The sequence below is a fragment of the Saccharopolyspora shandongensis genome, assembly GCF_900106995.1.
GTDB lineage: Bacteria > Actinomycetota > Actinomycetes > Mycobacteriales > Pseudonocardiaceae > Saccharopolyspora > Saccharopolyspora shandongensis.
This window is the reverse complement of sequence record NZ_FNOK01000009.1, coordinates 56,572-166,957: the sequence shown is the minus strand read 5'-3', so window position 1 is coordinate 166,957 and position 110,386 is coordinate 56,572. Positions and strand designations below refer to the sequence as shown.

Annotated in this window: 115 protein-coding genes and 1 riboswitch; of the genes, 62 read left to right on the top strand and 53 right to left on the bottom strand. The window is 70.6% G+C overall.

Annotation, left to right across the window (positions count from 1 at the left end; genetic code table 11):
* The first annotated feature begins 2 nt into the window (after positions 1 to 2).
* Complete coding sequence (locus BLW84_RS12540; RefSeq protein ID WP_093265113.1) at positions 3 to 1,487, top strand: DHA2 family efflux MFS transporter permease subunit; 1,485 nt, start codon at positions 3 to 5, stop codon at positions 1,485 to 1,487.
* Positions 1,488 to 1,535: 48 nt separating this feature from the next.
* On the opposite strand, the gene BLW84_RS12535 is transcribed toward BLW84_RS12540, so the two are convergent.
* Positions 1,536 to 2,132 (bottom strand): TetR/AcrR family transcriptional regulator, encoded by a 597-nt coding sequence (locus tag BLW84_RS12535; protein ID WP_093265112.1) that lies wholly within the window; start codon positions 2,130 to 2,132, stop codon positions 1,536 to 1,538.
* Between the two features lie 102 nt (positions 2,133 to 2,234).
* On the opposite strand from BLW84_RS12535, the gene BLW84_RS12530 reads away from it, so the two are divergent.
* Complete coding sequence (locus tag BLW84_RS12530) at positions 2,235 to 2,927, top strand: nitroreductase (RefSeq protein WP_245761098.1); 693 nt, start codon at positions 2,235 to 2,237, stop codon at positions 2,925 to 2,927.
* Positions 2,928 to 2,939: 12 nt separating this feature from the next.
* On the opposite strand, the gene BLW84_RS12525 is transcribed toward BLW84_RS12530, so the two are convergent.
* Positions 2,940 to 3,671: a TetR/AcrR family transcriptional regulator gene (locus tag BLW84_RS12525; RefSeq protein ID WP_093265110.1), complete on the bottom strand. Its 732-nt coding sequence runs from the start codon at positions 3,669 to 3,671 to the stop codon at positions 2,940 to 2,942.
* A 64-nt stretch (positions 3,672 to 3,735) separates the two neighbouring features.
* Here BLW84_RS12525 and BLW84_RS12520 point away from each other — a divergent pair, with 64 nt between their 5' ends.
* The gene (locus BLW84_RS12520; RefSeq protein ID WP_245761097.1) at positions 3,736 to 5,175 is read left to right on the top strand and encodes an FAD-dependent monooxygenase; all 1,440 of its coding nucleotides are present in this window, start codon (positions 3,736 to 3,738) and stop codon (positions 5,173 to 5,175) included.
* 58 nt (positions 5,176 to 5,233) lie between these two features.
* Here BLW84_RS12520 and BLW84_RS12515 read toward each other — a convergent pair whose 3' ends face one another.
* The 4 genes from BLW84_RS12515 to BLW84_RS12500 all read right to left on the bottom strand — a co-directional run bounded on the left by BLW84_RS12515 (position 5,234) and on the right by BLW84_RS12500 (position 8,470).
* Entirely contained in the window at positions 5,234 to 6,097 is an 864-nt protein-coding gene (locus BLW84_RS12515; protein WP_093265107.1) for an amino acid ABC transporter permease, read from the bottom strand.
* Positions 6,094 to 6,741 (bottom strand): amino acid ABC transporter permease, encoded by a 648-nt coding sequence (locus tag BLW84_RS12510; protein WP_177226430.1) that lies wholly within the window; start codon positions 6,739 to 6,741, stop codon positions 6,094 to 6,096. The genes BLW84_RS12515 and BLW84_RS12510 overlap by 4 nt, the downstream gene beginning before the upstream one ends.
* A 67-nt stretch (positions 6,742 to 6,808) precedes the next feature.
* Complete coding sequence (locus BLW84_RS12505; RefSeq protein WP_093265104.1) at positions 6,809 to 7,708, bottom strand: glutamate ABC transporter substrate-binding protein; 900 nt, start codon at positions 7,706 to 7,708, stop codon at positions 6,809 to 6,811.
* A gap of 33 nt (positions 7,709 to 7,741) precedes the next feature.
* Positions 7,742 to 8,470 carry an amino acid ABC transporter ATP-binding protein gene (locus BLW84_RS12500; RefSeq protein WP_177226429.1) on the bottom strand — a complete coding sequence of 243 codons (729 nt, stop codon included), beginning with the start codon at positions 8,468 to 8,470 and terminating at the stop codon, positions 7,742 to 7,744.
* 243 nt (positions 8,471 to 8,713) lie between these two features.
* Between BLW84_RS12500 and miaB the strand changes: the two genes are divergently transcribed.
* The 3 genes from miaB to BLW84_RS12485 are packed head-to-tail and all read left to right on the top strand — an operon-like array spanning position 8,714 to position 11,426.
* The gene (gene miaB / locus BLW84_RS12495) at positions 8,714 to 10,189 is read left to right on the top strand and encodes a tRNA (N6-isopentenyl adenosine(37)-C2)-methylthiotransferase MiaB (RefSeq protein ID WP_281247389.1); all 1,476 of its coding nucleotides are present in this window, start codon (positions 8,714 to 8,716) and stop codon (positions 10,187 to 10,189) included.
* Entirely contained in the window at positions 10,177 to 10,653 is a 477-nt protein-coding gene (locus BLW84_RS12490; RefSeq protein WP_177226420.1) for an Rv2732c family membrane protein, read from the top strand. Before miaB ends, BLW84_RS12490 begins: the two co-directional genes overlap by 13 nt.
* A gap of 53 nt (positions 10,654 to 10,706) precedes the next feature.
* On the top strand, positions 10,707 to 11,426 hold the full coding sequence (locus tag BLW84_RS12485) for a tyrosine-protein phosphatase (RefSeq protein ID WP_093265100.1): 720 nt from the start codon (positions 10,707 to 10,709) through the stop codon (positions 11,424 to 11,426).
* A gap of 17 nt (positions 11,427 to 11,443) precedes the next feature.
* Here the strand turns inward: BLW84_RS12485 and BLW84_RS12480 are convergent, their stop codons facing one another.
* Positions 11,444 to 12,769: a DUF349 domain-containing protein gene (locus tag BLW84_RS12480; protein WP_093265098.1), complete on the bottom strand. Its 1,326-nt coding sequence runs from the start codon at positions 12,767 to 12,769 to the stop codon at positions 11,444 to 11,446.
* Between the two features lie 352 nt (positions 12,770 to 13,121).
* Between BLW84_RS12480 and BLW84_RS12475 the strand changes: the two genes are divergently transcribed.
* The 5 genes from BLW84_RS12475 to BLW84_RS12455 all read left to right on the top strand — a co-directional run bounded on the left by BLW84_RS12475 (position 13,122) and on the right by BLW84_RS12455 (position 18,294).
* Positions 13,122 to 13,826 (top strand): class III extradiol ring-cleavage dioxygenase family protein, encoded by a 705-nt coding sequence (locus BLW84_RS12475; protein WP_093265097.1) that lies wholly within the window; start codon positions 13,122 to 13,124, stop codon positions 13,824 to 13,826.
* Positions 13,827 to 13,895: 69 nt separating this feature from the next.
* Entirely contained in the window at positions 13,896 to 14,843 is a 948-nt protein-coding gene (gene miaA / locus BLW84_RS12470; protein WP_093265095.1) for a tRNA (adenosine(37)-N6)-dimethylallyltransferase MiaA, read from the top strand.
* 9 nt (positions 14,844 to 14,852) lie between these two features.
* Complete coding sequence (gene dapF, locus BLW84_RS12465) at positions 14,853 to 15,695, top strand: diaminopimelate epimerase (RefSeq protein WP_093265094.1); 843 nt, start codon at positions 14,853 to 14,855, stop codon at positions 15,693 to 15,695.
* A gap of 182 nt (positions 15,696 to 15,877) precedes the next feature.
* Entirely contained in the window at positions 15,878 to 17,245 is a 1,368-nt protein-coding gene (hflX, locus tag BLW84_RS12460; RefSeq protein WP_218157301.1) for a GTPase HflX, read from the top strand.
* The gene (locus BLW84_RS12455; RefSeq protein ID WP_093265092.1) at positions 17,242 to 18,294 is read left to right on the top strand and encodes an NHL repeat-containing protein; all 1,053 of its coding nucleotides are present in this window, start codon (positions 17,242 to 17,244) and stop codon (positions 18,292 to 18,294) included. The genes hflX and BLW84_RS12455 overlap by 4 nt, the downstream gene beginning before the upstream one ends.
* Positions 18,295 to 18,446: 152 nt before the next feature.
* Here the strand turns inward: BLW84_RS12455 and lexA are convergent, their stop codons facing one another.
* Entirely contained in the window at positions 18,447 to 19,172 is a 726-nt protein-coding gene (gene lexA / locus BLW84_RS12450; RefSeq protein ID WP_093265091.1) for a transcriptional repressor LexA, read from the bottom strand.
* A gap of 228 nt (positions 19,173 to 19,400) precedes the next feature.
* On the opposite strand from lexA, the gene BLW84_RS49010 reads away from it, so the two are divergent.
* The 7 genes from BLW84_RS49010 (at position 19,401) to BLW84_RS12415 (ending at position 26,925) form a co-directional block, all read left to right on the top strand.
* Entirely contained in the window at positions 19,401 to 19,850 is a 450-nt protein-coding gene (locus BLW84_RS49010; RefSeq protein WP_245761096.1) for a LysM peptidoglycan-binding domain-containing protein, read from the top strand.
* 367 nt (positions 19,851 to 20,217) lie between these two features.
* Positions 20,218 to 20,712 carry a transcriptional regulator NrdR gene (nrdR, locus tag BLW84_RS12440; protein WP_093265089.1) on the top strand — a complete coding sequence of 165 codons (495 nt, stop codon included), beginning with the start codon at positions 20,218 to 20,220 and terminating at the stop codon, positions 20,710 to 20,712.
* 178 nt (positions 20,713 to 20,890) lie between these two features.
* Positions 20,891 to 23,704 (top strand): vitamin B12-dependent ribonucleotide reductase, encoded by a 2,814-nt coding sequence (locus BLW84_RS12435; protein ID WP_093265088.1) that lies wholly within the window; start codon positions 20,891 to 20,893, stop codon positions 23,702 to 23,704.
* Between the two features lie 165 nt (positions 23,705 to 23,869).
* Positions 23,870 to 24,472, top strand: a complete 603-nt coding sequence (locus BLW84_RS47405; RefSeq protein ID WP_177226419.1) for a hypothetical protein — start codon at positions 23,870 to 23,872, stop codon at positions 24,470 to 24,472.
* Between the two features lie 198 nt (positions 24,473 to 24,670).
* Positions 24,671 to 25,516, top strand: a complete 846-nt coding sequence (locus BLW84_RS12425; RefSeq protein ID WP_093265086.1) for a metalloregulator ArsR/SmtB family transcription factor — start codon at positions 24,671 to 24,673, stop codon at positions 25,514 to 25,516.
* Positions 25,513 to 26,112 (top strand): dihydrofolate reductase family protein, encoded by a 600-nt coding sequence (locus tag BLW84_RS12420; protein ID WP_093265084.1) that lies wholly within the window; start codon positions 25,513 to 25,515, stop codon positions 26,110 to 26,112. Before BLW84_RS12425 ends, BLW84_RS12420 begins: the two co-directional genes overlap by 4 nt.
* Before the next feature lie 93 nt (positions 26,113 to 26,205).
* The gene (locus BLW84_RS12415; protein WP_143060929.1) at positions 26,206 to 26,925 is read left to right on the top strand and encodes a hypothetical protein; all 720 of its coding nucleotides are present in this window, start codon (positions 26,206 to 26,208) and stop codon (positions 26,923 to 26,925) included.
* Here BLW84_RS12415 and BLW84_RS12410 read toward each other — a convergent pair whose 3' ends face one another.
* Positions 26,926 to 27,516 (bottom strand): TetR/AcrR family transcriptional regulator, encoded by a 591-nt coding sequence (locus BLW84_RS12410; RefSeq protein WP_093265081.1) that lies wholly within the window; start codon positions 27,514 to 27,516, stop codon positions 26,926 to 26,928.
* Between the two features lie 83 nt (positions 27,517 to 27,599).
* Between BLW84_RS12410 and BLW84_RS12405 the strand changes: the two genes are divergently transcribed.
* Both BLW84_RS12405 and BLW84_RS12400 read left to right on the top strand, forming a co-directional pair.
* On the top strand, positions 27,600 to 28,100 hold the full coding sequence (locus BLW84_RS12405; protein WP_093265080.1) for a hypothetical protein: 501 nt from the start codon (positions 27,600 to 27,602) through the stop codon (positions 28,098 to 28,100).
* A gap of 4 nt (positions 28,101 to 28,104) precedes the next feature.
* Positions 28,105 to 28,200, top strand: a riboswitch (ZMP/ZTP riboswitch).
* Between the two features lie 52 nt (positions 28,201 to 28,252).
* Entirely contained in the window at positions 28,253 to 29,086 is an 834-nt protein-coding gene (locus BLW84_RS12400) for a bifunctional 5,10-methylenetetrahydrofolate dehydrogenase/5,10-methenyltetrahydrofolate cyclohydrolase (protein ID WP_093265078.1), read from the top strand.
* A 14-nt stretch (positions 29,087 to 29,100) separates the two neighbouring features.
* On the opposite strand, the gene BLW84_RS12395 is transcribed toward BLW84_RS12400, so the two are convergent.
* The 3 genes from BLW84_RS12395 to BLW84_RS12385 form a co-directional block, all read right to left on the bottom strand.
* A complete protein-coding gene (locus BLW84_RS12395; protein ID WP_093265077.1) occupies positions 29,101 to 29,529 on the bottom strand; it encodes a hypothetical protein in 429 nt (142 codons plus the stop codon).
* A gap of 260 nt (positions 29,530 to 29,789) precedes the next feature.
* Positions 29,790 to 30,713, bottom strand: a complete 924-nt coding sequence (locus BLW84_RS12390; RefSeq protein ID WP_093265075.1) for an NAD-dependent epimerase/dehydratase family protein — start codon at positions 30,711 to 30,713, stop codon at positions 29,790 to 29,792.
* 1 nt (position 30,714) lies between these two features.
* Positions 30,715 to 31,110, bottom strand: a complete 396-nt coding sequence (locus tag BLW84_RS12385; protein WP_245761095.1) for a hypothetical protein — start codon at positions 31,108 to 31,110, stop codon at positions 30,715 to 30,717.
* A 166-nt stretch (positions 31,111 to 31,276) separates the two neighbouring features.
* On the opposite strand from BLW84_RS12385, the gene BLW84_RS12380 reads away from it, so the two are divergent.
* The 5 genes from BLW84_RS12380 to BLW84_RS12360 all read left to right on the top strand — a co-directional run bounded on the left by BLW84_RS12380 (position 31,277) and on the right by BLW84_RS12360 (position 35,873).
* Entirely contained in the window at positions 31,277 to 31,858 is a 582-nt protein-coding gene (locus BLW84_RS12380) for a TetR/AcrR family transcriptional regulator (protein ID WP_245761094.1), read from the top strand.
* Between the two features lie 73 nt (positions 31,859 to 31,931).
* On the top strand, positions 31,932 to 33,113 hold the full coding sequence (locus tag BLW84_RS12375; protein WP_093265071.1) for an MFS transporter: 1,182 nt from the start codon (positions 31,932 to 31,934) through the stop codon (positions 33,111 to 33,113).
* Positions 33,114 to 33,395: 282 nt separating this feature from the next.
* Positions 33,396 to 34,544 carry a methyltransferase gene (locus BLW84_RS12370; protein ID WP_093265070.1) on the top strand — a complete coding sequence of 383 codons (1,149 nt, stop codon included), beginning with the start codon at positions 33,396 to 33,398 and terminating at the stop codon, positions 34,542 to 34,544.
* Positions 34,545 to 34,714: 170 nt separating this feature from the next.
* The gene (locus BLW84_RS12365) at positions 34,715 to 35,470 is read left to right on the top strand and encodes an SDR family oxidoreductase (RefSeq protein ID WP_093265068.1); all 756 of its coding nucleotides are present in this window, start codon (positions 34,715 to 34,717) and stop codon (positions 35,468 to 35,470) included.
* A 109-nt stretch (positions 35,471 to 35,579) separates the two neighbouring features.
* The gene (locus tag BLW84_RS12360) at positions 35,580 to 35,873 is read left to right on the top strand and encodes a hypothetical protein (protein WP_093265067.1); all 294 of its coding nucleotides are present in this window, start codon (positions 35,580 to 35,582) and stop codon (positions 35,871 to 35,873) included.
* On the opposite strand, the gene BLW84_RS12355 is transcribed toward BLW84_RS12360, so the two are convergent.
* Complete coding sequence (locus BLW84_RS12355) at positions 35,821 to 36,120, bottom strand: hypothetical protein (RefSeq protein WP_093265065.1); 300 nt, start codon at positions 36,118 to 36,120, stop codon at positions 35,821 to 35,823. The two genes, BLW84_RS12360 and BLW84_RS12355, sit on opposite strands and share 53 nt — an antisense overlap.
* A gap of 158 nt (positions 36,121 to 36,278) precedes the next feature.
* Between BLW84_RS12355 and BLW84_RS12350 the strand changes: the two genes are divergently transcribed.
* Together BLW84_RS12350 and BLW84_RS12345 are read left to right on the top strand one after the other, a co-directional pair.
* Entirely contained in the window at positions 36,279 to 38,060 is a 1,782-nt protein-coding gene (locus BLW84_RS12350) for a Xaa-Pro dipeptidyl-peptidase (RefSeq protein ID WP_093265064.1), read from the top strand.
* A gap of 202 nt (positions 38,061 to 38,262) precedes the next feature.
* The gene (locus BLW84_RS12345; protein WP_093265062.1) at positions 38,263 to 39,372 is read left to right on the top strand and encodes a DUF4192 domain-containing protein; all 1,110 of its coding nucleotides are present in this window, start codon (positions 38,263 to 38,265) and stop codon (positions 39,370 to 39,372) included.
* A gap of 44 nt (positions 39,373 to 39,416) precedes the next feature.
* Here BLW84_RS12345 and galE read toward each other — a convergent pair whose 3' ends face one another.
* From galE to BLW84_RS12330, 3 genes are all read right to left on the bottom strand, one after another.
* A complete protein-coding gene (galE, locus tag BLW84_RS12340) occupies positions 39,417 to 40,379 on the bottom strand; it encodes a UDP-glucose 4-epimerase GalE (protein WP_093265061.1) in 963 nt (320 codons plus the stop codon).
* A gap of 72 nt (positions 40,380 to 40,451) precedes the next feature.
* Positions 40,452 to 41,630, bottom strand: a complete 1,179-nt coding sequence (gene galK / locus BLW84_RS12335; protein ID WP_093265059.1) for a galactokinase — start codon at positions 41,628 to 41,630, stop codon at positions 40,452 to 40,454.
* Positions 41,627 to 42,322: an iron-dependent transcriptional repressor DtxR gene (locus BLW84_RS12330; RefSeq protein ID WP_093265058.1), complete on the bottom strand. Its 696-nt coding sequence runs from the start codon at positions 42,320 to 42,322 to the stop codon at positions 41,627 to 41,629. Before BLW84_RS12330 ends, galK begins: the two co-directional genes overlap by 4 nt.
* Before the next feature lie 122 nt (positions 42,323 to 42,444).
* Between BLW84_RS12330 and BLW84_RS12325 the strand changes: the two genes are divergently transcribed.
* The 4 genes from BLW84_RS12325 (at position 42,445) to BLW84_RS12310 (ending at position 48,212) form a co-directional block, all read left to right on the top strand.
* Positions 42,445 to 43,296 carry a sulfurtransferase gene (locus tag BLW84_RS12325; protein WP_093265056.1) on the top strand — a complete coding sequence of 284 codons (852 nt, stop codon included), beginning with the start codon at positions 42,445 to 42,447 and terminating at the stop codon, positions 43,294 to 43,296.
* A 75-nt stretch (positions 43,297 to 43,371) separates the two neighbouring features.
* On the top strand, positions 43,372 to 44,547 hold the full coding sequence (locus BLW84_RS12320) for an acetoin utilization protein AcuC (protein WP_093265054.1): 1,176 nt from the start codon (positions 43,372 to 43,374) through the stop codon (positions 44,545 to 44,547).
* Positions 44,516 to 47,242: a bifunctional acetate--CoA ligase family protein/GNAT family N-acetyltransferase gene (locus tag BLW84_RS12315; RefSeq protein WP_245761093.1), complete on the top strand. Its 2,727-nt coding sequence runs from the start codon at positions 44,516 to 44,518 to the stop codon at positions 47,240 to 47,242. The genes BLW84_RS12320 and BLW84_RS12315 overlap by 32 nt, the downstream gene beginning before the upstream one ends.
* A 55-nt stretch (positions 47,243 to 47,297) precedes the next feature.
* Positions 47,298 to 48,212, top strand: a complete 915-nt coding sequence (locus BLW84_RS12310) for an alpha/beta hydrolase family protein (RefSeq protein ID WP_093265053.1) — start codon at positions 47,298 to 47,300, stop codon at positions 48,210 to 48,212.
* A 69-nt stretch (positions 48,213 to 48,281) separates the two neighbouring features.
* Here BLW84_RS12310 and BLW84_RS12305 read toward each other — a convergent pair whose 3' ends face one another.
* A complete protein-coding gene (locus BLW84_RS12305; RefSeq protein WP_093265051.1) occupies positions 48,282 to 49,526 on the bottom strand; it encodes a YeeE/YedE family protein in 1,245 nt (414 codons plus the stop codon).
* Between the two features lie 268 nt (positions 49,527 to 49,794).
* Here BLW84_RS12305 and BLW84_RS12300 point away from each other — a divergent pair, with 268 nt between their 5' ends.
* On the top strand, positions 49,795 to 50,130 hold the full coding sequence (locus BLW84_RS12300; RefSeq protein WP_218157294.1) for a hypothetical protein: 336 nt from the start codon (positions 49,795 to 49,797) through the stop codon (positions 50,128 to 50,130).
* Between the two features lie 98 nt (positions 50,131 to 50,228).
* Here BLW84_RS12300 and BLW84_RS12295 read toward each other — a convergent pair whose 3' ends face one another.
* On the bottom strand, positions 50,229 to 51,881 hold the full coding sequence (locus BLW84_RS12295) for a fumarate hydratase (RefSeq protein WP_093265047.1): 1,653 nt from the start codon (positions 51,879 to 51,881) through the stop codon (positions 50,229 to 50,231).
* Positions 51,882 to 52,071: 190 nt separating this feature from the next.
* On the opposite strand from BLW84_RS12295, the gene BLW84_RS12290 reads away from it, so the two are divergent.
* On the top strand, positions 52,072 to 52,794 hold the full coding sequence (locus BLW84_RS12290) for a tyrosine-protein phosphatase (RefSeq protein WP_093265045.1): 723 nt from the start codon (positions 52,072 to 52,074) through the stop codon (positions 52,792 to 52,794).
* Positions 52,795 to 53,484: 690 nt separating this feature from the next.
* Here BLW84_RS12290 and BLW84_RS12285 read toward each other — a convergent pair.
* From BLW84_RS12285 to BLW84_RS12275, 3 genes are all read right to left on the bottom strand, one after another.
* Entirely contained in the window at positions 53,485 to 54,456 is a 972-nt protein-coding gene (locus BLW84_RS12285; RefSeq protein ID WP_093265043.1) for a sigma-70 family RNA polymerase sigma factor, read from the bottom strand.
* A gap of 288 nt (positions 54,457 to 54,744) precedes the next feature.
* A complete protein-coding gene (gene dtd, locus BLW84_RS12280) occupies positions 54,745 to 55,170 on the bottom strand; it encodes a D-aminoacyl-tRNA deacylase (RefSeq protein ID WP_093265041.1) in 426 nt (141 codons plus the stop codon).
* The gene (locus BLW84_RS12275; RefSeq protein WP_093265229.1) at positions 55,167 to 56,681 is read right to left on the bottom strand and encodes a DUF7782 domain-containing protein; all 1,515 of its coding nucleotides are present in this window, start codon (positions 56,679 to 56,681) and stop codon (positions 55,167 to 55,169) included. The genes dtd and BLW84_RS12275 overlap by 4 nt, the downstream gene beginning before the upstream one ends.
* 108 nt (positions 56,682 to 56,789) lie before the next feature.
* Between BLW84_RS12275 and BLW84_RS12270 the strand changes: the two genes are divergently transcribed.
* Positions 56,790 to 57,392 (top strand): hypothetical protein, encoded by a 603-nt coding sequence (locus tag BLW84_RS12270; protein WP_093265039.1) that lies wholly within the window; start codon positions 56,790 to 56,792, stop codon positions 57,390 to 57,392.
* A 105-nt stretch (positions 57,393 to 57,497) separates the two neighbouring features.
* Here BLW84_RS12270 and BLW84_RS12265 read toward each other — a convergent pair whose 3' ends face one another.
* Positions 57,498 to 58,091: a nuclear transport factor 2 family protein gene (locus tag BLW84_RS12265; RefSeq protein ID WP_245761111.1), complete on the bottom strand. Its 594-nt coding sequence runs from the start codon at positions 58,089 to 58,091 to the stop codon at positions 57,498 to 57,500.
* Between BLW84_RS12265 and BLW84_RS12260 the strand changes: the two genes are divergently transcribed.
* The 3 genes from BLW84_RS12260 to BLW84_RS12250 all read left to right on the top strand — a co-directional run bounded on the left by BLW84_RS12260 (position 58,079) and on the right by BLW84_RS12250 (position 60,058).
* The gene (locus BLW84_RS12260; RefSeq protein WP_245761092.1) at positions 58,079 to 58,759 is read left to right on the top strand and encodes a TetR/AcrR family transcriptional regulator; all 681 of its coding nucleotides are present in this window, start codon (positions 58,079 to 58,081) and stop codon (positions 58,757 to 58,759) included. The two genes, BLW84_RS12265 and BLW84_RS12260, sit on opposite strands and share 13 nt — an antisense overlap.
* A 112-nt stretch (positions 58,760 to 58,871) precedes the next feature.
* Positions 58,872 to 59,453, top strand: coding sequence for an HhH-GPD-type base excision DNA repair protein (locus BLW84_RS12255; RefSeq protein WP_093265036.1), 582 nt, complete (start codon positions 58,872 to 58,874; stop codon positions 59,451 to 59,453).
* Between the two features lie 62 nt (positions 59,454 to 59,515).
* Entirely contained in the window at positions 59,516 to 60,058 is a 543-nt protein-coding gene (locus tag BLW84_RS12250; protein WP_093265034.1) for an RNA 2'-phosphotransferase, read from the top strand.
* A gap of 115 nt (positions 60,059 to 60,173) precedes the next feature.
* Here the strand turns inward: BLW84_RS12250 and BLW84_RS12245 are convergent, their stop codons facing one another.
* From BLW84_RS12245 to BLW84_RS12235, 3 genes are all read right to left on the bottom strand, one after another.
* Positions 60,174 to 60,443, bottom strand: a complete 270-nt coding sequence (locus BLW84_RS12245) for a hypothetical protein (protein WP_093265032.1) — start codon at positions 60,441 to 60,443, stop codon at positions 60,174 to 60,176.
* Between the two features lie 99 nt (positions 60,444 to 60,542).
* Complete coding sequence (locus BLW84_RS12240; protein ID WP_177226418.1) at positions 60,543 to 60,725, bottom strand: hypothetical protein; 183 nt, start codon at positions 60,723 to 60,725, stop codon at positions 60,543 to 60,545.
* Positions 60,726 to 60,740: 15 nt separating this feature from the next.
* Entirely contained in the window at positions 60,741 to 61,415 is a 675-nt protein-coding gene (locus BLW84_RS12235; RefSeq protein ID WP_093265028.1) for a lysophospholipid acyltransferase family protein, read from the bottom strand.
* 157 nt (positions 61,416 to 61,572) lie between these two features.
* Here BLW84_RS12235 and BLW84_RS12230 point away from each other — a divergent pair, with 157 nt between their 5' ends.
* Both BLW84_RS12230 and BLW84_RS12225 read left to right on the top strand, forming a co-directional pair.
* Positions 61,573 to 61,920, top strand: a complete 348-nt coding sequence (locus BLW84_RS12230) for a DUF3099 domain-containing protein (protein WP_093265027.1) — start codon at positions 61,573 to 61,575, stop codon at positions 61,918 to 61,920.
* 58 nt (positions 61,921 to 61,978) lie between these two features.
* A complete protein-coding gene (locus tag BLW84_RS12225; protein ID WP_093265025.1) occupies positions 61,979 to 62,227 on the top strand; it encodes a DUF3039 domain-containing protein in 249 nt (82 codons plus the stop codon).
* 22 nt (positions 62,228 to 62,249) lie between these two features.
* Here BLW84_RS12225 and BLW84_RS12220 read toward each other — a convergent pair whose 3' ends face one another.
* Positions 62,250 to 63,317, bottom strand: coding sequence for a YihY/virulence factor BrkB family protein (locus BLW84_RS12220; RefSeq protein ID WP_093265024.1), 1,068 nt, complete (start codon positions 63,315 to 63,317; stop codon positions 62,250 to 62,252).
* Positions 63,318 to 63,628: 311 nt separating this feature from the next.
* On the opposite strand from BLW84_RS12220, the gene BLW84_RS12215 reads away from it, so the two are divergent.
* Positions 63,629 to 65,398, top strand: coding sequence for a DEAD/DEAH box helicase (locus BLW84_RS12215; RefSeq protein WP_093265022.1), 1,770 nt, complete (start codon positions 63,629 to 63,631; stop codon positions 65,396 to 65,398).
* A gap of 64 nt (positions 65,399 to 65,462) precedes the next feature.
* Positions 65,463 to 66,680: a cysteine desulfurase-like protein gene (locus BLW84_RS12210; protein WP_093265021.1), complete on the top strand. Its 1,218-nt coding sequence runs from the start codon at positions 65,463 to 65,465 to the stop codon at positions 66,678 to 66,680.
* 66 nt (positions 66,681 to 66,746) lie between these two features.
* Here BLW84_RS12210 and BLW84_RS12205 read toward each other — a convergent pair whose 3' ends face one another.
* The 3 genes from BLW84_RS12205 to ppgK all read right to left on the bottom strand — a co-directional run bounded on the left by BLW84_RS12205 (position 66,747) and on the right by ppgK (position 69,804).
* On the bottom strand, positions 66,747 to 66,932 hold the full coding sequence (locus BLW84_RS12205) for a DUF7455 domain-containing protein (protein ID WP_093265227.1): 186 nt from the start codon (positions 66,930 to 66,932) through the stop codon (positions 66,747 to 66,749).
* 465 nt (positions 66,933 to 67,397) lie between these two features.
* A complete protein-coding gene (locus tag BLW84_RS12200) occupies positions 67,398 to 68,792 on the bottom strand; it encodes an RNA polymerase sigma factor (RefSeq protein ID WP_093265020.1) in 1,395 nt (464 codons plus the stop codon).
* Positions 68,793 to 69,042: 250 nt separating this feature from the next.
* Positions 69,043 to 69,804, bottom strand: a complete 762-nt coding sequence (gene ppgK / locus BLW84_RS12195) for a polyphosphate--glucose phosphotransferase (protein ID WP_093265019.1) — start codon at positions 69,802 to 69,804, stop codon at positions 69,043 to 69,045.
* A gap of 64 nt (positions 69,805 to 69,868) precedes the next feature.
* Here ppgK and BLW84_RS12190 point away from each other — a divergent pair, with 64 nt between their 5' ends.
* On the top strand, positions 69,869 to 70,699 hold the full coding sequence (locus BLW84_RS12190) for an inositol monophosphatase family protein (protein ID WP_093265017.1): 831 nt from the start codon (positions 69,869 to 69,871) through the stop codon (positions 70,697 to 70,699).
* Positions 70,700 to 70,764: 65 nt separating this feature from the next.
* Here BLW84_RS12190 and cei read toward each other — a convergent pair whose 3' ends face one another.
* On the bottom strand, positions 70,765 to 71,457 hold the full coding sequence (gene cei, locus BLW84_RS12185; RefSeq protein WP_281247386.1) for an envelope integrity protein Cei: 693 nt from the start codon (positions 71,455 to 71,457) through the stop codon (positions 70,765 to 70,767).
* Between the two features lie 479 nt (positions 71,458 to 71,936).
* On the opposite strand from cei, the gene BLW84_RS12180 reads away from it, so the two are divergent.
* On the top strand, positions 71,937 to 72,236 hold the full coding sequence (locus BLW84_RS12180; RefSeq protein ID WP_093265014.1) for a DUF4193 domain-containing protein: 300 nt from the start codon (positions 71,937 to 71,939) through the stop codon (positions 72,234 to 72,236).
* 123 nt (positions 72,237 to 72,359) lie between these two features.
* Here the strand turns inward: BLW84_RS12180 and BLW84_RS12175 are convergent, their stop codons facing one another.
* The gene (locus BLW84_RS12175) at positions 72,360 to 72,866 is read right to left on the bottom strand and encodes a DUF3093 domain-containing protein (protein ID WP_093265012.1); all 507 of its coding nucleotides are present in this window, start codon (positions 72,864 to 72,866) and stop codon (positions 72,360 to 72,362) included.
* A gap of 24 nt (positions 72,867 to 72,890) precedes the next feature.
* On the opposite strand from BLW84_RS12175, the gene dut reads away from it, so the two are divergent.
* The 4 genes from dut to BLW84_RS12155 all read left to right on the top strand — a co-directional run bounded on the left by dut (position 72,891) and on the right by BLW84_RS12155 (position 75,402).
* Positions 72,891 to 73,382 (top strand): dUTP diphosphatase, encoded by a 492-nt coding sequence (gene dut, locus BLW84_RS12170; protein ID WP_093265010.1) that lies wholly within the window; start codon positions 72,891 to 72,893, stop codon positions 73,380 to 73,382.
* Positions 73,383 to 73,386: 4 nt separating this feature from the next.
* The gene (locus tag BLW84_RS12165) at positions 73,387 to 74,010 is read left to right on the top strand and encodes a DUF3710 domain-containing protein (protein WP_093265009.1); all 624 of its coding nucleotides are present in this window, start codon (positions 73,387 to 73,389) and stop codon (positions 74,008 to 74,010) included.
* 277 nt (positions 74,011 to 74,287) lie between these two features.
* Entirely contained in the window at positions 74,288 to 74,665 is a 378-nt protein-coding gene (locus BLW84_RS12160; protein WP_093265007.1) for an OB-fold nucleic acid binding domain-containing protein, read from the top strand.
* On the top strand, positions 74,662 to 75,402 hold the full coding sequence (locus tag BLW84_RS12155; RefSeq protein ID WP_093265005.1) for a DUF3159 domain-containing protein: 741 nt from the start codon (positions 74,662 to 74,664) through the stop codon (positions 75,400 to 75,402). The genes BLW84_RS12160 and BLW84_RS12155 overlap by 4 nt, the downstream gene beginning before the upstream one ends.
* A 35-nt stretch (positions 75,403 to 75,437) precedes the next feature.
* Here the strand turns inward: BLW84_RS12155 and BLW84_RS12150 are convergent, their stop codons facing one another.
* Both BLW84_RS12150 and BLW84_RS12145 read right to left on the bottom strand, forming a co-directional pair.
* On the bottom strand, positions 75,438 to 76,109 hold the full coding sequence (locus BLW84_RS12150) for a potassium channel family protein (RefSeq protein ID WP_093265004.1): 672 nt from the start codon (positions 76,107 to 76,109) through the stop codon (positions 75,438 to 75,440).
* Complete coding sequence (locus BLW84_RS12145; protein ID WP_093265002.1) at positions 76,109 to 76,774, bottom strand: potassium channel family protein; 666 nt, start codon at positions 76,772 to 76,774, stop codon at positions 76,109 to 76,111. Before BLW84_RS12145 ends, BLW84_RS12150 begins: the two co-directional genes overlap by 1 nt.
* Positions 76,775 to 77,011: 237 nt before the next feature.
* On the opposite strand from BLW84_RS12145, the gene BLW84_RS12140 reads away from it, so the two are divergent.
* The 7 genes from BLW84_RS12140 (at position 77,012) to BLW84_RS12110 (ending at position 85,654) form a co-directional block, all read left to right on the top strand.
* Positions 77,012 to 79,039 carry an APC family permease gene (locus BLW84_RS12140; protein WP_093265000.1) on the top strand — a complete coding sequence of 676 codons (2,028 nt, stop codon included), beginning with the start codon at positions 77,012 to 77,014 and terminating at the stop codon, positions 79,037 to 79,039.
* Positions 79,011 to 80,252 (top strand): class I SAM-dependent RNA methyltransferase, encoded by a 1,242-nt coding sequence (locus tag BLW84_RS12135; RefSeq protein ID WP_093264999.1) that lies wholly within the window; start codon positions 79,011 to 79,013, stop codon positions 80,250 to 80,252. The genes BLW84_RS12140 and BLW84_RS12135 overlap by 29 nt, the downstream gene beginning before the upstream one ends.
* Positions 80,253 to 80,282: 30 nt before the next feature.
* Complete coding sequence (locus tag BLW84_RS12130) at positions 80,283 to 80,753, top strand: hypothetical protein (protein ID WP_093264997.1); 471 nt, start codon at positions 80,283 to 80,285, stop codon at positions 80,751 to 80,753.
* A 303-nt stretch (positions 80,754 to 81,056) separates the two neighbouring features.
* The gene (dxs, locus tag BLW84_RS12125; protein WP_093264995.1) at positions 81,057 to 82,991 is read left to right on the top strand and encodes a 1-deoxy-D-xylulose-5-phosphate synthase; all 1,935 of its coding nucleotides are present in this window, start codon (positions 81,057 to 81,059) and stop codon (positions 82,989 to 82,991) included.
* A gap of 99 nt (positions 82,992 to 83,090) precedes the next feature.
* A complete protein-coding gene (locus tag BLW84_RS12120) occupies positions 83,091 to 83,735 on the top strand; it encodes a class I SAM-dependent DNA methyltransferase (protein WP_093265226.1) in 645 nt (214 codons plus the stop codon).
* A gap of 82 nt (positions 83,736 to 83,817) precedes the next feature.
* Complete coding sequence (locus BLW84_RS12115; protein ID WP_093264994.1) at positions 83,818 to 84,504, top strand: response regulator transcription factor; 687 nt, start codon at positions 83,818 to 83,820, stop codon at positions 84,502 to 84,504.
* Positions 84,505 to 84,508: 4 nt separating this feature from the next.
* Positions 84,509 to 85,654, top strand: a complete 1,146-nt coding sequence (locus BLW84_RS12110) for a sensor histidine kinase (RefSeq protein WP_093264992.1) — start codon at positions 84,509 to 84,511, stop codon at positions 85,652 to 85,654.
* 15 nt (positions 85,655 to 85,669) lie between these two features.
* Here the strand turns inward: BLW84_RS12110 and BLW84_RS12105 are convergent, their stop codons facing one another.
* A complete protein-coding gene (locus BLW84_RS12105) occupies positions 85,670 to 86,074 on the bottom strand; it encodes a MerR family transcriptional regulator (protein ID WP_093264990.1) in 405 nt (134 codons plus the stop codon).
* Between the two features lie 27 nt (positions 86,075 to 86,101).
* On the opposite strand from BLW84_RS12105, the gene BLW84_RS12100 reads away from it, so the two are divergent.
* The gene (locus BLW84_RS12100) at positions 86,102 to 86,890 is read left to right on the top strand and encodes a methyltransferase domain-containing protein (protein WP_093264989.1); all 789 of its coding nucleotides are present in this window, start codon (positions 86,102 to 86,104) and stop codon (positions 86,888 to 86,890) included.
* Here the strand turns inward: BLW84_RS12100 and BLW84_RS12095 are convergent.
* From BLW84_RS12095 to BLW84_RS12085, 3 genes are all read right to left on the bottom strand, one after another.
* Positions 86,885 to 87,466, bottom strand: a complete 582-nt coding sequence (locus BLW84_RS12095; protein WP_093264987.1) for a Uma2 family endonuclease — start codon at positions 87,464 to 87,466, stop codon at positions 86,885 to 86,887. The two genes, BLW84_RS12100 and BLW84_RS12095, sit on opposite strands and share 6 nt — an antisense overlap.
* 115 nt (positions 87,467 to 87,581) lie before the next feature.
* Complete coding sequence (locus BLW84_RS12090; RefSeq protein ID WP_093264986.1) at positions 87,582 to 89,681, bottom strand: 3-hydroxyacyl-CoA dehydrogenase NAD-binding domain-containing protein; 2,100 nt, start codon at positions 89,679 to 89,681, stop codon at positions 87,582 to 87,584.
* On the bottom strand, positions 89,678 to 90,919 hold the full coding sequence (locus BLW84_RS12085; protein WP_177226415.1) for a thiolase family protein: 1,242 nt from the start codon (positions 90,917 to 90,919) through the stop codon (positions 89,678 to 89,680). Before BLW84_RS12085 ends, BLW84_RS12090 begins: the two co-directional genes overlap by 4 nt.
* A 171-nt stretch (positions 90,920 to 91,090) precedes the next feature.
* Here BLW84_RS12085 and BLW84_RS12080 point away from each other — a divergent pair, with 171 nt between their 5' ends.
* Together BLW84_RS12080 and BLW84_RS12075 are read left to right on the top strand one after the other, a co-directional pair.
* A complete protein-coding gene (locus BLW84_RS12080; protein ID WP_245761090.1) occupies positions 91,091 to 91,813 on the top strand; it encodes a helix-turn-helix domain-containing protein in 723 nt (240 codons plus the stop codon).
* A gap of 49 nt (positions 91,814 to 91,862) precedes the next feature.
* On the top strand, positions 91,863 to 92,411 hold the full coding sequence (locus BLW84_RS12075; protein ID WP_093264982.1) for a TIGR03086 family metal-binding protein: 549 nt from the start codon (positions 91,863 to 91,865) through the stop codon (positions 92,409 to 92,411).
* A 49-nt stretch (positions 92,412 to 92,460) separates the two neighbouring features.
* Here the strand turns inward: BLW84_RS12075 and BLW84_RS12070 are convergent, their stop codons facing one another.
* From BLW84_RS12070 to BLW84_RS12060, 3 genes are all read right to left on the bottom strand, one after another.
* A complete protein-coding gene (locus BLW84_RS12070) occupies positions 92,461 to 93,714 on the bottom strand; it encodes a ribonuclease D (RefSeq protein ID WP_177226414.1) in 1,254 nt (417 codons plus the stop codon).
* Positions 93,715 to 93,810: 96 nt separating this feature from the next.
* On the bottom strand, positions 93,811 to 94,527 hold the full coding sequence (locus tag BLW84_RS12065) for a response regulator (RefSeq protein WP_093264979.1): 717 nt from the start codon (positions 94,525 to 94,527) through the stop codon (positions 93,811 to 93,813).
* Between the two features lie 416 nt (positions 94,528 to 94,943).
* Positions 94,944 to 95,510: a DUF3000 domain-containing protein gene (locus tag BLW84_RS12060; RefSeq protein ID WP_093264977.1), complete on the bottom strand. Its 567-nt coding sequence runs from the start codon at positions 95,508 to 95,510 to the stop codon at positions 94,944 to 94,946.
* A 224-nt stretch (positions 95,511 to 95,734) separates the two neighbouring features.
* Here BLW84_RS12060 and hemE point away from each other — a divergent pair, with 224 nt between their 5' ends.
* The 3 genes from hemE to hemQ are packed head-to-tail and all read left to right on the top strand — an operon-like array spanning position 95,735 to position 98,965.
* Entirely contained in the window at positions 95,735 to 96,829 is a 1,095-nt protein-coding gene (gene hemE / locus BLW84_RS12055; protein WP_093264976.1) for a uroporphyrinogen decarboxylase, read from the top strand.
* A complete protein-coding gene (gene hemG / locus BLW84_RS12050) occupies positions 96,829 to 98,265 on the top strand; it encodes a protoporphyrinogen oxidase (RefSeq protein ID WP_093264974.1) in 1,437 nt (478 codons plus the stop codon). Before hemE ends, hemG begins: the two co-directional genes overlap by 1 nt.
* 4 nt (positions 98,266 to 98,269) lie before the next feature.
* Positions 98,270 to 98,965 carry a hydrogen peroxide-dependent heme synthase gene (gene hemQ / locus BLW84_RS12045; protein WP_093264973.1) on the top strand — a complete coding sequence of 232 codons (696 nt, stop codon included), beginning with the start codon at positions 98,270 to 98,272 and terminating at the stop codon, positions 98,963 to 98,965.
* 63 nt (positions 98,966 to 99,028) lie between these two features.
* Here the strand turns inward: hemQ and msrB are convergent, their stop codons facing one another.
* Genes msrB through BLW84_RS12030 form a run of 3 tightly spaced genes read right to left on the bottom strand, consistent with a single transcriptional unit; the run spans position 99,029 to position 100,946 of the window.
* On the bottom strand, positions 99,029 to 99,448 hold the full coding sequence (gene msrB / locus BLW84_RS12040; RefSeq protein WP_093264971.1) for a peptide-methionine (R)-S-oxide reductase MsrB: 420 nt from the start codon (positions 99,446 to 99,448) through the stop codon (positions 99,029 to 99,031).
* Between the two features lie 45 nt (positions 99,449 to 99,493).
* The gene (locus BLW84_RS12035; RefSeq protein WP_177226413.1) at positions 99,494 to 100,573 is read right to left on the bottom strand and encodes a DNA glycosylase AlkZ-like family protein; all 1,080 of its coding nucleotides are present in this window, start codon (positions 100,571 to 100,573) and stop codon (positions 99,494 to 99,496) included.
* 52 nt (positions 100,574 to 100,625) lie between these two features.
* On the bottom strand, positions 100,626 to 100,946 hold the full coding sequence (locus BLW84_RS12030; protein WP_093264968.1) for a hypothetical protein: 321 nt from the start codon (positions 100,944 to 100,946) through the stop codon (positions 100,626 to 100,628).
* Positions 100,947 to 101,455: 509 nt separating this feature from the next.
* Between BLW84_RS12030 and BLW84_RS12025 the strand changes: the two genes are divergently transcribed.
* Positions 101,456 to 102,226: a DUF4389 domain-containing protein gene (locus tag BLW84_RS12025; RefSeq protein WP_093264966.1), complete on the top strand. Its 771-nt coding sequence runs from the start codon at positions 101,456 to 101,458 to the stop codon at positions 102,224 to 102,226.
* 15 nt (positions 102,227 to 102,241) lie between these two features.
* Here the strand turns inward: BLW84_RS12025 and BLW84_RS12020 are convergent, their stop codons facing one another.
* Positions 102,242 to 102,784: an AAA family ATPase gene (locus BLW84_RS12020; protein WP_218157293.1), complete on the bottom strand. Its 543-nt coding sequence runs from the start codon at positions 102,782 to 102,784 to the stop codon at positions 102,242 to 102,244.
* A gap of 344 nt (positions 102,785 to 103,128) precedes the next feature.
* Positions 103,129 to 104,688, bottom strand: coding sequence for an alpha/beta hydrolase (locus BLW84_RS12015; protein ID WP_093264964.1), 1,560 nt, complete (start codon positions 104,686 to 104,688; stop codon positions 103,129 to 103,131).
* Between the two features lie 158 nt (positions 104,689 to 104,846).
* Here BLW84_RS12015 and BLW84_RS12010 point away from each other — a divergent pair, with 158 nt between their 5' ends.
* On the top strand, positions 104,847 to 105,803 hold the full coding sequence (locus BLW84_RS12010; RefSeq protein ID WP_093264963.1) for an EamA family transporter: 957 nt from the start codon (positions 104,847 to 104,849) through the stop codon (positions 105,801 to 105,803).
* 12 nt (positions 105,804 to 105,815) lie between these two features.
* On the opposite strand, the gene BLW84_RS12005 is transcribed toward BLW84_RS12010, so the two are convergent.
* The 8 genes from BLW84_RS12005 to BLW84_RS11970 all read right to left on the bottom strand — a co-directional run bounded on the left by BLW84_RS12005 (position 105,816) and on the right by BLW84_RS11970 (position 110,280).
* Positions 105,816 to 106,715, bottom strand: a complete 900-nt coding sequence (locus tag BLW84_RS12005) for a 2-dehydropantoate 2-reductase (RefSeq protein WP_093264961.1) — start codon at positions 106,713 to 106,715, stop codon at positions 105,816 to 105,818.
* An 11-nt stretch (positions 106,716 to 106,726) separates the two neighbouring features.
* Positions 106,727 to 107,839, bottom strand: a complete 1,113-nt coding sequence (locus BLW84_RS12000) for an ATP-dependent DNA ligase (protein WP_093264959.1) — start codon at positions 107,837 to 107,839, stop codon at positions 106,727 to 106,729.
* 148 nt (positions 107,840 to 107,987) lie between these two features.
* Entirely contained in the window at positions 107,988 to 108,593 is a 606-nt protein-coding gene (gene amaP / locus BLW84_RS11995; RefSeq protein WP_093264958.1) for an alkaline shock response membrane anchor protein AmaP, read from the bottom strand.
* Positions 108,590 to 109,126 carry a DUF6286 domain-containing protein gene (locus BLW84_RS11990; RefSeq protein WP_093264956.1) on the bottom strand — a complete coding sequence of 179 codons (537 nt, stop codon included), beginning with the start codon at positions 109,124 to 109,126 and terminating at the stop codon, positions 108,590 to 108,592. The genes amaP and BLW84_RS11990 overlap by 4 nt, the downstream gene beginning before the upstream one ends.
* A gap of 3 nt (positions 109,127 to 109,129) precedes the next feature.
* On the bottom strand, positions 109,130 to 109,516 hold the full coding sequence (locus BLW84_RS11985; RefSeq protein WP_093264954.1) for an Asp23/Gls24 family envelope stress response protein: 387 nt from the start codon (positions 109,514 to 109,516) through the stop codon (positions 109,130 to 109,132).
* Positions 109,513 to 109,692: a hypothetical protein gene (locus BLW84_RS11980; protein WP_093264953.1), complete on the bottom strand. Its 180-nt coding sequence runs from the start codon at positions 109,690 to 109,692 to the stop codon at positions 109,513 to 109,515. The genes BLW84_RS11985 and BLW84_RS11980 overlap by 4 nt, the downstream gene beginning before the upstream one ends.
* Positions 109,693 to 109,729: 37 nt before the next feature.
* Positions 109,730 to 109,984 (bottom strand): hypothetical protein, encoded by a 255-nt coding sequence (locus tag BLW84_RS11975; protein ID WP_245761089.1) that lies wholly within the window; start codon positions 109,982 to 109,984, stop codon positions 109,730 to 109,732.
* Positions 109,981 to 110,280, bottom strand: coding sequence for a hypothetical protein (locus BLW84_RS11970; protein ID WP_093264949.1), 300 nt, complete (start codon positions 110,278 to 110,280; stop codon positions 109,981 to 109,983). Before BLW84_RS11970 ends, BLW84_RS11975 begins: the two co-directional genes overlap by 4 nt.
* Between the last annotated feature and the right edge of the window lie 106 nt (positions 110,281 to 110,386).

The following is a 110,386-nucleotide window of genomic DNA, read 5'->3' as shown; positions in this document are numbered from 1 at the left end:
CCATGATCGACTCCGCGAGCGCTACGACCGCGGATGCCGGCCGCGAAACGACGCCACCGCGCGCCCCAGTGCTGATAGCCGTGCTGGTGGCCTCGGCGTTCGTGATGATCCTCAACGAGACGATCCTGAGCGTCGCGCTGCGCGAGCTCACCATCGATCTCGGTGTCACCACCACAACGGTGCAGTGGCTGACCAGCGGCTTCCTGCTGACGATGGCCGTGGTCATCCCGACCACGGGCTTCCTGCTCGAACGCTTCACGCCGCGCCAGGTGTTCCTGGCCGCGCTGACGCTGTTCAGCGTGGGCACGCTGCTCAGCGCGCTCGCCCCGGGCTTCGCGGTCCTGCTGGTCGGGCGCGTCGTGCAGGCGTGCGGCACAGCGGTGATGATCCCGCTGCTGATGACCTCGGTGATGCGCCTCGTGCCGCAGGAGAAGCGCGGCGCGACGATGGGCACGATCAGCATCGTCATCGCCGTCGCGCCCGCGGTGGGGCCGACGATCGGCGGCGCGGTGCTGGCCTCGCTGGGCTGGCGCTGGATGTTCTGGATCGTGCTGCCGCTGGCGGTGCTCGCGCTGGTCATGGGCGCGGTCTGGATGCGGTTGGACACCGAAACGCGGTCGGTGCCGCTGGACCTGCCCTCGGTCGTGCTGTCGGCCATCGGCTTCGGCGGCGTCCTCTACGGGCTGTCCTCCATCGGGGAGTCCAGCGGTGAGCCGCACCTGGTGGCGCCGTGGATCCCGATCGCGGTCGGCGCCGTCTCGCTCGCGGCGTTCGTGGCGCGCCAGATCCGCCTGCAGCGCGACGACCGGGCCCTGCTCGACCTGCGCCCGTTCACCAACCGCGCGTTCTTGGTGGCCCTGATCCTGGGCATCCTGCTGTTCATCTGCCTGCTGGGCGCCGGGGCGATCCTGCTGCCGATGTACCTGCAGGCGGTCCTGCACGTCAGCACCTTCGTCAGCGGGCTGGCCGTGCTCCCCGGCGGGCTGGTCCTCGGCCTGCTCGGTCGTCCGGTGGGCCGGCTGTTCGACCGCGTGGGCGCCCGGCCGCTGGTGATCCCCGGCGCGCTGGCCATGGCGTTGTCGCTGTGCCTGTTCGCCGTCCTTGGACCGGGTTCGCCGGTGATCGCGGTCGTCGGCATCCACATCGTGCTCATGGCCGGGCTCGGGCTGATGATGACTCCGCTGATGACCGAGTCCCTCAGCGTGCTGCCCGATCACCTCTACTCGCACGGCAGCGCGATCCTGGCCACCCTCCAGCAGGTCGCGGGCGCGTTCGGCATCGCGGTGTTCATCACCATCGCCTCCGTGTCGACCACCGACCCCTCCGGCGCGCCTGACGCGGTCGGCCTGCGCACGGCGTTCATCGCCGCCGCCTGCATCGGCGTGCTCGCGTTCGTCGCGTCGCTGTTCCTCCACCGCGCGCCGAAGCCTGCTCCGGCGGATCACGGGGAGGCACAGGAAGAAAGCCGAGCGGTGTCCAAGCCGTGACGCTCGCCGTGTCCGGGCCGGTGAGCGCCGGCCGGGCACGGCTCACCGCTACCGGGCCGCCGTCGGGATGGCTGCGTCGAGCAGCGATTCCGCGGCGGCCCTCGCGTATCGACCGCAGCCGGCATCGTTGAGCACCATCGAACGGCTGGCGGCACCGTCGGCGAGGATCGCGAGCTGTTCGACCAGAGCCTCGGGTTCGGCGACCCCGAGCGCGCCCACCAGCTCGGCCAGCCGGTCGGCGAGCCGCCGCTTCTGCTCGGCCGCGTACCGGTGGACGGGGCTCTGCGGGTCCGGGAACTCGGCCGCCGCGTCGATGAAGGGGCAGCCCCGGATCGGGCCGTCGCCCTCGTCCGGCACCGCGAACAGCGCGAGGAGCCGCTCGCGCAGGGGAAGGTCCTCGCGCTCCAGCACGGATTCCATCGTGCGCCCGGACTCGACGAGGTGCCGGAGGTAGCCCACGACCAGCTCGTCCTTGCTGGGGAAGTGCGCGTACAAGGTGCGCTTGGAGACCGGGGCGGCGGCCGCCACCTGTTCCATGCCCGTCGCGATGATCCCCTGGGCCTCGAAGAGCGCGGTCGCCGCGGCGATGATGCGCTCGCGCCCGCCCCGGCCTCGGCGGCGCTGGACCGTCTGTTGCTCACCCATCCGCAAAGTGTACACATCCGTGTACTTAACGCGGGTTTTGCGTGGTAGCCTCCCGGGGCGTTATGTAAACGCTTCCGTTTATCGCGATCGAAGGGGAGAGCCTTGACGGGCATCACGACGCGGAACTACTCGCCCGATCACGCCGAGGAGCTGATCCGCGGCCGGCGAGCCGTCCGCTCCTTCCGGCCGGATCTGGTCCCGGACTCGACGATGCGCGCCGTCTTCTCGCTGGCTAGCGCGGCGCCGTCGAACTCCAACACCCAGCCCTGGAGCGTCGAAGTCGTCAGCGGGGCGGCGCGCGACCGGCTGAGCGAAGCGCTGCTGGCGGCGCACGCGCAGCAACGCCTTTCCGTGGACTTCCCGTACCGGGACGATCTCTACGACGAGGTGCACCAGCGGCGGCGCAAGGATTTCGGCGAAGCGATGTACGGGGCGCTCGGCATCGGTCGCGAAGACCGGGAAGCCCGCGACGCCTACAACGCGGAGAGCTTGCGGTTCTACGGCGCGCCGCACGTCGCGTTGGTGTTCGCACCGTCCAATGCGGACGCGCGGATGGCCGCGGACATCGGCATGTACGGGCAGACGCTGCTCCTGGCGATGACGGCGTACGGGATCGCCAGCTGCCCGCAGGGCTTGCTGGGCTTCTACGGCGACGCGATTCGCGAGTCGCTGGAAATCCGGGGCGGCAAGCTGCTTTTCGGCGTCTCCTTCGGATACGCCCTCGAATCCGCTCCGGTGAACCACATCGCGGTCGGTCGCGCGGAACTCGGCGAGACGACGAGGTTCCGCGCGTAGCCGCCAGTCGGATCAGGTGGCGGCGCGCCGGGTCTCGACGAGGCGCTGCAGGCCGTCCAGCTGCCACTCCAGGTGCTGCTCGGAGGGCAGCACGTCGGCCAGGCAATCCGGTTCGCCGAGCCACCGGATGTAGTGCGGGTACTTGCCTTCCGCCTTGATCCGCTCCAGGTAGGGGTGTGCCGCCTCGGCGAGCTGGGCATCGGACACCAGTCCGGTCCGTTCCCGCATCGCGCGTTCTTCCAGCAGGGCGAGCCCGGACTTCAGGGCTTGTCCGAGCACCGTGTTGACGAAGCCGATGCGGGTCGCGGCGTCCAGGTCCAGCTCGTCGACGGCGGCGAGGGCGGCGTCGTAGAGGCGCAGCGCGTTCGGTCCCAGCGGCGGCCGGCTGAACGACATCCGCGCGAACCAGGGGTGCCGCTGCACCGCCGCCCATGCGGAGCGGCCCATCTCGCGCAGGCAGGCCCGCCAGTCGCCGGGCGGCGGGACGGTGATCTCGCCGTAGACCTCGTCGACCATCAGGTCCGTCAGGCCGTCCTTGCTGCCGACGTAGCGGTACAGCGCCATCGGGCTGCGCGTGCCGAGGCGGCTCGCGATCGCCCGCATCGTGATCTCGCCGGTCGGGCTTTCGTCGGCGAGCGCGATCGCCGCGGCGACGATCCGCTCGCGGCTGAGCTGCGTGGTGGCCGGCGGGGGCGGCGGCTCGTCGAACCAGACCAGGCCGCCCGGAGGTTTCGCAGAAGTCATTTGCCTCGGATACTAACCTGCGTGTACAACGTACATCGTGAATGTACAACGTACACAGACTGAAGTGCTGATCGCCGGCGGTGGACTCGTCGGGCTGACGACGGCGTTGGTGCTGCGCCACCACGGCGTGGACGTGACGCTCGTCGAGAAGCGCGCGACGACCTCGCCGCAGCCCAAGGCGCGGCGCTTCCACGTGCGCAGCCTGGAGATCTTCCGGGAACTGGGGCTGGCCGAGACCGTCCACGAGGCCGCGCGAGACCTCGCCGATCACGACTGCATGGCCGTCGGGAAGACCTTGGCGGAGGCCGAGCAGTTGCCGCCGTGGCGGCCGTCCGGGGCGGGCGAGTCGATGGACGTCAGCCCGGAGCTGCCCTGCCTGGTGGCGCAGAACGTGCTTGAACCGGTGCTGCGCCAAGCGGCCCAGGACGCGGGCGCGGACATCCGGTTCTCGACCGCTCTCACGTCGTTCGAGCAGGACGCCGATGGAGTCGTCGCCGAGCTCGCGGACTCCGGGCTGCGCGCGTCGTACCTGGTCGCAGCCGACGGGGCGCGGAGCCCGGTGCGCTCGGCGCTGGGCATCGGCCGCTCCGGGCGCGGCGCCATCGGCGAGGACAGCGTGAACGTCTACTTCCGCGCCGATCTCGCGGATGTCGTGCGTGGTCGGGAGTTCAACATCTGCCAGATCCAGCACCCCGACGCGCCCGGCGGGCTGGCCTCGGTGGACGGTCGGCTGAACTGGGTGTTCATGACCCCGGGTGGCGACGTCGATCGCGACTGGCCGGCGCTGCTGCGCACCGCGCTCGGCGTGCCCGCCCCGGACCTCGAAGTCATGAGCGTGCTTCCCTGGCGGCCCGAGATGCTCGTCGCCGACCGCTACTCGTCGGGGCGGGTGCACCTGGCCGGAGACGCTGCGCACGTCATGCCCCCGTTCGCCGCGGTCGGTGCCAACACCGGCATCGCCGACGCGCACAACCTCGGCTGGAAGCTCGCGGCGGTGCTCTCCGGCGCTGCGGCGCCGTCGCTGCTGGACAGCTACGACGCGGAGCGTCGTCCGGCGGGCTGGTTCGCCGCGGACCAGTCGAGCAGGCGCGCAACGGACCTGACGGCCGCCCCCGATCCGACGCTGGCGCATCCGTTCGTGCTGGCGGCGGGCGGATTCCAGTACCCGGCCGGGGCGATCTCCGGCGGCCCGGCGGAGGGCGGCGAGGCGGAACCGGTCACCGAGTTCGCGCCGGCCGGGCGGGTCGGCACCCGGATCCCGCACCGCTGGCTGGACACCGCCCGTACCAAGTCCACAGTGGACCTCGCCGGGCCCGGGTGGGCACTGGCCGTGGCCGACGATCCGCAGCGCTGGCGGCCCGGCGGAATCCCGGTCCACCGCCTCGACGTCGACTTCCTGGGAGCGGGCGAGGGCGTCCTGATCCGTCCCGACGACGTGGTCGCCTGGCGCGGCACCGATCCCACCGCGCCCGCGAACGTTCTGGAGAAGCTGCTCCACGCCTGACAACGCGAAGGGCGCCTCCGACCGGCTGGTCGAAGGCGCCCTCCACTCCGAGCGGTGCTCAGTCGCCGGCCGTGGCCTCCGCCAGCGGCTTGGCGGCCGGAGCGATCTGCCTGGTCTTCTTGGTCCGGCGGTTGCGCCGGTCCAGGTACGTGGCGAACCACGTGAGCAGCAGGCACATCGAGATGTAGATCGCCGCCACCACCAGGCTGACCGGGATGATCGGGCGGTCCAGCGTGGGGATGCCGCCGAGGTAGCGGGCGTAGTACAGCAGCTCTTGGTAGGTGATCAGGAAGCCGAGCGCGCTGTCCTTGAGCAGCACCACGAGTTGGCTGATGATCGCGGGCAGCATCATCCGGATCGCCTGCGGCAGCACCACGGTCCGCATGACCTGGTTCTTCCGCATCCCGATCGAGTAAGCGGCCTCGCTCTGCCCCTTGGGGAGCGCGGCGACGCCGGCCCGGAACACCTCGGCCAGCACCGAGCCGTTGTAGAGCGTCAGGCCGAGCACGACCGACCAGTACTGGCCGAAGTTCACGCCCAGCCCCGGCGCCGCGTAGTACAGGAAGAAGATCAGGATGACCAGCGGGATCGCGCGGAAGACCTCCACGATCGCCGTGCACGGCACCCGGATCCAGGCGTGGTCGGAGAGCCGGCCGAGCGCGAACACCGCACCGAACGCCAGCGCGAGCGCGGCGCCCATGAGGAACGCGCGGACGGTGTTCCACAGTGCCCCGAACAGTTCCAGCTGGATCTGCTCGTAGAGCAGCCATTCCCACTTGCTCGCGTCGAACTGCCCCGTCTCGTAGAAGCGGAACACCACGTAGCCGAGCAGGCCCAGCACCACGACGGTGCTGACGACGCTGATGAGCCGGTTGCGCACGCGGGCGCGCGGTCCGGGGGTGTCGAACAGGACGGTGCTCATCGGGCCACGCTCCACCGCTTCTCGAAGCTCCGCTGGACCAAGGTCAGCGGGATGACCAGGATCATGAAGCCGACGGCGATCCAGATGAAGGCGTTCAGCGTCGGCTCACCCTGCTCGTTGAGGTAGGGGATGACCGAGCCGACCTCGGCCACGCTGAACCCGGCCGCGACGGTCGTGTTCTTCAGCAGCGCGATCAGCACGCTGACCAGCGGCGGGACCACTGCGCGGAAGGCTTGGGGAAGGATCACGTTGGTCAGCGACTGGGCGAACCCGAGCCCGATGGAGCGCGCCGCCTCGGCTTGCCCGACCGGCACCGTGTTGATCCCCGCCCGCAACACCTCGCAGACGAACGCGGAGGTGTAGATGGTCAGGGCGATGACCGCGGCGGTGAAGAACGGGAACTGGATCAGCTCCAGCTTGGGGTAGGCGAAGACGAAGAAGAAGAAGATCAGCGTCAGCGGTGTGTTGCGGAGCAGGGTCACGTAGCCGGCGCCGACCGCCCGCAGCGCGGGGACGGGGCTGACCCGCAGCGTCGCCAGGATCGTGCCCAGCACCAGCGAACCGGCGGCCGCCAGCAGGAAGAGCTCGATCGTCCGCAGGAAACCCCTGGCGAGGACGTCCCCGTACTCCACCAAGATGTCGATCAATGAGTACTCCTGAAGTAATCGGATGCCCAGGGCGCGATCCGGCCCTGGGCATCCGATGACGGGATCAGTAGCGGTCCACCTTGGGCGGCTCGGCGGGCGAGCCGGACTTGCCGAGAGTGCCGTCGTAGACGCGCTTCCACTCGCCGTTGGTCGCGGCCTGCTCCAGGATGTCGTTGATCTTGTTGCGCAGGGCGCTGTCGTCGTGCGCGAGGCCGACGCCGTAGGGCTCCTCGGAGAACGGCTTGCCGACGACCTTCAGCTTGTCCGGGTCCTGCGCGGCGTAGCCCTTGAGGATGGCGTCGTCCGTGGTGACCGCCTCGACCTGGCGGTCGAGCAGCTGCTGCACGCACTCCGAGTAGCGCTGGAACTCGACGATGTTCTGCGGCTCGGTGAGCTGGTCCTGCTTGACCCGCTGGATCGGCGTCGAGCCGGTCGCGGAGCAGACCTTCTTGCCCTTGATCGACTCCTTGCCGGTGATGTCGGTGTTGTCCGCGCGCACCAGCAGGTCCTGCCCGGCCATGAAGTACGGCCCGGCGAAGCTGATCTGCTCCTTGCGCTTGTCGTTGATCGTGTAGGTGCCGACGTAGTAGTCGACCTCACCGGTGGAGATCGCCTGCTCGCGCGCGGTGGACGGGATCGGCTTGTAGTCGATCTGCGTGTTCGGGTCGAACCCGAGCTGCGCGGCGATCAGCCGGGCGACCTCGATGTCGAAGCCGGAGTACTGGTTGGTGACGGGGTCGCGGAAGCCCAGGCCCGGCTGGTCTTCCTTCACGCCGATCGTGACGCGGCCCTTCTGCTTCATCCGGTCGAACGTCGGAGAGCCCTGGACCTGCACGTTCTGGGCGACGTTCTGCTGGACCTGCGGTTCGCCGCCGCCGGGACCGCCTTCGCGCCCGCAACCGGTCAAGGCCAGCGCCAGCGACGCCGCCAGCACCGTCACCAGCCGAATTTTCTTGGCTCGCATTTCGTCTCGCTGCCTCTCTGTGCAGTGGGTCGGTCAGTGGGTGAGGATCTTGCCGAGGAAGTCCTTGGCGCGGTCGCTCTTCGGTGCACCGAAGAACTTCTCCGGCTCGGCGTCCTCGACGACCTCGCCGTCGGCCATGAAGAGCACGCGGTGTGCGGCGCGGCGCGCGAAACCCATCTCGTGGGTGACGACCACCATCGTCATGCCCTCGGCGGCGAGGCCGGTCATGACCTCCAGGACCTCGTTGACCATCTCCGGGTCCAGCGCCGAGGTCGGCTCGTCGAACAGCATCACCTTCGGCTTCATCGCGAGCGCGCGGGCGATCGCCGCGCGCTGCTGCTGCCCACCGGAGAGCTGTGCCGGGTACTTGTCGGCCTGGTTGGCGATGCCGACGCGCTCCAGGAGCTCCATGGCGGTTTCCCGGGCGGCGTCCTTGGCCTGCTTGCGCACCTTGATCGGACCCAGCGTGACGTTCTCCAGGATCGTCTTGTGGGCGAACAGGTTGAACTGCTGGAACACCATGCCGACGTCGGCGCGCAGTTCGGCCAGGGCACGGCCCTCGGCGGGCAGCGGAACGCCGTCGATCTCGATGCGGCCGGAATCGATCGGTTCCAGTCGGTTGATCGCGCGGCACAGCGTCGACTTGCCCGAGCCCGACGGCCCGAGCACGACGACGACCTGCCCTCGAGGCACCTCGAGATCAATCGCCCGCAGCACGTGCAAGGAACCGAAGTACTTGTCGACCGCGGACATCCGGATCATCGGGGAGTCCGTGGAAGCTGCGGCCATTCGTTCTCCTGAACGCATCGGAATTGGATTCGTTGGCCGAAACTTAAGCCTCAGCTGGGGGATAGTCCAGACAGAACGGGCCAGGTGAGATTGCAACTCGGTTACGCTCCGAAGTCGCCACGCGTGCCTGGTACCTCACTTGTAGTAACCGCATCGAGTGCGCCGAGGCCGCCGGGCGGGTGAATCTGCGATCTGACCAGGCGCTACCGTGGAACGGTGAGCACGAGGACCTACGAGATCCGAACTTTCGGCTGCCAGATGAACGTGCACGACTCCGAGCGGCTCGCCGGCATGCTGGAGGACGCCGGATACGTGCGCGCGGATTCCGATGCGGCTGACGTGGTCGTGTTCAACACCTGCGCGGTCCGTGAGAACGCCGACAACCGCCTCTACGGCACTCTCGGTCACATGCGCCCGGCCAAGGACCGCAACCCGGACATGCAGATCGCCGTCGGCGGCTGCCTGGCGCAGAAGGACCGCGACACGATCGTCAAGCGGGCCCCGTGGGTGGACGTCGTGTTCGGCACGCACAACCTCGGCTCGCTGCCGACCCTGCTGGAACGAGCCCGGCACAACCACGAGGCCGAGGTCGAGATCCTCGAGTCGCTGGACGTCTTCCCGTCCACGCTGCCCGCGCGCCGCGAGTCGGCCTACTCGGGCTGGGTGTCGGTCTCGGTCGGCTGCAACAACACCTGCACGTTCTGCATCGTGCCCGCGCTGCGCGGCAAGGAGAAGGACCGCCGCCCCGGCGAGATCCTCGCCGAGGTGCAGGCGCTGGTGTCCGAAGGCGTGCTCGAGGTGACGCTGCTGGGCCAGAACGTCAACGCCTACGGCGTCGAGTTCGGGGACCGCTTCGCGTTCGGCAAGCTGCTGCGCTCCTGCGGGGAGATCGAGGGGCTGGAGCGGGTTCGCTTCACCTCGCCGCACCCGCGCGACTTCACCGACGACGTGATCGAGGCGATGGCCGAGACGCCGAACGTGTGCCCGCAGCTGCACATGCCGCTGCAGTCCGGTTCGGACCGGATCCTCAAGGCGATGCGCCGCTCCTACCGCTCCGAGCGGTACCTGAACATCGTGCGGAATGTGCGCGAGGCGATGCCGGACGCGGCGATCACCACCGACATCATCGTGGGCTTCCCCGGCGAGACCGAGGAGGACTTCGAGCAGACGCTGGAGGTCGTGCGGCAGGCGCGGTTCTCCAGCGCGTTCACCTTCCAGTACTCGAAGCGGCCCGGCACGCCCGCCGCCGACATGCCCGACCAGCTGCCCAAGGAGGTCGTGCAGCAGCGCTACGACCGGCTGATCGAGCTGCAGAACGAGATCTCCTGGGACGAGAACAAGAAGCTGGTCGGCCGCCCAGTGGAACTGCTGGTCGCCGAGGGCGAGGGCCGCAAGGACTCGGAGACCCATCGGCTCTCCGGCCGGGCCCGCGACGGACGTCTGGTGCACTTCGCACCGACCGGCGCCGTCGACGGCGAGGTCCGGCCCGGCGACGTCGTGCACACCACGATCACCCGCGCCGCACCGCACCACCTGGTCGCGGACGCGGACATCACCGGACACCGGCGAACCACCGCCGGCGACCACTGGGAGGCGGGCGTGCGGCCCAAGACCTCCGGAGTCAGCCTCGGGCTGCCGTCGTTCGGAACCCCGCCGCCGCAGCCCGCCGAGCAGCAGGGATGTGCGTGTTGAGCAAGCCGGAAGGCGCGGACGAGTCGCGCCGCGAGCTGACCAAGTCGGAGCGCGAGGTCCTGCGCCGCATCGACCCCGGCTCGCGCGCGCTGGTGATCGCGTCGGTGATGCTCGTGCTCGTCCTGTGCTCGCTGCTGCCGTGGGCCGGCAGCGCGGCCGGCTGGCAGGTGCTGATGGGGCAGGCCGATCCGGCGCTCAAGGTCGGCCTGCTGCCGCGGCTGTTCGCGATCAACTCGACGATCGTCGGGATCGGTCTGGGCGCCCTGGCGCTGATCACCCGGCGGTGGATCGTCGCGTTCCTGGCCGGGCTCGCCGGCGTGGTGGTGACCTTCGAAGGCATGATCGCGATCTGGTCGCGCCAGACCAGCGGCGTGGAGAGCCCGTCGATCGGCCTGCTGCTCGCGGTGGCCTGCATGGCGATCCTGGCGATCCAGTGGATGCGGATCGTCTGGTCCCGCTCCTGACCCGACCGGTCGGAACGCGGTGATCGTCCGGTCGAAGTCGTAGCCTCGGCGGCATGTCACGAGACCTCGCCTGGGACGGCGGCTACAACATCCGCGATCTCGGCGGGCTACCCGCGGCGGCCGGTAGCAAGATCCGCCGGGGCGCGGTCGTGCGCTCCGCGAGCCCGGCGTTCCTGACCGAAGCGGGCTGGGCGCAGCTGTGGGAACACGGCGTCCGCACCGTCGTGGACCTGACCGACGACGGCGAGTCGCTGCCCGAGATCGCGGCGAGGCCACCGGGGCTGAGCAGCCTGAAGATGCCGCTGAACCCGGTGCACGACACCGAGTTCTGGGGGGTCTGGGGCAACCATCTGCACGGCACACCGCTGTACTACCGGCCGTTCCTCGACCGCTTCCCGGACCGCACGGCCGAGGTCGTCAGCGCGATCGCGCAGGCCGAACCCGGCGGGGTGCTCGTGCACTGCACTGCGGGCCGCGACCGCACCGGGATCATCGCGTTGGTACTGCTCGCGTTCGCGGGGGTGGCGGCCGACGAAATCGTCGCCGACCACCAGCTCAGCCACGACCGGCTGCGACCGATGTTCGACCGGCTCGGCAAGCCCGACCAGGAACCGTTCATCGACGAAGCGCTCGCCGAACGCGGCACCACCAAGCGCGAGGTCCTGCACTCGGCGCTCGACGCCTTCGACGCCGAGCAGCACCTGCGCGCCGGCGGCTGCGCCGACGCCGACCTCGACGCCCTCCGGGCGAGGCTGCTCGCGCCGCCCGCCTGACGGCGCGAGCGAAACGCCTACCGGCTGGCGATCGCCTGCTCCGCAGCCTCCAGCCACTCGCGCCACTGCGCGGCCTGCGCCTCCGCCTGCTTCGCACGGCGGTCGTCGCCCGCGGTGCGGGCCTTCTCGGCCTGCGCCTCGAACTGCTCCACGCGGTCGCGGAACTGGTCGACGCGGGCCTGCGCCTCCGGGTCGGTGCGCCGCCACTGCGCGTCGGCGGCCGCCCGCACCCGGTCGGCGACCGTGCGCAGCTTGCCCTCCAGCTCCCGCATCCGCTCCCGCGGCACCTTGCCGATCTCGTCCCAACGCTCCTGGACCCGCTGCAGGTGGGCCTGCGCGGCCTTGAGGTCGCCGGACGGGTCGATCTGGTCGGCCTCGACGAGCAGCTCTTCCTTCAGCTTGGCGTTCGCGGCGAATTCGGCGTCGCGTTCGGAGAACGCCTCCGAGCGGCGGCTGAAGAACCGGTCCTGCGCGGCGCGGAAGCGCTGCCACAGCGCCTCGTCGCTGTCCTTCGGGGCGCGGCCGGCGGCCTTCCAGTCGGCCATCAGCTGCTTGTAGCGGTTGGCCGTCTCGCCCCAGTCCGTGGACTCGGTCAGCGATTCGGCTTCCTCGACCAGATCCTGCTTGTGCGCCTTGGACGCCGCGCGCTGCCGGTCGAGTTCGGCGAAGTGCGAGCCCCGGCGGCGGCTGAAGGCGTCCCGCGCCTTCGAGAACCGGCGCCACAGCTGCTCGTCGGTCTTGCGGTCGACGCCGCGGACCTTCTTCCACTCGTCGAGGATCTGGCGCAGCCGGTCACCGGCGTTCTTCCAGTGCGTGGATTCGGTGGCGATCTGCTCGGCCTCGACGACCAGCGCCTCCTTGCGCGCGATCGCGTCCGCCCGGGCGCGTTCCTTCTCGTGCTTCGCGCCCTCGACGGCCTGCTCGGCACGCACCAGCAGGTGCTCGATCCGGACGGTCAACGCCGCCAGGTCGCCGATCACGGCGGCTTCGGCCAGCGACTCGTGCAGGTGCTTCGCGCTGGTCAGCGTGTGCTTCGGCTCGCCGGCGTGGGTGCCCAGCCGGGTTTCCAGCAGTTCGACCTCGGTGAGCAGGTCGTCGAACTTGCGCGCGTATAGGGCCAAGCCCTCGGCCGCATCACCGGCTTGCCAGGAACCGATCGCGCGCTCACCGTCGGGGGTGCGGACGTACACCGTGCCATCGGCGTCCACCCGTCCCCACTTGGTGGGATCTGCGGAAGCGGTCGGTACCGCCGGCGCTGCCGTGGGTGACCCGGTGGTGCTGGTGGTCGAGTCCGCGGCCGCCTTGTTGGCGACTGCCTCGGGGGTCGTGTCCTGGTGCGTCATGGCCGGCTTCCTCCTTGCGTGCCCGCTCCGATGCCCGTGTCCGGCACGGGCGCCCCGCATCGGCGGGGCCCAGCAAGCGTCGACCCGAACCGTTCGGTGGTCCGGCCGCCGCTGGCGCATTCAAACAGGTCAGGGCGCGAATCGGTACTCCGTCGCGGAAACGGTTCGCCGATGGACCGGCGCGCCGCGCGACGTGGTGACCGGGCCGGGCGCATGACCTGCACGGGTTCATTGTCATCAGGCACCTGTTCGGTCGCAGCGGGCAGGGGGCGGGAAACCCGCTCCGTGTCCTGCCGCCGGTGGCGACTCCCTGCTCCAGCCAACTCGCCCGTGACCTCTACCGTGCACAGGTGTGATCACCCGTGTCGCTGTGGTGCCCTACCCGCCGTTGCTGGTTCCCGAACTGACCGTGCGGGCCGACCCGGAAACCGCTCGTCTGCGGGGCGCCTGTCTGCGCGCCGTGTCCAGTCTGACTGAATCTGCCGCCGAATGGGTGGCCCTTGGCGTAGATCAGTCTGGACCGGTGGTGCTCGGGCCGGGCGCGGCGGGCACGTTCGCGGGCTTCGGCGTCGACGTCCGGGTGACGCTCGGCGGCGCCGGGACCCCGGACCCGCGGCTGCCGCTGCCTGCGCTGATCGCCGGCCTGTTGCGCGAGCAAGCGGGAGCGCGTTCGGCCACGACGCGCCTGCTGGCGCCGGACACACCGGTCGACGAATGCCAGCGGCTCGGCACCGAGTTGGCGGCCGAGGACGTCGGCCTGCTGGTGCTCGCCGACGGCACCAACCGCTCCGACGAGCGTTCGCCGTACCCGCCGGACGAGCGGGCCAAGCCGGTCGACGAGCAGATCCGCGCCGCTCTGGCCGACGTGGACACGAACGCGCTGCTCGCGCTGGAGCCGGAGCTGTGCGCGGAGCTGGGTGTCGCGGGTCGTGCCGCGCTGCAGGTCCTGCCCGGTGTCGTCGCGGCCAGCGGCGGTACGTGGCGAGGCGACCTCCTGTACTCGGCCACGCCGTACGGCGTCACCTACCACGTCGCCACCTGGACCCGCACGGCCTGAACGAGGGCAGTCACGCTGCCGCGAGGACCGCTGTGCGGCAGGCGCGGCGAGCGCTTCTAAGGTCGAGGGGTGCAGTCCCTTTCGCATCTGGTGGCGATCGTCGGTCCCACCGCCACCGGCAAGTCGGACCTCGGCATCGAGCTCGCCGCGGCGTTCGACGGCGAGGTGATCAACGCCGACGCCATGCAGCTCTACCGCGGGATGGACATCGGCACGGCCAAGCTGCCGCAGGCGGAGCGCCGCGGCATCCCGCACCACCTGCTGGACGTCCTCGACGTCACCGAGACCGCCTCCGTGGCGGCCTACCAGGAGCAGGCGCGCAGCGCCGTCGAAGACGTCCTCGCCCGCGGCCGGACGCCGGTGCTGGTGGGCGGCTCCGGCCTCTACGTGCAGGCGGTCGTCGACGACCTGTCGTTCCCCGGCACGGACGCCGAGGTGCGGGACAAGTACGAGCAGGAGCTGGCGAAGGTCGGCCCGGACGAGCTGCACCGGCGGCTGCGGGAGCTCGACCCGGTGGCCGCGGAAGCCATCCTGACCAGCAACGGTCGCCGCATCGTCCGGGCGCTGGAGGTCATCGAGATCACCGGCCGGCCGTTCTCGGCGAACCTGCCCAAGCCCGGACCGCCCCGCTACGGCGCGGTGCTGATCGGTCTGGACCGTCCGATCGAGGACCTGGACGACCGCGTTGACCGGCGGGTCACCAGCATGTTCGACGCCGGGCTGGTCGACGAGGTCCGGCAGCTGGAGCGGCTCGGACTCCGGCGAGGCCGCACCGCCGGCCGCGCGCTCGGCTACCAGCAGGTGCTCGCCGAGCTCGACGGGGCGGGCGACATGGCCGCCGCCGCGGCCGAGACCGCGAAGCTCACCCGCCGCTTCGTCCGGCGGCAGCGCTCCTGGTTCCGCCGGGACGGGCGGATCCACTGGTTCGCCGCCGCCGTGCCGACCCTGGCGACCGACGTCCGAGCGCTGCTGACCTCGGGCGCGGCTGCGCGTCAAGAGCCGTCCGGGCGAACGTAGACTGGCCGCGTGCATTCCTCCCAGGGCCCCGAGTTCGTCAAGGGCCACGGCACCCAGAACGACTTCGTCATCCTGCCCGACCCGGACGGCGCGCTGGTCCTCACCGACGAGCGGGTCCAGGCGCTGTGCGACCGGCACCGAGGCCTGGGCGCGGACGGCGTCCTGCGGGTGATCCGCGCCGGTGCGCTGGAGGACGCCCCAGCGGACGTGCCGGCCGACGTGTGGTTCATGGACTATCGCAACGCCGACGGCTCGATCGCCGAGATGTGCGGCAACGGCGTGCGGGTGTTCGCCCGCTACCTCGTCGACGCCGGGCTGGCCGCCCCCGGCGAGCTGCCGGTGGGCACGCGCGCGGGCGTTCGACCGGTCCGGATCCACGACGACGGCCGGGTCACGGTCGACATGGGCCCGGCCAAGGTCTTCGGCGAGTCCACCACCAGTGCCTCCGGCCACTCCTTCGCGGGGGTCGCGGTGGACGTCGGCAACCCGCACCTGGCCTGCGTGGGCGACGTCGACCTCGCCGAACTCGACCTGAAGACGGCGCCGCCGCACGACCACCACCTCTTCCCGCACGGCGTGAACGTCGAGTTCGTCCGGCCGATCGAGGGCGACCACGTCCAGATGCGTGTGCACGAGCGCGGGGTCGGCGAAACCCGATCCTGCGGCACCGGCACGGTCGCCGCCACGGTCGCGGCCCTGCGCGCGGCCGGCGTGGAAACCGGACGCCGGGTGGTCCACGTCCTGGGCGGTACTGTCGAGGTGGAGGTCACCGCGACGACCTCCACGCTCACCGGCCCCGCCGTGCTGGTGGCCCGCGGAAACCTCGATCCCACCTGGTGGCAGCAGCCGTAGGTGGGCGTCACAACAGTGCAAACGGGTAATCGCGGGCGCGACACGTGAAAATCGGTCGCGGACCGTGGGACAATGGTTTCGATATGAAAAAATCCCTGACCTGGTCCGCCGAGCCCGACCGCGACGCGGTCGAACCCGACGAATACGACCCCATCCTCACTGCGCAACCGTCCACGGGCGAGATGGAACTCGCAGACCGTGCGTCGCTGCGGCGGATCGCCGGGCTGTCCACCGAGCTCGCGGACATCACCGAGGTCGAATACCGCCAGCTCCGCCTGGAACGAGTGGTGCTGGTCGGAGTCTGGACCGACGGCGACGCAGCGCACGCCGACGCGTCGCTGGACGAGCTGGCGCGGCTCGCCGAGACCGCCGGCTCGCAGGTGCTGGAAGGCATCATCCAGCGTCGCGACCGCCCGGACCCCGGCACCTACGTCGGCTCCGGCAAGGTCCGCGAGCTGCGCGACGTCGTCGTGGCGACCGGGGCGGACACCGTCATCTGCGACGGTGAGCTCTCGCCCGGCCAGCTGCGGCAGCTGGAGGAGAAGCTCAAGGTCAAGGTCGTCGACCGGACGGCCTTGATTCTGGACATCTTCGCCCAGCACGCCCGGTCCAAGGAGGGCAAGGCGCAGGTCGAACTCGCCCAGCTCCAGTACTTCCTGCCGCGCCTGCGCGGGTGGGGTGAGGCGATGTCCCGGCAGGCCGGTGGCCGTGCCGGGGCGAACGGCGGCGTCGGCACCCGCGGTCCCGGTGAGACCAAGCTGGAGACCGACCGGCGGCGCATCCACAAGCGCATCGCCAAGCTCCGCAAGGAACTCGCCGCCATGCGCACGGTGCGCGGCACCAAGCGCGGTCGGCGCGAATCCAACGAGGTCCCCAGCGTGGCCATCGCCGGCTACACCAACGCAGGGAAGTCCAGCCTGCTCAACGCGTTGACCGGCGCCGGGGTTCTGGTGGAGGACGCGCTGTTCGCCACCCTGGACCCGACCACCCGCAGGGCCGCCACGCCGGACGGCCGCGAGTACACGCTGACCGACACGGTCGGTTTCGTCCGGCACCTGCCGCACCAGCTGGTCGAGGCGTTCCGCTCGACCCTCGAAGAGGTCGGGGGAGCGGACCTGCTGGTACACGTCGTGGACGGCTCCGAGGCCTCGCCGCACGAGCAGGTCGCCGCGGTGCGCGAGGTGCTGAACGAGATCTCCGAGGACCACGAGACGGCGATGCCGCCGGAACTGCTGGTCGTCAACAAGATCGACTCGGTCGACGCCACCCGGATGGCCGAGCTTCGGCGACTGTTGCCCAACGCGGCGTTCGTCTCCGCGCGAAGCGGCAAGGGCATCGAGGAGCTGCGCGAGGCCATCGCCGAGCGGCTGCCCCGACCCGACGTCTTCGTCGACGCGCTGGTGCCGTACACCCGCGGCGAACTCGTGGCGCGGGTGCACGCGGACGGCGAAGTGGTCGACGAGGAGCACACCCCGGAGGGCACCAGGATCCGCGCGAAGGTCCGGCCGGACCTGGCCAGCGCGCTCCAGCCGTTCGTGGGAATCGGGTGAGCACTGCCGGTGCGGGCGGCGCGGCTGCGGCCGCGCTGCTGCTGTCGGTGGCGTCGGGAGTGGTTCCAGCCGCCGCGGAGCAGCCGCTCGCACCGGTCGAGAAGTGCCGTGTCGGGGACAAGCGCCTAGCCGAGCTGTCCGGCCTCGCGTCGGACGGTTCCGCCTGGTACGCCATCGGCGATGGCGGCAGCTCGCTGCGGGTGTTCGTGCTCGACCCGGCCGATTGCTCGGTTCGCGGAGTCCGGACGGCCTCCAACGATCCGTACGACGTCGAAGACCTCGCGCTGGGACCCGACGGATCGCTCTGGCTGGCCGACACCGGTGACAACCGCCGCCGTCGGGACGACATCGCATTGCACGTGATGCCCCCGGGCGGCGGCGCGACGCTGTACCGCCTCACCTACCCGGACGGGCCGCACGACGCGGAAGCGCTGCTGCTCGACCGGGCCGGCGTGCCGCACATCGTCACGAAGGAGCCGCTCGGTGCTGCCGGGGTCTACCGCCCGAGCGCTCCCTTGGCGGCGGACCGCACGGTGCCACTGGAGCGGGTCGGTTCGATTTCGCTGCGTTCCACCCAAACCCCGGGCGGCCCGGTGCGCGGCGCGGTCGGTTCGGTGCTGGTGACGGGCGGGTCCGTGAGCTGCGACGGCACGCTGGTCGCCATCCGCACCTACACCGAGGCGTACGTGTACAACGCGCCGGACGGCGACCTGGTCGCGGCGTTCCAGCGCGAACCGCTGCGCATCCCGTTGCCGAACGAGCAGCAGGGCGAGGCGATCGCTTGGGAGCCGGACGGTGCTTTGTTGTCCGGGTCCGAAGGAAACCAGCCGGTCCGCCACATCCCCGGAGTCGCGGCGGCCGCGCGAACGTCCGGTGAGCAAGGCGAGGACACTGCGGCTCCGCCGCCGGGCGGTGACGCGGACCAGGCCCAGCCGCCTGCGTCCCCGGTCGGTACCGGGATGTCCACGGGACAGGCCCTGCTGCTCGCGGCCGCGCTGTCCGGGCTGCTCATCTTCGTGACCCGTCGGCTGCGCCGCCGCACCCGCTAGAACCGCCGACTCGAGCGGCCTTCGTTAGCGCTTCGCATCAATTGCGGTGTGGCCACCATGCGTTGACCGTCGCCGCTGCGGGATTCTCCGACTCGTGTCGAGCCGGAGAATCCCGCAGCGAGCGTCCGGCGGGGGCGCCGGCTGGCCGAAGCTCAGAGGCGTCGCAGCACCGCGACGACCTTGCCCAGGATCGCCGCGTCATCGCCGAGGATCGGCTCGTAAGCCGGGTTGTGCGGCATCAGCCACACGTGGTCGTCGGTCCGCTTGAACGTCTTCACGGTCGCTTCGCCGTCGATCATCGCGGCCACGACGTCGCCGTTGTCCGCGTCGGGCTGCTGGCGCACGGCGACCCAGTCGCCGTCGGTGATGGCGAGGTCCACCATCGAGTCGCCGACGACCTTGAGCAGGAAGAGCGTGCCGTCGCCGACGATCTCCTTCGGCAGCGGGAAGACGTCCTCGATGGACTCCTCCGCCAGGATCGGGCCACCGGCCGCGATCCGGCCCACCACCGGCACGTACGCGGGCTTGGGCTGTCCGGCCATCTCGGGGGAGTCGAGCTCACCGCCGACGAGCACGCCTACGGTGCGTGGTCGGTGCGGATCTCGGCGCAGGTAGCCCTTTCGTTCGAGCACGCGGAGCTGGTACGCCACCGACGACGTCGAGGTGAGTCCGACGGCGTCGCCGATCTCGCGGACGCTTGGCGGATACCCGTGCTCGCGCATCCACTTCCTGATGGCCTCCAGCACCTTCAGCTGGCGGTCGCTGAGCTCATCGGTCCCGCTGGGCTGCTCGGGCAGGGTGTGCACGTCGGCCCGGGAGTCGTCGTCCTTGACGTCCTGTACGCGGCCCTTGATCGAGCCGGTCGCATTCCTCGCCACCGCTGCCTCCTGTCCGTGTGAACTGCTCCGTGTGAACTGCGGTGCTGATCGCGGGGGCGTGTCGGTCCGCCCGATTTCCACAGTAGACGCGAGAAACCCAGAGATCAAACACCTGTTCGAGTTAATTTTGGGCCTCAAGTCTCGCCTTGCGGTGTGCTCGTGGTACACAATCGCACGCAGGTTCGATCGAACATTTATTCGATCATGGTCTCGGGTGTGGGAGGCGTCATGACCACGTTCATCGATGCGGCGAGGGCGCGTTCTGTCGAGCGGGAGGTCGCCGGCCGGCAGTCGGTCGTGGTACCGCGGCCGCGCCACGGCGTCCGGCGGGCGCCCGGGCGTGTCGTTTTCCGCGCGCAAAGCGTGCCTGCCGAGGAGTCGGTCGCGGCGTGCGGCCGGGCTCGCCGGAGCGGCGAGTGGCTTTGGTTGACCTCGGTGGCGATCTTCACTTTTCTCATTGTCATGCTGGTGGGGTTCTTCGGGCTCGGCGACGCGCCGGTGGCGGGCGGCAACGCGGTCGTCGAAGTGCACGCCGGGGACACGTTGTGGGGGATCGCGGGCCGGGTGGCGCCGGACAGCGACCCGCACGCCATCGTTGCGAAGATCGTCGAGCTCAGCGGGCTGGACGAGGCCGTCCTCGAGACCGGCCGCCTGCTGGTGGTCCCGGCCGGTGATTGATCGGTGCCCTGGCCGGCGCCGACCGGTGATCGATCGACTGCCGGTCGTCGTCGGGTGGTCGCCGCAGGCGTGAGTGCTGGCCCGTGGCGGCCCGGTGCCCGAGGGTCTAGGCCGGCGGTTTCGGCGGCGACCAGCGGGTTCTCGCGGCCGGTGTCGATCGGCGTCTGCCGGGCGCGCCGCGAGGGTGTGTCGAGTTTGCGTCGCGGTGCGCCGCGGATTAGAGTCGACCACAACATCTAGTAGTTACGTCCGTGTATTTCGTCCATGGGTTGGGCTTGTAGGGTGTTCGAGCGCCCACGGACGGTGAGTTGGTCGACGGTCGCCGTGGGGTGGTCGCGGCCAAGCTGGGGAAGGGGGGTGAGGGCCGGTGCGGTGCCCGTTCTGTCGCGGCGAGGATTCCCGGGTCGTCGATTCGCGCGAGGTCGAGGAAGGCCAGGCGATCCGGCGCAGGCGATCGTGCTCGACGTGCGGTCGGCGGTTCACGACCATCGAGGAACTTGTGCTTTCGGTGGTCAAGCGTTCCGGCGTCACCGAGCCCTTCAGTCGCGAGAAAGTGGTCCGCGGCGTGCGGCGCGCCTGCCAGGGGCGCCCGGTCGAAGAGGACGCGCTGCAGCAGCTCGCGCACCAGGTGGAGGACACGGTCCGGTCCCTCGGGGTCTCCGAGCTGCCCAGCCACGAGGTGGGGCTGGCGATCCTGGGACCGCTGCGGGAGCTGGACGAGGTCGCCTACCTGCGGTTCGCGAGCGTCTACCGGGCGTACTCCTCTGTGGAGGACTTCGAGAAGGAAATCGCCGACCTCCGCGCGGCGCGGCGCGCCACGCAGGCCGGTGCGGAGCAGAACGCGGAGAGCGGCCGTGAGTAAGCCGCGTCGGCGGACGCCCCGCCGAGGGGGCGGAAACGCAAAGCGTCAGTCGGCGGCCCAGGGTGGGGCGCCGCTGAGGATTGAGGCACGACCGAACCGGACGGGGAGCCCGGACGGGGCCGACGAAGCACGACGAGCGAGCGACACGCGCGCGATCAAGAAGGAAGAGGGTCAGGTCATGACAGAGACCGTCGGTAGCCCGGCCGGCGCATCGGGGGAGTCGGCAGCAGGTGCCCGCGAGGGCATCCGGGTGCAGCGCGTCTACACCACTGAGGGGGTGCACCCCTACGACGAGGTCAAGTGGGAGCGCCGCGATGTGGTGATGACCAACTGGCGGGACGGGTCGGTCAACTTCGAACAGCGCGGGGTCGAGTTCCCCGACTTCTGGTCGCTGAACGCCGTCAACATCGTCACCAGCAAGTACTTCCGCGGCGCGGTGGGCAGCGACGAGCGGGAGAGCAGCCTCCGGCAGCTCATCGACCGCGTCGTGCTGACCTACGTCGCGGCGGGCGTCGAGCACGGTTACTTCGCAACCGACGCCGACGCCGAGATCTTCGAGCACGAGCTGACCTGGATGCTCATGCACCAGGTGTTCAGCTTCAACTCGCCGGTCTGGTTCAACGTGGGCACCAAGTCCCGGCAGCAGGTGTCGGCCTGCTTCATCCTGTCCGTCGACGACACGATGGAGTCGATCCTCGACTGGTACAAGGAAGAGGGCCTGATCTTCAAGGGCGGTTCGGGCGCCGGCCTGAACCTGTCCCGCATCCGCTCCTCGCGGGAGCTGCTGTCCTCGGGCGGCACCGCGTCCGGCCCGGTGTCGTTCATGCGCGGCGCGGACGCGTCCGCTGGCACCATCAAGTCCGGCGGTGCGACCCGCCGCGCGGCGAAGATGGTGGTGCTGGACGTCGACCACCCGGACATCGAGGAGTTCATCGAGACCAAGGCGCGCGAGGAGCACAAGATCCGTGCGCTGCGCGACGCCGGTTTCGACATGGACCTCGGCGGCGCCGACTCCAACTCGGTGCAGTACCAGAACGCCAACAACTCGGTGCGCGTCTCCGACGAGTTCATGCGCGCGGTCGAGAGCGACGGCCGGTTCGGCCTGCGGGCCCGGATGACCGGCGAGGTGCTGGACACGGTGCAGGCCCGCGACCTGTTCCGCAAGTTGGCGAAGGCCGCCTGGGACTGCGCGGACCCGGGCATCCAGTACGACGACACGATCAACGACTGGCACACCTCGCCGGAGACGGGCCGGATCACCGCGTCCAACCCGTGCTCGGAGTACATGCACCTGGACAACTCCAGCTGCAACCTGGCCTCGCTGAACCTGCTGAAGTTCATGCGCGATGACCTGACCTTCGACGCCGAGCTGTTCGAGAAGGCCGTCGAGTTCGTCATCACCGCGATGGACATCTCGATCTGCTTCGCGGACTTCCCGACCGAGGCGATCGGCGACACCACCCGCAAGTTCCGGCAGCTGGGCATCGGCTACGCCAACCTGGGCGCGCTGCTGATGGCCACCGGCCACGCCTACGACTCCGATGGCGGCCGTGCGCTGGCGGCGGCGATCACCTCGCTGATGACCGGTACCGCGTACAAGCGGTCGGCGGAGCTGGCCGGCGTGGTCGGCGCGTACGAGGGCTACGCCCGCAACGCCGAGGCCCACCAGCGCGTGATGCGCAAGCACGCGGCGGCCAACGACCTGGTCCGCACCTACCACCGCAACGACGCCGCCGTGCACAAGCTGGCGACGAAGGTGTGGCAGGAGGGCCTGGAGATCGGTGCCCGCAACGGCTGGCGCAACGCGCAGGCCTCGGTGCTGGCCCCGACCGGGACCATCGGCCTGATGATGGACTGCGACACCACCGGCATCGAGCCGGACCTGGCGCTGGTCAAGTTCAAGAAGCTGGTCGGCGGCGGCTCCATGCAGATCGTCAACCAGACGGTGCCGCGCGCGCTGCAGGCGCTGAACTACCAGGACGAGCAGATCGAGGCCATCGTCGAGTACATCGCCGAGCACGGCCACGTGGTCGACGCGCCGGGCCTGCGGCAGGAGCACTACGAGGTCTTCGACTGCGCGATGGGCGAGCGCTCGATCGCGCCGATGGGCCACGTGCGGATGATGGCCGCGGTGCAGCCGTTCATCTCGGGCGCGATCTCCAAGACGGTGAACATGCCGGAGTCGGCGACCGTCGAAGAGGTCGAGCAGCTGTACTTCGAGGGCTGGAAGCTGGGCCTCAAGGCGCTGGCGATCTACCGCGACAACTGCAAGGTCGGCCAGCCGCTGTCGGCGGGCAAGGGCGACAAGGGCGAGTCGGAGAAGGCGGTCGAGAAGCAGATCGAGTACCGCCCGGTCCGCAAGCGCCTGCCGAAGAAGCGCCCGAGCCAGACGGTGTCGTTCACCGTCGGCGGCGCCGAGGGCTACCTGCACGCCGGTTCGTATCCGGACGACGGGCTGGGCGAGATCTTCGTCAAGCTGGGCAAGCAGGGTTCGACGCTCGCCGGTGTCATGGACGCCTTCTCGATGTCGATCTCGGTGGGTCTGCAGTACGGCATCCCGCTGGAGTTCTACGTCTCGAAGTTCCAGAACCTGCGCTTCGAGCCGGCCGGGATGACCGACGACCCGGACATCCGGATGGCCAGCAGCGTGCTGGACTACCTGTTCCGCAGGCTCGCGCTGGACTACCTGCCCTACGAGAAGCGGGCCCAGCTGGGCGTCTTCACCGTCGACGAGCGGGAGGCGCAGGTCAACGGCACCGATGTGGCGCCGGCCGGACAGGAGGCGGCCGTCGAGCTGGACACGATGCGTTCCACTGTGGACTACTCGAAGAAGGCCGACGAGCAGCGGGCGGGCAGCTCGACCGAGCTGCTGGAGCTGCGCCTGGGCAAGGCCGCGGACGCGCCGCTGTGCATGACCTGCGGCACCAAGATGCGTCCGTCGGGCTCCTGCTACCTCTGCGAGGGCTGCGGTTCCACCTCCGGCTGCAGCTGATCTCAGCACGAGGTTCGAGGTGAACTAGCTGGTCACAGGGGGTGTCAACCGCTTCGGTTGGCACCCCCTGCCGGCTAACCCGACTGCCCGTCCGATGCATCGGATGCGACGGGACGGACCGTCGACCAAGTGATTTTCGCTTGCCCGGCAGGCGAAACTGATTCCGTGACGATCGACTACGCCCTGGCGGGTTACCGCGTTGCTTCGCGAGCCACTCGGCAGGATTGGCAGGATGTAGGTCTGCCGAGCGCTGATCTGGTTTCAGCGAGTGAGTGTGTGGTGGACCTGCTGGCGGCAGACCCACACGGCTGGGATGACTGGTTCGGCGACTCGGAATCGGCTGAACAAGCACGTATCCAGGCGAATCGTGTTGGTCTACACGTGCTCGGGGTGGGCATCGCCTCCCGGGACATTCCGGCGTTGTCGGCTGACATGGCCGAAGGCGGGCGGGAAGCAGCGGGCGGCCTGCCGGAACGGCTGGCGCGGCGGGAGCCCGTCCCCGCAGGTCGGCTGCTCGGTTTCGAGTTGGTCGGCTACGACTGCGGGCTCTGGCACACCTGGACCTGCCTCGGTGGTCTCGTCCGGGATGTCGGGCACGCGACCGGCGTCCGTCCTGGGCGATGGGGCTTGATCCAGGATGAGCGGCAAGCTCGTCGGGCGGCTGACTGGCTCACGGCTTCCAAACTCGGCGACCCCAAGGTCTTCCTATGGGTGGCGGCCATGCTGGTCGCAGTCCCAGGCGCCAGGGAACGCGCACGTTCGGAATGAGCCCCCTGCGTCGGCAGGTCGGGATTCATCGCGCATACAGCAACATCAGGCACCTGAAGCCACGGCGTGAAGGTGCTGTTGGAAGGGGAGTCGGCCGATTCGGCCGGCTCCCCTTTTGCGTGCGTGGGGAGCCTGGGCCCGGGACAGACCCAAGACATTCCTTGACAAGAATATTCTGTTGAGTGAATACTTTGGCGCATGGACCAGATCGCATCAGCGCTTGGCGACGGCGCGCGGTGGCGCATCGTCGAGCTCCTCGCCGAGCGGCCCCGGTCTGTCGGTGAACTGGCCGAGCTGACCGGTTTGCGGCAGCCGCAGACCACCAAGCACCTCCAGACCCTCGCCCGTGCCGGTCTCGTGGCGGTCTTCCCGCTGGGGCAACGGCGCGTCTACGCGGTCGAGACGGCGCCGCTGGGGGAGCTCGCGGGACGGCTGCGGGAACTGGTCGAGGCCGCCGAAGCGCACGAGGGCGAGCGAGATGTCATCGCGCGCTACCGCGCCGCCATCGAAGCGGAATCCGCGGTCGCGGAACGGGATCGGTGGGCGGACGATCGCGCCTTCTCGTTCGAGCGCGTGCTGACCGCGCCCCGCGACGCCGTCTGGCGACACTGGGCCGATCCGGGCCTGCTCGCCTCTTGGTGGGCCCCACCGTCGATGACGGTCACCGACTGCTCCCTTGAACCGAAGCCAGGTGGTCGCGCCGTCCTCGAGTACCGAGACGCCGAGGGTCGGAAGTACCGCTCCGAGGGACGGGTCCGCGCCGCGAAGGAACCCGAGCACCTCGTCTTCGACCTTTCGGTGCTGGATTCAGCAGGTGCGGTCTCGTTCAGCGGCCACTACGACCTGGCCTTCGCCGAGGTCCCGGGCGGCACCCGGCTGCGGCTCGGCTTGCGCATCACCGAGACGACCGTCGAGGCCGTCCCCTACATCGCCGGGATCGAAACCGGTTGGGGCCAGGTGCTCGACAACTTCGCCGACGTCGTCGGCAAATCCCAGCGCGCAGCCGAGGCGGCGCATGACGAGGAAGAGGAAGTGCAGGCATGAGCAACTCGACCGGCCGCAAGGTGACCGCGAACCTGGCTCTCACGCTCGACGGGCGTTACAACGGCCCCGGCGGGCCCGGCGATTTCGGTGCGATCGCCCCGTACACGACCACCGAGGTCGCCCGGAACCACCTCGCCCGCATCTGGGAGTCCGCGACGACGGCGGTGCTCGGCCGGATCAATGCCGAGGGGTTCCTGGGGTACTGGCCGACAGTGGCCGCCGACGGGAACGCCGATCCGCGCGATCGCGGATATGCGAAGTGGCTGGTCGGCGCGGAGAAGGTCGTCCTGTCCACCACCCTGACCGAAGCGCCGTGGGAACGCGCCCGAGTTGTGAACGCCCCCGCCGCCGACGTCGTCGCCGAGCTCAAGGCCACCGGCGAGGGCGACATCCTCGTCAACAGCAGTGCGAGCGTCATCAAGCCGCTGCTGTCGGCGGACCTGATCGACCGGCTGTACCTCCTGATCGTCCCCGAGATCGCCGGCGGCGGGCAGCGGCTCTTCGACGACGGCCTGCCGGGTTCGAAGTGGACGCTGGCCCGCCAGGAAACCGGCGAGCTGGGCGAGGTCGCCGTGGTCTACGACCGCGCGCGCTGACGACTGCGAGCCAACAGTAGACCGGTCTGAATCCGGGATGGGCGAGCGGAAATTCCGTGGCCCCGGCGTTGGCGCGAGCGCCACACTGGCTCGGTGACCGACGAAATCAGTCATCTCGCCTTGCCGGTCGTCGTCCCCGATCCCTGGAAGGTCGGGACGCTCGTCGAGGTGCGGCCGCTGGTCGATGGTGTTGACATCGTCGCCGAGGGATTCCCGAAAGAACCAGCTGAGTCCCCGTACGTTCTTCTGCGGCCGGAAAGTCCGCTGGTGGCGACCGCCGAATCGCACGAGGTTCGGCTGGCCGAAGCCGCCTGCGTGGAGGAGTGCTGCGGCGCGCTGTACGTGACGATCCGTCGGGATGGCGAGCACATCGTCTGGTACGGGTGGCGCGATCCTGGCAGCGTCGACATCGGTCTGCCCGAATTCCGGTTCGATGCGAAGCAGTACCAGGCAGAGATCGACCGGGCCTGCGCGGACCGCAGCTGGGAATGGACGGCGTGCACCGTGGCAAGGCTGTTGGAACAGGACCTCGGGCGACGGGTTGCATGGTTCGAGCGGTGGGATTGTCAGCTGCTTTCGGTGCGCTCCTATCCCTGGGAGCGCGACCGGATCAACCTCTTCTTCGGGCGCCCGCGTGGGATGCCCACAGGCGGATCGTGGTCGCAGTTCATGGTCACACTGCTCGTGTCCGACGCCGATCCAGCAGTGCAGGCCGGAGAAATCGCCGAGCGCCTGCTCGCAACGGATCCCCGCGAATTCGGCAAGTCGGAGGAGCGGGCCAGCCAGTGCGGTGACCGTTCCGCCTTCTCTTGATCAGCCTCGGCGTGCTGCAGCGGCCGAACTCAAGGCGCCCTGCAGTGCGCCGAGGCACACCTCCCGCAGTTCTGCGCGGGAGAACGCCTCGTTCGCCAGCCACTCCACGCAGATCGCGCGGACGAACACCAGCCATGCGTGCAGCGCGGCCGATGCGACCTCGTGGCTCAGGCCGTCGAGTTCGGCGGAGTTGAGGATGCGCTGCCGGAGTTGCCCCAGCTCGTCGGCGATGATCGCCTGGATCACCGGGTCGCCCGACAGCGTGCGGTTCGCGGCCAGCACGGTCTGCCGGTTCGCGACGAAGTAATCGATGTGCGCGTCCAGGCCCGCCGACACCTGTTCGGCCAGCGGGCGGGCGGGATCGACCTTCGCCGCGTCCAGCAGTTCGTCGGCCGCGCGCCGGTAGATCGCGGCGAACAGGTCGCGCTTGCTCGCGAAGTATCGGTACAGGTTGGCCCGGGAAATCCCGGCCAGCTCCGCCACCTCCTCCATCAGCACGTCGTCGTAGGGCCGCGTCGCGAACAGGTGCGCGCCGATTTCGAGCAGCTCGCCGCGACGCTGGTCCGGTGGTAGTCGCCGTCGTGCTCCCATGCCGGAAACACTAATTGACGCGTGTCTCGCAGCAGTCGTACGCTCTCCCCGTTAAGAGACACATGTCTAGTAAGGCGGGTGCGGTGACCGGTCCAGAGATAGCGAGTGGCAGGGCGAAGGCGATCGCCGTTCCCAGCGATGTCAGAGCGCGCGCCTCGCTGCCGAAACCCGACTACCAGGACGCATTCGCCGTCGACACCGAAGAGGAGGTTCCCCGGGACGCCGAACGCTGGATCCGGGAGGTTTTCGAATCGGCCCCAACGCCCGTCCGCGCCTTCCTCCGGGTCGGCTGGTCGATGTTCGGCGCGCAACTCGGCCCGACGAAATCCCCTGAGCACGTCCTGGGCTGGCAGATCAGCGAGCAGCACCAGGATTGGATTCGGCTGGAAGTCCTCTGGAAGATCGGATTGCGGGCGAACCTGGTGTTGCGCGCGCGATCGTCCTCGATCGTGCTGGCGACCTTCGTCGAACACCGGCGCCGGGCCGCTCGAATCCTCTGGCCGGCGCTGATTCCCGTCCACCACCTCGCTCTGCGCTACCTGCTCTCCCGCGCCGTCACGCAAGCCCGTTCTGAAATCGCCTAAGCTGGGTGCGGGTCGTGACTGGCGTTCGGGTGGAGCACCACCGGGGAACGGCCCGGGCCGGCTGATCGTCGGCTCGCAGCCGCGCGCCTGGGTGCCATCGGAAGACCGACGCCCGAGGAGCGAACGTGGCCGAAACCCTTGATGTTCCCCTGATGTCCGGTACCGGGCCGGCGCGCGAGATCATGGCTCGTGTCGCCGAGCGCGCAGCGCGATTCGAGCAGCGGACGGGCGAAAAGCCTTGCCTGGCGACCGTTCTGGTCGGCGATGACCCGGCATCGGCTACTTACGTGCGGATGAAGCGGAACCGGTGCGCGAAGCTCGGCATCGAGTCGCGGCACGTTCCCCTTCCGGCTGCCACCACGACGGAAGCGCTGGTCGCCGCGATCAGCGAGCTGGCCGATGATCCTGCTGTGCACGGGATCCTGCTCCAGCATCCGGTTCCCGGGCACATCGACGAGCGCGCGGCGTTCGATGCCATCCCGGTCGGCAAAGACGTCGACGGCGTCGGCTCGTCGTCGTTCGCCGCGATGGCGTTCGGCCGCGACGGCTTCGCCTCGTGCACGCCGGCGGGGATCATCCGTCTCCTCGACGCCTACGGCGTGGACCCGAGCGGCAAGCACGCCGTCGTGATCGGGCGCAGTCCCATCCTGGGGAAGCCGATGGCCATGTTGTTGCTGGCGCGCGACGCCACCGTCACGGTCTGCCATTCGAAGACCGGCGATCTGCCGTCCATCGTGCGGACCGCGGACATCGTCGTCGCCGCGGTGGGCAAGCCGGAGTTCGTGCGGGGCGAATGGATCAAACCCGGCGCGGTCGTGGTCGATGCGGGTTACAACGAGGGCAACGTCGGGGATGTGGCGTTCGATGAGGCCGCTACCCGGGCGGGACTGCTCACGCCCGTCCCTGGCGGGGTGGGGCCGATGACGATCGCACTGCTGATGGAGCAGACCATCGAGGCCGCATTCAGGCAGGCGCGGCTTCTCTGACGTGACCGGTGGCGTCAGAGAAGGTGCCCGTACCGCTGGTTCAGGTCGTCGGTGGTGTCCGCGCTCTCCTCGCTGTCGGTGTAGCCCGACTCCCACGGCACCGCGCAGGGGGAGTTGTGTTCGGGGTCCGGGCAGATGACGCGGGTGAGCTCGTCGCGGAGGACGTCCATCTGCGGGCGGGAGGCGAGCAGGCCGACCCGGACCTGGTGGATGCGCCGGGATCCGGGGTCGGCTTCGGGATGCCCGAACCGCCATTGCCGGGGGAGGTCCTCGTAGTACTCGGCGAGCGGCGTGGCCGCCGAGTTCTCCTGTCGTGCAACGGAAAGCTGGTACGGCACTGCGCGGCCGTCCAGCAACCGGGTCCATCCTTCGGTGAGCTGCGCTGCGTCTTCTTCGGTCGCGTAGAAGCCGATTTGGATCTCGAAGAGGCGTTCAGGCGGCACGGGTTCTCCAGGACGGGCAGCGGTTGGCGGTGCATTCGACGGTAGCGCGGGGCACGGGGCCAGCGCTCGCCCTTTTCTCGTTGCCCGGGTTCTCCGGCGGTTGGTGCGGTGAGGCCGAACTTCCGGCGGTAGGCAGTGGGTGTGGGGCTGCGACCACGTGGTCGCAGCCGGTGCTCGCCGCGCTCGATCACCACCACGACAGGCGGAGCGGGAAGCCGCCCGGTTCCCCGCTTCCGCCGGTGACTTCGCGGTGGCGCGGGTCAGGCCGTTACCGACCGCAGGCCCTCCCGGTACGTCGGGAACTGCGGCGCCCAGCCCAGCTCGCGCTTGGCCTTGCCGTTGTCCAGCCGGATGTGCGTGCCGACCAGCAGGGAATGCAGGTAGGGGGTGACGCGCAGCAGCCAGCCGGGAATCCGTCGCGGGGTGGGCGCACCGGCGACGGCCGCCACGGCGTCGAGGTAGTCGTCCATGCCGACCGGCTCGTCGTCGACGATGTTGTAGGCCTGACCGGCGCGGCCGCGTGCGAGCGCGGCGACCGTCGCGGAGGCGGCGTCGGCGATGTGGACGAGGTGCATGGTCGCCGCCGGGCGGGGCACCGGAAGCCGGCGTCGCCGGGCCATGTCCATCATCGAGCGGGTGGATCGCTCGGGCCCGTAGAACAAGCCGTAGCGCAGCGCGATGCCGTCGATGTCCGCTGCGCCGAGCACCTGGTCCTCATTCGACCGAAGCGATCTCAGGTGGCGGCCGAAGGGGCCGTGGCTGGGCTGCCCGTACGGGTGCTCCTCGGTGAGGCGGGCCGGGCCGTGGTCGCGCCAGCCGTAGCCGAGGAAGAACGACTGCGTGATGAAACGGGTTGCCCCCAGGTTCTTCGCCGCGCGCAGCAGGTTGCGGGTGCCTTCCTCGCGCAGTGCGTCGGTGGCGTAGAGATCGCGGTGGAACGTCGGTGTGCGGGTGATCGCTGTGGCCTGGTGGATCACTGCATCGGCGGTTTGCCCGTCGAGGGCGGTGAGCAGCGCGTCCGCGTCCATCACGTCTGCGACCACGGGTTGGACCCCCGCGGCGCGCAGGCGTTCGGCCCCGCTGCTCGTGCGGGTGAGTCCGAGCACGGTATGGCCTTCGTCGAGCAGCAGGGGGAGTAGCTCGGAGCTGATCGTTGCCGTTGCTCCGGCGAGCACGATTCTCATGTCAGATCTCCGTTCTGGTCGTCGAGCTGCGCAGGCTGCGCATCCGGGCCGCGAGCGCGAGCGCGGCGATGGCTGCAACGGCCAGCAGGGACCACGCGTCGGACGGGCGGCCGCCGCCTGCGTCGAGCAGGTGGTTGATCGCATGCAGGATGGTGGTGAACACGAAGCCCGCCAGCACGACGGCGAGGACGTCGCGCCACCACAGCGCGGCGAGCATCATCAGGCCGATGCCGATCTGGAACACCCCGGCGTCGTGGAGGAAGTGCTCGTGGTTCGGCCAGTTGGCCCACTGCGCGAAGCTCGCGGGCGCGAACCGGCACCAGGCGCCGATGATCATCATCATGGCCGCCCCCAGGACGGTGACCGTCGTGATGAAGGCGTGTCGGCGGGTTTTCAATCTGCTGCCCTCCCAGATCGGGCGAAATCAAGCGTCCGTGCAACAGACGAGATCGGCCGGGCGGATGTGACAGGGCCTCGTCCCGGTCGAACCGGTCGCTCTGCCCGGACCGTATTGGACAGAGCGTTCCAAAAATTGGTAGGGTCGCCGCATGGCACGACCGAGGTTGTTCGACGAAGAGCGGGCGCTGGAAGCGGCGATGCGCACCTTCTGGGCGAACGGCTACGAGGCCACCTCCACGCAGGACCTGTGCGAGGCGACCGGCCTCGGGCGCAGCAGCATCTACAACACCTTCAGCAGCAAGCACGATCTGTTCATGCGCGCGCTGACCCGCTACATCAACACGACCTCGGCCGTTCAGCTCGCGATCCTGGAGGATTCCGGGCGATCCGAGGTGGATCGCATCCGCGCGCTGTTCGCCGTGATCGTCGACACCGAGCTGGAGAACCGTCGCGACGGGCGCAGTTTCGGTTGCCTGACGGTTAACTCCACCGTTGAGCTCGCCGGGCGCGATCCGGAGGCCGCGAAGCTGCTCGATCGCGACACCGAGGCGCGGCTGGCCGGCCTGCAGGCCGTGATCGAGGCGGGGCAGCGGGATGGCGGGATCGCGTCCGCGCGCGATGCCGATTCGCTGGCCCGTTTCATCAACGCGGTGATCGGCGGCATGCGGATCGCCGGGCAGGCCGGTGCGGACCGGGCCGTCCTCGAGTCCATCGCCGAAACCGCCATGGACGCGTTGGCCCGCTGAAATCGCATTCGTCCACTGCGTGCTCTTTTGTGCCCAAGTTTTGAACTGATCAATCTAAAACATGGAGAGCGTCATGCCACGCGCCGTCTACATACTCGCCCTCGGCATCTTCGCCATGGTGACCAGCGAATTCGTGGTCGCCGGACTGATGCCGCAGATGGCCGAGGGGCTGTCGGCCACCATTCCCCAGATCGGCTACCTCATCACGGCGTTCGCGGCGGCGATGGCCTTCGGCGGACCGTTCCTCACCGTCGCGCTGCTGAAGATGAGCCCGAAACTCGCGCTGCTGGCCCTGTTCGCGATCTTCCTCGCGGGCAACCTGCTCGCGGCCACCGCCACCGGCTACGTCCCCATGCTGGTGGCCCGCATCGTGACCGGCATGGCTTCTCAGGCGTTCTTCGGGATCGCCATCTCGCTCAGCGCGCAGCTGACCCGCCCGGAGGTGCGCGGTCGGGCCATCGCGGTCGTGATGAACGGCCTGATGCTCGGCACCTTGCTGGGCATGCCGCTGTCCACATTGGTCGGTGAGCGGTTCGGCTGGCGGGCGGCGTTCTGGGCCATCGCCGCGCTCACTGTCGCCGCCGCGCTGTGCACCGTGCTCGGCGTGCCGAAGCTGGGGCGCGCCGACGGCGAGGGGAACTTCCGGCAGGAGCTCGTCGCGTTCCGCAAGCCGAAGCTGTGGTTGGTGCTGACCACCAGCACGCTCATCATCGGCGCCACCTTCGCCGCCTTCAGCTACTTCAACCCGATCCTCACCCAGGTCACCGGGTTCAGCACCGGCGCCGTCCCGCTGCTGCTCGTCGCCTACGGCGCCGCCACGGTGGTCGGCAACACGATCGTCGGACGCCTCGCCGACCGGTACACGATCCCGGTCCTGCTCGGCGGACTGGTCCTGAACGCGGGCTTCCTCATCGGCTTCGCGCTGCTGGCGCACCTCAGCGTGCCCGCGGTCGTCTTCATGCTCGGCATCGGCCTGGTCGGGGTCACCATGAACCCGGCGATGATCACCCGAGTGCAGCGCACCGGCAACGCTCGGCCGCTGGTCAACACGGTGCACTCGTCCTTCATCACGTTTGGCGTGATCATCGGGTCCTGGATCGGCGGGCTGGCCATCGACGGATTCGGCCTGCGGGCACCGCTCTGGCTGGGCGCGGGCCTGGCGGCGATCGGCATCGTCACGCTCCTGCCCGACCTCGTCCGTCGGCGGCGGCCCGTGGCGCAGCCCGCCGCGGAACCGAGCCTCGCGAGCCAGTAGCCCGCATGCGTGAGTGGCGGTGGCCGCCCCGGCGAGCCACTGCCGCTCACGCCGTCCGGCTAGACTCCGTGGCGTGACGACACCCGTTCATGCTGCTGTGGTCGGTTAGTTCCGGGCTGCTGCCCCCACCGGCCGATCGACGTGCCCGTGCCCGCCGGCCGGGATGTTCGTGCTGATCCAGCGACCCCGCTGTTGCTCGCCGGGTGCCGGGGCGTAAGCCGTCCACTTCTCACCTTTCGCAGGTCGCTGACCTGCGCTCGGCCGCATCAGCAGGAGCGGTTCATGAATCTTTCCCGAAGCAGTGCTGCGCGCCCGCAGCACGTCGTTTCCGAAAGCGGTGTTCTCCGCTGGCTTTCGGCGAACGGTTCCCACCCACCAGCACGGATCGTCGACGCGGATGACCGGATGCCCGCGAGCGAGGCGTACCGGTTGGTCTCGCGCGGAACGGGTTTGCTGTGGCACGGCGACTTCCACAACGCGCGCCAACTGCTCAGCGCCGTGTCGCGCCGCCTCCACCGGAATCGGCGAACCGGCTCGTCCGCTGCCGAGTCGTTCCGGCTGCATCGACAGCAGCAGGCGCGCCGAGCTCGCGCGCTGGCGCTGGTTCTGGTGCGACTCGATCCCGGCCATGCGTTGAACCTGCGGGGCGCGCCGCAGGTCCGGACGGCGTGCCAGGAGGCGTACGGCCCGGCGGACACGCCGTACGTGGTCCCGCTGCGGGAGTTGCTCGGCGTGATCGGGGCCGGCGAATGGCGCCGGAAGGGCGTTCCGGTGCCGGCACTCGGTGCGCGAATCCACCCGCACTACGGCGTTTTCGCGCCCACCCGAAGCGAGTACGTGGACCTGGTCGCCGAAAGCCCGATGCCCCCGGCGGAACTCGCCTTCGACATCGGCACCGGGACGGGTGTGCTGGCCGCGGTGCTCGCCCGCCGCGGCGTCGAACGCGTCGTGGCCACGGACATCTCGGCGCGGGCGGTCCGGTGCGCCGAGGACAACGTAGGCCGTCTTGGCCTCGCTGGGCGGATCGAGCCGCTGCAGGCCGACCTGTTCCCACCCGGGCGTGCGGAACTCGTCGTTTGCAACCCGCCGTGGCTGCCGGCGAAACCCCATTCGATGCTCGACCACGCCGTTTACGACCCGGGAAGCCGCATGCTCCTGGAATTCCTCGCCGGGGTGCCAGAACATCTGCAACCGGGCGGCGAGGCTTGGCTGATCCTCTCCGACCTCGCCGAGCGCCTCGGGCTGCGCACCCGAGCGGACCTGCTCACCGCCATCAGCGGGTCCGGGCTCCGCGTCGTCGGGAGATCGGAAGCCCGGCCGAGTCATCCGAAGGCCGAGGATCCGACCGATCCGTTGCACGCCGCTCGGGCCGCCGAAGTCACGACGTTGTGGCGGCTCGCGCCGGTTGGGGACGACACCACCCGGACGTAGCCTCGGGCAGTCGTCTTGCTGCACGCGGCTCTGAACTGGTTGTTCGCCGCAGCGTTCGTGCGACGGCGAGGGTGCTGCGGCTACGGCCGCGGCACCCACCGGCGGATGACCTGTCACATCCGGCAGGGCCGCCTCGTCCTACCGGTGACCAGCTCAGGAAGGACGGGCAGATGCAGAAGCCGATCCTGGTGACAGGCGGTACGGGCACGTTGGGCAGGGCAGTGGTGCGGCGGCTGCTCGACGACGGGCGCGAAGTGCGGGTGCTCAGCCGCGGCCCGCGCCCCGCGAACGTCCAGCACGGATGGGTGACCGGGGATTTGCGCACGGGCGCGGGCATCGACGCGGCGACGTCCGAAGTGGACGCGATCGTGCACTGCGCCACCACGCTGGGGCGCAAGGACGTGGCGGCCACTCAACGTCTGATCGATGCCGCGCGCCGCAACGGCGTCCCGCACCTGGTCTACATCTCGATCGTCGGCGTGGACCAGGTGCCGATCCCGTACTACCGCGCCAAGCTCGAAGCGGAAGAGCTGGTGGCGGCTTCGGGGCTGCCGTGGACGATCCTGCGGACCACCCAGTTCCACGGCCTGATCGCCCGCATCACCTCGGCGCAGCGCCGGTCCCCGGTGGTCGCGGCGCTCGCCGGGGTGAGCTTCCAGCCCATCGACGTCCGCGACGTCGCGGAGCGCCTGGCCGAGCTCGCCGCCGGATCACCGGCCGGTCGGGTAGCGGATATGGGTGGGCCGGAGGTCCGCAGCCACCGAGACCTGGCGCGGGCCTACCTGGATTCGACCGGGCGGCGCCGAATCCTGCTGCCGGTGAGGTTGCCGATCGCGGCGTTCGCCGCCTGCCGCCGCGGCGGTCACCTCGCCCCGGACAACGCCGTTGGCCGCATCACCTTCGACGACTTCCTGGCCGGGCGGTGACGGTGCGAGCCTGGCTGCGGGCAGGACTGGTCTTCCTGACGTTCGTGCACGTCGCAGTGGATTCCTGGACGTTGCTGTCCCGTACTCGTTCTACGGCCGGGTGCCGACAGTGCGCGATTACCCGCCGTTCGACGAGCACCTCTTCCGCGATTCCGGCGCGGTGAACCTCGCCATGGCCGTGGTGCTCGGCGCGGGTGCGGTGTTCCTGGAACGGACGCTGGTCTACGTCGCGTTGACGTTGAACCTCGTCTGGGCGGTTCCGCACCTGGCGTTCCACACCGCGCATCCGGCGCACACCGCGGGGGCGGTGCTCGGCATGATCGTGGCGATCCCGGTGCTGCTGCTGGTGCTCACCCGCGGCGCTTTGCCAGCAGGTGAGCGGCGACGGCCGTGGCGCCGGTGACGGCGAACACCGACGGCCAGGCACCGACCTTCTTGGCCAGCGGGTGCGAGCCGGCCAACGCCGCCGTGTAGGTGGCGCCCAGCGCGAGGGCCGGCGCCACTCCGGTCCGGCGGCGGCACACCTCCATCGCGCCCAGCCCGGCGCCCGCGGCCACCACGCCGCCCCAGTGCCGGTGCTTGGTCGCGCGGGCGACCGCGAAGCCGCCGATCAACCCGGCCGAGGTCAACAGGCTGGACGGAATGGACATGCTCGCTCCTCGCGGGTTCGGTTCCGGCTCCCTGCTCCGACTCTACTGGGCGGCACGCGGTGGGTTCTGGCGTAAACCCGCCGAGGGAGTGTTTGACTTCGCGTTCCGCTGTAAGAAAAGTGCTGGTGTCGATGTCCCTTCGGTCCCCGGGAGCCTGCATGCGACGCGTTCGGATGGGTCTGCTGGCGGCGGTTTGCGTCCTGCCGCTCACCGGGATGCCGGCTCTCGCGGAACCACCGCAGGGTCCGGTGTTCCAGGACGGCGAAGCACAACCGGTGTTCGACCCGGCGCAGGCGGTGCGCGAGGACCTGTTCGTGACCGCGCCGGTGGACAGCGACCGCGACGGGCAGGACGACGTGGTGCACGTCCAGGTGGTGCGGCCGAAGGAAACCCAGCAGGGCCTGCGGGTTCCGGTCGTCTACCAGGCAAGTCCGTACTTCTCCGGCGGGAACGACGTCCCGAACCACAACGTCGACACCGAGCTGCACGTGCCCGAGAAGCCGGGCAACCGGACCATCCGCACCGCCGGCGGCGACGAGCGGATCGCGGCGGCCGCCGACATCAGCTGGGCCTACGAGGAATACCTGCTGGCCAGGGGATATGCGGTGGTGTACGGGGAATCGCTGGGCACCGGGCTGTCCACCGGTTGCCCGACCACCGGTGCCGAGAACGAGACGATCGGCGCTAAGTCGGTGGTCGACTGGCTGAACTCCCGCGCGCCCGGGCATGACGCCTCCGGCGCGCCGGCCGAGGCGGCCTGGACGACCGGCAAGGTCGGCATGATGGGCGTCTCCTACAACGGAACCCTGCCGAACGCGGTGGCCAGCACTGGCGTCGAAGGACTGGAAGCGATCGTGCCGATCGGCGCGATCTCGAACTGGTACGACTACTACCGCTCCGACGGGGCGGTCGTGGCGCCCGGCGGTTTCCAGGGCGAGGACGCGGACGTGCTGGCCAAGTACGTGCACACCCGCGCGGACCGGGAGCCGTGCCGGACGGTGCTCGATCAGCTCACGGCGGAACAGGACCGGATCACCGGCGACTACAGCCCGTTCTGGGACGAGCGGAACTACCTCGACGACGTCGACAAGGTCCACGCCGCGGTGCTGTCCGTGCACGGGCTCAACGACTGGAACGTCAAGACCCGGCAGGCCGCGCAGTGGTACGCGGCGCTGCGGGAGCAAGACGTGCCGCACAAGATCTGGTGGCACCAGTCGGGGCACACCGACCCGCTCCGGCTGCGGGAGCAGGAGTGGCTGCGCACGTTGAACCGGTGGTTCACCCGGTACCTGTACGACTTGCCCAACGGCGTCGAGGGCGAGCCGAGGGCCACCGTGCAGCGGGAGGACGGCAGCTGGACCGAGGAGGCCGAGTGGCCCGCGCCGGATGCCCGTGAGGCGACCTTGCGGCCCACCCCGGGCGGCCCCGAGCGAGGCGGGCTCACTGCCGCGCGGGTTCCGGGCCGGGTGTCGGAGTCGTTGCACGACGACGCGGGCCGGCTGGCGGAAGACCTCGCGGCGGCCCCGAGTTCGCCGAACCGGCTCGCCTACTTCGGCGCCCCGTTGGCGGCTCCGGCCCGGGTCAGCGGCACGGTCCGGGCCGAACTGGCATTGACCTTCGACCGGCCGGCCGCCAACGTGACGGCGCTGCTGGTGGACCAGGCGCCGGACGGCGCGGTCACGGTGGTCACCCGGGGCTGGGCGGATCCGCAGAACCGGCACTCGATCGACCGGACGTCGCCGATCGAGCCGGGGAAGAACTACTCGATCAACGTGGCGATGCAGCCCGACGACTACGTGTTCGCGCCGGGGCACCGGCTCGGGATCGTCGTGCTGTCCAGCGACCACGACTTCACGTTGCGCCCGAAGCCGGGTGCCGGGCTGGAACTCGACCTGTCCCGCACGCGGTTCCGGCTGCCGATCGTCGGGCCCGTCGAGTAGGCCGACCACGACGAAGATTCGCGATTGAGACGTGGAAACGGAGAGTTAGCGTCGAAGTGGTGACGCGATTGGCCCGACCGATCGTCACTCCATAGTGGATATCTCAGCCTTCGTCGGATGAGTTGTCCACAACGGACGGATCTGTCCACAGATTCCGAAAATGCCCTTTCGCCGACGCGGGTTCGGCGTCGATCGTTGTGGCATGACAACACGACTCAACGCCACCATCTCACTGACCGAACCCGCCGACCTGATCGCCGCCGTACCGCACATGCTCGGGTTCCACCCGACGCATTCGCTGGTCGTGCTGACCCTGTACGACTTGGCGGAAACGCCGACGTTCGGCGTGACGCTGCGCACCGACCTGCCATGCCCGATGGGTGTTTGCGGCTTCGGTGAGCACCTGCTCGACGGCCCGTTGGGCCACCGGCAGATCGAAGCCGTGATCCTGGTCGTCGTTGGGGAGAAAACCAGCAGCGCAGCCTGCGGCGACGCCTGTGCCGGGCGATGTCAGAGTCTCGAACGCTCCACAGTGGATGATCGTGATATCGGTGCGCCGCACGCCGACCTGATCGAAGTGATCCGAGACGCGTTCCACCGCGCCGGGGTCGTGACGGCCCACGCCTTGTGGGTGCCGGAGATCCGAGCCGGTGCCGAGTGGGAGTGCTACGCCGATCCCGGGTGCTCCGGAGTGATCGCCGATCCGCGGGGTTCAGCGGTCGGCGCGGCGCTGGCCGCGGAGGGGGCGGTGACCTTCGGCAGCCGCGATGAGCTGCGGACGCTCGTCGCGCCGGAGTCCGACGAAGCATTGGCGCGCTGGTCGGCGAAGCTCGACCTGCTGGCCGAGGAACGCGCCGAGGGCTACGACCCGGGGAAGGTCGCCCGCGACGTCCGGACCGTCTTCGCGGCCATCGAACGCGTCGGCAGCGGTGCCGCGCTCACCGAGGACGACCTGCTGCGTGTGCTGGTCGCGGTGTCCGACACCAGGGTCCGCGACGTAGCCCTGGGCACCGCGCTGGGCGATGCGGCCAGGGCAGCCGAAGAGCTGTGGCTGACCCTGGTCCGCAAGGCCCCTGACCCAGAACTGCCCGAGGTCGCCGCGCTGCTGGCGTTCTCCGCCTACCTGCGGGGCGAAGGGGTGCTGGCCAGCGCCGCACTGGAGCGAATCGAGCGAGCCCAACCCGACCACCGGCTCGGCATCCTGCTGCGGCAGGCCATCGAAGCCGGCATCTCACCGGCCGACCTGGCGGTCATCGCCCGCGACGCCGCCGAAGACGCCCAGATCATGCTCGAAGAGGACGGAGCCTGGTGATGAATCACGACGAGACGATCCGAAGCGAAATGCCTTGGCGGCGTTCAGGATCCCTGGCGCTGCCGGGTGAACTCCCAAGCGTCCCGCACGATCACCTCGAGGTCGGCGCGCTGCGGCGTCCAGCCCAGTTCTTCCCGCGCGCGCTGGCTCGACGCCACCAGGGTCGCCGGGTCACCGGCCCGGCGCGGCGCGACCTTCGCCGGGATCGGGTGGCCGGTCACCTCGCGGCAGGTGTCGATCACCTGCTTGACGGAGAAGCCGGTGCCGTTGCCGAGGTTGTAGATCCGGTGCTGGCCCGGGGCGGCGCTCTCCAGCGCCAGCAGGTGGGCGTCGGCGAGGTCTGTGACGTGGATGTAGTCGCGGATGCAGGTGCCGTCGGCGGTGGGCCAGTCCTCGCCGAAGATCTGCACCTGCTCGCGCTGGCCGAGCGCGACCTGCAGCACGATCGGGATCAGGTGCGTCTCGACCGTGTGCCGCTCGCCGAACGCGCCGTGCGCGCCGGCGACGTTGAAGTACCGCAGGCTGACCGCGCCGATGCCGTGGGCGGCGGCGTAGGACGTGATCGCGTGGTCGATCGCCAGCTTCGTCGCGCCGTAGGTGTTCGTCGGGCGCGTCGCGGTGTCCTCGGTGATCGGCGTGACCTCCGGCTCGCCGTAGGTCGCGGCGGTGGAGGAGAACACCAGCCGGGGCGTGCCGTGCTCGCGCATCGCGTCCAGCAGCCGCAGCGAGGTGACCACGTTGCCCTGCCAGTACTTCTGCGGATCCTGCATGGATTCGCCGACCAGCGACTTCGCCGCGAAGTGCAGCACGCCGTCGAACGGCTCCGAGAGCAGCTCGCTCGCCGCCGTCGAGACGTCGGCCTCGACGAACTTGCAGCCGTCCGGAATCGCGTCGGCGTGCCCGGTGGACAGGTCGTCGACCACGACGACCTCGTGGCCGGCTTCCACCAGACGTGCCGCGCACACGCTTCCGACGTAGCCTGCGCCGCCTGTGACGAGGAGCTTCACCTGCGTACTGCCTTCCGTGGGAGATCTTCTGAGGGCGCCGTCAACCGGCAGGCGGGAGCGGTCGCCCGGTGGTCACCGGTCCCGCCCCGCACCGGCGGAGGGTACCGCTGTGAACAAACGGGGCGCCGCGAGGTGTCGGCCCTCGAAGGCGTCCTGGACGGCTCGCTCGATGCGGTGCCTGTCGTCGAGCCGCACCAGCGCGATCGCCGAGCCCCCGAAGCCGCCGCCGATCATCCGGGAGCCCAGCGCACCGGCGGCCAACGCGCTGTCCACCACGAGGTCCAGCTCGGGACTGGAAACCCGGTAGTCGTCGCGGAGGCTGGTGTGGGAGGCGATCAGCAGCGGGCCGATCTCCGCGTACCGCCCGGCGCGGAGCTCGTCCACAGTGGCCAGCACCCGGCCGTTCTCGGTGACGATGTGCCGGACAAGCGGTCGGAGTTCTTCCGGAAGCTTCGGCAGGGTCGTCGCGAGGTCATCGCCAGGTACGTCGCGAAGTGCTTTGATCCCGAGCAGCTCCGCCGCCCGTTCGCAGCCCTGCCGCCGTTGTCCGTAACCGGACTCGCTGTGCGAGTGCTTCACGCGGGTGTCGATCACCAGCAGCTCCAGGCCGGCGCTGCGGGGATCGAACGGGATCTGCTCGGAGTCGCCGGACCGGACGTCGTAGAACAGCGCGTGTTCCGCGGTGCAGGCCAGCGACGCGGTCTGGTCGAGCAGGCCGGTCGGCGCCCCGGCGAAGTCGTTCTCCGCACGCTGCACCAGGCGCGCGATCTCGCCCAGGCTCGGGGCGTTCGGCTCGCCGGGCGCCAGCTGCGCGGTGTCGAGCAGCGCCAGCGCCACCGCGCATTCCAGGGCGTGGGAGGAGGACAGGCCGGCACCGGTCGGCACCTCGCCGACGATAACCAGGTCGGCGCCGCCGAGCGGGAACCCGGCCTCGCGCAGGGCCCATGCGACACCGGCCGGGTAAGCGACCCAGCCGGTGGTGGTGCCAGGGCTCAGCTCGTCGATCGACACGACGGGCGCGCGGTGCACTCGACCGTCGCTGCCGAGGGTGCCGACGGAGAGCAGCCGGTCGGGACGGGGACGGATCGCGACGGCGGTGCGGTGCGGCAGGGCGAAGGGGAGCACGAACCCGTCATTGTAGTCGGTGTGCTCCCCGATCAGGTTCACTCGCCCAGGAGCGGACCAGACCGCGCTCGCCGCGCTGCCGTGCTCGTCGGCGAACAACGCCGCCGCGCGGTCCGCTGGATTCACTTGGTACGCACCATGACCGCGTGCGCGATGCCGACCGACAACTCGGTGCTGCCGTTCTGGCCGCGGACCTCGATCGGCTTGTTCGGCCCGACCACGGACATGATCTCCACCTCGTTGCCCGGCACGACGCCGACATCCTTCAGTTCGGTCATCAGGTCGGGGTCGAGCTGGACGTGCTCGGCGATGCGACGGATGACGGCGCGACCCCCGCCGTTGCGGGCGATCTCGTCGACCCGCTGCAGGTCGCCGTCGGCCGGCGCCTCGACGTGGTCCACGCCGAGCTCGTCGAGCCCCGGGATCGGGTTGCCGTAGGGCGAGGTGGTGGGGCCACCGAGCAGCTTGACGAGCTTGCGCTCGACGGCTTCGCTCATCACGTGCTCCCAGCGGCACGCTTCATTGTGGACGTGCTCCCACTCGAGGCCGATCACGTCGACGAGAAGCCGTTCGGCGAGGCGGTGCTTGCGCATTACGCTGATCGCGCGGGCGCGGCCGGCCTTGGTGAGTTCGAGGTGGCGGTCCTCGGCGACGGTCAGCAGCCCGTCGCGTTCCATGCGGGCGACCGTCTGGCTCACCGTGGGGCCGCTCTGCTCCAACCGTTCGGCGATGCGGGCCCGGAGCGGAACCACGCCCTCTTCTTCGAGGTCGTAGATGGTGCGGAGGTACATCTCAGTGGTATCGATGAGATCGTTCACGTCGGCTCCCCATTCAGTCCCAACCACGATGCTAGTCGCCCCGGGCGACAGCGGTCAGTGGTCCGGGAGTTGACTTCCAGGATTTCCGACAGACCTCGTCGCCGGGCTACGAAAGGGCCGTCATGCATCCTTTGATCAGTACTGATGATCTCATGGCCGCGTTGCGGCGGCAGCCGCCCCCGACGCTCCTCGACGTCCGGTGGTCGCTGCTCGGGCCGCCGGGCCGGGAGGACTACGAGAAGGGGCATCTGCCCGGTGCGGTGTTCGTCGATCTGGACGCCGAGCTTGCGGCCGAACCGGGCCCGGCGGGGCGCCATCCCCTGCCCGACCCGGCCGATCTGGAGGTGGTGTTCCGGCGGGCCGGCGTCGACGCCGAGCGCCCGGTGGTCGTCTACGACGCGGACAACGGTTCGGTCGCGGCCCGCGCCTGGTGGCTGCTGCGCTGGGTGGGGCACGAGTCGGTGGCGGTGCTCGACGGCGGCTACGCGGCCTGGGCGGCGGCGGGGCAGCCCACCACGACGGACCTGCCGCAGCCCGCGGCGGGCGACTTCCGGGTCCGGCCGGGCTCGATGCCGGTGGTGGACGCGGACGCCGCCGCCCGGCTCGCCAGGGAAGGCACGCTGCTGGACGCCCGCGCGCCGGAGCGCTACCGCGGCGACGTCGAGCCGGTGGATCCGAGGGCCGGGCACATTCCGGGCGCGCTGAACGCGCCGTTCGCGGCGCACGTGGCGGAGTCCGGCCGGTGGCGGTCCCCCGAGGAGCTGGCGAAGCACTTCGCCGACCTGGGCGTCGATGCGGCCGGCCCGGTCGGGGCGTACTGCGGGTCGGGCGTGACCGCTTGTTCGGTCCTGCTCGCGCTGGAGCACGCGGGCCTGTCCGATCGGCAGCGCCCGGCGGCGCTGTACGCGGGCTCGTGGTCGAACTGGTCGGCGGACCCGGCGAGGCCGGCCGCGACCGGATCGGAGGCCGGATGACAGATCGTTCGGCCGGTGCGCGCGCGTGACTCGGAACACTGTGTTGGTCGACACAGGGCAGGTAGCGTCCGGGGCATGGGTTCTCAGTGCGCGGTCGTGTGGGACGAGTCGGTGCTCGGCTACGACCTGGGTGGGCAACACCCGCTGCATCCGATCAGGCTGGAGCTGACCATGCGGTTGGCCCGTGCGCTCGGGGTGCTCGACGGCGTCGAGACCATCAAGCCCGAACCGGCCACCGACGCGGACCTGGAGCGCGTGCACACCGCCGAGTACATGGCGGCGGTGCGCTCGGCGCCACTGGCGGGCTGGGAGGTCGGCCACGGGCTGGGCACCGACGACAACCCGATCTTCGACCGGATGCACGAGGCATCGGCGCTGATCGCGGGCGCCTCGATCCGGGCGGCCGAGCAGATCGTGTCGGGCAAGGCCGACCGGGCGGTCAACATCGCCGGTGGACTGCACCACGCGATGGCCGACCGCGCCGCGGGCTTCTGCGTCTACAACGACTGCTCGGTGGCCATCGCGTGGATGTTGGAGCAGGGCGTGGAGCGCATCGCCTACCTCGACGTCGACGTGCACCACGGGGATGGCGTGCAGGCGTCGTTCTACGACGATCCGCGGGTCATGACCATCTCGTTGCACCAGCATCCGCTGACGCTCTGGCCGGGTACCGGGTTCTCCACGGAGGTCGGCTCCGGCGGGGCCGACGGCACTGCCGTCAACATCCCGCTGCCGCCGGGCACGGGTGACGCCGACTGGCGCCGGGCCTTCCACGCGGTGGTGCCGTCGGTGCTCGACGCGTTCCGGCCGCAGGTGCTGGTGACGCAGTGCGGCGCGGACGCGCACCGCGAAGACCCGCTGGCGGACCTGTCGATGAGCGTCGATGGGCAGCGCGCGACCTACCAGGACTTGCGGGAGCTCGCCGACAGCTACGCGGGCGGCAAGTGGCTGGCGCTGGGCGGCGGTGGCTACTCGCTGTTCCGGGTGGTGCCGCGCGCCTGGACGCACCTGTTGGCGACGTTGCTGGACCGCGACCTCGCCCCGGAGACGACCATCCCCGAGGACTGGATCGCGCACACCGTGCGGATCGCGGACAACGTTCCGCTGCCGACTTCGATGACCGATGGGGCCGACCCGGCCTTCCAACGGTGGTCGGGGGTCACCGCGTCCGCGGTGGACACCTCGATTCGCGACACCCGGCATGCGGTGTTTCCGTTGCATGGTCTCGACCCGGTCGACAGCCGCGACTGAGGAGTCCGAAGTGGACGGAGTGGTGGAGCAGCAGGAAGCAGCCATCCCGCGGGCGGACTATCCCCGCCGCTGGGAGGCGGACGTGGTGTTGTCCGACGGCGGCACCGTGCACCTGCGGCCGATAACCGAAGCCGATGCCGAGAAGCTGGTGGCCTTCCACGGGCGGCTCAGCGACCGGACCAGGTACTACCGCTACTTCGGCCCGTACCCGCGGATGCCCCAGCGCGACGTGGAGCGCTTCACCCGCGTCGACTACGGCGACCGCGTCGCGCTGGTGGCGCTGCTCGGCGACGACATCGTGGCGGTGGGCCGCTACGACAGGCTCGGCGAGCAGCAGTCGGCCGAGGTCGCGTTCGTGGTGCAGGACCAGCACCAGGGGCGCGGCCTGGGATCGATCCTGCTGGAGCACCTGGCCGCGGCGGCGCGGGAACGCGGGCTGCGGCGCTTCGTGGCCGAGGTGCTCGCCGAGAACTCGACCATGGTCCGGGTCTTCCGCGACGCCGGCTACCAGGTGAGCCGGGCCATGGAAGAAGGCGTGGTGCACCTGGAGTTCGACATCGACCCGACCGAGGAGTCGGTGGCGGTGGCACGCGCCCGCGAGCAGGCCGCAGAGGCCCGCAGCGTGCACAACCTGCTGCGGCCGCGTTCGGTGGCCGTGATCGGGGCGTCCACCGATCACGGCAAGATCGGCCACGCGGTGCTGACCAACCTGCTCACCGCGGACTTCACTGGCCCCGTCTATCCGGTCAACCCGGAGCACCGCTCGGTGCGCGGCGTGCGCGCCTACCCCTCGGTGCTCGACATTCCCGACGAGGTCGACCTGGCAGTGGTGGCGATTCCGGCCGCCGGCGTGACCGGAGTGCTCGACGACTGCCTGGCCAAGGGTGTGAAGGCGCTGGTCATCGTCAGCGCCGGGTTCAGCGAGGCGGGCCCGGACGGCCGCGAGGTGGAGCGCGAGATGGTGCGGGCTGCACGCGTGCACGGCATGCGCGTGGTCGGCCCCAACGCGCTGGGCGTGGTCAACACCGACCCGGAGTTCCGGCTGAACGCGAGCCTGGCTCCGCAGCTGCCCGGCCGCGGCCGCACCGGCTTCTTCTGCCAGTCCGGCGCGCTCGGGGTGGCGATCCTGGCCACCGCGACCGAGCGCGGCCTCGGGCTGTCGACGTTCGTCTCCGCGGGCAACCGCGCCGACGTGTCCGGCAACGACCTGCTGCAGTACTGGCAGACCGACCCGGCCACCGATGTCGTGCTGCTGTACCTGGAGTCTTTCGGCAACCCGCGCAAGTTCGGCCGGTTGGCGCGGCGGCTGGCCCGCAGCAAGCCGGTCGTGGTGGTGAAGTCGGGTCGTAACGCGGTGCGTCCGGGCTTGGCGGCCACGTCGGTGCAGATCGACGAGACCAGCGTGCAGGCGTTGTTCGAGCAGTCCGGCGTCATCCGGGTCGAGTCGGTTGCGCAGATGTTCGACACCGCGCTGTTGCTGGCGCACCAGCCGCTGCCGCAGGGTGACCGGGTCGCGATCGTGGGCAACTCCTCGGCGCTGGGCATGATCGCCGCCGACGTGGCGCAGGCGCAGCAGCTGGAACTGGCCTGCGACCCGGTCGACGTGGGGGCGTCTGCAGGGCCGGAGGAGTTCGCGGCTGCGGTCCGTGACGCCGCTCTCAGCCCGGACGTCGACGCGTTGGTGACGGTGTTCGCCCCGCCGGTGGCGGTTCCCGGCACCGCGTACGCCCGCGCCTTGCGGGAGGCGTTGCAGGAGGCCGGTGTCGCGCGTTCGAAGCCGGTGGTGACCACGTTCCTGGCTGCCGAAGGCGTGCCCGACGAGCTCGTGGTTCCCGGCCCGGACGGGTTGACCGGCAAGGGTTCGGTGCCGTCCTACCCGAGCCCCGAGCGGTCGGTGCTGGCGCTCGCGCGGGTCACCAGGTATGCGCAGTGGCGCGCCGCGCCGAAGGGGCACTTCGTGCGGCCGCCGGAGATCGACGAGGACCGGGCGCGGGCGCTGGTCGACGGCTGGCTGGCGGAGGGCATCACCGACCTCGACGACGACCAGGTGGTGCGACTGCTCGGCTGCTACGGCATCGACCTCGTGCCGTTCCGCCTGGTCGCCGGTGTCGAAGAGGCCGTAGCGGTGGCGGAGGAGCTGGGCTACCCGGTGGCGCTGAAGTCGGCGAGCGATCAGCTGCGGCACCGCAACGACCTGGTAGGCGTCCGCCTCGACCTGGGCAGCGCCCATGCCGTGCGGTCGGCGTACGCCGACATCCGGCGGGTTTCGGGGATCGACGAGGTCTACGTGCAGCGCATGGCGGCCCGGGGCACTTCGTGCGTCATCGATCTGACCGACGACCCGTCGTTCGGCACCCTGGTGTCGTTCGGTCTTTCCGGGGTGGCCAGCGAATTGCTCGGGGACAAGGCGTACCGCGCGCTGCCGCTGTCCGATGTGGACGTTTCCGCGCTGGTGCGCGCGCCTCGGGCGGCGCCGCTGCTGGCCGGGTACCGGGGCACCGAACCGGCCGATCTCGCGGCGCTGGAGGACCTCGTGCTGCGGGTGGCGACGTTGGCCGAAGACCTGCCGGAGGTTCGTGACCTGGCGTTGCAGCCGGTGCTCGCCTCGCCGACGGGTGCCGTGGTCGCGGGGGCCAGGGTCGGCATCGGGGCGTCGCCGACGGCGCTGGACGACGGGCCGCGGCGGCTCCGCTGACCGCTTGCCGGGCGGCACACTGCCCGAAACTGACTGGTTCCGTTAATCTGGCGGCGTGGACGAGCAGACCGTCGAGAACAACGCCGAGAACGCTTCGGGTGACCAGGCTTCCCTGGTGCTCGGGCAGGTTTCGGCCGGCGCGCACCGGCTTACCGTGCGCGCCGCCAAGCAGGACGATCCCGGCAGTCCGGTGGTCGTCCTGCTCCCCGCGATGGGTGTGCCCGCCAGGTACTACCGCCCGTTCGTCGCCGACCTCCACGCCCAGGGCCTGGCGGTGGTGACCTTCGACGTGCGCGGCCAGGGCGAGAGCAAGCCGTCGGCCGCCCGCGGCGTGCGTTTCGGCTACCAGAGCATGATCGACGACGTGGACGGCGTGCTCGATCTCGTCGACGCTGCTTTCCCGCCGGCGCCACGGTTCCTGCTCGGGCACAGCCTGGGCGGCCAGATCGCGCTGCTGTACGCGGCACGCCGCCCGGACCGGGTGCAGGGCGTGGCGCTGGTGGCTTCCGGTTCGGTGTGGTTCGGGAGCTTCCCCGGGATGTACAAGTTCCGCACCCTGTTCGGCACGCAACTGGTGGCGGCCGCGTCGGCGCTGCTCGGCTACTGGCCCGGCCACCGATTCGGCTTCGGCGGCCGCCAGGCGACCGACCTCATGCACGACTGGGCTCGGCAGGCCCGCACCGGCCGTTACCGGCTCAACGGCTCGACGACCGACTACGAGGCGGCACTGCGGGAAGTCCGGCAGCCGTTGCTGACCGTCAGCATCGCGGGTGACCGGCTGGCCCCGAAGTCCTTAGTGGACCACCTGGCGGCGAAAGCCGGGCGAGCGAAACGCACCGACAAGCACTACACCCGGGCGGCGTCCGGCGCGAAGAACCTCGGTCACTTCAACTGGGTGCGCAACGGCGGCGAACTGTCCCGCTGGGTCCGGGACTGGATCGCCGCCGTCGATTCCTCGGTCCAAGCCTAGCGAGATCGCCACTGCCCTTCGCGGAAGCCGGATCGCTTCGGTGGGGCGGGAAAGCCGCCCCACCTGGCATCAGCAGACCGAGTCGGTCGGCTTGGGGACGTCGAGCCCGAACAGCGGGCGCAGCTTAAGCCCTACCCAGGTGCCGACCAGCGCCAGCAGGCCCCAGGCCCAGCCGTGCAACGAGAACGAGGCGATCCCGGAGAAGTAGGCGCCGATGTTGCAGCCGTACGCCAGCCGCGCGCCGTATCCCATCAGCAGGCCGCCGATCACGGCGGCGAGCACGACCTTCGCGGGCAGTCGCTTGGCCAGCACGAAGGCGCCCGACGCCGCCGATGCCACGAGCGCGCCGACGATGATCCCGAAGTCCAGCACCGAGGTGGAGTCGGCCAGCACCGGGCCGGTCAGGGCCGCTGCGCGTTCTCCTTGCCAGTACGGCCAACTAGCCACGTCCACGCCCACGGCCTGCAGCGCCTTCGAACCCCACAGCACGAACGCCGAGGTGATGCCCCACGGGCTGCCGCGGGTCAGCAGAACGACCGCGTTGAGCCCGGCCAGCACAAGCGCCCCGACCCAGAGCGGCCACGAGCCGCGGAGCACGCGCCAGAGTCCGCGCGACGTCGGCGGGCGGCCTGCCGGGGGCGCGTTGTGCCGCCGAGCCCATCGCGTTGCGGCGTAACCGATCGCGCCGAGCACCGCGAGCTGAACCACCAGTGCGCCGAAGTAACCGAGCCCGGTGTCCTCGGCGAGGGAGAACGATCCGAGGGTGATCGCGTCAGATGTCCACAGTGGAAGGTGCAGTGCGCCCAGCACCGAACCGCAGATGAAGGAGAAGAGCGTGACCACCAGCAAGGTGTTCCCGCCGCCGACGGCGAACAAGGTGCCCGATGCGCACGCGCCCCCGAGCTGCATCCCGATGCCGAACAGGACCGCGCCGACGACCAACCCGAGTCCGAGCGGTTCGACGTTTCCCTTGGGCGTTGCGCCGAAGAACGTCACGCCGCCGGCCAGGATCGGGGCGAACAGGATCGACGCCGCGCCGAGCATCAGCAGGTGCGCCCGAACTCCCGACGTCTGTCCAACCGAGACGAGTTGCCGCCAGGCCGAGGTGAAACCGAAGCGGGAGTGGAAAAGCGTCAGCCCGAGCGCTAGGCCCAGCCCGGCCAGCACGGCGGACTTCACGCCGACCACGACGGCCGCAGCGGTCACGAGCGCCACGGCCGCGATCAACCCGACGGTCAGCGGAACCCATTGCGGCTTGCCCTGCGGTGCTGGGGCCGCGTCGGCGGATGTGGCAGGTGTGGCGGTGGTGGACATTCCTCACTCCCGAATGTGAAGCGGATTCGTCGACGAAACCACGCGAACGCCGCCGACCACCAGCTGTTTCGAAATGTGGGAAAGATGTGGATTCAACTCGGTGCGATTTCCACGCAACCGGTCGCGCGGGGCGCTCCGTCCTTAGAGCATGAGACGCCTACAAACCGCAGTGGGCGCGGGTGTTCTGCTCGTAGCGTTGGCAGCCTGCGCCCAACAGCCATCCAATGAAGTTGGTTTCGGCGGTCAGCCCCCGGCTCCGCCCGGCCCGGTGCAGCCGAAACCCGAACAGGAACGCGCTCCGGTCGCCGAAGCCGCGATTGACGCGTCGTTGCTACCCAAGGGATATCCGAAGAAGGTCTGGACCCAGGACGGCGGAGCGGTCGTCGTGGCCACCGGTCAGGAAGGCGGCTGCAGCAAGGTGCACGCCGAGCTGGCCGAACAGACCGCCGACCACGTGAAGGTGGTGCTGGTCGAAGAAACCCCGGAACCGCCGGGAATGTGCACGATGGACCTGCGCTACCCGCCGGTGGCGGTGCAGCTCGACGCACCGCTGGACGCGCGGAAGGTCGTTCTGGAACAACGAGATGTCAAAGTTCCCCGCTGATCGGTGACCGCGTGATACCTGCCAATCGCGTCGATCGGCTGAGCTGAAACCTGTACTCCCGCAGGAGGTGGGGCTCCTGCGGGAGTACAGGTGTGTGGTCAGCGGCCGAAGGAGATCTGCAGGGTCGGCTTGGTGGAGTTGGCGAAGAAGTCGTTGCCCTTGTCGTCGACCACGACGAACGCGGGGAAGTCCTCGACCTCGATGCGCCACACCGCTTCCATGCCGAGCTCGGGGTACTCCAGCACCTCGACCTTGCGGATGCAGTCCTGGGCCAGGCGCGCGGCGGGGCCGCCGATGGAACCGAGGTAGAAGCCGCCGTGGGTGTGGCAGGACTCGGTCACCTTCGCCGACCGGTTGCCCTTGGCGAGCATGACCAGCGAGCCGCCCGCGGCCTGGAACTGCTCGACGTAGGCGTCCATGCGACCGGCGGTGGTGGGGCCGAACGAGCCGGAGGCGTAGCCCTCCGGCGTCTTGGCCGGGCCCGCGTAGTACACGGGGTGGTCGCGCAGGTACTCGGGCATCGGCTCGCCGGCGTCCAGCCGCTCGGCGATCTTGGCGTGCGCGATGTCGCGCGCGACCACCAGCGGGCCGGTCAGCGACACGCGCGTCTTGACCGGGAGCTTGGACAGCTCTGCGCGGATCTCCGCCATCGGCCGGTTCAGGTCGATCTTGACGACCTCGTCGGAGAGCTGCTCGTCGACCACGTCCGGCAGGTAGCGGGCGGGGTCGCGTTCCAGCTGCTCCAGGAACACGCCCTCCGGGGTGATCTTGGCCTTGGCCTGGCGGTCCGCGGAGCAGGACACCGCGACACCCACCGGCAGCGAGGCGCCGTGCCGGGGCAGCCGGATGACCCGCACGTCGTGGCAGAAGTACTTGCCGCCGAACTGTGCGCCGATGCCGAACTGCCGGGTCATCTCCAGCACCTGCTGCTCCATCTCGACGTCGCGCAGGGCGTGCCCGGAGGCCGAGCCCTCCCGCGGCAGCTCGTCGAGGTAGCGGGCCGAGGCGAGCTTCGCGACCTTGAGGTTGAACTCGGCGGACATGCCGCCCACCACGATCGCCAGGTGGTACGGCGGGCAGGCCGCGGTGCCCAGCGAGCGCAGCTTCTCCTCCAGGAACCGGCCGAGCCGCGTCGGGTTCAGCAGCGCCTTGGTCTCCTGGTACAGGAACGTCTTGTTGGCGCTGCCGCCGCCCTTGGCCATGAACAGGAACTCGTAGGCCGGGTCCGTGCCGGGCTTGTTGTACAGCTCGATCTGCGCGGGCAGGTTGCTGCCGGTGTTGCGCTCGTCCCAGAAGTTCAGCGGCGCCATCTGCGAGTACCGCAGGTTGAGGTCCTGGTAGGCGTCGAAGACGCCCCTGGCGAGCGCCTCCTCGTCCTGGCCGCCGGTGAGCACGGTCTCGGTGCGCTTGCCGATGACGATCGCGGTGCCGGTGTCCTGGCACATCGGCAGCACGCCGCCGGCGGACACGCACGCGTTGCGCAGCAGATCGGTGGCCACGAACCGGTCGTTGGGACTGGCTTCCGGGTCCTCGACGATCGCGCGCAGCTGCGCCAGGTGGGACGGGCGCAGCAGGTGCTGGATGTCCTTGATCGCCTCGGTTGCCAGGGCGGTGAGCGTGGTCGGCTCGACTTCGAGGAATCGTCGCCCGGCCGCCTCGACGACTCGGATGCCTTCGGTGGTCACCAGGCGGTAGTCGGTGTTGTCGGGGCCGAGGGGGAGCACCTCGGTGAAATCGAACGTGGTGGGCACGTCGCGGCTCCTTTGCGCGCGTTCGGGTTACGCGATGACCAATAAAACCGCGCGGTCGATCAGCGCGTCCACGGGGGTGGCCCAGGTGTGACGGATCGCCCGCCCTGGTGGCGCGGCGGGGCACCTGCGAGGCTGGCGGCCGAACGCCTCACCACACCCCGGACGCGGGGCCGGAGCAACGGAGGTCGCCTTGCCGACGACAGATCCCCTCGATGCACTGGTCAACCTTCGTGACCTGGGCGGGCAGCCCGCCGGTGACGGCGTGGTGACGAGGGACGGCGTGGTGTTCCGGAGTGATGCTCCGCACACCGGCGACCGGGTGCCGGAGGGAGCGACGCCGTGGCCGCCGAAGGTCGTGGTGGACCTGCGGGATTCGGTGGAGACCCGTGACCAGGAACACCCGCTCGCGTCGGTGGCCACCGTGCACCACGTGCCGCTGCTGGAGGAGGCGCGCGACGCGGACATCGATGTCGACGAGGCCGCCCACGAGCTGACGGTGCTGTACCAGTCGATCCTGCAGGGCGCCCCGAAGAAGCTGGTCGAGGTGTTCCGAATCGTCCTGGAGGCGGACGGCCCGGTGCTGATCCACTGCGCGGCGGGCAAGGACCGCACCGGAGTGGTCTCGGCGATGCTGCAGGGCGCGGTGGGAGTGCGCCGCGACGCGATCGTGGCGGACTACGTGCGCACGGACCGGAACATGTTCCGCGTCCTGCAGCGCCTGAACGTGGCGCCGGAGCTGCCGCCGGGCGTGGACGAGGAAATGGTCCACGAGCTCCTGTCGACGCCGACCGAGGCGATCGAGAGCGTCCTGAGCGCCTTCGAGGCTCACGAGGGGGGCGCCAGGGGCTGGCTGCGGACGCACGGGGCGACGAAGGAAGAACTGGACCGCTGGCAAGCCAAGTTCATCGGCTGAGCCAAGGCGACGAGAAGCCTGCCGCGAACGGCCTGTTCACCTCGCAAGAAGAGGTGAACAGGCCGTTCGCGTAGAAGCGATGTGCAGATCGGAAGAAGAGGTCGGGAGGCCGGACCCGCCCCGACGACGAGTCCGCCCTCCCGTGGCGAGCGGCGTACACGCCGCGAAGACCGAAGCGGAAGAGAAAAAAAGGGGGGAAGAACGATGTTCCCGCCGAAACCCAACAAGGTCAACGAGCCATCCGGGTGTACCAAAACCCCCGGAACAACAACAAAAGAACGAACCCCCCAACCCGAACGCCCGAACCAGACGCGAACAAGATCGAGAACCGAAAGCGAGCCACCAGAACCAGAACCCGAACCCAAAAGCCCAGAACCCAACAGGTTCAGAACTAGGAAGGTTCAGGACAAGGAAGGCTCAGAACCCAAGAGGCTCAGAACCCAAGAGGCTCAGAACCCAAGAGGCTCAGAACCCAAGAGGCTCAGAACCCAAGAGGCTCAGAACCCAAGAGGCTCAGAACCCCCGGAGGCTGGTCGGTGAGCAGGCCGGGAACGCTCGACAACGTGAAGAGCATTCCCGGAAGCGACCACCGCACCGTGGGGGTCTGCGGGGGCTCGGCCCCCGCAAAATCATCCTGACCGCGCCGTGGTCCGCGTTTTCAGCGGACACACGGCGCCCCAAGCCGCGCGGTCAGCTCGCGTACGCGCGAAGGCGGTCGGCGCGGTCGCCCTGGCGGAGCTTCGCCATGACTTCCCGCTCGATCTGCCGGACCCGCTCGCGGGACAGCCCGAACGACTTGCCGATCTGGTCCAGGGTGCGCGGCTGGCCGTCGTCGAGGCCGTAGCGCATCCGGATCACCGACTGCTCGCGCTCCTCCAGCGTGGCCAGCACGCGGCGCAGGTCGTCCTGCAGGAACCCGGAGATCACCGCGTTCTCGGCGTCGGCCGATTCGGCGTCCTCGATGAAGTCGCCGAGCGGCGCGTCCTCCTCGGCCCCGACCGGCATGTCCAGGCTGACCGGGTCGCGGGAGTGGTCCATCAGGTCGAGGATCTTCTCCACCGGGATGCCGGCTTCTTCGGAGAGCTCCTCGTCGGTGGCCTCGCGGCCGAGCTTCTGGTGCAGGTCGCGCTTGATCCGGGCCAGCTTGTTGACCTGCTCGACCAGGTGGACGGGCAGCCGGATGGTGCGGCTCTGGTCGGCCATGCCGCGGGTGATGGCCTGCCGGATCCACCAGGTCGCGTAGGTGGAGAACTTGAAGCCCTTGGTGTAGTCGAACTTCTCCACCGCGCGGATCAGGCCGAGGTTGCCCTCCTGGATGAGGTCCAGCAGCGGCATGCCGCGGCCGGTGTAGCGCTTGGCCAGGCTGACGACCAGGCGGAGGTTCGCCTCCATGAGGTGGTTCTTCGCCCGGCGGCCGTCGCGGACCACGGCGCCGAGGTCGGAGCGCCGCTCGGGGGAGAGGTTCTTGCTGGTTTCCAGCAGGTGCTTGGCGAAAACCCCGGCCTCGATCCGCTTGGCGAGGTCGACCTCTTCCTGTGCGGTGAGCAGCGCGGTGCGCCCGATGCCGTTGAGGTAGACGCGCACCAGGTCGGCCGATGGTCCCTGGGTGTCCAGTTCTTCGGCGGCGGTGACGTCTGGCTTGGTGGTCTGCGGGACGGTCATTGAGCTCCCTCCCTGGCGGGCTGGCTTGGCGGGCGCAAATCACACTCGCGCGCCGTTGCGCGGTGTGGAGGACGCGTACGCTCGGTTGTACGGGCTCCGCGTCGACGTCTTCTCCGGCGCTGTCGATGGGGTCGTTGGTGACCTGTCGGCATGGCCGTCGAAGCTTCGTTACCTGGAAAACGACCGGCGTGCCGAATTCGTTCCCGAAGTTCTAGACGAAGAGACGTCATGGCGGTCACATCCGTTGCGCCGCCAAGCCTGAGGATTTCCTGAGAGCTCTCGTTACATTTAGACCTCAACCAAAAGTGTGAATGGTCCGTCGTTCACGCTCTCCACCGACATCATCGCCCCGAACACCCCGGTGGCCACCCGGGCACCTCGCTCGCGCAGGGCCGCCACAACCCCGTCTACCAGCGGTTCGGCCTGTTCCGGCCGGGCCGCCTCGGTCCACGACGGGCGGCGTCCCTTCTTGGTCGACCCGTAGAGCGTGAACTGGCTGACGACGAGCAGCGGTGCCCCGGTCGTGGCGCAGGACTCCTCGTCCCGCAGCGCCCGAATCTCGTGCAGTTTGCGTGCCATATTGACGACTTCTTGAGGCCCGTCGGAATGCGTCACACCCAATAGCACTAACAGCCCGGGTTCTTCGATCTTGCCGACCACGACGCCGTCGACAGTTACCGAGGCGCGAGTGACTCGGGTGACGATTGCTCTCATTGGTCGCCGCCCGCCCATTCCGCCGGCAGCAGCATTCCGTGCCGAACGAGTTCGCGCGCCATCGGGATCGCGGCCCGGGTCAGGTCCTCGGAGTCCTCGCCGTAACCCATCGCGAGCAGTTCGAGGAGCTCGTAGAGCGGGAGCGCCCCGCGGCACCCGGCGAGCAGCCGCACGCCCAGCTCGTCGATCTCGTGCTGCCAGCCCGGGCCGTCGGTGCGGTGCAGCCGGTGCACGAGCGGCTGCCAGCCTTCGTCGCCGGGCTCGGAGACCGCTTCCAGCACGGTGCTGTCGGCGGTGACCAGGCGGGCCGTCAGCAGCGCCTCGGCGGAGTCGTGGGCGCGCAGCCAGTCGACGCGGCGCAGCCACTGGTCCGATTCCGGGCCCAGCGGGTCGTCGAAGGCGTGCCGGAGGTCCTCGCAGACGACCTCGCCGCGCGCGTCGGTGCGGCGCAGCGTGACGAACCCGAAGCCGATGCCGATCACGTCGTTGGCCTCGAACCAGTCCAGCCACTCGGCCGCCTTCTGCAGGCCCTGCGGGGACCGCAGGTCGTACCCGGCGTCGCGCAGCCAGGTGCCCACGTACAGCGCCGGGTCGGCGACGTCGCGCTGCACGAACCAGGCGTCGACCCCGGCACCGGGCGGCAGCCACCGGGACACCCGGTCCTGCCAGTCCTCGCCGTCCCGGTGCACCCAGGAGGCCAGCAGCTGCCCGGTGCCGCCCTCGGCGAGGAAGCCGGGCAGCTGCCGCACGACCAGTGCGCTCGCGTCGTCCCCGGCCAGCCCCGAGTCGCGGTAGGTGAAGTCGGTGCGCGGCGGGCCGACGACGAACGGCGGGTTGCACACGACCTGGTCGAACTTGCGGCCCCGGACCGGGTCGAACCACTCGCCCTCGGCGAGCTCGACGTCGACGCGGTTGAGCCGGAACGTCGCCTCGGCCAGCGCCAGTGCCCGCTTGGACACGTCGGTCGCGGTGATCCGCTGCGCGTGCGTGCTCGCGTGCAGGGCCTGCACGCCGCAGCCGGTGCCGAGGTCGAGCACCGAGTCCACCGGCCGCCGCGAGGCCGCCCGGACCAGGCTCAGCGACGCGTGCCCGACGCCGAGCACGTGGTCGGCCTCCACGGGCCGTCCGCCGCGCAGGTCAGAATCCAGGTCCGAGACGACCCACCACGATTCGTCGTCGACGCCGTGCGGGCGGACGTCGAGCCCGGCGCGCAGCCGGTCGCCGTCGTCGACGAGCAGCCCAGCGGCCTTCGCCTCGGTCAACGGCAGCGGGGCGAGCGCGGCTTCGACGGCGGTCTGCGACTCGGCCTGGCCGAGCAGGAACAAGCGGACCAGGGTGCCGAGCGCGCCGGCGTCGGTGGTGGCGCGCAGCGCCGGAACGGGCTCGCCCCGGCCCAGCGCGGCGTGCGCTTCGGGACCGAGGAGCTCCACGACGCCGTCGGCGTCGTAGCCGGCGGCCTGGAAGGCGTCGCGAAGTCGATCGATGCGGTCATGGGACAGGTCTGGAATCACGATCCCGATCCTCACACGGCCACCCGTTCGCGCATCTGGGAGCACCCGCGGCGCGGAGTCCCGGAGAATCGATCGCGCCCCGGGCTCGTCCTGCACGAACATGGGCGGATGAGACCCACGATCGGTGCCGCCCTCGTCCGGTGCGGCGAATGCGGCGGCCACGAGTACAGCGGTGCGCCCGATTGCGGCCGCTGCCGGACGCTGGTGGACGACGTCGTCGAAGAGGAGTGGCTGCGCTTCCGCGCCGAGTGGGCGGCGGAATCGGAGGCGGAGGTCGTCGGCCTGGTGGTGGCCGAGCCGGACCGGCACGACTGGCGAGTGGTGGACGCCGCGCTCGACCGGATCACCTGCGACGAATGCGGAGACCGGCTCAGCCGCGGGCCGATGGACTGCGCCGCGTGCAACCTCGCCCACGGGTTCCGGTACGCCGCCGTCGAGACCGATCGGCCCGGTGCTTCGCCGCTCAACGAGCACGCGGTGCGCGTGAACGTCTCGGTCGTCCGCAGGCCGCAGATGACGTCGGCGCAGGAACTGCTCGTCAGGCGGGTGCTGCTGCCTGCGCTGCTGGTCGGCTTCCTGCCGACGACTGCGGAGGCCCAGCGCGTGAGCGCCCTGGTCAAAGGAGGAGCCACGCCGGATCGGGTTGTCGAGCTGATCGACGAATTGCTCCGAACCTGGCGACCCGCAGGGCGGAGCACGGCTCGTCCGTAACGCAAAGCAGCCCGGGGAATCGGTTGATCACGAGATGACCGATGCCCTTCTCGCTTGGCTGAACGCCTTTCCGAGAAGACCGGGCGCTCATGCATTCGCACCGGCTTACTTTTCGGTGCGTAGCCCACTAATTAGTGGGTACTCGTCGGCCCCCGCTCGGCGGTGACGATCGACTCGCCCGTGCAGCGGCGTGCGCGTCATGACTGCGTCCGGAAACCGGTGTCTCCTCCGGAGTCGGCAGCCAGTGCGGTGGCCAGGTTGTGGAGTCGACCGAAGGCGCGGGCCATACCCCACATGGTCGACGTAGTCGCGTGATTCGACGATGACTCCATCACGTACCCGTGCCACGAAGATGCACGGCACCGTGAACGACCGGCCGTTCGCCGAACCGACGTAGCTGAACTCGAAGATGACCACTTCGGGATCCGCGGTTTCGTGGACGTGGCCCACAGGCTCGAACCGGTCGACTCCTGGCGTTCGGGCTGGTCCTTCGGCGAAGTGCTGGCGCAGTTCGGCACGGGTTCGCAGTGGTGTGTCGCCCGTTGGCGCGAATGGGTGTCGGACGTCGGTGTGTTCGGCGTACAAGCTGGCCAGGTGGTCGAGCTGTCCCTGTGCCTCCTGCTCGGTGAGATCGCCGGCGATCAGCCGGCTGACTCCCGTCGCGACGGTGCGGACAACATCGGCTGGTGACGACGGCACTACGCCCTCCAAGAGCTAATCGGAGTCTGAACTCCGGAAGCGTATCGAAGTCTGGACTCCGGTTAAAGTGGTCCGAACCGAGTCTTGAAGGGGGCTGGATGCGGCAGGACGCGCGGAAGAACCGGGAACGGATCCTGGCGGCGGCCGAGGAGGTTTTTGGCTCACGCGGGGCCACCGGGTCGACCGAGGAGGTGGCCCAGCGGGCCGGCGTCGGCATCGCCACGGTCTTTCGCCACTTCCCGACCAAGGAGGAGCTGATCGAGGCAGCGCTGCTGCAGCATTTCGATCAACTCACCGAACGGGCCTACGCTCTCGCCGCCAAGGAGGACCCGGCCACAGCGTGGCGCGACCTCGTGCGGGCGATGATCGAAACCGGCGCCACGAAACTGACGCTCGCCTCAGCGCTGGCCGACCGCGAGGGAGTTCCGGACACTGCCGGCGCCGCGTCGAACCGGTTGAAGGTCGCCGTCAGCGAGATCCTCGGTCGGGCGCAGGACGCCGGAACCGTCCGGCCCTCGGTCACGATCGAGGAGGTCTACCTGCTCATCCGCGGGCTCGCTCAAGCGTCAGCGACGATGCGGCCTCGGTCCGATGTTCTCGAACGCGCCATCGACGTCGTGCTCACCGGACTGTCGCAGTCCGGTCGCCTGCCTGTGGACAACGGCTGACCGGCCGGATCGAAACGAACGCACTCGGCCAACGGTGATTCGGCCGAAACCCAGGATGTACGCCCCTCAGCACCGGACATCGGTGGGTTCGGTTGCGTGCCAGGATGGTGGCATGTCCAACATGCTGCACCTCACCGGCGAGGCCGACGCCGACAAGCTGCTCAGCGACGACTCGTTCGCCCTGCTCACGGGCATGCTGCTGGATCAGCAGGTCGCGATGGAGGTCGCGTTCGCCGGGCCGAAGAAGATCGCCGACAGGATGGGCGGGTTCAGCGTCACCAAGATCGCCGAATCCGATCTGGACGAGTTCGTCGAGCTGTGCGTGCAGAAGCCGGCGATCCACCGCTACGGCGGATCGATGGGGCGGCGGGTGCACGCGCTGGCCCAGTACATCGTCGAGCACTACGACGGCCGGACCGAGGCGATCTGGACCGAGGGCGACCCGGACGGCAAGGAGGTGCTGAAGCGGCTCAAGGCGCTGCCCGGTTACGGCGACCAGAAGGCGCGGATCTTCCTCGCCCTGCTGGGCAAGCAACGCGGTGTCGAGCCCGCCGGGTGGCGCGAGGCGGCGGGGGCTTACGGCGACGCGGACGCCCGCCGCTCGATCGCCGATGTCGTCGACGAGCAGACCCTCACCGAGGTGCGGGCCTGGAAGAAGGAGCAGAAGGCCGCGGCCAAGGCCGCGAAGGGCTGACTCCCGAAAATCGCTCTCACGGCGATGTCCCGGCGCGCTAGTGTCCGGCCGGGGAGGCGTTCATGGACGAGCGGAGGCTGGTGCGGGTCTCGAAGTACCTGGCCAAGCACCTGCGTCACCAGCCCGAGCGGATCGGGATCGAGCTGGACGAGCACGGTTGGGTGGCGGTCGACGAGCTGCTGTCAGCGGCCGGCTCGCACGGCTTCCCGATTTCGCGGGCGGAGCTGGTGCGGGTCGTCGAGGACAACGACAAGCAGCGGTACGTGATCGACGCCGACCGCATCAGGGCCAGCCAGGGGCATTCGGTCGCGGTGGATCTCGACTTGCCGGTGGCGCACCCGCCCGCGTGGCTGTTCCACGGCACGGTCGCGCGCAACCTGGCCGGCATCCGCGCCGAGGGGCTGCGGCCGATGAACCGGCATCACGTCCACCTGTCGGTCGATCGCGAGACCGCTAAGCGCGTCGGCGCGCGGCGGGGGAGGCCGGTCGTGCTGACCGTGGACGCCGCCGGGATGCACGCGGCCGGGCACGAGTTCCGGGTCAGCGCCAACGGCGTCTGGCTGGTGGACCGCGTCCGGCCCGAGTTCATCCGCTACCCGGACTGACTCGGCGGCGGCACTACGGGTGGTAACCGGATAACGTCCGGCAACGTCAACGCGGAACCCAAGGCGGGGCCCGCGAACGCGCGGTCCTTCGCACGGGGGGACCGCTTATGACTCGCTACGCCGTTGCCGCCGCATTGTCGGGCCTGATGCTCGCGATGGGGGCGTGTAGCGCCCCGCCGCCGCGTTTGCTGCCGCCGCGCGTCGCACCGTCTTCGATGCCGTTGCCGAGGAAGATGTCGGCTCGGCCGGTTGCGCCCGCGGCGGCTCGCGCTCCGGAGCCGGGGGCCCTGACCTGCGAGCCGTACGCGGCGCCGCGCTTCGACGACCCGAACAACCCGAACACCATCACGAACAAGGCGTGCGGCTCGGTCGACGGGAACGGCAACGCGCGCTCAGCGGATCCGTGGATCGACGACCAGCTGACGGCGACGCGCGATGCGCCGCCGGCGCCATCGATGACCTGGGACCCGTGCGCCGGGCTGACCTACGAGCAGTGCCACGGCATCCCGGATCCTCCGGAGAGTTCCACCGAACCGTCCGCCCCGCCGGTCACGACGACCGCGGTGCCGACGACGAGCCGCCCGCCGATCAGCTCGGCACCGGCAGAGGCGAGGAACGGTTCGCCGACGACCTCCGACTCGCCGACCACTTCCGGATCGGCGCCCACCACGCGCGGATGAGCTCAGGCCGCAGCAGCGGCGCCGGGGCTCTGGTAGCGGTCGACGTACTCCTGCTCGGACAGCTCGGCGATCGCGTACATGATCTCGTCGGTGATCGAGCGCAGCACCGGCAGCGACGACTCCATCCCGGCGTAGCGGGAGAAGTCCAGCGGGTCGCCGAAGCGGACCGTCACCGGGTGCGGCCGGGGGATCTTCTTGCCGCGCGGCTGGAGCTTGTCCGTGCCGGTCAACCCGACCGGCACCACCGGCGCGCCGGCGGCCAGCGCAAGCCGGGCCACGCCGGTCCGCCCGCGGTACAGCCGCCCGTCGGGCGAGCGGGTGCCTTCGGGGTGGATGCCGAACGCGCCGCCGTCGCGCAGCACCTGCTCGGCGGTGTCCAGGGCCTCCTTCGCGGCGCGCCCGCGGCCGCGCTCCACCGGGATCGCGCCGAGCGAGCCGAAGAGCCACTTGGTCAGCGCGCCCTTCGTGCCGGTTCCGCTGAAGTACTCGGCCTTGGCCAGGAACGACACCGGCCGCGGCAGCACCAGCGGCACGATGAAGCTGTCGAGCACGGCGAGGTGGTTCGGGGCCAGGATCACCGGGCCGGTCGTCGGCACCTTCTCGGCGTCGATCACGGTCGGCCGGTAGATCGTCCGCGCCACCGCGCCCACGACCCGCTTGCTCACCGAGTACAGCATTCGCCCTCCCGCGCCGTTGATCCCGATCGAATCTAACCCGGCGAGGTTTCGGCGGTGCGTCCTGCCGGTCAACCTCTGGGTCCGGCCGGTCGGCCCGGCACCCGGGGTTGTGGGACATCAGAACCCGGGGTACCCGGAGACGCGATCGGGTGGCAGCATGGGAGGCGGAGGTAGCGTCGTGAACAGCTCACATCGTGACGACACCCCGGTGCTGATCACCGAGGCACAGCCGTCCTACGACGATCAGCAGGCGCAGCGGCGCTGCAGGTACGCGATCATGATGGCCAGCCGGATTCCGTGTCTGGTCGTGGCCGCAGTGGTGTTCCAGCTATGGCAATTGTGGTGGTTGTCACTGATCATCCTGGCGATTTCCATCCCGCTGCCGTGGATGGCGGTGCTCATCGCCAACGATCGCCCGGCCAAGAAGAGCGAGCACGTGAACCGGTTCCGCCGTTCGCCGCACTCGATCGAATCCCGCAGCCACCAGGTCATCGAGGGCGCCTGACGGGCGATACCCGGCCGGATGCGGACATGCGTCGATGCCGTGCGGCATCATTGGGGGCATGAGCACGATGACGATGCCGGAGACCGATACCCGGACCGAGACCACTGATCAGACCAGTGACGACCGTCCGGAGATGTTCCACTACGTGCAGAAGGACAAGATCGCGGAGAGCGCGGTCATGGGCACGTTCGTGGTCGCGCTGTGCGGTGAGGTCTTCCCCGTCACCAAGTCGCCGAAGCCGGGCTCGCCGGTATGCCCGGACTGCAAGGAGATCTTCGAGTCCCTCCCGCCGGGCGGCAAGAAGTAGCTGACGAACCGCGCGGCGGCGCTCAGCCGCCGTGCGGTTCGGCCTGCTTGTCGGTCGGTTTCTTCGGCAGCTGCACGCCGTTGCGCGGCCGCTCCGCGGGCGGGGTCGGCTGCTCGCCTTCCTCGTCCTTACCCTCACCGTGGCCGTTGCGCCACGCGCGGTAGCCCTCTTCGGTGTGCATCCGCTGCGCGAGCCGCCTCATCTCCAGGCGCCGCCACCGCCGGCGCTCCCGGCGGGTCATCTTCGCCGGCCACATCTCCTGGATCGCGTTGTTGAACTGCGCGCCCATGATGATCGCAAACCCGATGAAGAACGCGAACAGCAGGAACGCGATCGGGGTGGCCAGCGCGCCGTAGGTGTAGCCGGTGCCGGTCACCCACGTGATGTAGAGCCGCAGGCCGATGCTGGCGCACAGGAAGATCACCATCGCCAGCAGCGCCCCGGGCAGGCCACGATGCCACGGCAGCTTCCTGGGCAGCGCCACCTTGTAGAGGGTCGCCAGCGCGACCACCAGGCCGATCCCGGTCGCCGGGTAGTAGAACGCCTGGATCAGCCAGGCGATGTCGTCCTGGAAGTCCTGCGGGAACAGCGTCGGCAGCCAGTCCGGGCCCAGCGCGACCACCGGCAGCCCGACCACCGCGAGGATCAGGCACACCAGGTACAGCAGCAGCGCGAAGATCCGCTGCCACACGCTGTTGCGCACCAGGTACTGGTCGTAGGCGAGCGTGATCGAGTCGACCAGCGACGCCAGCGCCGACGAACCCGCCCACAGCGAGATCAGGAAGCCGACCGAGACTATCTCGCTGCGCCCCTTGGTGAGGATGTCGGCGACGGTCGGGCCGATGATCTGGTCCACCACGTTCGCCGTGAACACCGAGCGGGAGAACGACAGGATCTTGTCGTGCACGGCGTCGACGACCTCGGGGCCGAACCAGTCGCCGACGAAGCCCAGGCTGCCCAGCAGCCCGAGCAGCAGCGGCGGCATGGACAACGTCTGCCAGAACGCGGCGGCTGCCGATTCCGAGAAGATGTTGTCCCACCACGCCTTGTCGAGCGTGCGCATGACCAGGCGCAGTGGTCCACGCCGCACCGGAGCTTCCCGTGGTGCGACGGTCGCACTGCGCCCCTGGCGGTCTGGTGGACTCGGCTGACCCATGGCACCCATAAGGATGCTGCATCGGCTCCCGCGGCGGGCGTCGGCCCGCCAAAACCGCCGGGAACACGGAGTGTCGCGCACCTCTCGTCGGGCAAGCCGGTGCCGGCCGGACTCGAAAGGTAAGCTGCACGGCGGCCCGCTTCGAGTCGATCGACGCTGAACGCGCGTGCGGGCGGTCGCGGGGCTGCGCAGGGCGCGCCCTCACCATCCTGTAGGGGAGAAGAAGGAAGGAGCGGCGAGCCGGCGTGTCCGAAGCGCAACTCGACCATTCCGTTCGATCAGTGCTCAGCGACCCCTCGCAGGCTCCTTCCCGACCACTGCGCGCCTGGCAGCGGCGGGCGCTCACCAAGTACCTCTCGCGCAGGCCCCAGGACTTCCTGGCGGTCGCGACGCCGGGCGCCGGCAAGACGACGTTCGGCCTGCGGGTCGCCGCGGAGCTGCTGGCCGACCGCACGGTCGAGGCCGTGACCGTGGTGGCGCCCACCGAGCACCTCAAGCACCAGTGGGCGCTGGCCGCCGGCGGCGCGGGCATCCCGCTGGACTCCAACTTCCGCAACAGCGACGGCATCACCTCCAGCGACTACCGCGGCGTCGTCGTCACCTACGCGCAGGTCGCGGCGCACCCGACCCTGCACCGGGAGCGCACCGAGCGCCGCAAGACCCTGGTGATCCTCGACGAGGTGCACCACGCGGGCGACGCGAAGTCCTGGGGCGACGCGATCCGGGAGGCGTTCACCCCGGCCGTGCGGCGCCTGTCGCTGACTGGGACGCCGTTCCGAAGCGACGACTCGCCGATCCCGTTCATCGGCTACGAGCCCGACGCCGACGGCTCGCTGCGCAGCCGGGCGGACCACTCCTACGGCTACTCCGACGCCCTCAACGACGGCGTCGTCCGGCCGGTGCTGTTCCTGGCGTACTCCGGCGAGGCCCGGTGGCGGACCAACGCCGGCGACGAGTTCAGCGCCCGCCTCGGCGAGCCGCTGACCCCGGAGCAGACCGCACGCGCCTGGCGCACCGCGCTCGACCCGGCGGGGGAGTGGATCCCGACGGTGCTGCAGGCCGCCGACACCCGGTTGGCGCAGCTGCGCAGGGACGGCATCCCGGACGCGGGCGGCCTGGTCATCGCCACCGACCACGTCACGGCCAAGGCCTACGCGAAGGCCCTGCACCGGCTCACCGGGCACGAACCGGTGGTGGTGCTCTCCGACGATCCGCAGGCGTCCGGTCGCATCGCCGAGTTCTCCGAGTCCGAGGACCGCTGGATGGTCGCGGTCCGAATGGTGAGCGAAGGCGTCGACGTGCCGCGGCTGGCGGTCGGCGTCTACGCCACGAGCGCCTCGACCCCGCTGTTCTTCGCCCAGGCCATCGGCCGCTTCGTGCGGTCCCGGCGGCCCGGCGAGACGGCGAGCATCTTCCTGCCGAGCGTCCCGGTGCTGCTGGAGCTGGCCAGCCAGCTGGAGGCGCAGCGCGACCACGTGCTAGGCAAGCCGCACCGGGAGAAGGACGGCTGGGACGACGAGCTGCTGGCCGCGGCCAACAGCAAGCGCGACGAGCCCGGCGAGGACGAGAAGGCGTTCACCTCGCTGGGCGCCGAGGCCGAGCTGGACCAGGTGATCTACGACGGCTCGTCGTTCGGCACGGCCGCGTTCAGCACCTCCGACGAGGAGCAGGACTACCTCGGCCTGCCCGGCCTGCTGGAACCGGACCAGGTGCGGGCGCTGCTGCGGCAGCGGCAGGAGCAGCAGCTGGAGGACGTGGGCAAGCGCGAGGCCGCCGCGAAGGCGGCGAAGGCCGCCGAGCAGGCGGAGCAGCGCGCGCGGCCGCAGACCGTCCAGGAGCGGCTGCAGAAGCTCCGCAAGGAGCTGAACACGCTCGTGTCGCTGCACCACCACCGCACTCGGAAGCCGCACGGCAAGATCTACAACGAGCTGCAGAAGAGCTGCGGCGGCCCGCCCACCGCGATGGCCACCGTGGAACAGCTCGAGGAGCGCATCGCCACGCTCCGCTCTTGGTGATATCGCCCCGAACGGCGCAGCGCGATCGGTTTGGTCGTCGATCCGGGTCTCATAGGGTCGGGACATGGCTTTCGACGTGGAGAAGATCCGGGCCCAGTACCCGGCGCTGGCGGACGGTCGGGCGTGGTTGGACGGCGCGGCGGGCACCCAGGTCCCGCAGTCGGTGATCGAAGCGGTGAGCGACGCCTACCGGGTGGGCACGTCCAACGTGGGCGGCCCGTACGAGTCCAGCCGGCGCTCCGCCGGGATCGTCGCCGAGGCGCGGGCGGCCGTCGCCGACCTGGTCGGCGCCCCGGAGCCCGGGTGCGTGGCGTTCGGCCCGAGCATGACCGCCCTGACCTACCGGTTCGCCGACGTGTTCGCGGCCGGCTGGCGTCCCGGCCACGAGATCGTGGTGACCCAGCTGGACCACGACGCCAACGTGCGGCCCTGGGTGCAGCACGCGCAGCGCGCGGGCGCCGCCGTCCGGATGGCGGAACTGGACCCGGCGACGGGGGAGCTGCCCGTCGAGAACGTCACCGGCCTCATCGGCGAGCGCACCAAGCTGGTCGCCGTCACGGCGGCCTCCAACGTGCTGGGCATCATGCCGGACCTGCGGGCGATCACCGACCGGGCCCGGCAGGTCGGCGCCGTGTCCTACGTCGACGGGGTGCAGCACTGCCCGCACGCCCACGTGCGGCTCGATGAGCTCGGCGCGGACCTCTACGCGACCAGCGCCTACAAGTGGGCTGGCCCGCACCTGGCCGCGGTGGTGGCCGCCGACCCGTGGTCGCTGGAGAACCTGCACCCGGACAAGCTGGCGCCGTCGCCGGACACCTCGCCGGAGCGGTTCGAGCTCGGCACCAACCCGTTCGCCGCGATGGCCGGCGTGGTGGCCGCCGTGGAGCACCTGGCCGGCCTGGACAGCGACGCAGACGGCAGCCGCGCCGAGCGGCTGGCGGTCTCCCGCCGGTCCGTGCAGGCCCACGAGGGCGAACTGGCAAAGGAGCTGTTCGACGGTCTAGCGGCTCTGGACGGCGTAGTGCGCTACGGCGCTCCGCAGGGCTCATGCACTCCTACGGCGTTCTTCGGGCTTCCGGGCAAGGAACCCTCGGACGTGGCAGAGCAGCTGGCTGAGAGCGGTCTGAACGTCTCGCACGGCCATTCCTACGCCTGGGAGACGGTGCACGCCCTCGGCATCGGCCCGACGGGCGGCGTGCGGGCCAGCCTCTCGCACTACACGAGCCAAGCCGAGGTGCGGCGGCTGCTCGACGCCTTGGCGGAGATCAGCGGACGCCGCTAGCCGGAAAACGACCATGCCCCCGCAGGGTTCCCTGCGGGGGCACGGTCTTGTCGGTCTGACGGGTGTTTACTGCTCGTCCTGCTGGAGGTCAGCTTGCGCGTCGCGCAGCCCGGCCTCGTACGCACGGGCGTGGTGCCCGCAGAACAGAAGCTCGCTACCGGATGGCAATACGGCGCGAAGCTTCGCAGCGGCCCCGCAGCGGTCGCAGCGGTCGGCGGCGGTCAGCTCGGGGCGGGTGAGCGTTCCCGGCATCGTGATCTCCCTCCGTCCCGGCGTCGGAATCACCCGACGCCCTCGATCCTGCTACGACCACCGTTGGCCCACTGGCTGCGGGAGCGGTGCTCGTGGCTCCACTCTTCCAGACGCTTGGGCCGGAGTCAGTGTTCCCGCGCCGGGTGGCGACGGTCGTCACGATGAAGCACCCGGTTGCAGCAGCGCCGCTCGCGGAGCGTGATCAACACCGCGAAAAGCCTTGTGACATGGGAAAATGAGTCCTCGCGGGCCGGGCGGCGCGGAAGCGGAGTCGATCGACAATCGGGCATACGGTGTTTCAGATCACAGATCGGGCGCCGTTGTGGGGTCGCTATTTCCGCTGGAAGCGAACAGGAAATCCCACCAGGCGGACCGATTTTCGGCGTTTTCGGACCCGAAAGCGCCGCCGCGGACGCGAAGAGGGCCGCCGACCGGATCGGTCGGCGGCCCTCGGTGCCGTGTTCGTCAGTCCAGGTAGTCGCGGAGCACCTGGGACCGGGACGGGTGGCGCAGCTTCGACATCGTCTTGGACTCGATCTGCCGGATCCGCTCCCGGGTCACCCCGTAGACCTGGCCGATCTCGTCCAGCGTGCGCGGCTGGCCGTCGGTGAGCCCGAACCGCAGCCGGACCACGCCGGCCTCGCGCTCGGACAGCGTGGCCAGCACCGACTGCAGCTGGTCCTGCAGCAGCGTGAAGGACACCGCGTCGACCGCGACGACCGCCTCGGAGTCCTCGATGAAGTCGCCGAGCTGGCTGTCGCCCTCGTCGCCGATCGTCTGGTCCAGGGAGATGGGTTCCCGGGCGTACTGCTGGATCTCCAGCACCTTCTCCGGGGTGATGTCCATTTCCTTGGCGAGCTCTTCGGGCGTGGGCTCGCGGCCCAGGTCCTGCAGCAGCTCGCGCTGGATGCGGCCGAGCTTGTTGATGACCTCGACCATGTGCACCGGGATGCGGATGGTGCGGGCCTGGTCGGCCATGGCGCGGGTGATGGCCTGCCGGATCCACCAGGTCGCGTAGGTGGAGAACTTGTAACCCTTGGTGTAGTCGAACTTCTCCACCGCGCGGATCAGGCCGAGGTTGCCCTCCTGGATCAGGTCCAGGAACGCCATGCCGCGGCCGGTGTAGCGCTTGGCCAGGCTGACGACCAGGCGGAGGTTCGCCTCCAGCAGGTGGTTCTTCGCCCGCTCACCGTCGCGCACGATCCAGCGCAGGTCGCGGCGCATCTGGGTGGTCAGCTGCTCGCCGGCCTCTTCGACCTGCCGCAGCCGCTCCGCGCCGTAGAGCCCGGCCTCGATGCGCTTGGCCAGCTCGACCTCTTCTTCGGCGTTGAGCAGCGCGACCTTGCCGATCTGCTTCAGGTACGCGCGGACCGAGTCGGCGGAGGCCGTCAGTTCGGCGTCCTTGCGAGCCTGCCGGAGCGCCTCGGATTCCTCTTCGTCCCAGACGAAGTCGCCGGACTCCTTGGTCTCCTCCTCCGGAACGGGCTCTTCCGGGATTTCCACCTCGACGTCGGCGAGGTCGCCGACGTCCGGGGACGTCAGGTCGGTCTCGATCGGTTCGTCGATCTCCATGCCCTCGCCGCTGCCCTTGGCGGAGGCCGACTTCGTCGACTTCTTCGCCGGGGCCTTGGCGCCCTTCTTGGCCCCCGCCGACTTCGCGGCGGTGGTCTTGCGGGCCGTCGGCTTCGCCCCCGTCGAGCTCTTGGCAGGGCTCTTGCTCGCGGCGGTGGACTTCGTCTGCTCGGTGTCAGACGAAGCAGCCGCCTCCGAACCTGGGGTGGCCTGGGACTGGCCCGACTGGGACTGGGCACCGCCGGTTGTTGCAGCGGAGCGTCGGGTTGCTGTTTCTGCGGCTGCCACGTACGCCCTTTCGCGACGGTCGATCAGGGCAGGCCGGAGGGCGCGAAACCTCGGCCGCCGAAGGTCGGGGAACAACCCACTGGATCCAGCCCTGCGGCTGCTGAGGAATCACCCGGTGCCTGCCTCGGTGTTTCCTCGACGAGGACTTCGAATCAAGTGGGCCGTGTTCCATTGTAGCCGCGATGCGGGGGTGCGGTTCCGCTGCAAGGCGGAGTCCGCGCGTCCCGCGATGTGCTAGGCGGCCGGAAGATCAGTCGTTGTGCCTGGTCGCGGCCGCCGTCGCGGCGCCGACGATGCCCGCGTCGTTGCGGAGCGCCGCGGCGACCACCGGCGTGCGGGTCTCCAGCCGCGGAATCCACTTGTGGCCCTTCTTGCTGACCCCGCCGCCGGCGATGATCAGGTCCGGCCAGAGGAACTTCTCCAGCGCCTGGATGTAGTTGCTGACCCGTGGCGCCCACTCCTCGTAGGTCAGCTCCAGGTCGTCCTTGACGGAGGCCGCGGCCTGCTTCTCCGCGTCGTGGCCGTCCACCTCGATGTGCCCGAACTCGGTGTTGGGCACCAGCTTTCCGTCGATGAACATCGCGCTGCCGATGCCGGTGCCGAAGGTCAGCACCACCACCAGGCCGCGGTGCCCGGCGCCGGCCCCGGAGCGCATCTCGGCGGTGCCTGCCGCGTCCGCGTCGTTGAGCACCAGCACGTCGTCCCGGGTGCGGCCGAGCCGCTCGGCGAACAGCTCCTGGGCGTCGGTACCGATCCAGCCCTTGTCGATGTTCGCCGCGGTGAGCGCGGTGCCGTCCTTGATCACGCAGGGCAGGGTGATGCCGACCGGGCCGGTCCAGGAGAACTTCTCGACGATCTCCGCCACGGCGTCCGCCACGGCGGACGGGGTCGAGGGCTGCGGGGTGGGGATCCGCATCCGCTCCTCGGCCAGCACGCCACCGTCGATGTCGACCGGACATCCCTTGATGCCGGACCCGCCGATGTCCACGCCGAAACCGCGGGCAGTCGCCATGGCTGAATCCTTCCTATTCGATTCAGATGAAGGTGTGCAGACCTTAACCGGGTTGTGTTGCGATGTGTACGTGGGATTGGCAGCAGAAGTAGACGCAAAAGCCTTGTGCCAGGTAGCGGTGCGGATCGCCCGCGAAGCCGCGGAACTGGCGCGCACGGTGCGTGACGAAGCCGTCACCGATGGTGCGGTAGACACGAAGAGTACCGAGACCGACGTCGTCACCGCAGGTGATCGCGCGGTGGAGCGGCTCGTGCGGGAGCGGCTGGCGGAGTTGCGCCCCGGCGAATCGGTGCTGGGCGAGGAGGAAGGCGGCGAAGGCGCGTTGGACGGGCTGCGCTGGGTCGTGGACCCGATCGACGGCACGGTCAACTACCTGTACGGCTTCCCCTGGTACTCGGTGTCGCTGGCGGCGCAGCTCGACGGGGTTTCGGTGGCGGGCGCGGTGGTGGAACCCGTGTCCGGCCGGGTGTGGAGCGCCGCGGCCGGGCACGGCGCGTTCCTGGACGGCCACCGCCTCCGGGTCTCGTCCGCCGACCGGCTCGACCTGTCGCTGATCGGCACCGGATTCGCCTACGCGGTGGAGCGCCGCACGGCGCAGGCCGAAGTGCTCGGCCGGCTGCTGGGCCAGGTGCGCGACATCCGGCGGGCCGGGGTGGCGTCGCTGGACCTGTGCGCGGTCGGCGCGGGCTGGCTGGACGGCATGTTCGAGGTCGGGCTCAACCGGTGGGACTGGGCGGCGGGCGCGCTGGTCGCGGCTGAGGCCGGCGCCCAGCTGCGGCTGCCGGCGAAGGGGACGACGGACGGGCTGGGCGACGGGATGATCGTCTGCGCCGCGCCGGGCATCGCGGGCGAGCTGACCGAAGCGCTGCTCCGCGCGGACGCCGGTCGCGTCTGACGGCGGCCCTGAGACGCGGAAGGCGCCTGCGACCGGTTGTGGTCGCAGGCGCCTTTCAAGCGTCGTCAGCAGTGCACGTCGCGGGCCTTGTTGAGGAGGTCGTTGCTGATCTGCGGCGGGGTGACCTCCTGGTTGGCGCCGTCCTGGTGGTTCCGCTGGGGCACCCAGTTCTCCAGCTCCTGGAGGACCTGCTTGGCCTCCGAGGTGGTCTTGATGTCCTTGAAGGCCGACCCCAGCGCGAGGTCGACGGAGGCGTCCTGGCGCTCGTCGCGCACCAGCTGGGCGCACGGCACGATCAGGCTCAGCGTCCGCGCCGCGCTCACCCCGGCGCCGCCGAAGCGGATCTGGCCATGGCACTTCAGGTCGTAGTTGACGTAGACCGGGTCGTTGTCCGCGCCGCCCTTGGCGAAGCCGAGGCTGGCGAGCTCGTCGCCGACCAGCGAAGCCTGCCGGGCCTCGCCGTTGCCGTTGAGCACTCGCACCTGCACGTCCTGCTGCGGGATCGGGTTGGTCGAGTCCAGCGCGTCGCGCGGCAGCATCGATCCCAGCGGAACCGGCTCCGGCGCGGCGTCGCCCTGCGGCGCGGCCGTCGGTGTGCTGGGCGGGTTGCAGGTCGTCGCTGCCTCGATGTCCTTCACCGAGTCGAAGACCCGGGTCCACAGCAGGCCCGACAGCAGCACGAGCGCGACCAGCACCACCAGGGCGGGCACCGGCCGACGCCGTCGGTACCGGGCTCGTCGACCCGACCTTGCACTCACGGCTGACACGTCCCGCCCCTTCCTGGATGCTTCGACCAGCGTGCGCCCGTCTTCACTAGATCAGCCTAGGCGCACAACCGGCGCCGTGCGGCGCTGGACGTCCCCACCATGTCGGAGCCGTCCGCAGCGGGCCGCTGAATCGATGCCGAGGGAAGAACTTCCTGGGCACCGCTTCGCGGGGCGAGGTGCCGGGCAACCGAAGAAGGCGACCGGGCGGCATCCGGGGATTGATCTTCGGCGGTCTGCGGATGCAGCGAACACCACACCTATGGGTGACCTGATGCGTGCGCGGACTCGGCATGAGCTACCCTCTCGGCGCCTCACGGAGTGCCGGATGAGGCGAGTCGCTCATTACGGGGGAACTGAACGCGTTGCAGGGCGAGACCACGATCACTGCGCCAACGGGCACAAATCCTGGTCCTGGAACGTTTACCAGCGGCACACCATTGCAGTCTCCACTAACGCAGGGGTGAATCACGATGGCGACCGACTACGACGCTCCGCGCCGCGAGTCCGAAGACTTGGCAGAGGACTCGTTGGAGGAGCTGAAGGCGCGACGCAACGATGCGCAATCCGGCGTCGTCGACGAGGACGAAGGGGCGATCGCGGAGAACTTCGAATTGCCGGGCGCGGACCTGTCCGGCGAGGAGATGACCGTCAAGGTGCTCCCGAAGCAGGCTGACGAGTTCACCTGCTCGAGCTGCTTCCTCGTCCACCACCGCAGCCGGCTGGCCGAAACTCGTAACGGCCAGTTCGTCTGCCGCGACTGCGCCGCCTGATCCAGGCGGCCAGGAGTCGACGAGACCGGGAAGTGGCTGGGCACACGCTGACGGCGTGTGCCCAGTTGTCTTTCGCGGCCCCGCCGGCCGGTCGGACCTGCTCTCCGGCGGGGAGCCGGGTGGTCAGGGCTTCTTCAGGGCGGCGACGAGCCGCTCGGGGCGGCGGGTGCTGATCACCCAGTACGGCGTGGGGTCGTCCGGGTCGTTCAGCCAGATCCGCACCGAGGTGCGGATCGACGACCGGTGCACCATGAACGCCGCCGGGTCCAGGTCCGGGCCGAGCGCCCGGCGCTGCTCGGCGGGGGCGATGACCTCCGCGTCCTCGACGAACCGCAGCGGCAGGTGCGCATCGCCCACCCAGAGCTCGTCGTCGAGGACCTCGATCTTGGTGCGACCCATCCAGAGCGGGATCGCGATGGCCAGCGGGATGAGCACGGCGTAAGGCAGCCATGCGCGCACGCCCGGGTAGCCCATGTGCACCGTGGCGGCCATGATCGCGGCTCCGATGACCGGCAGCGGCCATGCCCACCAGGACGTGTACAACCGCTCGCGGAACACGGGACGCCCCTTCGAGTTCGCCTGACCGGGCAAGTCCCCGGCGACGCTGGCTGCTTCTACGCTTTCCGACACGCGTTCAGGGTAGTCTCGCCGCCCGTGTCGAACGTGAAGGTCCTGCTGACCCGACTTGACCCCGATGTGCCGCTGCCCGCATACGCGAAACCAGGCGACGCCGGTGCGGATCTGGTGACCACCAGTGACGTGGTGCTCGAACCCGGCGAACGCGTCGTGGTGGGCACGGGGATCGCGCTGGCCCTGCCCGAGGGCTACGCGGGTTTCGTGCACCCGCGCTCGGGCCTGGCGGCCAAGGCGGGGTTGAGCGTGGTCAACGCGCCCGGCACGGTGGATTCCGGGTACCGCGGTGAGGTCAAGGTCTGCCTGATCAATCATGATCGTGCACAACCGCTGTCGCTGCGGCGCGGCGACCGGATCGCCCAGCTCGTGGTGCAGAAGGTCGAGCACGCGGTGTTCCAGGAGGTCGACGAGCTGCCTGCGTCGCAGCGGGGTGCCGGGGGCTACGGGTCCACCGGCGGGCACGAGGTGCTGGCGGTCTCGGGGGCCGAGGCCGGTCACAGGACGGAGGTCTGAGGGGATGTTCGGGTGGGGCCGGAAACGGGGCGAACGTGAGGCCGCGGACGAGGCGCTGAGCGCCGAGGAAGCGGAAGTCGTGGAGGGCGGCCCGTTCGACTCGGGCGAGGCGCCCGACGACGAGGTCGAGCGGCTCGACCTCGGTTCGGTGCGGCTGCCGGTGCCCGAGGGCGGCCAGCTGCAGGTCGAGGTCGACCCGGCCGGGCCGGTGCGCGCCGTGCACCTGGTCACGCCGGTCGGCCGGTTGACCGTCAGTGCGTTCGCGGCGCCGCGCAGCAGCGGGCTGTGGACCGAGGTCAGCGCCGAGCTCGCCGAGCAGCTGCGCAAGGACGGTGCCCGGGTGTACGCCGAAGAGGGCGACTGGGGCCCGGAACTGGTGGCGGACTCGCCGAACGCGGCGCTGCGGTTCGTCGGGGTCGACGGGCCGCGCTGGCTGCTGCGCGGCGTCGCGGCCGGGCCGGCGGAGCACGCCGAGGAGTGCGCGAAGCTGCTGTACGCCGTCCTCGACGAAACCGTCGTGGTCCGCGGCGACGAGCCGCTGCCGGTGCGCACGCCGCTGCCGATCCAGCTGCCGGAGGCGATCCTGCGCCACATCCAGCAGGCCCAGAACAACGGCCAGCAGGGCTAGGGGAGCCGGCCTCGGGCGCCGCCGGAGACCGGCATGGCGCCCGAGGCGATTTCGCCGCAGCCGCGCTCGGATCAGTTCGGTGCGGGAATTTTTCGCTTTTCACCGGAAAGAACCAGTGCGAAGCCGAACACCCAGCGTGGCCGTGTTGATCAAGGTTTAGCCGATCGGGCGGGTCAAGTCGGTTATCCCGCCGGGCCCGCGACTACGCCGTTCTGGACGGCTACGCTGGGGGTGCACGGGCTTCGAGTCGAGCCCCGGAAGCGCACGGGAGCGCTAGATGAGCAAGACCGACGGCGGCTACTGGCGTCGCCTCGTACGCCGCTTGACCAGCGACGTCGCCGAGTTGGACGCCGATGACCTCTCGGAGCGGTCCCAAGCGGGCGGAGCCCAGCGCGCCAGCGACTGCCAGTGCGGGCAGGAGGCCGTGGTGCTCGGTCGGGTGCGCAGCGTGGGCCTGTGCCCGAAGGCGTCGGCACCGACGCTGGAGGCCGAGCTGTACGACGGCACCGAGGACGTGACCCTGGTCTGGCTCGGGCGCCGCCGGATCGCCGGCATCGAACCCGGGCGGATCATCAAGGCCCGGGGCCGGATCGCGGTCCGCGACGGCCGCAAGGTGCTTTACAACCCCTACTACGAGTTGCAGAACACCGCATGAGCGAACGCGACGCATCCGCCGCCGGGCCGACCGCCCAGGACGCGGCCGAGAACCAGCAGGACCCGACCGCGCAGCGGGGCGGCGATCCCGAGAAGACCCTGCTCGAACAGATGGGCGGCGTCGGCGGGCTGGCCTACTCCGCGGTCCCGATCGTGGTCTTCGTGCTGATCAGCTCCTTCACCTCGCTGATGCCGGCGATCTGGTCGGCGATCGGTGTCGCGATCGCGATCGCGATCTTCCGGCTGGTGCGCAAGGAGCCGCTGCAGCCCGCCATCTCCGGCGTGCTCGGGGTGGCGGTGTGCTCGTTCATCGCCTACCGCTCGGGTGACGCCAAGGGCTTCTTCCTGCTGGGCATCTGGACGAGCCTGATCTACGGCGGCGTGTTCCTGGTGTCGGTGCTGGCCCGCTGGCCGCTGGTGGGTGTGGCCTGGTCGGCGCTGAACGGGCTGGGCTTCTCCTGGCGCAAGCAGCGCCGGGCGCTGCGCGGCTACGACCTGGCGACGCTGGCCTGGACCGTGGTGTTCGCGGCGAAGTACGTGGTGCAGCAGTGGCTGTACGACTCCGACCAGACCGGCTGGCTGGCGTTCGCGCGGATCGCGATGGGCTACCCGCTGACCGGCCTGGCGCTGCTCGTCACGGTGTGGGCGATCCGCCGCGCTTCGAAGGTCGCCAAGCAGGCGAAGACCGAAGCCCTGCCGGAGCCCGGCGCCGTCGACTCCAAGCCTTCGCTGGGCTGACCCCGGCTCGGCCCGCGGCCGAGCCGGGAATCCCGTCAGTCGGTGGGCCGGCGGTCGTGGATGATCGCGCGGATCTGCTGCTCGACGTCCGCGATGGCCACGAACAGCATCTCGTCGCCGGCTTCCAGCGGGTCGTCGGCCTGCGGCACGATCACCCGGCCGCCGCGCAGGATGGTGACCAGCGCCGCGTCGGACGGCAGGTTCAGGTCGCGGACCCGGCGCCCCGCCAGCGGCGTGGAATCCGGCAGCGTCACCTCGACCAAGTTGGCCTGGCCCTGCCGCAGCGTCATCAGCCGCACCAGGTCGCCGACGTTGACCGCTTCCTCCACCATCGCGGCCAGCATCCGCGGCGTGGACACCGCCACGTCGACGCCCCAGGCCTCGGTGAACAGCCACTCGTTGAGCGGGTCGTTGACGCGGGCCACCACGCGGCGCACCGCGAACTCCGTCTTCGACAGCAGCGACACCACCAGGTTGACCTTGTCGTCACCGGTGGCCGCGATGACCACGTCGCAGGACTCCAGCCCGGCTTCCTCCAGCGACGCCAGCTCGCAGGCGTCGGCGAGCATCCACTCCGCACCGGGGATGTTCTTCGGGTGGAAGTTCTGGATGCTCCGCTCGATCAGCAGGACCTCGTGGTCGCCTTCGAGCAGCTCCCGCGCGATGGACTGGCCGACCGCGCCGGCGCCCGCGATCGCGATGCGCATTACTCGCTCTCCTCGGGTGTGCGGCGGGCCGCCGCCGTGACGTCGGTGACGGTGCCCGACAGCGCCGCCACGTAGACGGTGTCGTCGGCCTGGATGACGGTCTTGGCGTCCGGCAGCACGCCGTTGCCGAACCGCATGATGAACGCGACCCGGGCACCGGTGGTGGACTCCAGCTCGGCGATGCGGCGGCCGACCCAGCCGTCGCTCAGCGGCAGCTGCAGGACCGCGACGGTGCCGGAGGGCTCGCGCCACGCGGTGGCGACGCCTTCGGGCAGCAGCATGCGCAGGAACCGGTCGGTCGTCCACGGCACGGTGGCCACCGTCGGGATGCCCAGCCGCTGGTAGACCTCGGCTCGCTTGGGGTCGTAGATCCGCGCCACGACGTGCTCGATGCCGAAGGTCTCGCGGGCGACCCTGGCCGAGACGATGTTGGAGTTGTCCCCGTTGGACACCGCGGCGAACGCGGTCGCCCGCTCGATCCCCGCCTCGACCAGGATGTCCCGGTCGAAGCCGTTGCCGGTGACCTGCTGGCCGCGGAAGTCCTTGCCCAGGCGGTGGAACGCCTGGGGGTTCTTGTCGACCACGGCCACGGTGTGATCGAGCCGTTGCAGGGCCGCGGCCAGGGAGGCCCCGACCCGGCCGCAGCCCATGATCACCACGTGCACGACCTTGTCTCCTCGCTGCGGGGGGTGTGGGATTGCCGGCCACGACCTCGCGATCGTCTGCCGACCGTACCGGCACGGGCGCGGATGCGATCCGGTTCGCGCCCATCGGTTCCAGGCTGGTGCACCGTACCGGGTGAGACGCCCCCGGGGGCAGGGCGGCGTGCAGGATGTGACCTGAGAGCAATTCCGGAGGCCAGGGTCGTCAGTCGACCCGCCTTTGCGCTTACGCTCTGTGCCGTGTCCAAGCTCGCAACCGCGGCGAAACGGTTGATCGTAGGTCGGCCGTTCCGCAGCGACCGCCTTTCGCACACGCTGCTGCCCAAGCGCATCGCCCTGCCGATTTTCTCATCGGACGCGATGTCCAGCGTTGCGTACGCGCCTGAAGAGATCCTGCTGGTGCTCTCAGCGGCCGGTGTGTCGGCGTTCGCGGTGAGCCCGTGGATCGGGCTCGTCGTCGCGCTCGTGATGATCACGGTGGTCGCCTCCTACCGCCAGAACGTGCGCGCCTACCCCTCCGGGGGCGGCGACTACGAGGTCGCCACCGTCAACCACGGCCGCCGGTTCGGCCTGGTGGTGGCCAGCGCCCTGCTGGTCGACTACATCCTCACCGTCGCGGTGTCGATCTCCTCGGCCGCCGCGAACATCGGATCGGTCATCCCGTTCGTGGCCGAGCACAAGGTGCTGTTCGCGGTCGGGGCGATCGCGCTGCTGACCGCCATGAACCTGCGCGGCGTCCGGGAGTCCGGATCGCTGTTCGCGGTCCCGGTCTACGCCTTCCTCATCGGCGTGCTCGGCATGATCGCCTGGGGGTTCTTCCAGGCGTTCGTGCTCGGCCGCGAGCTGCGCGCCGAGAGCGCCGGCTTCCAGATCGTGCCCGACGAGACCCAGATGGCCGGCGTGGCGTTCGTGTTCCTGGTGTTGCGGGCGTTCTCCTCCGGTAGCGCCGCGCTGACCGGTGTCGAGGCGATCAGCAACGGGGTGCCCGCGTTCCGCAAGCCGAAATCCCGCAATGCGGCCACCACGCTGGCGCTGATGGGCGGCTTCGCCATCGCGATGTTCCTCGGCCTGATCGTGCTGGCCCAGATGAGCGGCGCGGTGATCGCGGAGGACCCGGCGCACCAGCTGATCGGCGCGCCGCCGGGCTACGAGCAGAAGACGCTGGTCGCCCAGCTCGCCGGCGCGGTGTTCACGGGCTTCGCGCCCGGCGTCTGGTACCTGGTGTTCTTCACCGGCCTGATCCTGGTGCTGGCCGCCAACACCGCGTTCAACGGCTTCCCGGTGCTGGGTTCGATCCTGGCGCAGGACCGGTTCCTGCCGCGCCAGCTGCACACCCGCGGCGACCGGCTGGCGTTCTCCAACGGCATCCTGTTCCTGGCCGCCGGGGCGATCATCCTGGTGTTCGCCTTCGAGGCCGAGGTGACCCGGCTGATCCAGCTCTACATCGTCGGCGTGTTCGTGTCGTTCGTGCTCAGCCAGAGCGGCATGATCCGGCACTGGAACAGGTTGCTGCGCAAGGAAACCGACCCGCAGGCCCGGCGGCGGATGCGCCGCGCGCAGGCGATCAACTCCTTCGGCCTGTTCATGACGTCCAGCGTGCTGGTGATCGTGCTGATCACCAAGTTCACCCACGGCGCCTGGATCGCGATCGCCGCGATGGCCGCGATCTACGTGCTGATGACCGCGATCCGCCGGCACTACGACCGCGTCGCCGACGAGCTCAAGCAGCAGGAGGCGGACGCGGTGCTGCCGTCGCGCAACCACGCGCTGATCCTGGTCTCCAAGCTGCACCTGCCGACCATGCGCGCGATCGCCTACGCCCGCGCCACCCGGCCGGACGCGCTCGAAGGCGTCACCGTCAACGTGGACGACGAGGACACCCGCGAGCTGACGAAGCAGTGGGAGGCGGAGAATCTCCCGGTACCGTTGAAGGTGCTGGAGTCGCCGTACCGGGAGATCACCCGGCCGGTGCTCGAATACGTCAAGCGGATCCGGCGGGACAGCCCCCGCGACGTGGTCACCGTGTTCATCCCCGAATACGTCGTCGGCCACTGGTGGGAGCAGCTGCTGCACAACCAGAGCGCGCTGCGGCTCAAGAGCCGCCTGCTGTTCCAGCCGGGCGTGATGGTCACCAGCGTGCCGTGGCAGCTGGAGTCGTCCGCGCGGGTCCGCCAGAAGCAGCTCACCTCGATGCCGGGCGCGGCCCGGCGCGGGCTGGGTACGAACGGGAAGGTGAACAGTGACCGAAAGGCCGGACTGGACAGGTAGGCGGCTGGAGGTCGAGATCGGGCCGGTAGCGCACGGCGGGCACTGCGTGGCCCGGTACGAGGGCCGGGTGGTGTTCGTCCGCCACGCGCTGCCCGGCGAGGTCGTCGTCGCGGAGGTCACGGATGACGCCGGCGGCGGCTTCTGCCGCGCGGACGCCGTCGAGGTGCTGACCGCGGCGCCGGGGCGGGTCAGCCCGCCGTGCCCGATGGCGGACATGGCGCTCGGCCGCGACCGGTGCGGCGGCTGTGACTGGCAGCACGCCTCCGGCGAGACGCAGCGGGAGCTGAAGGCCGCGGTGATCGCCGAGCAGTTGCAGCGGATCGCCGGGATCGACTGGCCGGTCCGGGTGCAGGAACTGCCCGGCGGGCTGCTGCGCTGGCGCAGCCGGTCGCGGCTGGCGGTGGACCGCAAGGGCCGGGCGGGGTTCCGCGCGCACCGCAGCCACCGGGTGATCCCGGTGGAGGACTGCCCGATCACCGTCGAGGGCGCGCTGGCCGAGGTGACGAACCGCCGGTGGCGTCCGGGCGCGGAGCTGACGGTGGCCGCCGATTCGACCGGTGACGTGCACGTCACGGCCGTGGACCACAAGCCGCAGCGGCGGCACGGGCGGGCCGTCGCCCGGCAGGTGCAGGGCAGCGGCGTGGCCCGCGAATCCGCCGCCGGGCGGTCCTTCGACGTCGAGGTGCAGGGCTTCTGGCAGGTGCACAAGGCAGCTCCGGACGCCTTCACCGAGGTCGTCGCGCGGCTCGCGGCCGCGCCTGTGGGTGGCGTGGCGTGGGACCTCTACGGCGGGGTCGGCCTGTTCGCGGCCGTGCTCGCCGAGCAGGTCGGCCCGGCGGGTTCGGTGGTGCTGGTCGAGTCGTCGAAGCGCGCTGTCGAGGACGCGGTGGCGAACCTGCGGGACCTGCCGCAGGTGTCGTTCCGGGCGGGCACGGTCGAGGCGGTGGCCACCGACGAGGACCTGTCGGCACCGGACGTCGTGGTGCTGGACCCGCCGCGCAAGGGTGCGGGCCGGGACGTGGTCGAGTCGGTGACCGCGCGCCGCCCGGCGCGGATCGTGCACGTCGCGTGCGATCCGGCGGCTCTGGCGCGGGACGTCGGCCTGTTCGCGGAGCGCGGTTACCGGATGACCGAGCTGGAGGCATTCGACGCGTTCCCGATGACGCACCACATCGAATGCATCGCGCTGCTGGAGCCGGTCGATCCGGACTGAGCCGGGCGGCCCGGGAACGGGATTCATGAGATGACGCAGCGCGAACACGTGCCGGAGGTCCTCCCGGCCCCGCCCGTTTCCGGGACCGCGGTGCAGCCCGTCCTGGGCACAGGGACGACGGCGCCGGGCGCCGTGCCAGGGCGTCGGGCGACCGCGTTCCTTTTGGCGGCGCTGGGAATCGTGCTCGTCCCGGCCGGTCTGCTGCTGCTCGGTTCGTCCACCGTGCCCGGTTATTTCACCGGGTGGGCGGCGGGCTGGATCGTGGTCGCCGCGGCGGCGTGGCTGGCCGACTCCCGCACGCCGCGCCGCTGGCCGGGCTGGGCGCTGCTCGCGGCCGTGCCGCAGGCGATCGTCAACGTCGTGCCCGCCGCGCCGATCGGCCTGATCTCGCTGGTCGCCGTGATCGCCTCGCCCGCTCCGGCGGTGCTGGCGCACCGCCGGTTCGCCAGGCTCGCGGAGGATCTCGCGGAGCTGCCCGAGTGGCGGCCGCTCGTGCGGTGACGATCCGCACAGCGCTGGTCGCGGTCCGTTGAGCAGGGCGGAAATCCGTTCGCGCGGGGCCGGGTCGATCGCTTCGGCCGCATCGGACGCTCCGCGGGACACCGCTGACCCCCGCAGTCCGGAGGAATGTGCAGGTGGCGCTCAGGGTGTCCGCACGGTTACGCACGGTGCCGCGTACCACGCCGGGCCGTCGGCAGGCCCCTCCGTAGACTGGGACGCGCTATGCATCGCGGCGGAGCCAGGCAGCCAGCCCGGCCCCGGCATGCGAATGAACCCGACCGGCACGACGAGTGAGGTGGAACGGTGACGCTGCTGGGGTCCGTGCACAGTCCGGCCGACGTCAAGCGCCTGAAGCACCCTGAGCTGGCGCAACTGGCTTCGGAGATCAGGCGGTTCCTGATCGAGAAGGTGTCTCGCACCGGCGGGCACCTGGGGCCGAACCTGGGCGCGGTGGAGCTGACCCTGGCCGTCCACCGGGTCTTCGACTCGCCGCAGGACGCCATCGTGTTCGACACCGGGCACCAGGCGTACGTGCACAAGATCATCACCGGTCGGCAGGGCGGATTCGACCAGCTGCGCAAGCGCGACGGCCTCTCCGGCTACCCGTCGCGCACCGAGAGCACCCACGACCTGGTGGAGAACAGCCACGCCTCCACGGCGCTGTCCTACGCCGACGGCCTGGCCCGCTCCTTCCAGCTCGGCGGCAAGCCGCAGCACGCGGTGGCGATCGTCGGCGACGGCGCGCTCACCGGCGGCATGTGCTGGGAGGCGCTGAACAACATCGCCGCGGACCAGGAGCGTCCGGTGGTGATCGTGGTCAACGACAACGGCCGGTCCTACGCGCCGACGATCGGCGGTCTCGCCGAGCACCTCGCCGCGCTGCGCCTGAACCCCAGCTACGAGAAGGCGCTGGAGAGCGGCCGCCGCACGCTGCGCAACCTCCCGGTCGTCGGGCGCTCGCTCTACACCGGGCTGCACGCGGCCAAGAGCGGCATCAAGGACGCGATCAGCCCGCAGGTGATGTTCTCCGACCTCGGCATCAAGTACCTGGGCCCGGTCGACGGCCACGACCTGCGCGCGATGGAGCACGCGCTGCAGATGGCCAAGTCCTTCGGCGGCCCGGTGATCGTGCACGCGGTGACCCGCAAGGGCAACGGGTTCGCGCCGGCCGAGAACGACCAGGCCGAGCAGATGCACCAGGTCAAGGTCATCGACCCCGAGACCGGGCTGCCGACCAAGCCGGCCCCGAAGAGCTGGACGGACGTCTACGCCGAGGAGCTGGTGCGCATCGGCGCCGAGCGGCCGGACGTGGTGGCCATCACCGCGGCGATGCTCGGCCCGACCGGGCTGAAGAAGTTCGGCGAGGCGTACCCGGACCGCTGCATCGACGTGGGCATCGCCGAGCAGCACGGCATGACCGCGGCGGCCGGGATGGCGATGGGCGGCCTGCACCCGGTGTTCGCGGTGTACTCGACGTTCCTGAACCGGGCGTTCGACCAGCTGCTGATGGACGTGGCGCTGCACAAGCAGCCGGTCACGGTCACGCTGGACCGCTCCGGCGTCACCGGTGACGACGGCGCCAGCCACAACGGGATGTGGGACCTGTCGATCCTGGGCCTGATCCCGGGCATCCAGGTCGCCGCGCCGCGCGACGCGGTGACGCTGCGCGAGGAGCTGCGCGAGGCGGTCGCCGTCGACGACGGCCCGACCGTGGTGCGGTTCTCCAAGGGCTCGGTGATCGAGGAGATCCCGGCCGTGGAGCGGGTCGGCGGCGTCGACGTGCTGAGCCGCTCGGCGGGCGCGAACGACGTGCTGCTGGTCGCGGTCGGCGCCTTCGGCAAGCTGGCGGTGGCCGCGGCGGAGCGGCTCGCCGCGCAGGGCATCGGGGTGACCGTGGTCGACCCGCGCTGGGTGGTGCCGGTGCCGGAGCAGGTCGTCGAGATGGCCGCGCAGCACCGCCTGGTGGTCACCCTGGAGGACTGCGGACGGCACGGCGGGTTCGGCTGGGCGCTGGCCGCGGCGCTGCGCGACTCGGAGCTGGACGTGCCGCTGCGCGACCTGGCGGTGCCGAACCGCTTCCTGACGCACTCCTCGCGCGAAGAGGTGCTGGCTGACCTCGGCCTCACCGAGCAGGACATCGCCCGCCGGATCACCGAGTGGGTCGCCAAGCGCGGCGACGGGCGGGTTCAGCTGCGGGTCGCGGCCGACCCGGACCGCCCGGAAGCCGCCAACGGCTGACCGGCCCAGTCCGCGGTGCGCCGAGCGGTCGATGATCACCGGCTGCTCGGCGTGCCGGAGGCTCGGACCCGGTCGTGATCATGGCCTACTGTGGCGGGCATGATCGTGGACGGCTGGCTGGCGGACACCCGGACCTCCTACGACGCGGTCGCGGTCAGCTATGCCGACCAGGTGCGCGACGCCCTGTCCGAGAACCCCTACTTGCGAGCAGCTCTGGCGTTGTTCGCCGACATGGTGCGCGCCGTCGACGGCGGGCCGGTGGCGGACGTGGGCTGCGGACCGGGACACGTCACCGCCCACCTGCACGAGCTGGGCATCGATGCTTTCGGGATCGACCTCTCACCGGCGATGATCGACATGGCCAGGCGCGACTACCCCGGCCTGCGGTTCGAGGTGGGCTCGATGACGGACCTCGCACTCGCCGACGCCTCGGTCACCGGCATCCTCGCCTGGTGGTCGCTGATCCACGTCCCCGATGATGCGGTTCCCGCGGTTTTCGAGCACTTCCGGCGAGCGCTGCGCCCCGGCGGACCGCTGCTGCTCGGCTTCCACGTCGGCGACGAGTCGCTGCTGAAGACCGAGGGCTACGGCGGCCATCCGATGAAGGTCCACGTCCACCGCCGCCGGCCTGCCGAAGTGGCGGCCTGGCTGGGCGACGCCGGATTCGTGGTCGAGGCCCAACTGCTGCTCGCCCCGGAGGAGAACCGCCCGGGGGCCGTCCTTTTCGCGCGCCGCCGGCGCTGATCTCGTTGCAGGTGGCCAGGTCCTGCGGGCCGGCTGAACGATCCGCCCTGGCTCCGCCGCCGGGCTGTGGCAGGGTGAACGGGTGCGAATCCTGGTCGTCGAGGACGAGAAGCCGCTGGCCGATGCGATAGCCCGCGGGCTGCGCCGGGAAGGCATGGCCGTGGACGTCGCCTACGACGGCGAAAGCGGGCAGGAGAAGGCGTCGATCACCCGCTACGACGTGCTGGTGCTCGACCGCGATCTGCCGGGCATGTCCGGCGACGAGCTGTGCCGCCGGCTGGTGTCCTCCGGCGAGCTGACCCGGGTGCTGATGCTCACCGCCAGCGGCACCGTCGCCGACCGCGTCGCCGGGTTGTCCCTGGGCGCCGACGACTACCTGGCCAAGCCGTTCGCGTTCGCGGAGCTGATCGCCCGGGTCCGGGCGCTGGGGCGGCGGGCCACGCCGGCGCAGCCGCCGCTGCTCACCGCGCTGGAGCTGGAGCTGGATTCCGCGCGGCGCACCGTGCACCGGCACAACGGCGAGGTGGAGCTGACCCGCAAGGAGTTCGGCGTGCTGGAGGTGCTGCTGTCGGCCGGTGGTGGCGTGGTCAGCTCCGAGGAACTGCTGGAACGGGTGTGGGACGAGAACGCCGACCCGTTCACCACGACGGTGCGGGTCACGATGATGACGTTGCGCAAGAAGCTGGGGGAGCCGGGCATCATCGAAACCGTGGTCGGCTCCGGCTACCGGGTGCCGTCCGCGGGCGGCGCCGAGCACGCCAGGGACTGAGCCGATGCGCGCGGCCGCCCGATCGATCACCCGTCGCGGTCCGGGACTGCGAACGCGGCTGACGCTGCTGGCCACGGCCCTGGTCGCCGCGGTGAGCGGGCTGCTGCTGTGGCTGGGCTGGGTGCTGGTCGGCAACGTCGTCGCCGCGGTACCCCGGCTGCCCGTCGGCACCCTGGTCCGGGTGCGCGGCGTGGACGTGCCCGCCGAGATGCTGGGCGAGGCGCTGCGCGACTCCGCGCGGCAGCAGGTGCTGTTGATCGGCGGATTCGCCTTCGTAGCAGTGGTTCTGGCGGCAGCGCTGCTGGCGTGGACGGTGACCGGCCGGGTCCTGCGCCCGCTGCACGACGTGACGGCCGCGGCGCACCGGTTGTCCGCGGAGTCCTTGGACGAGCGGATCGCGCTGAGCGGCCCGCGCGATGAAGTCGCCCAGCTGGCCGACACCTTCGACGCGATGCTCGACCGGTTGCAGGCGGCTTTCGACTCGCAGCGCCGGTTCGTGGCCAACGCGAGTCACGAACTGCGCACGCCGTTGTCGGTGATCCGCACGGAACTCGACGTCACGCTGTCCGACCCGGACGCCGACGAGGCGGAGCTGCGCCGGATGGCCGATGTGGTCCGCGAGGCGACGGCCCGCGCGGAGCGGCTGGTGGAGGCCCTGCTCCTGTTGGCCCGCACCGAAGGCGTGGAGTTGGCGGTGCGGGAGCCGGTGGACCTCACGGAGCTCGTGGGCCGCGCGCTGCGGGCGGTCGAGCAGGAAGCGCGACAGCGCGGGCTGCGCATCAAGTGCTGCGAGGAACCGGCTTTCGCCGTCGGTGATCCGGCGCTGCTGGAGCGCGTCGCGGGCAACCTGCTGGAGAACGCGGTGCGGCACAACGTGGATGGCGGCTGGGTGGAGATCAGCACCGGAAGCGATCCACAGTGGACGACTCTGCGGATCGCGTCGTCCGGGCCGCAGGTTCCACCCGACCAGGTGGAATCGCTCTTCGAGCCGTTCCGTCGGGCCGGCGTCCAGCGCACGGCCAGGAACGGCGCGGGCCTGGGCCTGTCGATCGTCCAAGCGGCGGCGAAGGCCCACCACGGCCGGGTCCGGGCGCAACCCCTCCCGGCCGGCGGCCTCGCGGTCACGGTCCAGCTCCCCGCCGCGCCGTAGCGGTCGCGCACGTGCTCAGATGGCGATGCGATCCGCCACCACCTGCTGGAAGTGGGCGCATCGGGTGACGTCCTCGTGATCGCAGCCGAGGGCGCAGTCGATGAGTTCGAGGGACGCCTGCGCGGCGGCGATGCGGGAGCGGAGAGCCGCTGCCTCTGCCCGCAGGATGTCCCTCCGCTTCACGGGATCGCCGGCGGCGGCCAGCGAACGGATGGTGTCGAGGGAGAGCCCGGCCTCCTTGGCGCGCAGGATGACGGCGACGCGGGTGAGGTCGGCGGTGTCGTAGCGGCGGCGGCCGGCTGCGTCGCGCGCGGGGGCGAGGAGCCCCATGGCCTCCCAATGGCGCAGGACGTGGGTGGCCAGGCCGAAACGACCGGCGAGGCCACCGATGCTCATCGGCTCGTGCTCGCTTGACTTCATGCCGACATTAAGGCGCAGCCTGGGGCCATGATCAAGCAATCGACGGACGACCTCATCGCCCGGCTCGACGCGGCCGACCGGCTGCCGGGCGCAGCGGAACTGCGGACCCTCTCCTACGACCTGCTCGGCGCCGGCCTCGGAAAGTCCGCGGTGGACGTGGGGTGCGGTGCCGGACGTGCCGTGGCGGAGCTGGCCGAACGAGGCGCGCGGACCATCGGTGTGGACCCGGACGAGCGGATGATCGCCGTCGCCCGCGACCGGTGGCCCGAGGCGGACTTCCGGATCGCCGGGGCGTGCGAACTGCCGCTGGCGGACGCCTCGGTGGACGGCTACCGGGCCGACAAGGTGTTCCACGAGCTGGCCGAGCCGGAGCGGGCCCTGGCGGAAGCGCGCAGGGTTCTCGCACCCGGTGGGCGGATCGTGCTGCTGGGTCAGGACTGGGACGACATCGTCATCGACTCCGCCGATCCGATTCTCACCCGGACCATCGTGCATGCTCGCGCCGACCTGATCGCCAGCCCGCGCGCCGCCCGCCGCTACCGCAACCTGCTGCTGGACGCCGCGTTCGACGACGTGGTGGTCGAGGTGCGCACCGGCGTCTTCACCGGGAAGTCGATGCTGCCCATGGTCACCGGACTCGCGGAAGGAGCCCGATCCACCGGCGCCATCACGCGCGAGCAGGCGGACGGCTGGATAGCCGAGCAGCGTGCGCGGGCGGAGGCCGACCGGCTCTTCCTCGCGCTGCCGATGTTCGTGGCAGCGGCCGTCAAGCGAGCCGGGCCGGTGCCGAACGCTCGCGAGGTTCAGGGTTCATAGCCGCAGCGAGGCCACATCGAGTTCGAACGGGACCGGACTGGCGGTGATCCGCGCGCTCCCGTGACCGGCCTTCGCGGTCGCGTCGCACGCGTAGCGATCGTTCTCGAGGCGGTAGGCGGCGAGTTCGACGGGGCCGCCGTGGTCCTGGGCGACGCTCCAGAAGTACGGGATGCCGGCTCGCTCGCAGGCCTGGAACTTCTCCTGCTGCTCGCTGGAGGTGTTGCCCGGGGACCAGATCTCGCCGATGAGCAGGACGTTCCCGGGCTGGAACGACGTGCCGACGGGCGGCGTGTCGAGGACGACGAAGTCGGGGATGAGGGCCGAGCGGTAACTCGTGCTGATCTCGACCCCAATGCCGCCGACCGCGTAGAGATCGGTCCGCCCGGCCGAGGCGATGGCCTGGTCGAAGAGCGAGATGATCCGCTTCTCGGCCCACTGGTGCTGCCCGGTCGGCGGTGGCGTCACGAGCCAGTACCCCTCGATGAGCTCCAGGCGCGACCCGTCCTCCCGGGCAGGCAGCGCGTGCCAGTCGGCGATCGTGAACGGCCCCAGTTCGTGCTGGACAAGCGCGGTCACCGGCCATCACCTCTTCTCCGTCCGGTTCCATCATGGCAGAACACGGCACCCGAGCTCACGCACGCGAACGGGGCCGGGGCGAAACGCCCCGGCCCCGTCGGCCGCGAATCGCCGGTCAGGCGGGCACGGAGGCCACGCCCGGGGCGAGGAATCGCTTGCCGTTGATCTTCTCCGAGATGCCCGCCCGGTCCAGGTACGGCGTGATGCCGCCCAGCCAGAACGGCCAGCCCGCGCCGAGGAGCATGCACAGGTCGATGTCCTGCGCCTCGACGACCACGCCCTCGTCGAGCATGATCCCGATCTCCTCGGCCAGCGCGTTCAGCGCCCGGTCGCGGACCTGCTCGGACGTCGACGGCTTGTCGCCCTGCGTCCACAGCGCCGCGACCTCGGGGTCCACGATCTGCTTGCCGGATTCGTCGGTGATCCACACCGCGGTCTTGCGCGCGTCGACGAACCGCTGCATGTTGTCGCTGAGCCCGAACCGGTCCGGGTAGGCCGCGTGCATCGTCTCGTTGACGTGCTGGGCGACCGCCGGGCCGACCAGCTGCAGCAGCACCATCGGGCTCATCGGCAGGCCGAGCGGCTCCAGCGCGTTGTCGGCAACCTCGAACGGCGTGCCCTCGTCGATGGTCGCGATGACCTCGCCCATGAACCGGGTCAGCAGCCGGTTCACCACGAACGCCGGCGCGTCCTTGACCAGCACGCACGACTTCTTCAGCTGCTTGCCGACCTTGAACGCGGTCGCCAGCGCCGCGTCGTCGGTCTGCTCGCCGCGCACCACCTCCAGCAGCGGCAGCACCGCGACCGGGTTGAAGAAGTGGAAGCCGACGACCCGTTCCGGGTTCTTCAGCTTCGAACCCATCTCGGTGATCGACAGCGATGAGGTGTTGGTGGCCAGGATCGCCTCGGGGGAGACGTGCTCCTCCAGCTCGGCGAACACCTGCTGCTTGACCGACATCTCCTCGAAGACGGCCTCGATGACGAAGTCGGCGTCGGCGAACGCCTTCTTGTCCAGCGAGCCGGTGACCAGCGCCTTGAGCCGGTTCACCGCGTCCGGCGACAGGCGGCCCTTGGTGGCGAGCTTGTCGATCTCGCCGTGGATGTAGGCCACGCCCCGGTCGATGCGCTCCTGGTCGATGTCGGTGATGACCACCGGCACCTCGAGGCGGCGCACGAACAGCAGCGCAAGCTGACCGGCCATCAGCCCGGCGCCGACCACGCCGACCTTGGTGACGTTGCGCGCCAGCGACTTGTCGGGCGCCCCGGCGGGCCGCTTGGCGCGCTTCTGCGTCAGGTCGAAGGAGTAGAGCCCCGAGCGCAGCTCGTCGGACATCAGCGCGTCGGCCAGCGCCTCGGTCTCGGCGGCGTAGCCGGCGTCCAGGTCGTTGCCGCGGGCCAGCTCGATCAGCTCGACGGCCTTGGTCACGGCGGGGGAGGCACCGTGGGTGCGCGCCTCGACGATGCCCTTGGCGCGGGCGACGGCGTCGTCCCAGGCCTTGCCGCGGTCGATCTCCGGGCGGGTCACGGCCTGCTCGCCGTTGACCACGCGGACCGCCCAGCGCAGCGACTCCTCCAGGAAGTCCGGGCTGTCCAGCAGCTCGTCGAAGATGCCCAGCCCGCGGGCCTTCTTCGGGTTGAGCATCCGGTTCTGGCTGAGCGCGTTCTCGATGATCACCGTCACCGCGGCGTCCGGGCCGATCAGGTTCGGCAGCAGCTGGGTGCCGCCCCAACCCGGGAACAGGCCCAGGAAGCACTCCGGGAAGGCGATGGCGCCCGCGTTCGCCGCCACCGTCCGGTAGTGGCAGGACAGCGCCAGCTCCAGGCCGCCGCCGAGCGTCGCGCCGTTGACGAAGGCGAAGGTCGGGATCTTCGACTCGGTGAGCCGCCGGAACACGTCGTGCCCGGTCTGCGCGATCTGGTGGGCGTGCTCCCGCTCGGTGATCCGGCCGATGCCGGAGAGGTCCGCGCCCACGGCGAAGACGAACGGCTTGCCGGTGACCGCGATGGCCGCGGGCTCGGCGGCGAACGCCTCGTCCAGCGCGGCGTTCAGGCTGGTCAGGCCGCCGGGGCCGAAGGTGGACGGCCGGGTGTGGTCGTAGCCGTTGTCGATGGTGATCAGCGCGAGCTTGCCGGCCAGGCCGGGCACGTCGACGAGCCGGGTGAACGCCTTGGTCACCACTTCGTCGGGGAACAGCGCCGCGAAGTCGTTGGTCACTGCTCGCCTCCAGCGTTGTAGTTCGGGTTCTCCCAGATGACCGTGCCGCCCATGCCGAAGCCGATGCACATGGTCGTGATGCCGTAGCGAACCTCGGGGCGCTCGGCGAAGTGCCGGGACAGCTGCGTCATCAGCCGCACCCCGGAGGAGGCCAGCGGGTGGCCGCAGGCGATCGCGCCGCCCCACGGGTTGACCCGCGGGTCGTCGTCGGCGATGCCGAAGTGCTCCAGGAACGCCAGCACCTGGACCGCGAAGGCCTCGTTGATCTCGAACAGGCCGATGTCGTCGATGGTCAGCCCGGCGCGCCGCAGCGCCTTCTCGGTCGCGGGCACCGGCCCGACGCCCATCACCTCGGGCTCGACGCCGGCGAAGGAGTAGCCGACCAGCCGCATCCCGACCGGCAGGCCGAGCTCGGCCGCGGTGTCGGCGTCGGCCAGCAGGCAGCCCGTCGCGCCGTCGTTGAGGCCCGCGGCGTTGCCCGGGGTGACCCGGCCGTGCGGGCGGAACGGCGTCTTGAGGCCGCTCAGCGCCTCGACGGTGGTGCCCGGGCGCGGCGGCTCGTCGGTGGTGGCCAGGCCCCAGCCCTGCTCGGAGCGGGTGGACACCGGGACCAGGTCCGGGGTGATCTTCCCGGCCCGCAGCGCCTCGTCGTAGCGCTGCTGGCTCAGGGCGGCGTAGGCGTCGGTGCGCTGCTTGGTCAGCGTCGGGTACCGGTCGTGCAGGTTCTCCGCGGTCGAGCCCATGATCAGCGCCGACGGGTCGACGATCTTGTCGGAGACGAAGCGCGGGTTGGGGTCGACGCCCTCGCCCATGGGGTGGTTGCCCATATGCTCGACGCCGCCTGCGATCGCCACGTCGTAGGCGCCGAAGGCGATGCCGCTGGACACGGTGGTCACGGCCGTCATGGCACCGGCGCACATCCGGTCGATCGCGAAGCCGGGGACCGACTTGGGCAGCCCGGCCAGCAGCGCCGCGCTGCGGCCGATGGTCAGGCCCTGGTCGCCGATCTGGGTGGTGGCGGCGATGGCGACCTCGTCGATGCGCTCCGCCGGCAGTTCCGGATGCCGCCGCAGCAGCTCCCGGATGACCTTGACGACCATGTCGTCGGCACGGGTCTGGGCGTACTGGCCCTTCGAACCGGCCTTGCCGAACGGCGTGCGTACGCCGTCGACGAAGACCACGTCCCGAACCGCTGGGCGGCTGCGGCTGTCGGCGGGTGCCGACGCAGGTGCGGCCACGGCGTGCTCCTCACTGGCTTGGTGGATGGTGATGGCCGGATCAGACGGTCACTACCGGCCGGTAACCGCACTCTAGCGCTTATTACCCACCGGTAACACGCGGGTCGACCGTGTCGGCCGTCTCACAGTCTGATCAGCGCCGCTGTCGGCGACCAGTTCTAGGCTGCCCCCGTGCGGTACGTGTCTTCGATGGTGGCTCCGGACCTGGCGTCGGACTTGGTCACCGGTTGGACGGCGGACGTCCCGGGCACTTCGACGGTCGTGCCGGACGGTTGCGTCGACGTGCTCTGGATCAGCACCGGCGCGATCCGTGTTTGCGGTCCGGAAACATCTGCGTGGTCGTTCGCCTTCCCCGCGGGTACCGAGGCGGTTGGCGTGCGATTCCGCGCGGGACGAGCGGGCAGCGTCCTCGGGTTCGACGCCGCAGAGGTGCTGAACAAGCGCGTTGCCCTGGAGGACGTGCTCGGGTCCCGAGTCCAGCGGCTCCTGAGCGACCGGATCGGGGACGCCGAGGACCAGGGGAGCAGGCTTCGGGTCCTCCAGGATCAGGCCCGCAACTGGATCGAGGTGGCGGCGCCGGAGGATTCCGCCGCCGAGACCGTCCGGCGGTTGCTCGTGCGCGACAGCCGGACGACGGTCGCCGAGATGGCCGAGGCGACCGGCCTCGGCGTGCGGCAGTTGAACCGGCGATGCATGCGCGCGTTCGGCTACGGGCCCGCAACACTGCGCAAAATCCTGCGGCTGCAACGCTTCCTGCACATGGCCCGGCATCCCGGAGCCCCGATCGACCTCGCGACGCTGGCGGTGGCCGCCGGCTACACCGACCAGTCGCACCTCTCCCGCGACTGCCGGGAGCTCGCCGGCCGCAGCCCGGGCGAGCTCGTCGGCCGCTGAAGTCCGATCCGTACACGACAGGAGGCTTCTCGCGGAGCAGGCTGTGGGCATGAGCGAAACCTCCGAGCGCTATCGAGCGCTGGCCGCCGAGTTCACCCGTCGAGTCGAGGCGGTGCCCGCCGACGCGTGGGCGGCGCAGTCCCCCTGCGAGGGCTGGACCGCGCGGGACGTGCTGCGTCACGTCGTTGACCTGCACCGCGACATCCCCAGTTGGGCCGGCCTGACGATCACCCTGGACAAGCACGTGGACGACGACCCGGTGGGGGCGTGGGCAGAGGCCCGCGATGTCCTCCAGGCGCTCCTCGACGACCCGCAGCGGGCGCGGCAGGAGTACGACGGGATGTTCGGGCGCACCACGGCCGAGGCGACGATCGACCGGTTCCTCTGCTTCGACCTGCTCGTGCACGGATGGGACATCGCCAGGGCCACTGGTCAGGACGAGAGGTTGCCGGCGGACGAGGTGACGCGGGTTTTCATCGACGTCCGCACCCTCGGGGACAACATCCGGCACAAGGGCGTCTGCGGCCCCGAGGTCCGCGTCGCCGACAACGCCCCCGAGCAGGACCGCCTGCTCGCCTTCCTCGGCCGCAACCCGTAGTCGACGGCCCCGTGCGGCGGTTCCGCGCGGAACCGCCGCACGGGGAACGTCAGTCGGTTGTCGCGGGCGTCGCGTGGAGGGCCTTGCTCAGGTCCTCCGCGGTGAGCTCGATCTGCCACTCGCGGGCGCCCTTGTCGCGCAGCAGCTCCGTCACGCCGGTGGTGCTGCGGTCTTCCGGCGGGATCCAGCAGGTCCGCCGGACCAGGTCGGGGAGCAGCAGGTTCTCCACCGGCAGGTGGTGGCGCTCGGCGATCTTCGACAGCGCCGAGCGCGCCGCCGACAGCCGCGCAGCGGCGTCGGGATCCCGGTCGCTCCACCGGTTGGTCGGGGGCGGCCCGTCGTGCGGCGAAGCCGGTGCCGGCAACTCGTCGTTCTCCAGCCGGCGCGCCGCCCGCAGCGCCTGCAGCCACAGCGACGCCCGGCGCCGCTGCTGCCGCCCGCCGAACACCGGCAGGCCGACCAGGTCGGCCTCGGTCTTCGGATTGGCCTGCGCGGCTTGCACGATCGAGGAGTCCGGCAGCACGCGGCCCGGCGCGAGATCGCGGTCCCGGGCGACGGTGTCGCGGGCTTCCCACAACGCCCGAACGGCGGCGAGCTGCCGGGGACTGCGCAGCCGGTGAATCCCGGACGTGCGGCGCCAAGGCTCGGCTCGCGGCGGGGCGGGTGCGGCGGTGCGGACCGCCTCGAATTCCTGATGCGCCCAGTCCAGCTTCCCCTGCCGCTCCAGCTCGTCGCGCATCGCGTCGCGCAGGGCGATCAGCAGTTCCACGTCGAGGGCGGCGTACACCAGCCAGTCCTGGGGGAGCGGTCGGCGGGACCAGTCCGCCGCGCTGTGCCCCTTCTCCAGCCGGTAGCCCAGCATGCGCTCCACGAGCGTGCCCAGCGAAACGCGTTCGAACCCGGCGAGCCGGCCGGCCAGCTCGGTGTCGAACAACCGTGCCGGTCGCAGGTCGAGCTCGGCTAGGCACGGCAGGTCCTGGGACGCCGCGTGCAGCACCCACTCGGTGTCGTCCAGGGCCGGCGGCATCGGATCGAGCGCGCCGTCCAGCGCGATCGGATCCACGAGCACGGTCCCGGCACCCTCTCGGCGGAGTTGTACCAGGTAGGCACGTTGCGAGTAGCGATAACCCGAAGCGCGCTCGGTGTCCACGGCGACCGGTCCGGTCCCCGCGGCGAGTGCGGTCGCGGCGGCTTTCAACGCGGCCGGTGTGTCCACCACCGGCGGCACGCCGTCAGTGGGTTCGGTCAACAACACCGGCTCCGGGCGGTCGGACCCGACGGTCTCGGGGCTTGCAGCTTCCACGGCTACCAGACCTTACGTGCTTCGGCCCGCGCCGTGGGGCTACTCCACCCGAGCTCGTCGGGTCGACCGCACCGGTGCAGGTGCGTCAGCGTCCGGTCACCGGATCACGCCGGCCCGCATGGCCAGCGCGACCATCTGTGCCCGGTCGCCGGTGCCCAGCTTGCGCCCTATCCGCGAAAGGTGGCTCTTCACCGTGAGTGCGGACAGGTTCAGCGCCTCGCCGATCTCCTTGTTGGAACGGCCGTCGGCCACCAACTGGAGTACCTCGACCTCGCGCCCGGACAACTCGCGAGGCGTGTTGTCCGTTCCCGGCACGCGGGTACCGGCGGCAAGCACCGGAGCCACGCTGGGATCGGCGTACACGCCGCCATCGAGCACGCGGCGCACGCCGTCGGTGACCACCATGGGTGAGGCCGACTTCAGCAGGTACGCCTGCGCACCTGCCTGGAAGGCGGCCCGGACCGCATACGGGTCATCGGACGAAGCGAGCACCACGATCCGTGGCCAGCCTTGGCTCCGGAGTTCGGTTACCAGCTCGATGCCGGTCCCGTCCGGGAGTCCGAGATCGAGAATCGCGAGGTCGCACGGACCGGTCGCCAGGGCGCGAGCCCTGGCTTCGGCCATGGATGCGGCCTCGTGCACCGTGCCGGCGCCCATCTGCAGCAACCGGGCGGCGATTGCCTCCCGGAGCAGCGGATGGTCGTCCACCACGAGCACCGTGAACAGCTCTTCCCGCGGGTGCGGGACCATGTTGGCCGGCAAAGCGCCGGCGGGCGTGGTTCGAGCGGCCTGACCTAAGCCGACGGCAGCCACGTCACTACCTCCCTGGAGTCGGTCGTGCCCCCCGACCGGCACCGGGACTCTCGACCAATCAGCCGCGCCACTGATCGACCGAAAGTGGTGTCGTCGGGGGCAGCGTAACCGCCCAAGCGGGTCAGCGGGACGATCAATCGGGTATCTATCCCGATCGAGTTGTTACCTGAACATGATCGCATCGCTCTTTTGGGTGACTATGAGCTATCTCCGTAACGTCGGAGCGTGGCCAAGCGACGTAACGTGAACGCGGATTGTGAAAAATTTGCACAATCAACGATTTCGGCGGCCTCGCAGGGTCTTCGCGAAAGGAAATCGCGCATCGGCGTGTCGGCCGCCGCGGAAACGGGATCGGTTGCGCCGAACCTTACGCGCCGGAGTCGGCCGACACAGCCGGTGATCGGGCGATCTCGCGATCAGTCGCGGTGCGCCGTCCCGGACCACCCACCGAGCATCGAGACGCCTTCCGGTGGCAGGCCCGCCGCGCTCGCCATCAACTCGTGGAAGGCCGCCGCGTGCGGCGCCAGCTCCGCGTCGGTGGCCGTCCACGAACCGCGCAACTCCAGGTCGTGGCTGCGGGCCGGGCCTGCGATGTCGCCGAAGCGGGCCGACGAGGTGAGCGTGACCGTGCCGCCCAGGGCGGTCCAGGCCGCGCCGGAATCCTCCAGCGCATCGGTCAGCCACGACCAGCCGACCGCCGGCAGCAGCGGATCGGTCGCCAGTTCCGGATCGAGCTCGGCCCGCAGGTAGACGACGAGCCGCAGCACGCCCGCCCACGCCTCCTGGCCTTCCGGGTCGTAGAGCAGCACCAAGCGGGCGGTGGCCAGCTCACCGGCCGGACCGTTCGCCTCCGCGGCGAGCGCATGAGCCCAAGGCGCGAGGCGCTTGGGCGGCCCCACCTCGGTCAGCTCTATCTCCGCTCGCGGACGCGCAGACGTCAACGCGGCAACAGCCTGCCGGAAAACTTCGGGCGCCACCGGCATCTCCGTCACGCGGCCGACTGTATGCGGCCGGGCGCGGGCGGTGGCGGAGGCACGCCGAACGGGGGATGAAGACGCTTCGCGACCGCCCTCGGAGCCGTCCCCGGCGGGGCGCCGAGGCAGGGGAAGGAGGCAGGTGGGTGCGTGCGAAGATTGCCGCGTAAGCCCGGTCGGCCCGCCGTGGCGCCGTCCCCGGGACGCCTCTCGACCTACGGACAGCGACCTCGATGACGAACTCCGCGAACCCCGCGCCGGCCTCGGCCCGCCGGAACCTGGCCGACGCCCCCCTGCTGGTTGCCGCCCGCGGCGGCACCCCCCGGCACACCCCGGTCTGGTTCATGCGGCAGGCGGGTCGTTCGCTGCCCGAGTACCGCAAGCTCCGCGAGGGCGTGCCGATGCTGCAGGCGTGCCTGACGTCGGAACTGGTCAGCGAGATCACCCTGCAGCCGGTGCGCCGGCACGGGGTCGACGCCGCGATCCTGTTCAGCGACATCGTGCTGCCCCTGTACGCCGCGGGCGTCGGGCTGGACATCGTCGCGGGCACCGGCCCCGTCGTGTCGAGCCCGGTGCGCACCCCGGCCGACGTCGCGGCGCTGCCGACGCTGGACGCGGCGCAAGTAGAGCCGGTCGCCGACGCGATCGGGCTGCTGGTGCGCGAGCTGGGGCCGACGCCGCTGATCGGGTTCGCCGGTGCGCCGTTCACGCTGGCGTCCTACCTGGTGGAGGGCGGCCCGAGCCGCAACCACGAGCGCACCAAGGCGCTGATGCACTCCGACCCCCAGACCTGGCACGCCCTGCTGGACCGGCTCGCGGACACCACGCTGGAGTTCCTGAAGGTGCAGCTGGCCGCCGGGGTGGACGCGATCCAGCTCTTCGACTCCTGGGCCGGGGCCCTGTCGCTGCGCGACTACCGCGAGTTCGTGCTGCCGCACAGCCGGCGGATCTTCGCCAGCGTCGCCGAGATCGCGGACGTGCCGAAGATCCACTTCGGCGTGGGCACCGGCGAGCTGCTCGGCGCGATGCGCTCCGCGGGGGCCGACGTCGTCGGCGTGGACTGGCGGGTGCCGCTGGACGAGGCCGCGACGCGGCTGCGCGCGGCGGAGCCGGAGGCCGCCGCACCGGTGGTGCAGGGCAACCTCGACCCGGCGGTGCTGTTCGCCGGATGGGACGCGATCGAGCGCGAGGTGCACCGGATCCTCGGCGAGGGCCAGGCGGCCGGCGGGCACATCTTCAACCTCGGCCACGGCGTGCTGCCCAGCACGGACCCCGAGGTGCTCACCCGCGTCGTCGAGCTGGTGCACACCGCGAGCAAGCAGCAGTGATGACGCGCCGGGTCGCAGTCGTCGGCGGCGGCATCGCCGGCCTCGTCGCCGCCTACCGGCTCCGCCGCGAGCTGGGGCCGGACGCCGAGATCGTGCTCCTCGAGCAGGGTGAGCGGCTCGGCGGCAAGCTCCACACCGTCGAGCTCGCCGGTTGCCGCTACGACGTCGGGGCGGAGGCGTTCCTCGACCGGCGTCCGGAGGTCCGGCAGCTGGCCGAGGAGCTCGGCGTGCCGGAAGAGGTCGTGCACCCGGGCGCGGTGTCCGCGACGGTGCGCGCCGGGGGCCGGACCTGCCGGTTGCCCGGCGGAACCGTGATGGGCGTCCCGGCTTCGCCGGAAGCGGTGCAGGACGTGCTTTCCCCGGCGGGAGTGGCCGCGGTCCGGGCAGAGGCGGAGCTGCCGCCGGTCCGGCTCGGCGGCGCCGACATCTCGGTGGGCGAGCTCCTGCGCGGGCGAATGGGTGACGAGGTCGTCGACCGCCTCGTCGAACCGTTGCTCGGTGGGGTCTACGCGGGCGATGCCGACCGGCTCGGTCTGCGGGCCACGATCCCGGCGCTGGCCGCAGCGCTCGATGCCGGAGCGGAGTCGATCATCGCTGCCGCGGTTTCGGCGCTGCCCGCGCCGAAACCGGCGGATGCGCCGAAGCCGCCGGTTTTCGGCGCGTTCCGCTACGGCTACCGGGAGCTGGTCGACCGGCTGCTGATCGCCGCCGGCGCCGAGGTACGGCTGGGACTTCCGGTGCGGCGGCTGACACGGGCGGAGCAGGGCTGGCGCCTGGAGATCGGTGCCGCGCCCAGTCCCGAGTTCCTGGACGTCGACGCCGTGGTGCTCGCGGTGCCCGCTCCAGCGGCTCGGCGGCTCCTCGGCGACGTCGTTCCGGTAGCGGCCGCGAAGCTGGCCGAGGTGGAGCTGTCGTCCTCGATCGTGGTCGGGCTCGCCCTGCCGCCCGACGCGCGGCTGCCGGAGGCGTCGGGCGTGCTGATCGCGCGCGGCGAGCAGCACGCGGACGGAACTCCCTTCACCGCCAAGGCATTCACCTTCTCCAGCAAGAAGTGGCCGCACCTGCGCGGCGCCGAGGGCGAGCTGCTGGTGCGCGGCTCGGTCGGGCGGTTCGGCGAGACCGCCGAGCTGCAGCTCGACGACGCCGAAGTGCTGCGCCGTGTCCGGGCCGACTTCGCGGAGCTGACCGGGATCTCCGCGGCTCCGGTGGACTCCGTCGTGACGCGCTGGGGCGGCGGGCTGCCGCAGTACGGCGTGGGCCACCTCGACCTGGTCGCCGACATCGAGCGCGCCGTGGCCGAGGTGCCGGGGCTGGCGATCGCGGGCGCCGCGCTGCACGGGGTCGGCGTTCCGGCGTGCATCGCCACCGGAACCGCGGCAGCGACCGATATCACGCGGGACCTGCTGCAGGTCGGTCGCCGCGAGGTGGGAGCATGAACGCATGGCGCGGCTGAACTACAACGAGTTGAACGACACCATCCGCTACACCATGTGGTCGGTCTTCCGGGTCGAGCAGGGCACGCTGCCCGAGGACCGGGCCAAGGCCGCGCAGCAGACCCAGGAGTACCTGGACTCGCTGGCCGAGTCCGGCGTCGTGGTTCGCGGCGTCTACGACGTCTCCGGGCTGCGCGCCGACGCGGACTTCATGATCTGGTGGCACTCCGAGCGGATCGAGGAAGTGCAGGCGGCCTACACCGGGTTCCGCCGGGAGACCCCGCTGGGGCAGGCGTCCGAGCCGGTGTGGAGCAACGTCGCGCTGCACCGCCCGGCCGAGTTCAACAAGAGCCACATCCCCGCGTTCCTGGCGGGCGAGGAGCCGCGCAAGTACATCTGCGTGTACCCGTTCGTGCGCTCCTACGAGTGGTACCTGCTGCCGGACGACGAGCGCCGCGCGATGCTGGCCGACCACGGCAAGGAAGCCCGCGACTACCCGGACGTCCGGGCGAACACGGTGGCGTCCTTCGCGCTGGGCGACTACGAGTGGATCCTGGCCTTCGAGGCCGACGAGCTGCACCGGATCGTGGACCTGATGCGCCACCTGCGCGGCACCGAGGCCCGCCTGCACGTCCGCGAGGAGATCCCGTTCTACACCGGTCACCGCGTCGACGTGCCCGACCTGGTCACTCGCCTTCCCTGAGCTGGATGAGGCGCGGCCCGGGCACTCGCTGCCCGGGCCGCGCCTCACTCGTTTCGCGCCTGCTCACTCCGCCGGGGCCAGGCGGACGGCGATCGAGTTGATGCAGTAGCGCTGGTCGGTGGGCGTCGGGTAGCCCTCGCCCTCGAACACGTGGCCCAGGTGGCCGTGGCAGGCCGCGCACAGGACCTCGACGCGCGCCATGCCGAGCGACCGGTCCTCGCGGAGGATCACCGCGTCGCTGTCGGTCGGGTCGTAGAACGACGGCCAGCCGCAGTGCGATTCGAACTTGGTGTCGCTGCGGAACAGTTCGGCCCCGCAGCCGCGGCACTCGTAGACCCCGACCGTCTTGGTGTCGACGTACTCGCCCTGCCAGGCCGGCTCGGTGGCGGCTTGGCGCAGCACCGCGTACTCGTTCGGGCTGAGCTGTTCCCGCCACTCCTGATCGGTTTTGGTGACCTTCGGGGTTCCTGCGACCGGATCCATGCCTCCACGCTAATCCGTGCGAAGATCAACTGCATCGGCGCGGTCTCAGATCGAGTCGAACGCCACCGCGGCCGACTTCGCGCCTCTGGTCCCGGCCAGCTGCTGGGCCTCGGTTTCCGCCTCCTCGCGGACGGCGGCACTCAGGGCGCGAAAGCCCGTCACGTCCACCTGGAGCTCGCTGCCCGTCTTCCTGGCTCGCCAGGTGCCGATGATCTCGCCATGGGCGAGCAGCGCCCCGGGAGAGCCGACCGCTCGCCAGAGGACCTTGCGGTGCGCGGGATCCGGCAGCAGCTCCGCGCGATCCCGGGCTTGCAGGTACGGGTCGCCGGTCGGCAGCAGCCGCACGCCCCGTGGTGACGGCGGCGAGTCGAGCGCCGCGACCGCGTCCGGCACGAACCACGACTGCTTCCCGGCGACCGAGACCTCGACGAGGTCCGCCGGCCAGACCGGCCGCAGCGCGGTGGCGCTGGTGCCGAGGAACGCGGCGACATCGGCGATCGAGCCCGGGCCGAGTAGGCACAGCACGTCTTTGATCAGGACGTCGGTCCGGGCGGCCTGCTGCGGGACTTGCCACTCCGGGGTCGCCGTGATCCGCAGCCGCCCGGATGCGCGGACGAGCCGGATGCCCGCCGCCAGTCCGGATTGCAGGTACAGCGAGTAGAAGACGTGGGTCGATTCGCAGCCCTTGCACCACGCCGAGGCTTCCGGGACGTCGCGGGTGACCGCCGCGCTCAGCGTGCCCCGATCCGTCGGTTCGAGCGAGTGCTCCCGCATCGCCGCGACCGCCTTGCCGAACACCGCGAGCGGGGCGTCGACCGACTTCATGATCGGCATCCGGGCCACCACGTCCGCGTCCGACATCGGGTGGAGCCGGCCGGCCAGCTCCGCGAGGTCCGCGGCGCGGTGCAGGTGTGCGCTGCCGCGCACCGACCAGGCGAGCACTACCGAGTCCGGGAGCTCCGCTCCAGGTACCCGCGTGCGCACCGACTGCAGCGCCGAGCCCGCCGGGGTGTCCGGCACGCCGAGCGGCAGCACGCCGAGGTCCTCTACGGAGCCTGCGGACCGGTCCAACTGCTGGACGGCGTGCCGGTAGGCCAGGACTCGCTCGCGGTCGGTCTCGATCACAGGTACCCCGATTCGACGACAGGCGTCGAGCATGCCCCACGGCCCCGACAGATCAGCCGAGGAAGGTGCCGAACACGAACGCGACGGCGTTCCAGACCGTGAACAGCACGCCGAGCAGGATCAGCAGGATCACCCCGACGGCCACCAGCCTGCGGTGTCCGTCCGCCCGGTTCACGCTCTGCGCGAAGTCGTCCACGCCGCGTAGCATGCCCTCCACGGTGGCCTCGGAATTCGGCCGCTGCATCCGGTCGCGATGCGCAGCGAAGGCCTGCACCTCGGGGTCCTCCGGGTCGAGCCCGTGCAGATCCTCATCGAGGCGCTCGGTCTCCTCATCCCGGTCGCCGCGCTCCACGGCCCCACCGTAGCGCCTCATCGCGGCACCGTCGGGCGGCTATTCCCGAACCGTGCCGCGTTCGGACGAGTCGGCCACCGAGCCGGCTGTCCGCCACTTGGCCCGCATCGTCCACAGTGGTCGGTTCTCGTCGCATGCGGAGGCGCGCGCTCGTGGCGGACGGGCCAATGCGAAGACCGCTCCGCGTCCCGTCGCCGGACATGATCCAGTCCGCGATGCATGCGCCGATGCGTTGGTCGGCCGGGTTCGCCAGGACCTCCGCGATTCGGCACTGGCGTGGCACCACGGCGAATCCATCCCTGGGCAACGCGACCTGACAGGTATCCGATCTCGTACATGTGGAAGCTCCTCCCGGCTTGCGGAATCAATTGCTCACCGGGAAAACGCCCTGGCGCGCCGGCACGTGAGCTGCCGCACCTGCCGTTCACCGGATCGGATGATCGGGAGCGCGTGCCGCCAGCCGGATCCCGCCCCTGCCCGGGTGACGTGGTTACAGTCGCCGCGCTCCACACCGGACTCGGGAGGCGATGATGAGCGACCAGCCCGCGGAGGCCAACGGCCCGTTCCTGCCGGAGCTGGAGGTAGTTCCCCCGGAGCGGCAGCGGCGCTGGACCGTCCTATTGCGACTGCTGCTGTTGATCCCGCACTTCATCGTGCTCTGGCTGCTGTCCATCGCGGCCGCCGTCGTGGTGATCGTCGGCTGGTTCGCCGCGCTGTTCCTGGGGCGGCTGCCGGACTGGATCGCCGGGTTCCTGAGCCAGTTCGTCGGCTACCAGGCCCGGGTGGTGGCGTCGAACATGCTGCTCGTCGACAAGTACCCGCCGTTCCTGGTGCCCGAGCCGGACTACCCGGTGCAGGCCGACATCCGGCCCGGCGAGCTGAACCGGTGGGCGGTGTTCTTCCGGATCATCCTGGTGATCCCGGCCGCGATCGTGAGCGTGATCGTCGCCCACGGCTTCGGCGTGCTGGCGTTCTTCATCTGGCTGATCGTGCTGGTCCTGGGCCGCAACCCGCGGCCGGTCTTCGACGCCTCCGCGGCGGTGCTGCGCTACAGCTACCGCACGAACGCCTACTTCTACCTGCTGACCGGCGCCTACCCCAAGAAGCTGTTCGGCGACGCGCGCGCGGAGGAGAACCCGCCGCGCCAGTCGCCGGGCACCCGCCCGCTGGTGATGTCCCAGGGCGGTCGGGTCCTGCTGGTCGTGTTCATCGTGCTCGGCGTGATCGGTTCGGTCACCAACGGCGTCGTGCAGTCGCAGTACCAGCCGCCGGAGCACCAGGGCTACTACTACGACCGCTGACGACTCGGGGCGGGATCAGATCGCGGCTTCGGTCCAGGCTCGGTCCAGGATCTCCGCGACGGTCTGCTCCGGGGTCTGGTCGGAGGTGTCCAGCCACAGGCCGATGCGCGGCGTCTGCTCGTGCAGCACGGTGTTCAGCTCGGCGATCGCCCAGCTGTCGTACGCGGTCTTGCCGCGGCCTGCTTCGCGCTCTGCGATCGCCGCGGTCGACGGCGCGAGGACGACCACGAGCAGCGGCCGGCTGCCGATGTTCTCGGCCATTTCCGCCAGGTGCTCGCCCAGGATCACGTCCTGCGTGACGACGGTGAAGCCCGCCGCGAAGTACGTGTCCGCGGCCTGCGCGGTCAACCGGTGGCGCAACCGCAACTGGCGCAGCGCCTCGTCGGACGGCGGCGCGGACATCTCCTCGCGGCCGCCGACCACCATTCGGCGGAACGCGTCGCCGCGCAGGTGCACCGAGCGCGGCAGCTCCTCGGCGACGCCCTGGGCGATGGTGGACTTCCCGGCGGCCTGGATGCCGGTGATCAGCAAGACGGCCTGGTGATGCTCGTCGGACACGTTCCCTCCCGGTGCGAGGAGTGGATCTTCTCACCCGGTCGGCGCAGCCGTCATGCGCATTTCGCATCCGGTTACAGATCGCTATGCGTTCATGTGTCCTGTTCAGCGGGTTGGCCCAACGCGTTTCCCTCGCCCGGCGGTGTCTCGGTTGCTCCGTCGGCGAGCACCATCGCAACCGTTGGTATTCGCCACGACGCGGGAGGCCAAGATGGTCCGCACCGAAGCCGAACGTGCACCGCAAGCCAAGGGTGGCTGCAGCTGCTGCGGCAGCTGCACGGGTCCTTCCTGCGGCTGCTGCTCCAGCTGCGGCTGAGCGGCAGGGGTCGGCCCGGGGTGTTGCGGGATCACCCCGGGCAGGCCATGCCTTCCGTCGGCACGGTGCCCTGCACCAGGAACCGGCTGACCGCCTCGGTGATGCACGGCGACTTGCCGATGGCCCCGTGCCCGGCGCCCTGCCAGCGCAGCAGCACCCCGGTCGGCATCTGCTCGGCCATGTGATCGGTGCCCAGACCCAGCAGCTGCGGGTCGTTCGCGGTGCTGATCACCGGGATCGGCGGCAGGTCCGGGCGGCGCGGCGAGGGCAGCGGCTGCTGCGGGACCGGCCACGACCCGCACCACACCAGCCGCTGAGCGGCGGCACCGCCGAACAGCGGGAACCGGCTCACCCAGTCCAGCGCGAGCTCGCCGGTGCGCTGCGGCGGCACGCGCACCGTCGTGTCGTTGCAGCTGGTGATCAGGTCGCCGTCCAGCCACGGCGGGTTGACGCCCTGGTCGGCGACCAGCGGCGCGCTGATCGAGGCGAGGCCGGCGCCGTCGCCGCGATCGGCCGCGGCCAGCGCATCGGCGAGGGCGGGCCAGGTGGCCCGGTCGGAAAGACCCAGCAGGATCGCCTGCACCACCCGGCCGGCGCCGACCGAGGTGCCCGGCGCCGGTAGCGGCGTGCCGCGGGTGCGCTCGACCAGATCGCCGACCACCTTGCGCGGCTCGGGGCCCAGCGGGCAGCCGCGGCTGACGCAGTCGGCGGCGAACACGTCGAAGGCCTGCTCCGCGCTCTGCGCCTGCGATTCCGCTTGGCCGATGGCGTCGCGGGTCGGGTCCGGCGCGCCGTCGAGCACCAGGCGGCCGACCGATCCGGGGAAGCGCTCGGCGAAGGTCGTCAGCAGGCGCGCCGCTTCGCCCCGCCCGATCGCGTGCAGCCGCGGCACGCCCAGCTCCAGGCGGAGTTCTTCCAGGTCGGAGGCGGTTCGCCAGGTGTCGTAGGCCTGCAGTCGCTCGTCGAGGTCCAGCAGGCATTCCTGGCTCGCCGCGAGCACCGATTCGAGCAGCCGGTCCAGCGCGCCGCGGTCGGTGGCGCGCGGGTCGAAGCCGACGATCGCGTCGCGCTGCGCGGGCGGCACGCAGTCGGCCGGATCAGATTCACCGGTGCCGCGCCGGTCCATCCCGATGATGTCGAAGGTGTTGCGCAGTTCCGCCGGCAGCTGCGTGGCCAGCCGGGCCGCGTAGGTCGTGCCCGGCTCGCCGCCGACATCGCCCAGCACCACCAGCGGCACGTGGCCGGAACCGGCGCGGATCAGCGAGATGCGCGCGGTGCCGCGTTCCGGGGCTTCGGGGGCGTCGAGCGTGCTGATCAGCCGCGAGCAGGAGAACGTCATGCCCGGCGGCAGCCCGCCGAGCTCCGTGCGCGTCTGGTCGGTGCAGTCCTCCCAGCTCTGCGCGTCGTCGCCGGGGGAGCCCAGCGGCGGGACGGGGGCCGGTTTCGGCGGCTGCGGCGCGGGGACGACCTGCTGCTCGCCGTCGTGGTAGGCGACCGCGGGCCGGTCCGACGGTCCAGCCGAACACGCGGCGACCACCAGCAGCAGCAACGGCAGTAGTGCGGCCCCGACCCGGTGAGTGGTGCGCGGCACGGGTACTCCTAGTCGGCAGGCGCGGTGGTCGCTGGACCGGGTCAGCATCGCATGATCCGGGTGAGGCCCCGGTGAGGGCCCTGACAATCGGGTGACGGGCGCGGCCGGTGGCGGGATAACGTGCAGCGGGAAGCGGTTGGCGGAGGCAGAGGAGCATCGTGCACGTCGCGCAGGTCGGCTCGGGAGCGTCGTCGAGCAGGTGGTCGCTGTTCAGCGTGGAGAACGTCTCCGCGCGCGCACTCGGGGCGATCCCGCCGCCGATGCTCGTGCTGCTGGGCGTGATCAGCCTGCAGGTCGGTGCCGCGTTCGCCAAGCAGCTGTTCACCACGGCCGGGGCGTCCGGCGTGGTGGCGCTGCGGTTGACCTTCGCCGCGGTGATCCTGCTGGCGGTGTGGCGGCCGTCGCTGCGCATGGACCGCAAGACGCTGGCGGTGGTGGCCGGTTACGGCGCGGTGCTCGCCGGCATGAACGTCTGCATCTACCAGGCGTTCGAGCGGATTCCGCTCGGCGCGGCGGTCACCATCGAGTTCCTCGGCCCGCTGGCCGTGGCGGTGATCGGCTCCCGCCGCAAGCTGGACATCGTCTGGGCGGTGCTGGCCGGCACCGGCGTGGTGCTGCTGGCCCGCGCGGAGGGCGGGCTCGACTGGGTCGGGGTCGCCTTCGCGCTGATGGCCGGCGCGCTGTGGGCCGGCTACATCCTGGTCGGCGCGAAGCTCGGCAGCCGGACCAGCGGCGGATCCGGGCTGGCCCTGGGCATGGCGTTCGGCGCGCTCGTGGCGGCGCCGTTCGGCATCGCCGAGGCCGGGACGGCGCTGTTGGACCCGGCGGTGCTCATCGCCGGGCTGGTGGTCGCGCTGATGTCCTCGGTGGTGCCGTACTCGCTGGAGCTGGAGGCGCTGCGCCGGATGCCGCCGCGGGTGTTCGGCGTGCTGATGAGCCTGGAGCCCGCGGTGGCGGCGCTGGCCGGGCTGCTGGTGCTGGGCGAGATGCTGGGCGGCTGGCAGTGGGTCGCCATCGGTTGCGTCGTCGCGGCCTCGGTCGGTTCGGTCGGCTCGGCGAAGGGCGGCGACGGGAAGCCCGACGATGCGGGCCCCAAGGACACCGGCGCCAACTGACGCCGTCCGAGGTCAGATGGACGGCATCCGCATGGGGCGGAGGGCGCGCATCAGGGTCAGGAGGGTCCGGTTGAGCGGGACGGGGAGACCGTGCTCGTCCGCCGCGCGCACCAGCGCTCCGGTGATGTGCTCGTGCTCGGTCGGCAGGCCCGCCAGCCGGTCGTAGAGCATCGACGTGCCGTTGGTCGGCGGGAACTTCTCGATGTAGTCCGAAAGCACCTTCTCGGCGTCGGCGTGGGTCAGCCGGGCGCCTTCGGCGCGGGCGACGTCGACGGCCTCGGCGAGGACGCCCTTGCTCAGGTCCAGGATGTCGGGCTCGCGCAGCACGTCGAGGCGGCGCAGGGTCAGCGCGGTGATCGGGTTCGGCGCCAGGTTCGTCAGCATCTTCCGCCACGCCGCGGTGCGGAAGTCCGACGTGGTCCGGGCGCTCAGGTCGTTGGTGGAGACCAGCTCGACGAAGCGCTCGCCGATCTCGCCCGCCTCGACCTGCATGGTGGCGGGGCCGCGGCGCACCACGTGCCCCGGCCGGACCCGCTCGGCGGCCACGTAGATCAGCGCGGGCAGCACCTGGGCCTGCAGGCCCAGCCCGGCGATCGATTCGCGGTGCTCGACGCCGTTCTGCACCACCACGACCGGGGCGCGCCCGCCGTCCAGCTTCCGCAGCCAGCCGGCCGCGCTCGCCGCGTCCTGGACCTTCGTCGTCAGCAGGACCCAGTCGTACTCGCCGAGCGCGCCGGGCTCGGTCACCACCGAGACCGGGATTTCCCCGGTGCCGCCCGGGGTTTCCAGCGTCAGCCGGTCGAACGGGGTCCGGACGCACATCGTCACCTGGTGCCCGGCGGAATGCGCGGCTTCCGCGAGGACCCCACCGATACCGCCCGAGCCGATCACCGCGATGCGTTGTGCTGCCACGGGTCCTGACACTACCCGTCGACGCGGGCGCTCTGGTCGACGTCGCCGTGGAGCACGGCTTCGAGGTCGTACCGCGTGGGCTCGTCGAGCTGGTCGTAGCGGCAGGAGTCGGCGTCGCGGTCGGGGCGCCACCGCACGAACTGCGTGGTGTGCCGGAACCGGCCCGGGTGGGCGCCTTCGGTGTGGTCGTAGGAAACCTCGACGACGCGTTCCGGGCGCAGCGGCACCCACGGCTGCTCGGTGCTGCTCCAGCGGTTCACCGACCCGGGCAGCCGCCGCCCGTCCGCCGCGTCGGGCCCCAGCCACGGGTGTTCCCCGTCGGTGACCAGCTCGGCGAGCTCGGTGGCCAGCGCGCGTCGCTGCGCGGCCGGGAAGGCGCCGACGACGCCGACGTGGTGCAGCACGCCCCGGTCGTCGTACAGCCCGAGCTGCAGGGAACCCACCGCGGTGCCGGGTTCGGTCTTGGCGTGCCAGCGCAGCCCGGCGACGACGCAGTCCGCGGTGCGCGAGTGCTTGATCTTGAACATGGTCCGCTTGCCCGGCACGTACTGGCCGTCGGTGGGCTTGGCGATCACGCCGTCCAGCCCCGCGCCCTCGAACACCCGGAACCACTCCGCCGCGGTGTCCGGATCATCGGTGACCGGCGTGGTGCGCAGCCCGTCGTGGTTCAGGCCGAGACCGGCGAGCAGCTCGCGGCGCTCGGTCTGCGGCGCGGTCGTGAGGTCCCGGTCGTCCAGCGCCAGCAGGTCGAAGGCGATGAAGGTGGCCGGCGTCTTCTCGGCGAGCACCTTGACCCGGCTGGCGGCCGGGTGGATGCGCTCGCCCAGCGCGTCCCAGTCCAGCCGGTCGCCGACGTCGTCGCGTCGGATCACCACGAGCTCGCCGTCCAGCACCGCGGGCCGGTCGAGGTGTTCGGCGACGGTCCGCAGGACCTCGGGGAAGTACCGGTTGAGCGGGCGGCCGGTGCGCGACTGCAGCAGCACCGGCTCCTCGGCCTGCGGATCGGCGAACACCAGGCAGCGGAAGCCGTCCCACTTCGGTTCGAACAGCAGCCCGCCCTGCCGGGAGATGCCCTCGACCGGGCTGGCCAGCATCGGCTTCACCGGCGGTTGCAGTGGGAGCACCGGGTCCTCCTCAGGTCTGTTTAAGAAGCGGCGGGAGCCGCTTGCGGTGTGGGACTCGGCTTGCGCCGCCGCGGGTTCACGGTGCCCACTCCTCTGGAGTTCTCCCAGCGAGGACAGCCCCGACGTGGTGACTTGGTCATTCAGTCGGTCAGTGGACGCGTTGGCGAGGCGCGCGATCCAGCTGCAGCCGGATCGCCGTTGGCAACGTATCCATTCCCAGCGATTCGCGGGCGCGGGAAAGCACCTTCTCGTCGAGTTCTTCCCAAACGTGGCGCACGTTGGTGCCTTCCTGCAACGACAGCGTGAGCCGCAGCGCCGGGCGCTGCTCGCTGCCCGCCATCCGGACCCGCGCCCGCTTGACCCCGGTGACCCGCTCGGCGTCGGTGCGCACGGCTTCGGTCAGCGCTGCGCTCGTCACCGCCAGGCTTTCGTTGCCGCGCTCCAGGACGAGGGCCGGTCGCGGCTCCGGCCGCAAGGCCCGCACGACCCACCACAGGCCGAGCACGAACAGCACGATGCCGAGCACGATCGCCACCGCGATCGCCACCTGCGAGTTGTCCCGCAGCCACTGCACCAGGAGCGGATCGGCCAGCGGTCGCTGCGCCCGGAAGACGCCCAGCCACCCGGTGCCGACGAGGAGCGCGATCACGCCGACGACCAGCGCCAGCAACCCGAGCGCGATGACCACGCCGCGCTCGAAGGACAGCCCGCGCGCGACCGGCGTCGTGCTCGGTTTGACATCCCGGCCCGTCATCGCTGCTCCTTCGGCACGGTCACCGACACCAGCACCTTCGGGGTGCTGCGCAGCGGCAGGTCCTGCACGGCGTGCTCGGCGGTTTCGGTCAGCCGGGCGCGCAGGTCGCCGGATTCCCGGAACTGCGCGGTCGCCTTCACCTGGACCCGCTTCGAGCCGGCGGTGACCGACGCGACAGCGACGCCGTCCTGGTCGCGCACCTGGTGCCCGACCAGCCGGGCCAGCGAGCGCCGGTCGGTGGTCACGGTGACCTCCGGCGCCGGGTCGTGCAGCCGGATGTCCTTGGCCCCGGCGTCGATCGCGATGAGCACCAGGAGCACGCCCACCACCGCGACCACCGCCGCGGTCGCGAGGACCTGCGGGTCGTGCCAGGACAGCGAGCTCAGTCCGGTGTGGACCTGCTGCCAAGGAACGATGAGGCCGCCGGTGCCGGGCCGCGCCAGGACCCACACCGCCTCGATCGCCAGGAGCGCGCCGCCCGCCGCGACGGCCAGGCCCAGCAGCGTGGTGATCAGGCGTACCAACAGGCGCATGGCTCACTCCACTCGTGGTGGCACGTCGGCGGGGACGAGCGCGGACACGGTCACGTCCACGGTGCGGACCCGGAACTCGGTGAGGCGCTCGAGCTCCGACCCGATCCGCTCCCGCATGGACGCCACGCTTTCGCGCACCGGCGACGGGTAGCGCAGCGCGACGTCGAGCCGGATCCGCAGCGCGTCGTCCGGACCGGAGACCTGCGCCGCGGCGCCCTGCCGCCCGCCGCCGAGCCGGTGGCGCCGCCGGGCGCTGCCGGGGTCCTGGTCGGCGGTGTGCTCGGCGATCTTGCGCAGCACCGCGCGGCTGATGTGCAACCGGCCCCGCTCGGCCGGATCGTCGTCGCGGCTGGGTTCTTCGGCCGCGGCCGGTCCGGTGGTGGCCGTCATCGGTCCCGGCCCCGGCCCAGGATGTCGCCGATCTCCAGCTCTCCGTCCAGGACCCGGCCGATCACCAGGCCGACGGCGCCGACCGCCAGCGCGATCAGGAACCCGGTGAAGCCGGCGACCGCCGCGGCGGTGCCGAGGATGAGGCCGGCGAGCAAGCCGGTCTGCGTCGCGTTCATGGGTGCAACCCTCCTGCTGAGGAACTGACTTGGATGGTCACCGGACTCGTGGCGGCCGGTGGCGGCGTGCCCGGCGGGCGCTGATCCGGTGCAGCAGCCCGCGAATCCCGCGCGGCCGGTGCATCACGACGATCGGTGCGTCGTAGCGGTCGCGCGGCCGGTGGCACCGGAGTTCGGCGAGACCGGCGGCGAAGACCTCCGGGTCACCGCCGACGTCCGGGTGGTTGGCCCGGACGAAAGCGCGGATCGCCGCCCGCGTGGTGGCCGGATCGTGCTGCACAGGCACCATCATGCGCCTCCCCGCGGCTCACCGGTGATCACGTCGGCCACCGTGATGTCCACCGGGACGTCGCCGAGCGCTTCGGCCAGCGCGCCGCGGATCTCGCCGAGGACCTCCGGCAGCGGCCGGTCCAGGCGCAGCACGACGCCGATCTCCGCGGCGCCCGACTCGGGTAACCGCACCCCGACGACCTTGCGGCCCGGCAGGTACGACGCGATCTCGCCGAACTGCCCGCCGTGCAGCCGGACCACCGAGGGGTGGGCGAGCACCCGATCGGCCAGCTCACCGGCGGAAACCTGTTCCGGCATGTCGAATCGTCCTCCACGAAAACGATCTGTCTTTTGGTTCCGGGGATCCCGGGGTCGAGAAGGCCGCAGTAACTCCCGCAGGGGGCCGCTACCCGCACCGCTACGC

What these genes read in the sequence shown, in the direction of transcription:
- BLW84_RS12540 (WP_093265113.1), top strand. Translation starts at nt 3, where the DNA reads ATGATCGACTCCGCGAGCGCTACGACCGCGGATGCCGGCCGCGAAACG.
- BLW84_RS12535 (WP_093265112.1), bottom strand. Translation starts at nt 2,132, where the DNA reads ATGGGTGAGCAACAGACGGTCCAGCGCCGCCGAGGCCGGGGCGGGCGC.
- BLW84_RS12525 (WP_093265110.1), bottom strand. Translation starts at nt 3,671, where the DNA reads ATGACTTCTGCGAAACCTCCGGGCGGCCTGGTCTGGTTCGACGAGCCG.
- BLW84_RS12515 (WP_093265107.1), bottom strand. Translation starts at nt 6,097, where the DNA reads ATGAGCACCGTCCTGTTCGACACCCCCGGACCGCGCGCCCGCGTGCGC.
- BLW84_RS12505 (WP_093265104.1), bottom strand. Translation starts at nt 7,708, where the DNA reads ATGCGAGCCAAGAAAATTCGGCTGGTGACGGTGCTGGCGGCGTCGCTG.
- BLW84_RS12500 (WP_177226429.1), bottom strand. Translation starts at nt 8,470, where the DNA reads ATGATCCGGATGTCCGCGGTCGACAAGTACTTCGGTTCCTTGCACGTG.
- BLW84_RS12490 (WP_177226420.1), top strand. Translation starts at nt 10,177, where the DNA reads ATGTGCGTGTTGAGCAAGCCGGAAGGCGCGGACGAGTCGCGCCGCGAG.
- BLW84_RS12485 (WP_093265100.1), top strand. Translation starts at nt 10,707, where the DNA reads ATGTCACGAGACCTCGCCTGGGACGGCGGCTACAACATCCGCGATCTC.
- BLW84_RS12480 (WP_093265098.1), bottom strand. Translation starts at nt 12,769, where the DNA reads ATGACGCACCAGGACACGACCCCCGAGGCAGTCGCCAACAAGGCGGCC.
- hflX (WP_218157301.1), top strand. Translation starts at nt 15,878, where the DNA reads ATGGAACTCGCAGACCGTGCGTCGCTGCGGCGGATCGCCGGGCTGTCC.
- BLW84_RS49010 (WP_245761096.1), top strand. Translation starts at nt 19,401, where the DNA reads ATGACCACGTTCATCGATGCGGCGAGGGCGCGTTCTGTCGAGCGGGAG.
- BLW84_RS12435 (WP_093265088.1), top strand. Translation starts at nt 20,891, where the DNA reads ATGACAGAGACCGTCGGTAGCCCGGCCGGCGCATCGGGGGAGTCGGCA.
- BLW84_RS12425 (WP_093265086.1), top strand. Translation starts at nt 24,671, where the DNA reads ATGGACCAGATCGCATCAGCGCTTGGCGACGGCGCGCGGTGGCGCATC.
- BLW84_RS12420 (WP_093265084.1), top strand. Translation starts at nt 25,513, where the DNA reads ATGAGCAACTCGACCGGCCGCAAGGTGACCGCGAACCTGGCTCTCACG.
- BLW84_RS12410 (WP_093265081.1), bottom strand. Translation starts at nt 27,516, where the DNA reads ATGGGAGCACGACGGCGACTACCACCGGACCAGCGTCGCGGCGAGCTG.
- BLW84_RS12400 (WP_093265078.1), top strand. Translation starts at nt 28,253, where the DNA reads ATGTCCGGTACCGGGCCGGCGCGCGAGATCATGGCTCGTGTCGCCGAG.
- BLW84_RS12390 (WP_093265075.1), bottom strand. Translation starts at nt 30,713, where the DNA reads ATGAGAATCGTGCTCGCCGGAGCAACGGCAACGATCAGCTCCGAGCTA.
- BLW84_RS12375 (WP_093265071.1), top strand. Translation starts at nt 31,932, where the DNA reads ATGCCACGCGCCGTCTACATACTCGCCCTCGGCATCTTCGCCATGGTG.
- BLW84_RS12370 (WP_093265070.1), top strand. Translation starts at nt 33,396, where the DNA reads ATGAATCTTTCCCGAAGCAGTGCTGCGCGCCCGCAGCACGTCGTTTCC.
- BLW84_RS12365 (WP_093265068.1), top strand. Translation starts at nt 34,715, where the DNA reads ATGCAGAAGCCGATCCTGGTGACAGGCGGTACGGGCACGTTGGGCAGG.
- BLW84_RS12355 (WP_093265065.1), bottom strand. Translation starts at nt 36,120, where the DNA reads ATGTCCATTCCGTCCAGCCTGTTGACCTCGGCCGGGTTGATCGGCGGC.
- BLW84_RS12350 (WP_093265064.1), top strand. Translation starts at nt 36,279, where the DNA reads ATGCGACGCGTTCGGATGGGTCTGCTGGCGGCGGTTTGCGTCCTGCCG.
- BLW84_RS12345 (WP_093265062.1), top strand. Translation starts at nt 38,263, where the DNA reads ATGACAACACGACTCAACGCCACCATCTCACTGACCGAACCCGCCGAC.
- BLW84_RS12325 (WP_093265056.1), top strand. Translation starts at nt 42,445, where the DNA reads ATGCATCCTTTGATCAGTACTGATGATCTCATGGCCGCGTTGCGGCGG.
- BLW84_RS12320 (WP_093265054.1), top strand. Translation starts at nt 43,372, where the DNA reads ATGGGTTCTCAGTGCGCGGTCGTGTGGGACGAGTCGGTGCTCGGCTAC.
- BLW84_RS12315 (WP_245761093.1), top strand. Translation starts at nt 44,516, where the DNA reads ATGGTCTCGACCCGGTCGACAGCCGCGACTGAGGAGTCCGAAGTGGAC.
- BLW84_RS12305 (WP_093265051.1), bottom strand. Translation starts at nt 49,526, where the DNA reads ATGTCCACCACCGCCACACCTGCCACATCCGCCGACGCGGCCCCAGCA.
- BLW84_RS12285 (WP_093265043.1), bottom strand. Translation starts at nt 54,456, where the DNA reads ATGACCGTCCCGCAGACCACCAAGCCAGACGTCACCGCCGCCGAAGAA.
- dtd (WP_093265041.1), bottom strand. Translation starts at nt 55,170, where the DNA reads ATGAGAGCAATCGTCACCCGAGTCACTCGCGCCTCGGTAACTGTCGAC.
- BLW84_RS12270 (WP_093265039.1), top strand. Translation starts at nt 56,790, where the DNA reads ATGAGACCCACGATCGGTGCCGCCCTCGTCCGGTGCGGCGAATGCGGC.
- BLW84_RS12255 (WP_093265036.1), top strand. Translation starts at nt 58,872, where the DNA reads ATGTCCAACATGCTGCACCTCACCGGCGAGGCCGACGCCGACAAGCTG.
- BLW84_RS12250 (WP_093265034.1), top strand. Translation starts at nt 59,516, where the DNA reads ATGGACGAGCGGAGGCTGGTGCGGGTCTCGAAGTACCTGGCCAAGCAC.
- BLW84_RS12235 (WP_093265028.1), bottom strand. Translation starts at nt 61,415, where the DNA reads ATGCTGTACTCGGTGAGCAAGCGGGTCGTGGGCGCGGTGGCGCGGACG.
- BLW84_RS12230 (WP_093265027.1), top strand. Translation starts at nt 61,573, where the DNA reads ATGGGAGGCGGAGGTAGCGTCGTGAACAGCTCACATCGTGACGACACC.
- BLW84_RS12225 (WP_093265025.1), top strand. Translation starts at nt 61,979, where the DNA reads ATGAGCACGATGACGATGCCGGAGACCGATACCCGGACCGAGACCACT.
- BLW84_RS12210 (WP_093265021.1), top strand. Translation starts at nt 65,463, where the DNA reads ATGGCTTTCGACGTGGAGAAGATCCGGGCCCAGTACCCGGCGCTGGCG.
- BLW84_RS12205 (WP_093265227.1), bottom strand. Translation starts at nt 66,932, where the DNA reads ATGCCGGGAACGCTCACCCGCCCCGAGCTGACCGCCGCCGACCGCTGC.
- ppgK (WP_093265019.1), bottom strand. Translation starts at nt 69,804, where the DNA reads ATGGCGACTGCCCGCGGTTTCGGCGTGGACATCGGCGGGTCCGGCATC.
- BLW84_RS12180 (WP_093265014.1), top strand. Translation starts at nt 71,937, where the DNA reads ATGGCGACCGACTACGACGCTCCGCGCCGCGAGTCCGAAGACTTGGCA.
- BLW84_RS12165 (WP_093265009.1), top strand. Translation starts at nt 73,387, where the DNA reads ATGTTCGGGTGGGGCCGGAAACGGGGCGAACGTGAGGCCGCGGACGAG.
- BLW84_RS12160 (WP_093265007.1), top strand. Translation starts at nt 74,288, where the DNA reads ATGAGCAAGACCGACGGCGGCTACTGGCGTCGCCTCGTACGCCGCTTG.
- BLW84_RS12155 (WP_093265005.1), top strand. Translation starts at nt 74,662, where the DNA reads ATGAGCGAACGCGACGCATCCGCCGCCGGGCCGACCGCCCAGGACGCG.
- BLW84_RS12150 (WP_093265004.1), bottom strand. Translation starts at nt 76,109, where the DNA reads ATGCGCATCGCGATCGCGGGCGCCGGCGCGGTCGGCCAGTCCATCGCG.
- BLW84_RS12130 (WP_093264997.1), top strand. Translation starts at nt 80,283, where the DNA reads ATGACGCAGCGCGAACACGTGCCGGAGGTCCTCCCGGCCCCGCCCGTT.
- BLW84_RS12120 (WP_093265226.1), top strand. Translation starts at nt 83,091, where the DNA reads ATGATCGTGGACGGCTGGCTGGCGGACACCCGGACCTCCTACGACGCG.
- BLW84_RS12110 (WP_093264992.1), top strand. Translation starts at nt 84,509, where the DNA reads ATGCGCGCGGCCGCCCGATCGATCACCCGTCGCGGTCCGGGACTGCGA.
- BLW84_RS12105 (WP_093264990.1), bottom strand. Translation starts at nt 86,074, where the DNA reads ATGAAGTCAAGCGAGCACGAGCCGATGAGCATCGGTGGCCTCGCCGGT.
- BLW84_RS12100 (WP_093264989.1), top strand. Translation starts at nt 86,102, where the DNA reads ATGATCAAGCAATCGACGGACGACCTCATCGCCCGGCTCGACGCGGCC.
- BLW84_RS12075 (WP_093264982.1), top strand. Translation starts at nt 91,863, where the DNA reads ATGAGCGAAACCTCCGAGCGCTATCGAGCGCTGGCCGCCGAGTTCACC.
- BLW84_RS12060 (WP_093264977.1), bottom strand. Translation starts at nt 95,510, where the DNA reads ATGCCGGTGGCGCCCGAAGTTTTCCGGCAGGCTGTTGCCGCGTTGACG.
- hemE (WP_093264976.1), top strand. Translation starts at nt 95,735, where the DNA reads ATGACGAACTCCGCGAACCCCGCGCCGGCCTCGGCCCGCCGGAACCTG.
- hemG (WP_093264974.1), top strand. Translation starts at nt 96,829, where the DNA reads ATGACGCGCCGGGTCGCAGTCGTCGGCGGCGGCATCGCCGGCCTCGTC.
- hemQ (WP_093264973.1), top strand. Translation starts at nt 98,270, where the DNA reads ATGGCGCGGCTGAACTACAACGAGTTGAACGACACCATCCGCTACACC.
- msrB (WP_093264971.1), bottom strand. Translation starts at nt 99,448, where the DNA reads ATGGATCCGGTCGCAGGAACCCCGAAGGTCACCAAAACCGATCAGGAG.
- BLW84_RS12030 (WP_093264968.1), bottom strand. Translation starts at nt 100,946, where the DNA reads ATGAGGCGCTACGGTGGGGCCGTGGAGCGCGGCGACCGGGATGAGGAG.
- BLW84_RS12025 (WP_093264966.1), top strand. Translation starts at nt 101,456, where the DNA reads ATGAGCGACCAGCCCGCGGAGGCCAACGGCCCGTTCCTGCCGGAGCTG.
- amaP (WP_093264958.1), bottom strand. Translation starts at nt 108,593, where the DNA reads ATGACGGGCCGGGATGTCAAACCGAGCACGACGCCGGTCGCGCGCGGG.
- BLW84_RS11990 (WP_093264956.1), bottom strand. Translation starts at nt 109,126, where the DNA reads ATGCGCCTGTTGGTACGCCTGATCACCACGCTGCTGGGCCTGGCCGTC.
- BLW84_RS11985 (WP_093264954.1), bottom strand. Translation starts at nt 109,516, where the DNA reads ATGACGGCCACCACCGGACCGGCCGCGGCCGAAGAACCCAGCCGCGAC.
- BLW84_RS11980 (WP_093264953.1), bottom strand. Translation starts at nt 109,692, where the DNA reads ATGAACGCGACGCAGACCGGCTTGCTCGCCGGCCTCATCCTCGGCACC.
- BLW84_RS11975 (WP_245761089.1), bottom strand. Translation starts at nt 109,984, where the DNA reads ATGATGGTGCCTGTGCAGCACGATCCGGCCACCACGCGGGCGGCGATC.
- BLW84_RS11970 (WP_093264949.1), bottom strand. Translation starts at nt 110,280, where the DNA reads ATGCCGGAACAGGTTTCCGCCGGTGAGCTGGCCGATCGGGTGCTCGCC.